Genomic DNA, 112,163 nt, shown 5'->3' on the forward strand with positions numbered 1-112,163 from the left:
TCCTGCGCCGCTACAGCACCGACGAGACGACGATCGACGGGCTGCCCGGCGAGGAGGGCACCTTCCTGGTCTGCTCGTTCTGGCTCGCGGTCGCACTGCACAAGACGGGCCGGAAGCAGGAGGCACGGGACCTGTTCGAAAGGCTGCTGGGGCTCGCCAACGACGTGGGCCTGCTGTCCGAGGAGTACGACCCCGTGGGCGACCGTCTGCTCGGCAACTTCCCGCAGGCCTTCAGTCACGTCGGTCTGGTGCACACCGCCCTCGCCCTGTACGAGGACGACGAGGCAGGATAAGGGCCATGGATCTTGGACTGAAGGACCGGGTGTACGTCGTCACCGGGGCCACGCGCGGCCTCGGCCACGCCACCGCGCGTGAACTCGTCGCGGACGGCGCGAAGGTGGTTATCACCGGGCGGGACGAGAAGCGGGTCGCCGACGCGGCGGCCGCGCTGGGACCGAACGCGGCCGGGGTGGCCGTCGACAACGCGGACGCCGACGCGGCCGCGCGGCTCGTCGAGGCGGCGCGGCAGCGGTTCGGCGGCTTCGACGGCATCCTCATCAGCGTGGGCGGCCCCGCCCCCGGGTTCGTCGCGGACAACACGGACGAGCAGTGGCGGTCGGCGTTCGAGTCGGTGTTCCTGGGAGCGGTCCGGCTCGCGCGGGCGGCAGCGGCGGAACTCGAAGCCGGGGGTGTGATCGGGTTCGTGCTGTCCGGGTCGGTGCACGAGCCGATTCCGGGACTGACCATTTCGAACGCGCTGCGGCCGGGCCTGGCCGGGTTCGCCAAATCGATCTCGGACGAGCTGGGGCCGCGGGGAATCCGGGTCGTCGGTCTGCTGCCGGCCCGTATCGACACGGACCGGGTGCGCGAGCTGGACGGCCTGTCCGCCGACCCCGAGGCCACCCGGGCGGCCCATGAGTCGCGTATTCCGCTGCGGCGCTACGGGCTGCCGGAGGAGTTCGGGAGGACGGCCGCCTTCCTGTTGTCGCCGGCCGCTTCCTATCTGACGGGCATCATGGTCCCGGTCGACGGCGGCATGCGGCACGGGTTCTGACGCCCGGTCCGGTCAACTCACCCTTTCCGCACGGTGCTTGACGCCCTTCAGCCGCACCTGAGCGGGAAGGGCCGCGAGGCCCGCCGAATTGCGTGCGTGCATCAGCGCCTGGTCCGTGAGGTGGTGCAGGGCAGCCACCGGGTCCACGTGCGGTTCCAGGTGGAGTTGTACGCGCGCCTTCGGGGCGTCACGGTTACCGGTCAGCCGGGCGTGGGCATGCGCCACGCCGTCCAGCTCGCCCGCCTCGCCCGCCAGTACGCCCTCCAGGGCCCGGCCCCGCAGCAGCGCCCCCTCGCCGTCGCCGGTGTCGACCATGACCTCGGCGAGGCGGCGCCGACGCAGGACCGCGGTCAGCCACCACAGGCCGAGCAGGACCAGGACGGCCAGTGCGGCGATGACGGTGGGCCACCACCAGCCGGCGTCCCGCCAACGGGTGCGTTCGGCGTCGCTGAGCAGTACGTCGTGCCGCCCGTCGTGGATCCACCAGGAGGGGGGCTCAAGGCCGAGTCCCACGGCCAGTACGGAGCCGCCCAGCAGGAGCAGCACCAGCCCGACGATCCCGATCAGCACGCGGTTGACGGTCCTGAGCATCGCCCTCACCTCTTCCGTCCGGGACGCCGTACGTGCACCGTCAGCGCGGGGGGCCGGGACAGCCCCAGGCCCTCGACCGCCTCCGCGAGCGCGGTGTCCAGGTCGGCGCGCACGTCGTCCGGTTCGCGGAAGTGCGAGACGGCGAAGACGTCGGCCCGGGACCGGCGCACCCGCACCCGTACCGACTGCACACCGGCGACCTCCATGGCACGGTCGCGCAGCACCAGTGCGGCCGCCTCCCGGTACAGACCGGCGTGTACGTCGGTGTCGGGGCGCCGCATCGGCAGGACGCCGCGCAGGCCCGGCGTGGCGGCGAGCACGATCAGCCAGAGGCCGAGGACCGCGGCGACGCCGGCGCCGACGAGCACCCAGGTGTCGTCGAGGGGGCGCTCGGCCAGCTGCCGGGCGAGTTCGCGGCGCCAGCTCATCGCGGGCCGGCCGGCGCGCACGGCTGCGACGTCGTAGAGGAAGATGCCCGCGACCGCCAGGATCAGGGCCGCGACGATGCCCGCGGGGACGCGGCGCGCGGACCAGAAGCGGCCCTCGCGTGCGTCGTCGGCCGCCGACGGGGGCGGTGGTGCGTGGTCCAGGTCGCCGCCGGGCGCCTTCTCGATGACCGGCAGTCGTTGTGTGGTGCCCTCGGAGCCCTGGGGCTCGCTCATCGCGTCCTCCCCTGTCCCGCGCCGTGCGCCGGGGTCAGATGCAGCCGCTCCACGTGAACGGCGACCTCCGGCACCTCCATGCCCACCAACGCGCGTACCCGCGAAGCGACATGCCGACGCACATCCGCGCACCGCGCGCCGATGTCGCAGGGGTAGTCGAACTCGACGTGCAGGCGGATGTGGGCGGCGCCATGGTGGACCACGACGGCGGCCTGCGCGGGTGTGGTGTCCCCGGACTGGCCGGCGAGCATTTCGCGGGCGGCCTGGGCGGCGACCTTCGAGACCACCCGGTCGGCGATCCTGGTGGCACCGCGCTCGCCCGGCGCGACGGTGGCCGGGGGTCTGCGAACTTCAGCGGCGCCCTCGCTCACCGGTGTCACCGCCGGCGGTCGTCACGCGTACGGAAGAAGTCGCCGATTTCCAGGTCCCCCTCCAGGAACCGGCCGACGACGAAACCGATGGCACCCAGGGCGGCCACCAGCACAAAGGCTCCGAAGCCGCCGAAGTACCCGGCGAAGCCCAGCGCCATTCCGGCGACCATGCCGACCACGGCCATGCTCATCGTGCACTCCCCTCAGCGGTGCGGTTGTCCGATCCCCGGGATGTCACTGGAGCCGCGTCTCCTGCTCGTCGTCCTCTTCGTCCGGCAGCTTCACATCGCTCACGGCGATGTTGACCTCCACGACCTCGAGGCCGGCCATCCGCTCCACCGCCGCGATGACGTTCTCGCGCACGTCATGGGCGACGTCGGAGATCGAGACGCCGTAGTCGACGACGATCTCCAGGTCGAGCGCCGTCTGCACCTCGCCGACCTCGGCCTTCACGCCGCGTGTCACGGACTTCGAGCCGCCCGGCACCCGGTCGCGCACCGCGCCGAAGGTGCGGCTGATCCCGCTGCCCAGGGCGTGCACGCCGACCACGTCGCGCGCGGCCAGTCCGGCGATCTTCTCCACGACCCCGTCGGCGATCGTCGTACGCCCCCGGGTGGCCGGGTCTCCCCCGCCGCGCCGCGTCGACTTCCGCAGCGCTGGGCCGTCCGCGACCTCGCCCGCTTCTCCGGGGCTCCTCGTCCGGTTCTGCTCCGTCATGTCGGTCATCGCCGTACGTCCCTTCGATTCGTCCTCCTTTCACCACGGTAAGCGGGGTTGCGCCCCCGCGCGCCGCTGATGCGGCAGGCTGGAGGAATGACGGCGGAACGGTGGGCGCAAGAGGTGCGGCATCAGCTGGGCCTGGGCAGACTCCTGCCCCTGGGCGGACCGCGCGAGGGCGCGTGGATCTCGGAGGCGGCGGCCGAGGCGGTGCTCAGGCGCGCGGCCGGGGAGTTGCGCTGGGTACGGCTGGACGGGCTGCGGATCGCGCTCGCCGACCCGGACACCGCAGCCGACCCCGCCGTACCGCCCCCGCCGAGCGCCCTGCCGCCCGGACCGCTACGACTGACGGCGGACTTCGCTGCGACGGGCGCGCAGCCACTGCCGACCACCGCGACCCTGCTGCGTACGACGCTGACGGCCGCGGCGACCGAGCTGCTCGGCCTGGTGGTGGCGGAGGTGGACCTGCGGGTCACGGCGCTGCTGGACGAGGACCCGGAGGCCGTGCCGGTGCGGCCTCCGGAGCCGCCGCCCGCCGCCGGGTCCGGGACCGGCGACGAGGGCCGCGCCGCGGCTGCCGCCCTCGCCGTCCCGGGAGTCGCCCGTCTGACGGGCGGCCTCGGCCGGTCCGTGCACATCGAGGAGCGGCACGAGGAGGGCGCGCTGCCGCACCGTCACGCGCGCGTGGAGCTGGCGGTGGACGCGGGCCACCGGGCCGTGGACGTGGCCCGGGAGGTGCGCGCGGCGGTCTCCGTGTCGCCGGCGGATCACCTGACGGTGGCGGTACTGATCACGACCGTGGGCTGAGCACAGCCGTGAGCTGAGCACAGCCGTGAGCTGAGCACAGCCGTGGGCGAGCGGTCGTGGCGCCGTCCGGTGCGATCGGCCCACTCGCCCCGACGGCCCACTCGCCCGGACGGCTTACTCGCCCAGGCCGGCCAGGTCCCGCAGGCGCCGTGCCTGCGCGGCCCGCTCGGCGGCGCGCTGGGCGTCGTAGTCCCGGCCCTGCGCCCCGCGCAGCAGTGCCTTGGTCTCGATCACCGCGTCCCGGGGTGCCGCCAGGACAGCCGACACCAGGTCGTGCACGGCGCCGTCGAGCTGTTCGGCGGGTACCGCGAGGTTGGCGAGGCCCGTGCTGACGGCCTCCTCGGCCAGGACGAAGCGGCCGGTCGCGCAGATCTCCAGTGCGCGGGCATAGCCGACCAGTCCGACGAGCGGATGCGTGCCGGTCAGGTCGGGTACGAGTCCGAGGCTGGTCTCGCGCATGGCGAACTGCACGTCGTCGGCGACCACGCGCAGGTCGCAGGCGAGCGCCAGCTGGAAGCCCGCGCCGATGGCATGCCCCTGCACGGCGGCGATGGACACGAGGTCACTGCGCCGCCACCAGGTGAATCCGGCCTGGAACTCGGCGATGATCGCGTCGAGTTCGCCGTCGCTGCTGCGCGCGATGTCGACGAACGTCGGCTCGCCCTCGATTCCCTCGGGCGTGAACATGCGCCGGTCGAGCCCGGCGGAGAAGGACTGCCCCTCGGCGCGCAGCACGACGACACGGACGGACCCCGGCAGGACCCGCCCGGCCTCGGCGAGCGCACGCCACATGGCGGGGCTCTGCGCGTTGCGCTTGGTCGGGTTGTCCAGCGTCACCGTGGCGATCGCGTCGTCGACGGTGAGCCGTACGCCGTCCTTGTCGAGCAGCGGACCGAGGTCCTGGGCAGGCGAAGCCATGGAATGCCTCCGATGAGTGCGGTCAGCAGAGCGAAGCTAAGTGACTGCACAGTAACCACCCGGCCGATCTGCCGACCGACCGGGTGGCCACCATCGAAGCCGATGTGCCTCCCGAGATCAGGACGAGGCGGCCTTCTTGCCCCGCGTCGCCCCGCCACGCCCACGGAGCGTGACGCCCGACTCGCTGAGCATCCGGTGCACGAAGCCATACGAGCGGCCGGTTTCCTCGGCCAGCGCCCGAATGCTCGCACCGGAGTCGTACTTCTTCTTCAGGTCTGCCGCGAGCTTGTCGCGCGCGGCGCCGGTTACCCGGCTGCCCTTCTTCAGAGTCTCGGCCACCCGTGCCTCCTCATGGGAAGTGCGCTCTGGTCCCCTCATGATCACCCCTCCGGGCGTTCATGGCCACCCATTCGGCAAGGTCCGTGAGACAGGGTTTTGACGACAGGAGCGCATCGCCACAAGCGGAATCTGCGATTCTCCCTATTGGCGTTCGTACCGCCGAACGGGTTATTTCGCGAAGCACCAGGTCAGAGACGTACAACGGCCGAGCCCTTGTCGATAAAGGGCTCGGCCGCGAATTCGATGTAGGACACACCTCGGTACGAGGAGATCTCACACAGATGATGGATCACGGATCGGCCGAATGATCCATACGCTGTGGATCACGCTTTCGATCACGCAGTGCTGACTCTCAGGCGAGGGCGACGAGGTCCGCGTAGTCGGCGCCCCACAGGTCCTCGACGCCGTCCGGCAGCAGGATGATCCGCTCCGGCTGCAGCGCCTCGACGGCGCCCTCGTCGTGGGTGACGAGGACGACGGCGCCCTTGTAGGTGCGCAGGGCGCCGAGGATCTCCTCGCGGCTGGCGGGGTCGAGGTTGTTGGTCGGCTCGTCCAGCAGCAGGACGTTCGCGGAGGAGACCACCAGGGTCGCCAGGGCCAGGCGGGTCTTCTCGCCGCCGGAGAGGACACCGGCCGGCTTGTCGACGTCGTCGCCGGAGAACAGGAACGAGCCGAGCGTCTTGCGCACCTCGACGAGGTCCAGGTCGGGGGCGGCGGACCGCATGTTCTCCAGGACCGTGCGCTCAGGGTCGAGGGTCTCGTGCTCCTGCGCGTAGTAGCCGAGCTTGAGGCCGTGGCCCTCGACGACCTCGCCGGTGTCGGGCGTCTCGACGCCGCCGAGGAGCCTGAGCAGGGTGGTCTTGCCGGCGCCGTTCAGGCCGAGGATGACGACGCGGGAACCCTTGTCGATGGCCAGGTCGACGTCGGTGAAGATCTCCAGCGAGCCGTACGACTTCGACAGGCCCTCGGCGGTCAGGGGCGTCTTTCCGCACGGCGCGGGCTCGGGGAAGCGCAGCTTGGCGACCTTGTCGCTCTGGCGCACCGCATCGAGGCCGGCGAGCAACCGGTCGGCACGCTTGGCCATGTTCTGCGCGGCGACGGTCTTGGTGGCCTTGGCGCGCATCTTGTCGGCCTGCGAGTGCAGGGCGGCGGCCTTCTTCTCGGCGTTCTGCCGCTCGCGCTTGCGGCGCTTCTCGTCGGCCTCGCGCTGCTGCTGGTAGAGCTTCCAGCCCATGTTGTAGATGTCGATCTGGGCGCGGTTGGCGTCCAGGTAGAACACCTTGTTGACGACCGTCTCGACCAGGTCGACATCGTGGGAGATCACGATGAATCCGCCGCGGTAGGTCTTCAGGTAGTCGCGCAGCCAGACGATCGAGTCAGCGTCGAGGTGGTTGGTCGGCTCGTCGAGCAGCAGGGTGTCCGCGTCCGAGAAGAGGATGCGGGCCAGTTCGATACGGCGGCGCTGACCGCCGGAGAGCGTGTGCAGCGGCTGGCCGAGCACCCGGTCGGGCAGGTTGAGGGCGGCGGCGATGGTGGCGGCCTCGGCCTCGGCGGCGTACCCGCCCTTGGTGAGGAACTCGGTCTCGTTGCGCTCGTACTGCTTGAGCGCCTTCTCGCGGGTGGCGCCCTGGCCGTTGGCGATCCGCTGTTCGTTCTCGCGCATCTTGCGGAGCAGTACGTCGAGACCGCGCGCGGACAGGACGCGGTCGCGGGCGAGGATGTCGAGGTCGCCGGTGCGCGGGTCCTGCGGGAGGTAGCCGACCTCGCCGGAGCGGGTGACCGTGCCTCCGGCGGGGATGCCGTCGCCGGCGAGGACCTTGGTGAGAGTGGTCTTGCCGGCGCCGTTGCGGCCGACGAGTCCGATGCGGTCGCCCTTGGCGATACGGAAGGAGGCGGACTCGATGAGGACGCGGGCACCGGCGCGCAGCTCGATACCGGAGGCGGAGATCACGGACAGGCTCCAGGGCAGACTGGGGTGACGGGTGGGCGACTGAGGACGTTCCCGCCGTCTAATGCGCGAGGAGAATGGCCATGGGCCAAGTCTAACGGGGCTGTGCAACCACTTTTTCTGTGTTCGGGTGTTCGGGCCGCCCGTCCGGGCGGCCGTTGCCGAGGGACGCACGGTGCGGGGTGATCCGGCCCAGGTCGTCCACGGCGATGAGCTGGGACGTCCACGCCGATTCCGGGCAGGGCTGGGCGACGAGCAGCGCTCCGGCAGCGTGACGTACGGCACGTTCGGGCGCGAAGGCGCACCCACCGCGCGCGGGCACCACCCAGCGCAGGTCGCCGTCGGCGATGCGGTAGGCGGCGATGCGGGGCGGGGTGACGACGGCGAGGATTCCACGGCCCAGGGGGCGCAGGACTCCGGTGCCGCCCTGTGCGGGAAGCCAGTCGGCGCTCGCGGGGAGGGCGCGGTGCCAGCGGACGGAGGCGCCGTCGGCGGCGGTGACCAGTCCGTCGTCCCAGAGCGTGATGGTGTCCCCGCGCGCGTGGAGCACGGTGAGCGGACGGCGGCCGTCGCGTGTGTAGTGCGCGCCTGCGGTGAAGTGGTCTCCGTAGGGGGCGGGGCGGGACTCGTGGACGGCGGCCAGGACGGGCACCGCCAGGAGGAGGGCCAGGGTGGCGACGAGGCGGCGGGGGACGCGGCGGGCGCCCGGGAGTTCACTGGTCTCGGGGGTGGCCCGGCGCGCCCCCTTCGTCTCGACCGGCAGATCGCCCACCGTGCCCCCTTCCGCGCCCATCGCCCTCGGATCCGGCGCAGAGCGTAGCCACGGGCGGGGTCGGCGGCCGGGGTGTGGCGACGTGACACGGCGGGGTGAGGGGGCGCGTCCCCCGTTCGGCTCTTCGCCGGCGCCGGCGGGCGGCCGCGGGCTGCACCGAGATCTCGGTATCTCGGTGCACGAGGGCGAGGACGGCTCGGTGACGCACGCCGAGCCGGCGCAGGGCAGCGGCGGCGGTGATGGTCGGCTCCGAGGGCCGCGGCGGCGTCTTCGACCCGCTCGGCGAGGAAGGGCGCGGGCCCGAGCGGGGTGTACGGCGTCGTGGACGACGTCTGCGCGCACCCCCGGCGCGCGGCGCGTCGGCGAGTTCGGCAAAGCCGAGAACCTCACGCTGCCCCCGCTGTCCCGGCTCCGCACGGGCCGGCGTCTGCTCGACGCCCGTCTGGAGGACGCGCTCGTCGACGGCTGGGTGGAGCGGGTCGGCATCCGTGGAGATCCTGATGTCCCCGACGGACCAGGGCCACAGCCACGGCTCACGGAGCTGCCTGGCCCGGGACGCCGAGGGCAGTATCCGGAGCCTCGGCGCGCACGCGCGCCCCGGATGCCCGCCGACGGCTCCTAATTGCCGCCGGTGTGCACCTGGAAGGCGGCGCGGCGCACGGCCTTCGCCAGGGCGGGGTCCGGGTGCGCCGCGGCGAGTGCGACCAGGACCTGCACGGTGCGGGGGTGGCCGACGGCGCGCACCTCGTCCAGGAGCATGGGGACCGTCGGCTGCACGGCGGACTCCAGGTGCCGTACGAGCATCGGGGACTCGCCGTGGTCGGCGACGGCGGCCGCGGTGTCGACCCACAGCCAGGTGGCCTCCTCCCGGGTGAGGACCTCGTGGGCGTCCTCGGGGTCGACGCCGTCGTGCTCGGCGAGCCACAGCAGGGCGTAGGGCCGCAGCGTGGGCTCGTCGGCCACGGCGCTGACGTCGGGCTCGGCGGGGGCGCCGACCACGCGCAGCGCCTCGAAGGCGAGGCCGCGCAGCAGGGCGTCGTCGCCGCGGGCCGCGTCGATGAGTTCGCTGACGGCGCTGCCGACGGGCCGGGCGGCGAGCCAGGCGCGGTACTCGGCGCGGGCCGCGTTGGGGCGGAGCTGGGCGCAGCCGCGGAGCATGTCCTCGGCGGCCTGCTCGATGTTCCCGGCGGGGCTCTGCGCGGCGACGCAGATCTGCTCCAGCTTGACCCAGACCGCCCAGCTGCCGAGCGGGGTGAGCGTGGCCTGTCCGTCGCCGTAGGTGAGCGCGCCGACGGAGCCGAGGGCGTGCAGGGCCCAGTCGAGGAGGGGCGCGAGCGGGGTGTCGAGGGCCTGCGGCTGCTGCAGGGGGCCGGGCTGCGGCCCGTAGGGGATCTCGCAGCGCTCCGTGCGCAGTTCGGTGACCCGCTGCTCCAGGAGGTCCAGAAGCTGGTCGACCGGGACGGGCCCGGCGGACAGCTGGAGGAAGGAGAGCACCTGAGGCATGGCCGAGACGACCTCGCCGACGGCCGCGGGCTCGTGCTCCGCGGGCTCGGCGTGAGCGAGCGACCAGGCGTCGAACAGGGCGACCCAGCCGCGCAGTACGGCGCTGTCGTCGCGGTTCCAGGCACGCAGCCGCCAGCCGGGGCGGGCGCTGTCGCCGTGCACCTCGACGAGGCCGGCGAGACGGGCGGTGTCCCAGTCGGCGCGGACCTGAGCCGCTGTCAGGCCCAGGTCGCGGGAGGCCCGTTCCGCGGTCGCCTCGGCGAGGGTGGCCTTGCCGTCGGCTGTCGCGCTGTCGCCGCCCGGGCCGAGCGCGGCGTCCGCCCAGCGGGCGACGCGGGCCGCGGCGGCCAGACCGGAGCGCGCCATTCTGGCCAGCTCCGCGGGCGCCGGTGTGCCCTCCGGAGGGCGGGGCGCGGCGCGGCGCGAGCGCCGCTGGTTCACAGCTGAGGGGGCGGCGGCCAGGGGTCGCGGGCGGACGAGTCGAAGCCTGGAGTCGCGCGGGATACGGGACGTCACGGGTGCAGTCTTCCGGTTGACGGTCGGAAAACCCAAACGGAATGTCACGGGGGGCGACGGGACTGGCCAACGGACGGGGGCCGGCGAGCGGCTCGGGGCCGAGAACCGGCCAGTGGTACGGCCTTAAACGGAATCGCGTGTGTTGTTCAGCTCCACTGCGCCCGGCCCTGGCGGAGGGTCACCTCGGCGGGGTCACATCAGCGGGGTGAGGAAGCGGCGCAACGCCTCTTCGTAGGCCTTCGGGTCGGCGTTCCACATCGCTCCGTGCCCGGCCTGCGCCACGGTGCGCAGGGCGATCAGGTTGGGGTGGGTGTTCGCGAGCCGGCGGGAGTACTCCCAGGGGGCCAGTGTGTCGTCGGGGCCGTGGAAGATCAGCGTCGGGACGGTGAGCTGCGCGGCCCCGGCGGTGCGATCGCGTTCCAGGCCCGTGCGCCCCTGGGCGGCCCGCACGGCGAGCGGGAGCAGCGCGCCCGGCGTGCGACGGGCCGAGGCGAGGGCGCGCAGCGTCGTCGCCCAGCTGAGGACCGGGGAGTCCAGGACCAGTCCCGAGATGCTCTCCCGCAGCGCGGAGTGCTCGGCGGCGCGCAGCGCCATGGTGGCGCCGGTGGACCAGCCGTGCAGCACGACGTGCCTGGCGCCGTGGTTCACGGCGTGCCGGATCGCCGCGTCCACGTCGCGCCACTCCGTCTCGCCGAGGTGGTTCAGACCGTCCGGGGAACGGGGGGCGCCGCGGTCGCCGCGGTAGGCGAGGTCGAGCACCGGGAAGCGCTGGCGGTGCAGGAACTCCATCACGTTCATGGGGTGTTCCCTGGTGGCTCCCAGGCCGTGCACCGTGATCACCCAGGTGTCCCGGACGCCGGGCACGAACCAGGCGGGCAGGGAGCCGAGTTCGCCGGGGATGTCCACGTCGGTGTGGTCGAGTCCGAGGGCGGTGGTCGGGTTGCCGATGTGCACGTTCGGGGTCAGCCAGACCTTGTCGCCGGGCTCCAGGGCGCCGTGCGTGACCCGTTCCAGGCGGCGGACAACGGTGTCGGCGGAGTGCGTGGCGGTGTCGAGGACGGGGCCGACGACGGCATGGGTACCATCGCCGGAGAGGCCGTAGGTGCCGGGGCGCAGGGCCGCCAGGTCACGGGTGAGCGCGATCTGGCCGGCGGCCGTCGCGTGCACGGTGAGCCGCGGTTCGGTGGGCAGCGGCCTGCCCGGGGACGTCTTGAGTGCCGCGTCGCTCGCGAACCGGCCGGCGGCCACGGAGGCTGCGCCGGCTGCCAGGGCTACGGTGACGGCAGCGGCCGTTGCTTTGACGGTGCGCACCCGTCCAGTGTCCTGGCCAACCCGGTCACGGGCCAGCGGGAGGGCGGAACGGGGTGACGCCGGTTGCGGGACCGGCACTCTCGGGGCGGGGTGCCCAGCACCGCCACGCGCGTGGTGGGCTCAGCCCGGCTGCCCGTACCCCCGCAGCTTCTCGCCCGCCTCCGCCATCTGTTCGCGGGACAGCAGCGCCGGTGACATGCCCGGTACCGACGACGCCGTCAGCCACAGTCGGCACATCCACTCCAGTTGGGCCGTGCGGTCGTAGGCCTGGTCCAGGGTGGTGCCGTAGGTGATCATGCCGTGGTTCCGGAGGAGACAGCCGGTGCGGTCGGCGAGGGCATGGAGCATGTTCTCGGCCAACTCGTCGGTGCCATATGTCGCATAGGGGGCAACCCGGACAGACCCGCCGAGGGCGCCGGCCATGTAGTGGATCGTCGGGAGTTCGGGGACGAGCGTCGAGACGGCCGTCGCGTGCACGGCGTGCGTGTGGACCACGGCGCGGGCGTCGGTGGTGCGATAGACGGCGAGGTGCATGGGCAGCTCGCTGGTCGGGGCCAGGGTGCCGAGCACCTGCCGGCCGTCGAGGTCGACGCCGGTCACGTCCGCGGGCGTGAGCCGGTCGTAGGGCACGCCCGACGGCGTGACCAGCACGGTGTCCCCGACGCGCACGGAGACGTTGCCGGAGGTGCCGACGACGAGACCGTCGAGGACCGTGCGGCGGGCGGCCGCGACGAGCGCGTCCCAGGCGTGCGCCTCCTCGTCGCCCACACCCCTCCCCCGCCTCTCCGGCACATCCCGCGCACTCTCTCGCGCATCCCGTTCGTCCCGCCGGTCCCGCTGCTGCTCACCCATGCGGCGATCCTGTCAGGCACACCCCCAACCCGCCGCCGGGCAGGGGCACTTTAGGGCGGAAGCCGGACCTCCGAAAGTCCCCGTACACGGACATATCCCCTTCTCTCCGTGCTTGGCCAGAGATCGACGAACATTCAACGATCTTCCAGTAATCTCCGGTTGTTTTGTCGTGCACGTCGCCATTCCGGGGGGAAACATGGCTCGTGATCGCAAACCGTTCCGCCGTCGCACCCGCGTCACAGCGGTCTGCGCGGCCGCACTCGCCATCGGGGCGTCCGCCCTCGCCGAGGTTCCGGCCTCGGCGGCGAGCCCGCCGAAGGGGCACGACGTCTCTTCGCACCAGAAGAACGTCGACTGGTCCGGCGCGAAAGCCAGGGGCGCCAGATTCGTATACGTCAAGGCGACCGAGTCCACCAACTACCGCAACCCGTACTTCAGCCAGCAGTACAACGGCGCCCGCACCGCCGGCATCATCCGCGGGGCGTACCACTTCGCGCTGCCGAACAAGTCGTCGGGCGCGACGCAGGCGGCGTACTTCGTGCGCAACGGCGGGAGGTGGAGCGCGGACGGCTGGACCCTGCCGCCCGCGCTCGACATCGAGTACAACCCGTACGACTCCAGGCACAAGTGCTACGGCCTGAGCAAGGCGGGCATGGTCAACTGGATCAAGTCGTTCAGCAACGAGCTGAAGCAGCTCACCGGCCGTCGTCCGGTGATCTACACGACCACCCACTGGTGGAACACGTGCACCGGCGGCAGCCGCGCCTTCGCCTCCGACCACGCACTGTAGATCGCCCGCCACGACTCGGCGGACGCGGGCTCACTGCCGGCCGGATGGTCGTTCTGGACCTTCTGGCAGTACGACAACAGCGGCGGCCTGCCGGGTGACCAGAATCTCTTCAACGGCTCCCAGGCGCAGCTGAGGACGTTCGCCCGGGGCCACTGACCAAGGGACAGAAGGGACGAGAGGGTCGCCGAGATCGGGCGGTACGGCGACCCCCTCATCCAGACACTCCAGGGACCTCCCCAGTTCATCTTCCGTTCACTCAGGTTTCCTACGGTCAACTGACCGATGACCTCGAACGATTGCCTGGGTAAATGGAAAACTTCTCGCTGATCCTCGCGATTGTGGTCGTAACCGCACTCGCGTTTGATTTCACGAACGGTTTCCACGACACCGCCAACGCGATGGCCACCACCATCTCGACCGGCGCACTCAAGCCCAAGGTCGCGGTGGCCATGTCCGCCGTGCTGAACCTTGTTGGCGCCTTTCTCTCGGTGGAGGTCGCCAACACGATCTCCAAAGGTCTCGTCGACGAGACCGGCATACGTCCCGAGGTCATATTCGCGGCGCTGGTCGGCGCGATCCTCTGGAACCTGCTGACCTGGCTGGTCGGGCTCCCCTCCAGCTCCTCGCACGCCCTGATGGGCGGTCTGATCGGCGCCACCGTCGCCTCGGCGGGTACGGGCGCCGTACACGGCGACGTACTCGTCACCAAGGTGCTCATCCCCGCGCTCGCCGCCCCGATCGTGGCGGGCCTCGCAGCGATGCTCGCGACCCGACTGTCGTACACCCTGGGCAAAAAGGCCGACGGCAAGGCCGCCGCGAAGGGCTACCGGGCCGGGCAGATCGCCTCCGCGGGCCTGGTCTCGCTGGCCCACGGCACCAACGACGCACAGAAGACGATGGGCATCATCACCCTCGCCCTGGTCGCCGGCGGCGCCGTCGCTCCCGACTCCGACCCGCCCACCTGGGTCATCCTCTCCGCGGGCCTCGCCATCGCGCTCGGCACCTACCTCGGCGGCTGGCGGATCATCCGCACCATGGGCAAGGGCCTGACCGAACTCCAGCCGCAGCAGGGCTTCGCCGCCCAGACCAGCGCGGCCACGGCGATCCTGGCCTCCTCGCACCTCGGCTTCTCCCTGTCCACCACGCACGTCGTCTCCGGTTCGGTGATGGGTGCGGGCCTCGGCCGCAAAGGCGGCGTGGTCCGCTGGTCGACGGCGACCCGGATGCTCGTGGCCTGGTGCCTGACGCTGCCGGCCGCGGCCCTGGTGGGCGCGCTGGCCGAGTCGGTCACGGATCTCGGCGCCTGGGGTACGGCCGTCGTCGCCGTCTTCCTGATCGCCTCCAGCGCGGCCATCTGGAAGCTCTCCCGGCGCGAGGTCGTCGACGCGACGAACGTCAACGAGACCGAGGAGCCGGCCGGTGTGGTGACCACGGCGATCGCCGCCGTGGCCCGGCCCCCGGCGGGCACGGTGACCGAGGACCTGACGGCCACGATCCCCGCCCCGGCCACGACCGCCCCCGACCCCGCGATCCCGCCGGCCGCGGCCGTCTGAGCCCGCGCACCCGGCACGAAGGAAGAGAAGCAGCATGAAGATCGACTGGGCAGCTCTGGGCTCCGTCTTCGGCGTCAGCCTCGCGGTCACCGTGGGCCTCGTGGCCCTGTTCACCCTCGGCGTCATGGGCCTGTCGCGCCGCGAACGCGCTGCCACGCAGGGCGACTCGGCCGCGGCCGCGGTCACGGCCGCCTACGTGTGCTTCGCGGCGTGCGCGGCGGCGGTGGCGTACGGGATCTATCTGGTGGTGGTCAAGGCCTGAGGCCTCGGACCCCTTGGGTGCCGGGACGGTGATCCGTCCCGGCACCACGCGTTTGCGTGACCCCCACGACCTCTCGGATGTGGGCCTGCGCACACTCCTCCGTCCCAGGTCAACAGCAAGTTGACTGCCCTTCCGGGCCCGTGGTGGACTGCCGGAGCCATGTACGACGGCGCGAGAGGAAGCCGGTGGAAGTCCGGCGCGGTCCCGCCACTGTCACCGGGGTAGGTAGTCCCGGGAGCCAGGAACTCTCACCGTCGGTCTCGTCGAACCAGGGCGTGGACACCCTGAGTGAGGACAAATCGCCATGCGCGGCTGCCGTTTGAGAGGCACCGACCCAGCCCTACCCGACCCAGCGATCGGCTGAGCCCCGTGCGTGCCGATCGCGTTTTCGCGTACGGCGCCGCCGCCGGCCTTCTCGGTGACCTCCTGCTCGGCGATCCGCGCCGTGGGCATCCGGTCGCCGCGTTCGGGCGGGCCGCCGGGGCCGTGGAACGGGTGTTGTGGCGTGACCACCGCGGGTGGGGCGCGTTGCATGCCCTCGTGTGCGCCGGTGGAGCCGTCGGGATCGGCGCGGTCGCCGCCTTTGCCGTACGACGCTCCCCCGCCGCCTCCGTCGCGGTGACCGCCGCCGCCACATGGGCCGTCGTCGGGGGGACTTCGCTCGCTCGTGAGGCCCAAAGCATCGGGCGCGCGCTGGAGTCGGGCGATGTCGAGGCCGCCAGGGCCCGGCTGCCGCATCTGTGCGGGCGGGATCCGCAGGCTCTGGACGCCGACGGGATCGCGCGGGCCGTCGTCGAATCCGTCGCGGAGAACACCTCCGACGCGGTGGTGGGGGCCCTGGTGTGGGGGGCCGTCGGCGGGGTGCCGGGGCTGCTCGGGTTCCGTGCCGTCAACACCCTCGACGCCATGGTCGGGCACAGGTCGCCCACCTACCGGCGCTACGGGTGGGCTTCCGCGCGGCTGGACGACGTGGCGGGCTGGCCGGGGGCCAGGCTGACCGCCGTACTGGCGACGGTCGCCGGTGGTGACCCGCGTGGTGCGGTACGGGCCTGGCGTGCCGACGCCGGCGCGCATCCGAGCCCCAACGCCGGTCCCGTGGAGGCCTCGTTCGCCGGGGCGCTCGGGGTACGGCTCGGCGGGACCCTGTCGTACGGGGGGCGGGTCGAGCACCGGCCGGTCCTGAACCGGGAAGGCCGCGCCGTCGCCGTGCCCGACATCGAGCGGGCCGTACGGCTCTCGCGGCGCGTCGGACTCCTCGCGCTCGGCGTCAGTGTCGCCGCGCGCCTCATGGTGAAGGGACACGGGAAATGAGCGGTGGTCTGCTCGTCGCCGGTACCACCTCCGACGCCGGCAAGAGCGTCGTCACCGCCGGGATCTGTCGCTGGCTGGTGCGGCAAGGCGTCAAGGTCGCGCCCTTCAAGGCGCAGAACATGTCGCTCAACTCGTTCGTCACCCGGGAGGGCGCCGAGATCGGGCGGGCTCAGGCCATGCAGGCGCAGGCCTGTCGGATCGAGCCCACCGCGCTCATGAATCCCGTGCTCCTCAAGCCCGGTGGCGAGCAGAGCAGTCAGGTCGTGCTCATGGGCAAGCCGGTCGGCGAGCTGAGTGCCCGTGGATACCACGGGGGGCGGCAGCAGCAGCTTCTCGGGACGGTTCTCGACTGCCTCGCCGAGTTGCGGGGCACGTATGACGCCGTGATCTGTGAGGGGGCGGGTTCTCCCGCCGAGATCAACCTGCGGCGGACCGACATCGTGAACATGGGGATCGCCCGGAACGCGCGGCTTCCCGTGCTCGTGGTCGGGGACATCGACCGTGGCGGCGTCTTCGCCTCCTTCTTCGGGACCGTCGCACTCCTGTCGCCCGAGGACCAGGAACTCGTCGCCGGGTTCCTCGTCAACAAGTTCCGGGGAGACGTCAGCCTCCTGGAGCCCGGGCTCGACATGCTGCACGGCCTCACCGGGCGGCACACCTACGGCGTCCTGCCCTTCCGGCACGGTCTCGGCATCGACGAGGAGGACGGCCTGCGGCCCGCCTTCAAATCAAGCACAGCCCTGCGGGGGACCGTGCGCGAGTCGAACGTCGCGCCGCCCCTCGGCGAGGACGTGCTGCGCGTCGCCGTCTGCGCGGTCCCCCTCATGTCCAACTTCACCGACGTGGACGCGCTGGCCGCCGAACCGGGTGTCGTCGTGCGGTTCGTGGACCGGCCCGAGGAGCTGGCCGACGCCGACCTCGTCATCGTTCCGGGAACCCGGGGCACGGTGAAGGCCCTGGAGTGGCTGCGGGAGCGCGGCCTTGCGGACGTCCTCGTACGAAGGGCCTCGGAGCAGCGGCCCGTCCTCGGCATCTGCGGTGGCTACCAGATCCTCGGCGAGCACATCGAGGACGAGGTCGAGAGCCGGCGCGGACACGTCGAGGGCCTCGGAGTCCTGCCCGTGCGGGTGCGGTTCGCCCGCGAGAAGACCCTCACCCGGCCGGTGGGCGAAGCCCTCGGCGAGCCGGTCGAGGGGTACGAGATCCATCACGGGGTCGCCGAGGTCACCGGCGGAGAAGCCTTCATCACCGATGACGGGGGACACAGCCTGGACGGCTGCCGGGTCGGCCGGACCTGGGGCACGCACTGGCACGGTTCGCTGGAGTCGGACGGGTTCCGGCGGGCCTTCCTGCGTGAGGTGGCGGCCGCCGCGGGCCGCCGCTTCGTGCCGGCCCCCGACACCTCGTTCGCCGCGCTGCGCGAGGAGCAGCTCGACCGGCTCGGCGACCTGATCGAACAGCACGCGGACACGGACGCGCTGTGGCGGCTCATCGAGTCGGGCGCGCCGCAAGGACTGCCTTTCATTCCACCGGGAGCACCCGCATGAGCACAGTGTTGTTGTTGTCGACCGCCGACACGGATCTGCTGGCGGCCCGGGCCGCCTCCGGTGCCGACTACCGGATCGGCAACCCGACCCGGGTGGACGTGGCGGAGGAACTGCCCGGACTGCTCGACGGCGCGGACATCGCCGTCGTACGGCTGCTCGGCGGGAAGCGGGCCTGGGAGGACGGGCTCGCCGCGCTCAGGGCGTCCGGCGTACCGACCGTGCTGCTCGGCGGAGAGACCGTGCCGGACGCGGAGTTGATGGCCGAGTCGTCGGTGCCCGCCGGTGTGGTCGCCGAGGCGCTCAAGTACCTCGTGGAGGGCGGGCCCGCCAACCTCACCGAGCTGGCCCGGTTCCTGTCCGACACCGTGCTGCTGACCGGTGAGGGGTTCGTCGAGCCGCAGAAGATGCCCGAGTACGGCGTCCACGGCGAGCGGGAGTTCGTCGAGGGCCGGCCGACCGTCGGCGTGCTCTTCTACCGGGCCCATGAGCTGAGCGGCAACACCTCCTTCGTGGACACCCTGTGCGACGCGATCGAGGCGCGTGGCGCCAACGCCCTTCCCGTGTACTGCGGTTCGCTGCGCGGCGCGGACCCGGCGTTGTACGAGACCCTCGCGAAGGCCGACACCCTGGTGGCCACGGTCCTGGCCGCGGGCGGCGCGCACGCCTCCCACGCCTCGGCCGGCGGCGACGAGGAGGCCTGGGACATCGGGGCGCTCGCCGACCTCGACGTCCCTGTGCTGCAGGGCCTGTGCCTGACGTCCTCGCGCGACGCCTGGGACGAGTCGGACGCCGCGCTGTCCCCGATGGACGCGGCGATGCAGGTCGCGATCCCGGAGTTCGACGGGCGCCTCATCACCGTTCCGTTCTCCTTCAAGGAGCAGGGACCCGACGACGTGCCGGTGTACGTCGCCGACCCGGAGCGGGCCGCGCGGGTGGCCGGAATCGCCGTACGGCACGCGGAGTTGAGGCACAAGCCGAACGCGGACAAGAAGCTGGCGCTCGTCTTCACCGCCTACCCGACCAAGCACTCGCGCGTCGGCAACGCGGTCGGCCTGGACACGCCCGCGTCGGCTGTCCGGGTGCTGGACGCCCTGAAGGACGCCGGGTACGGGGTCACCGCGTACCCGGACAACGGCGACGAGTTGATCCACCGGCTCATCGCGGCCGGCGGTCACGACGTGGAGTGGCTGACCGAGGAGCAGCTGGCCTCCGCGCCCGCCCGCGTGCCGCTCGCGGACTATCAGGCCTGGTTCGACAAGCTCGACCCCGAGCTGCGGGACGGGATGCTGGAGGCGTGGGGTGAGCCGCCGGGCTCCCTCTACGTCGACGGGGACGACATCGTGCTGGCATCCCTCCAGTTCGGGAACGTCGTCGTGATGATCCAGCCGCCGCGCGGCTTCGGCGAGAACCCGATCGCGATCTACCACGACCCCGACATGCCGCCCTCGCACCACTACATGGCGGCCTATCGCTGGCTGGAGGCTGCGACATCGGAGGGGGGTTTCGGCGCCGACGCGATCGTCCACATGGGCAAGCACGGCACGATGGAGTGGCTGCCGGGCAAGGGGCTCGGGCTCTCGCGCGGGTGCGGGCCGGACGCCGTGCTCGGCGAACTGCCGCTGATCTACCCCTTCATCGTCAACGACCCCGGCGAGGGCACCCAGGCCAAGCGGCGCGGGCACGCCACGGTCGTCGACCACCTCGTACCGCCGATGGCCCGTGCGGACACCTACGGCGACCTGGCCAAGCTGGAGCAACTGCTCGACGAGTACGCGCTGGTCTCCGACCTGGACCCGACGAAGGCGCCTGCCGTGCGGGCCCAGATCTGGACGCTGGTCAAGGCGGCCGAGCTGCACCACGACCTGCACGTGGACGAGCAGCCGGAGGAGGGCGACTTCGACGGGTTCGTCATGCACATCGACGGCTATCTGTGCGAGATCAAGGACGTGCAGATCAGGGACGGTCTGCACATTCTCGGCGGCGGACCGGTCGGTGAGCCGCGCGTCAATCTCGTACTCGCCGTGCTGCGTGCCTCGCAGGTGTGGGGCGGGCAGGCGAACGCGCTTCCGGGGCTCAGGGCTTCGCTCGCGGCTCATTTCGGGCTGGTCGAGAAGGAGTTGCTCGCCGAGCCGGGTGCGCCGGTGAAGGTGCCGGTCGAGCTGACGGACCTCGTCGAGGGGCCGTCCCGTACGGCCGCCGACGCGATCGACCTGCTGGAGCAGCTGTGCCGGCGGATCGCGGAGGGGATGGAGGCGAGGGAGTGGGCCGTCGCCGAGAGCCGCGCCCTCGCGCATGACGTCCTCGGCACCGAACTCCCGGACGCCGTCGCGGTGTTGGAGTTCGCCTGCACCGAGGTCGTGCCCCGGCTGGCGAGGACGACCGACGAGATCGGCCACATCCTCAAGGCCCTCGACGGCGGATACGTCCCGGCGGGCCCGTCCGGTTCGCCGACACGCGGCCTGGTCAATGTGCTCCCGACCGGCCGGAACTTCTACTCCGTCGACCCCAAGGCCATCCCCTCCAGGCTGAGTTGGGAGGTCGGCCAGTCCCTCGCCGACTCCCTCGTCCAGCGGTACCTGCAGGACACGGGCGACTATCCGAAGTCCGTCGGCCTGACGGTCTGGGGCACGTCCGCGATGCGCACCCAGGGCGACGACATCGCCGAGATCCTGGCGCTGCTGGGCTGCCGGCCGGTGTGGGACGACGCCTCGCGCAGGGTGACCGGGTTCGAGGTCGTCGGCCTGGCGGAGCTGGGGCGCCCGCGCATCGACGTCACCGTCCGTATCTCCGGCTTCTTCCGGGACGCGTTCCCGCACGTCGTCGGGCTGATCGACGACGCCGTCCGCGCGGTCGCCGACCTGGACGAGCCCGCCGACCGCAACTTCGTGCGGGCCCACGCCGACGAGGACACGGCCGAGCACGGCGACCGGCGGCGCGCGACCGCCCGGGTCTTCGGCTCCAAGCCGGGGGCCTACGGGGCAGGGCTGCTGCCGCTGATCGACGCCCGCAACTGGCGCAGCGACGCCGACCTCGCCGAGGTGTACGCGGTGTGGGGCGGTTACGCGTACGGGCGCGGGCTCGACGGGCGGGCGGCGCGCGGGGACATGGAGACGGCGTTCAGGCGGATCGCCGTCGCCGCCAAGAACGTCGACACCCGCGAACACGATCTCGTCGACGCCGACGACTACTTCCAGTACCACGGCGGCATGGTCGCCATGGTGCGGCATCTGACCGGCGAGAGCCCCGAGGCGTACGTCGGCGACTCCGCCACCCCGGATCAGGTGAAGACCCGGACGCTGGGCGAGGAGACGCACCGTGTCTTCCGGGCCCGTGTGGTCAACCCGCGCTGGATGGCGGCGATGCGCCGGCACGGCTACAAGGGCGCCTTCGAGATGGCGGCGACCGTCGACTACCTCTTCGGCTACGACGCCACGGCCGGCGTCGTGGACGACTGGATGTACGAGAAACTCAGCGCCGAGTACGTCTTCGCCCCGGAGAACCGGGAGTTCATGAAGAAGTCCAACCCGTGGGCGCTGCGCGGGATCACCGAGCGCCTGCTGGAGGCCGCGGACCGCGGACTGTGGGCCGAGCCGGACGCGCAGACGCTGGAGCAGCTGCGCGCCACGTACCTGGAGCTTGAAGGCGACTTGGAGGGCGACCAGTGACCACCCCCTTCCCCTTTACGGCCGTGGTCGGCCAGGACGACCTGCGGCTCGCGCTGCTGCTGAACGCCGTGTCGCCGGCCGTGGGCGGTGTGCTGGTGCGCGGCGAGAAGGGCACCGCCAAGTCGACGGCCGTACGCGCGCTCTCGGCGCTGCTGCCGGAGGTGGCGGTCGTCCCCGGGTGCCGTTTCTCCTGCGACCCCGCGAAGCCGGACCCGCAATGCCCGGACGGGCCGCACGAGGCCGGGTCCGGCACCCAACGGCCCGCGCGGATGGTCGAGTTGCCCGTCGGGGCCTCCGAGGACCGGCTCGTCGGCGCCCTCGACATCGAGCGGGCGCTGGCCGAGGGCGTCAAGGCCTTCGAGCCCGGCCTGCTCGCGGACGCGCACCGCGGGATCCTCTACGTCGACGAGGTCAATCTCCTTCATGACCACCTCGTCGACCTGCTGCTGGACGCGGCCGCGATGGGCGCCTCCTATGTCGAACGCGAGGGTGTCTCCGTCCGGCACGCCGCCCGTTTCCTCCTCGTCGGCACCATGAACCCCGAAGAGGGCGAACTGCGGCCGCAGTTGCTCGACCGGTTCGGGCTGACCGTCGAGGTCGCGGCCTCCCGGGAGCCGGACCAGCGGGTGGAGGTCGTACGGCGCAGGCTGGCCTACGACGACGAGCCGGCGGCGTTCGTCGCCCGTTGGGCGGACGAGGAGGCCTCTGTGCGTCAACGGATCGTCGCCGCACGGGAGTTGCTGCCGTCGGTGCGGCTGGGCGACGGGGCGCTGCGGCAGATCGCGGCGACCTGTGCCGCCTTCGAGGTGGACGGCATGCGGGCCGACATCGTGATGGCCCGTACCGCGACCGCGCTGGCGGCGTGGGCCGGGCGGACCGAGGTGCTCGCCGAGGACGTACGGCAGGCGGCGCTGCTCGCGCTGCCGCACCGGCGGCGGCGTAATCCCTTTGACGCTCCGGGACTTGACGAGGACAAGCTCGACGAGACGCTGGAGGAGTTCAGGGAGCCCGAGGACGACGATCCGGGGCCGGACGGGCCCGGTGGCGGGGGTGGCGGGCAGCCGCCCTCCGAGTCGGACGGTCCGCAGGGTGGTGACACCGGCGCCCGGCCCGAGCCCGGGGAGGGCGGCGAGCCGCAGGCCTCGGGAGCGGCCGAGCAGTCCGCCGTACGCGCCGCCGAGCCCTTCCGCACCAAGGTGCTGAGCGTGCCCGGGATCGGTGAGGGTGCGTCCGGGCGGCGTTCGCGGGCGCGGACGGAGCACGGCCGGACGACGGGGGCCAGGCGGCCCCGGGGCGCGCTCACCAAACTGCACCTGGCGGCGACCGTGCAGGCGGCCGCACCGCATCAGCGGGCGCGCGGACGGTCGGGGCGGGGGCTGGTCGTGCGGCGGGACGATCTGCGGCAGGCGACCCGGGAGGGGCGCGAGGGGAATCTCGTGCTGTTCGTGGTCGACGCCTCCGGGTCGATGGCGGCCCGGCAGCGGATGAGTGCCGTGAAGGGCGCCGTGCTCTCGCTGCTGCTGGATGCGTATCAGCGGCGGGACAAGGTGGGGCTGGTGACGTTTCGGGGGGCGTCCGCCGATGTCGCGCTGCCGCCGACGTCGTCCGTGGATGCGGCGGCCGTCCGGCTGGAGACGTTGCCGACCGGTGGGCGTACGCCTCTCGCGGCCGGGCTGCTGAAGGCGCACGACGTGCTTCGGGTGGAGCGGTTGCGGGATCCGGCGCGGCGGGCGCTGGTCGTGGTGGTCACAGACGGGCGGGCCACGGGCGGCCCGGAGCCGGTCGCGCTGGCCGGGCGGGCGGCCCGGCTGTTCGCGGCCGAGGGGGTCGCCTCCGTGGTCGTCGACTGCGAGTCGGGGCCCGTGCGGCTGGGGCTGGCCGGACAGCTCGCCGGGGAGCTCGGCGGTACGGCGGTGACGCTCGACGAGTTGCGGGCGGACTCGATCGCCGGTCTGGTGAGGGATGTACAGGGCACGCAGGGGACTTCGAGGAGGGCCGCGTAATGCCGCAGGGGCAGCCGAGTGTGGTGCCGGACGACGGACTGACGACCCGTCAGCGACGTAATCGGCCGCTGGTCGTCGTGCACACGGGCATCGGGAAGGGCAAGTCCACGGCGGCCTTCGGGCTGGCGCTGCGGGCCTGGAACCAGGGGTGGCCGATCGGGGTGTTCCAGTTCGTCAAGTCGGCCAAGTGGAAGGTCGGCGAGGAGAACGCGCTGCGTGTGCTCGGCGCCTCCGGCGAGGGCGGCAGCGTCGACTGGCACAAGATGGGCGAGGGGTGGTCCTGGGTTCAGCGGGACTCCCAGACGGACAACGAGGAGAAGGCCCGGGAGGGCTGGGAGCAGGTCAAGCGGGACCTCGCCGCCGAGACGTACAGGCTGTACGTGCTCGACGAGTTCGCGTACCCCATGCACTGGGGGTGGGTGGACACCGACGAGGTCGTGGAGGTGCTGCGGGAGCGGCCGGGGACCCAGCACGTGGTCATCACCGGGCGGAACGCGCCCGAGAAGCTCGTCGGGTTCGCCGACCTCGTGACCGACATGTCCAAGGTCAAGCATCCGATGGACGAGGGCCAGAAGGGTCAGAGGGGCATCGAGTGGTAACTGCTGTGCCCCGGCTGGTCATTGCCGCGCCGACGTCCGGCAGCGGCAAGACCACCGTCGCCACGGGTCTGATGGCCGCGCTCGCCGCGCGGGGGCTCGCCGTGTCTCCGCACAAGGTGGGCCCTGACTACATCGATCCCGGGTATCACGCGCTCGCCACCGGACGGGTGGGGCGGAACCTCGACGCGTACCTGTGCGGGCCGGAGCTGGTCGGGCCGTTGTTCCTGCACGGGGCCCGCGGGTGTGACATCGCCGTCGTCGAGGGTGTGATGGGGATGTTCGACGGGGCCGCGGGGGAAGGTGAACTGGCGTCCACCGCCCATGTGGCGAAGCTGCTCGGGGCGCCGGTGGTGCTGGTCGTCGACGCTTCGTCGCAGTCGCGGTCCGTGGCGGCGCTGGTGCACGGGTTCGCGTCCTGGGACCCCGAGGTGCGGGTCGGGGGTGTGATCCTCAACAAGGTCGCGTCCGACCGGCACGAGGAGTTGCTGCGGGAGGCGTTGGAGTCGGCCGGGGTGCCTGTGCTGGGGGTGCTGCGGCGGGTCGCGCAGGTGGATACGCCTTCCCGGCATCTGGGGTTGGTGCCGGTCGCCGAGCGGCGGGCCGCGGCGGTCGAGGCTGTTGCCGCGATGGCCGCGCAGGTGGGCGCGGGGTGTGATCTCGACGGGCTGGTCGCGCTGGCGCGGAGTGCGGGGGCGTTGTCGTGTGTGGGGTGGGATGCGGCTGAGGCGCTTGCTTCCTCGCCCCCGCCGCCCCTTCCCGTCCCGTCCCTGGGGGCTGCGCCCCCGGGCCCCCGCTATCGGCCTGAACGGCCTCGTCCTCAAACTCCCCCAGAGGGGGGACCCCCAGACGGGCTGGATGTGGTGGCCGTTGCCGGTGGGGCTGCTTTCAGCTTCTCCTATGCCGAACACGGTGAGCTGCTGGGTGCCGCCGGTGCCGAGGTCGTCGTCTTCGATCCGCTGCGGGACGAGCAACTGCCCGACGGGACCCGCGGGTTGGTCATCGGGGGCGGTTTTCCCGAGGTGTACGCCGCTGAGCTGTCCGCCAACGAGCCCCTGCGCAAAGCCGTCGCGGACCTCGCGGCGAGCGGCGCTCCCGTCGCCGCCGAGTGTGCCGGGCTGCTGTATCTGTGCCGGGAGATCGACGGGCTGCCCATGTGCGGGGTGCTCGACGCCGGCGCGCGGATGTCCGAGCGGCTCACCCTCGGGTACCGGGATGCCGTCGCCGTGAGCGACAGTGTGCTGGCCGCCGCCGGGACCCGGATGCGGGGGCACGAGTTTCATCGGACGGTCGTCGAGCCCGGGGCGGGGGCGGCTCCCGCGTGGGGCGTGCGCTCCCCGGCGCCGCGCGTCGAAGGTTTCGTACAACAAGGTGTGCACGCGAGTTATGTGCACACGCACTGGGCGTCCGAGCCCGGTGTCGCCCGTCGGTTCGTGGAGAGGTGCCGGACGTCATGAGCAGCAGCAGGCTGATCGGGGTCGGGGTGGGTCCCGGGGATCCGGAGCTGGTGACCGTCAAGGGCGTCAACGCCCTGCGCGCGGCCGATGTGGTTGTCGTGCCCGTGATGGCCGCGCCGGACGGGAAGGACGGCGGGGAGCGCGGGCGGGCCGAGGCCACCGTGCTGCACTACGTTCCGGAGGAGAAGGTCGTCCGGGTCGTGTTCGCCCTCAACGAGCGCAGCGACCGGGCGCGGCGGGAGGCCGCCTGGGACGCGGCCGGGGAGCGGGTCGCCGGACTGCTGCGGGAGCGCGGCACCGTCGCGTTCGCCACCATCGGCGATCCCAACGTGTACTCGACCTTCACCTATCTCGCGCTGACCATCGCCGAACTGGTGCCGGGGACCGTGGTGGAGACCGTGCCCGGGATCACCGCGATGCAGGATCTGGCGGCGCGGTCGGGCGCTGTGCTCACCGAGGGCACCGAGCCGCTCACCCTGGTGCCCGTCACCGCCGGGGCGGCCGTGCTCAAGGACGCGCTCAGCGGGCCCGGCACCGTCGTCGCCTACAAGTTCGGGCGGCAGGCCGGTGAGGTCGCCGAGGCGCTGCGCGAGACCGGGCGGCTCGCCGACGCGGTGTGGGGGTCGGCGCTGGGGCTGGACTCCGAGTCGATCCGGCCGGCCGCCGAGCTCGACGGCGCCCCGCTGCCGTACCTGTCCACGCTCATCGCGCCCGCGCGGCGTGACGGCGGGCGGGGCGGCAAGTTGTGAGACTCGGCGAAGGGCCCGTCTCAGCTCGCGATGCCCACCACCAGCCAGATGAACAGCACGCCCGCCACCGTGCACAGCAGGGTCGAGCGGGCGGGGTGTTCGTGGTGCGCCTCGGGCAGGATCTCGGCCGCGGCGAGATAGAGGAGTACGCCGCCGAAGAGACCCAGATAGCCGCCGAGCAGGCCCGCCGGGATGGTGACGAACGCGGTCGAGGCCGCGCCGACGACCGGTGCCGCCGCGTCCGCGAACAGCATCGTGAGCGCCTTGCGGCGGGCGTTCCCGTACAGGCTCGTGATCGTGTACGTGTTGAAGCCGTCCGCGAAGTCGTGGGCGACCACGGCCAGCGCGACCGCCGTGCCCATGCCCTCGCCGACCTGGAAGGCCGCGCCGATCGCCACGCCGTCCATGGCGCTGTGCCCGACCATCGCCGCGGCCGCGGTCAGACCCACCTCGGGCGCCCGGCCGTTGGTCTCCTCCCCGCCGTGGGAGGCCTGGCGGGCGGCCAGCAGCCGTTCCACCAAGTGGGCCAGCAGGAATCCGGCCACGAACAGGAGCAGGGCCGCCGGCACGCCGAAGACCTCGCCGCCCGCCGTCTTGAGCGCCTCCGGCAACAGGTCCAGGCCGACCACACCGAGCATCAGGCCGCCGGCCAGGCCGAGGACCAGATGGCGACGGTCGGTCACCCGCTGTGCCGTCCAGCCGCCGGCCAGCGTCATCAGGAACGCGCCGAGCGCGACGAAGACCGCCATGTGCCCTTGCTATCCGATCAGCCCCCGTTCGCGCACATCCGGCAGCCGTTGCGGCGCCACCGTTAAGACGTTTTGTACGAGAGAGGACCGATTTCCATGGCCGATGCCCCCACCGGCAAGGTGACCTTCGTCGGTGCCGGCCCCGGCGCCGCCGACCTGCTGACGTTCCGTGCCGCGCGCGCCATCGCCGAGGCCGACGTCGTGATCTGGGCCGCGAGCCTGGTCCAGGCGGAGGTCCTCGACCACGCGCGCGAGGGCGCGGAGATCCTCGACTCGGCGACGATGTCGCTGGAGGACGTCGTCGCCGTCTACGAGCGGGCCCGGGACAAGGGCCTGCGCGTCGCACGTATCCACTCCGGTGATCCCGCCCTGTGGGGCGGCACGCAGGAGCAGCTCGACCGGTGTGCGCGGATCGGCATCGGGACGGAGGTCGTGCCGGGCGTGTCCGCCTTCTCGGCGGTCGCCGCCCTCGCGCAGCGCGAGCTGACCATTCCCGAGGTCGCGCAGTCCGTGGTCCTCACCCGGCTCGGCGGCGGCAAGACGCCGATGCCGCCCGGGGAGGAGGTGCGGGAGTTCGCCAAACACGGCACGACCATGGCGATCTTCCTGTCCGCCGCCCGCAGCGGGCAGTTGGTGCGGGAGCTGCTGGAGGGCGGCTATCCGACGTCCACTCCGGTCGTCGTCGCCTATCAGGCGACGTGGCCGGAGGAGCTGGTGGTGCGGTGCACGATCGCGACGCTGGAGGAGACGGTCAAGGAGCACAAGCTCTGGAAGCACACCCTCTTCCTGGTCGGGCCGGCGCTGGGCGCCGAGGGCACGCGCTCGCACCTGTACCACCCCGGTCACTTCCACGGCTATCGCAAGGCCGACCCGGAGGCCCGGAAGGCCCTGCGCTCGCGGGGTGCCAGTACGTGATCACGGTTGTCGGTACGGGGACGGGCGCGCCGGTTCCGCTCGATGCGGTGGCGGGGGCCGAGCTCGTCGTGGGCGGGCGACGGCACCTGGACGCGGTACGGCTGCCCGAGACCGCCGAGCGCATCGTCCTCGGCCCGCTCGCGCCCGCCCTGGACGCCATGGAGGAGTACGTCGGGAAAGGCCGGCGCGTGGTCGTGCTGGCCTCCGGGGACCCCGGGTTCTTCGGGATCGTGCGGGCGCTGGCCGAACGGTTCGGTGCGCAGCGCCTCGACGTCAGACCCGGCGTCTCATCCATCGCCACCGCCTTCGCCCGGCTGGGGCTGACCTGGGACGACGCGGTCGTCGTCAGCGCGCACGGGCGGGATCCGCGCACGGCCGTCAACGTCTGCCGGGCGCACCCGAAGGTCGCCGTGCTGACCGGTCCCGGTGCCGGTCCGGCGGAACTCGGCGCCGCGCTCGCCCGCACCGCACCCGGGCGGGTCCTCGTCGTCGCCTCCGCGCTCGGCTCGCAGGACGAGCGTCTGGAGCGGGTCTCCCCCGCCGAGGCCGCGAGCCGCGACTGGGGTACGGCGGTGAGTGTCGTCCTGTGCCTGGACGAGATGCGGGTGCTCGGTCCCGTACGGACGCTCGCGGGCGCGGCCTACCGGCCGTCTGCCGGGTGGGCGCTGGACGAGGGCGACTTCGCGCACCGCGACTCGATGATCACCAAGTTCGAGGTGCGGGCGCTGGCCCTGGCGCGGCTCGGGCCACGCCCCGGCGACCTGGTCTGGGACATCGGCTCCGGCTCGGGATCCGTGGCCGTGGAGTGCGCGCGGCTGGGCGCCGCGGTCAGCGCGGTCGAGAAGGCCCCGGACGGGGTGGAGCGGATCCGCGCCAACGCGGGTGCGCACGGTGTCGACGTGCACGTGGTGCACGGGGAGGCGCCCGCGGTGCTGTCCCGACTCGACGATCCCGACGCGGTGTTCGTCGGGGGCGGCGGGCGCGAGCTGCCCGGGATCGTCGGCGCGTGCGCGCGGCGGGCCCGGCGGACGGTCGTGGTCGCCCTGGCCGCGCTGGACCGGGTGCCCGCGGTGCGCACCGCGCTCACCGGCGCCGGTCTCGACTGCGGCGGGGTGCTGTTGCAGTCGTCCCGGCTCGCGCCACTGCCGGGGGACGTGTCCCGGCTGGCGGCGACCAATCCCGTTTTCCTGCTGTGGGGTGCACGAACCCCCGTCTCTCGTGAAGGAGTTGCTCTGTGATCGGCCTCATTTCCGCCACCGCGGCGGGGGCGGCGGCACGCGACCGGCTGGCCGCGGCGTGGCCGGACCGCACGCGTGTGTACGAGGGTCCCGTCAAGGACGCCGTACGGACCGCGTTCGCGCAGTGCGAGCAGCTCGTGTGTTTCCTGGCGACCGGGGCCGTCGTACGGCTCGTGGCGCCCCTGCTGGGTGACAAGGCGTCCGACCCGGGTGTGGTGTGCGTCGACGAGGGCGGGCGGTTCGCCGTGTCGCTGCTGGGTGGGCACGGGGGCGGCGCCAATGAACTCGCCCTGGAGGTGGGTGAGTTGCTGGGTGCCGAGCCGGTGGTGACCACGGCGACGGACGCCGTCGGCATCCCCGGCCTGGACACGCTCGGTCTTCCCGTGGAGGGCGACGTCGCCGGGGTGACGCGGGCCCTGCTGGACGGCGAGCCGGTCGCGCTGGACGCCGAGGTGTCATGGCCGCTGCCGCCGTTGCCGTTCGCCGCGCAGGGCACGCACACCGTCAGGCTCACGGATCGCGCGGTCGAACCGGCCGACAGTGAGGTGCTGTTGCGTCCGCCGTCCCTCGTCGTCGGCGTCGGCGCGTCCAGGGGCGCCCCGGCCGACGAGGTGCTCGCTCTGGTCGAGGACGCGTTGCGCGACGCGGGACTGTCGCCTCGCAGCGTCGCCTGGCTCGCCACCGTGGACGCCAAGCGCGAGGAGCCCGGCATCGTCGAGGCGGCCGCACGGCTCGGCGTGCCCGTGATGACGTACTCCGCCCAGGAGTTGACGGGGGTCGAGGTCCCCAACCCCTCCGAGGCGCCCCTCTCGGCCGTCGGCACCCCCTCCGTCGCCGAGGCCGCCGCGCTCGTACGGGGCGGTGAACTCCTCGTCCCCAAGCGGAAGTCGGCACGCGCGGACGGGCATGCCTCGATGGCGACCTGCGCCGTCGTACGACGTCCCGCGCGCGGCCGGCTCGCGGTCGTCGGGCTCGGCCCCGGCGCCCGCGATCTGCTCACCCCGCGCGCCACGGCCGAACTGCGGCGCGCCTCCGTGCTCGTGGGCCTCGACCAGTACGTCGACCAGATCCGTGACCTGCTGCGGCCCGGCACCCGGGTCCTGGAGTCCGGGCTGGGCGCCGAGGAGGAGCGGGCGCGGACCGCGGTGGCCGAGGCCCGGACGGGGCAGGCCGTCGCGCTGATCGGCAGCGGCGACGCCGGCGTGTACGCGATGGCTTCCCCGGCGCTCGCCGAGGCCTCCGACGACATCGACGTGATCGGCGTACCGGGCGTCACCGCCGCCCTCGCCGCCGGCGCGATCCTCGGCGCACCGCTCGGCCACGACCACGTCTCGATCAGCCTCTCCGACCTGCACACACCGTGGGAGGTCATCGAGCGGCGGGTCCGCGCGGCGGCCGAGGCGGACCTCGTGGTCACCTTCTACAACCCCCGTTCCCGGGGCCGGGACTGGCAGTTGCCGAAGGCGCTGGCGATCCTCGCCGAGCACCGGGAGCCGACGACTCCGGTCGGCGTCGTACGCAACGCGTCGCGGCCGGACGAGTCCAGCCGGGTCACGTCCCTGGTCTCGCTCGACCCGGCGACGGTCGACATGATGACGGTGGTGACCGTGGGCAACACGGCGACCCGTGAGATCGCGGGCCGCATGGTGACCCCGCGCGGCTACCGCTGGCAGGACACCTCGTCGACGAGCGGCTCCGCCGTGGGGCAGGGACAGGGAGACGTCCGGTGAACCGTGTACTCCCGCCGGTCCGGCGGCCCTCCCGGGTCGTCCGGCGCCATCCCGTTTCCCCACCCGAGTCAGCGCCCGCCACACAGCCCGCCGAGCAGTCCGCCACCGCACATCCCGAGGAGACATCGTGACCACCCCGCCGCCCGCCCTGCTCATCGCCGGACATGGCACCCGGGACGAGGCCGGAGCCGAGGCGTTCCGCGACTTCGTACGGCAGCTGGGAGCCCGCCGCCCCGAACTGCCCGTGGCGGGCGGCTTCATCGAGCTGTCTCCGCCGCCGCTGGGCGAGGCGGTCACCGAGCTGGTGGAGCGGGGGGTACGGCGTTTCGCCGCCGTGCCGCTGATGCTGGTGTCCGCCGGGCACGCCAAGGGGGACATCCCTGCGGCGCTGGCCCGCGAGAAGGAGCGGCACGCGGGGATCTCGTACACCTACGGGCGTCCGCTGGGTCCGCACCCCTCGCTGCTCGCGGTCCTGGAGCGGCGGCTGGACGAGGCGCTCGGCTCCACCGTGCGCTCGCCCGAGGACCGCGCCGACGTGACCGTGCTGCTGGTCGGGCGCGGATCCACCGACCCCGATGCCAACGCCGAGGTGCACAAGGCGGCGCGACTGCTGTGGGAGGGGCGAGGGTACGCGGGTGTGGAGACGGCGTTCGTGTCACTGGCGGCACCCGACGTGCCCAGCGGCCTGGACCGGTGCGTCAAGCTGGGCGCCCGGCGGATCGTGGTCCTCCCGTACTTCCTCTTCACCGGCATCCTGCCGGACCGGGTGAAGCAGCAGACCGAGGGCTGGGCGGCCGCGCACCCGGAGGTCGAGGTGCGCTCGGCGGACGTCATCGGCCCGGAGCCGGAGCTGCTCGATCTGGTGATGGAGCGGTACGAGGAGGCCGTGCAGGGCGATCTGCGGATGAACTGCGACTCGTGCGTGTACCGCATCGCGCTGCCGGGCTTCGAGGACAAGGTCGGTCTGCCGCAGCAGCCGCACTTCCACCCGGACGACGACGGTCACCATCACCACCACGGGCACCACCACGGCGGACACGCTCATGCGCACTGAGGACGGCGCCGGGCCCGACCTGCGCCACCACGGGGACGCCGAGGTCCGTGACGACGGCTCCGCGCTGGTCGACCTGGCGGTGAACGTCCGCGCGGACACACCGCCGGCCTGGCTGCGCGAACGCATCGCCCGCTCGCTCGGCTCGCTCGCGGCCTATCCGGACGGGCGGGCCGCGCGGGCCGCGGTGGCGGAGCGGCACGGGCTCGGGGTGGAGCGGGTGCTGCTGACGGCGGGCGCGGCCGAGGCTTTCGTGCTGCTGGCCCGGGCGTTGAAGGTGCGCCGGCCCGTGGTGGTCCACCCCCAGTTCACGGAGCCGGAGGCGGCGCTGCGGGACGCGGGCCACTCGGTGCACCGGGTTCTGCTGCGGGCGGAGGACGGCTTCCGGCTGGACCCGGCGGCCGTCCCCGACGACGCGGACCTGGTGCTGATCGGCAACCCGACGAACCCCACCTCCGTCCTCCACTCCGCCTCGGTCATCGCCCGACTCGCCCGTCCTGGGCGAACGTTGGTGGTCGACGAGGCGTTCATGGACGCGGTGCCGGGTGAGCGGGAGGCGCTGGCCGGCCGGACGGACGTGCCGGGTCTGGTGGTCCTGCGCAGCCTGACCAAGACCTGGGGGCTGGCGGGACTCCGGATCGGCTACGTCCTCGCCGCCCCCGGGACGATCGCCGACCTGGAGCGCGCCCAGCCCCTGTGGCCGGTGTCCACGCCCGCGCTGGCGGCCGCCGAGGCCTGCGTCGGCCCGCAGGCGCTGGCGGAGGCGGCCCACGCGGCGCACCGCATCGCCACGGACCGGGCCCATCTGGTCGCCGGACTACGGGAGTTCGGGTCGGACGGGCTGCGGGTCGCCGAACCGGCCGAGGGCCCCTTCGTCCTCGTGCGGCTGCCCAGGGCGACGGCCGTACGCCGGCATCTGCGGGACCTGGGCTTCGCCGTACGGCGAGGTGACACGTTCCCGGGGCTGGGCGAGGAGTGGCTGCGGCTGGCGGTGCGGGACCGGGCGACGGTCAACTCCTTTCTGCAGGCACTCGACCGGGCGCTGACGCTGGCGTCGCATCACTGACCCACCGAGGGCCGATTCAGCCCCGGCCCCGGCGCGCCAGCGCCACCGCTCCCCCGCCCACGACGAGCAGGGCGATCGCACCGCCCGCGACATACGGCGTCACGGAACTGCCACCAGCCTCGGCAAGCCCCGCCTCCTCGCCCGACGCACCCAGCGCCACCACGTCACCGGCGAGACCGCGTCCCACCAACCGACCCACCAAGGGCCGATTCAGCCCCGGCCCCGGCGCGCCAGCGCCACCGCTCCCCCGCCCACGACGAGCAGGGCGATCGCACCGCCCGCGACATACGGCGTCACGGAACTGCCACCAGCCTCGGCAAGCCCCGCCTCCTCGCCCGACGCACCCAGCGCCACCACGTCACCGGCGAGACCGCGTCCCACCAACCGACCCACCAAGGGCCGATTCAGCCCCGGCCCCGGCGCGCCAGCGCCACCGCTCCCCCGCCCACGACGAGCAGGGCGATCGCACCGCCCGCGACATACGGCGTCACGGAACTGCCACCGGTCTCGGCCAGACCCGCCTCCTGGCCGGGGGCGCCCTGCGCCTCGACGTCACCGGAGGGATCCGCGCCCGGCTTCCCCGCTGCCGCGGCCGGCGCCTCGCAGGTCGCCTTCGCCAGGGTCAGCGTGCCCTCGACGTCGGCCACGTTGAGCTTCAACGGGTTGACGGAGACCTTGAGTTCGAGTGCGGTGGCGGCCGCCGTGCGTGACGTGGTCTGCGTCTTCGACAGGTCGAGGCGCACCTCGCCGACGCCGGGCACCTTGACGTCCGTGGTGCCGCCGGTCGTCAAAGTGACCTTCTTGCCCAGGACGGTCACCGAGCCGAGCAGGTTCGAGGAAGCCACGGGCGTCTTCCCGGGCACGCAGGTCGCCTTGGACGTGACCTTCTCGATGTCGATGAGGGACAGCAGCGGCAGGCCGGGAACATGGAGGCTGGCGTGGGCGAGGTTGGTCGAGCCCTCGGCCGTGGCGGAGGTGACGGACGCCTTCGCCGTCGCCACCTTCGCGTCCAGCACGCTGAAGGGCTTTCCGCCGTCCACGCCGTCCAGCGTGGCGGTCAGCGCGGTCTTCTCGGCGCTCCGCGGCGCCTCGACCTGGTTGAGGGAGACCGCGAGCGGGACGTTCACGGTCTTGTTGAGCAGGGACACATCGAGCCCGGTGCGCAGGACGACGGCACTCGCGTGCCCCGGGTCGCCGGTCGCGCGCGCGGAGGCCGCGCCGGCCAGGGCCGCGGGACCGGCGGCGAGGGCCGTGGCCGTCGCGACGGTGACGAGACGGCGTGCGGACAGCGGGAAGTTCTTGCCGTTCAAGGCGGGGACCCCTCGGAGGAGACGTGCTCGGGACCCGCCAAGAATTACGCACGACGAGTGAACTGGCGGCATTCCAGCGCCACTTCACCCCATCGTGCGTTCCCCGTGAACATTTTCGAATCCCACGGCACAAGCGTTCCACGCTTTCACCGCCGCACCGCCTTCTGTCCGAATACGACGGTTGACGTATCGGCGCGCACGCCGGCGCGCATCACGTCAACCCGCCGACGACCTTCCCGTTCAGCACGATCCGCCGGGGCGCCGCCAACACCCGTACGTCGACCCGTGGATCGTCCTCGTAGACGACGAGGTCGGCCGGGGCGCCCTCCTCCAGCCCCGGCCGCCCGAGCCACTTCCGCGCGCCCCACGTCGTCGCCGACAGCGCCTCGACGGGCGGGATGCCGGCGGCGACCAGCTCCGCCACCTCGCCGGCCACCAGGCCGTGGGCGAGGTGACCGCCGGCGTCGGTGCCGACGTACACCGGGATCCCCGCGTCGTAGGCGCCCCGCACGGTGTCGTAGCGGCGCTCGTGCAGCCGCCGCATATGGGCCGACCACTGCGGGAACCTGGCCTCGCCGCCATCCGCGAGCTGCGGGAAGGTCGCGATGTTGACGAGGGTGGGGACGATCGCGACGCCGCGTTCGGCGAAGAGCGGGATGAGGTCGTCCGTCAGGCCGGTCGCGTGCTCGATGCAGTCGATGCCGGCCTCGACCAGGTCCCGCAGGGAGTTCTCGGCGAAGCAGTGCGCGGTGACGCGTGCGCCCAGGCGGTGGGCCTCGGCGATGGCCGCCTCCACCGCGTCCCGCGGCCAGCTGGGGGCCAGATCGCCGAGGTCGCGGTCGATCCAGTCGCCGACCAGCTTCACCCAGCCGTCGCCGCGGCGGGCCTCCTGGGCGACGTACGCGACCAGGTCCTCCGGCTCGATCTCCCAGGCGTAGCCCCGCATGTAGCGGCGGGTGCGGGCGATGTGGCGGCCCGCCCTGATGATCTTCGGGAGGTCCTCGCGGTCGTCGACCCAGCGGGTGTCCGAGGGCGAGCCCGCGTCCCGGATGAGCAGGGTGCCCGCCTCGCGGTCGGTCAGCGCCTGTTTCTCGGCGACGTCCTGCTCGACCGGGCCGTGCGGGCCGAGGCCCACGTGGCAGTGCGCGTCGACCAGGCCGGGCAGGGCCCAGCCCTCGACGGTACGGATGTCGCGGGCGCCGACGGGACGGTCGTAGGAGATCCGGCCGCCGACGACCCACAGTTCGTCACGGACGTCGTCGGGCCCGGCCAGGACCCTGCCCTTCACGTGCAGCACCGCGTGATCGCTCATGGACTGCACCCTAACCAGCGGGCCCGGGCGTCACTGTTGCCAGGGCGGGGGCCCTGCGAAGCCCAGCATGAACACGTCGTAGAGCACCGCGGCCTCGACGCCGAGCGCGGCTCCACCCTGGTGAGCCGCCCAGGTCAGGAAGGGGCGGGGTTCGAAGGCCTGTGCCCCGAGCCCCTTGGTGTATTCGGCGTGGGCGGCCAGGGAGGCGATGCCGCGCTCCAACGGGTCGCCCGTCACGTCCACGCCATGGGTGGGATGCTCGGCGCCGGCGAAGCACACGAAGCGGACGCCGTCCCAGGGTTCGAGGCCCTCGTCGGCGAGTTGAGGGAAGATCCAGCGGTTTCCCGCGTCCCGCGCCGCGTCGAGCGCGGCGAGTCCCACCGCGCGGTGGTCGGCCTGGTTGACCATCCCCGCGACCATGCGCACGGTGTACGGACCCGACACGACGACCTCGGGCCGGTGCCGGCGCACGGCCCGCACGATGTCGCGGCGCAAGGCCGGCCCGTACTCCACGGTCCCGTCGCGGTGGTCGAGGAACTCCACCGTCTCCACGCCCACTTCATGGGCTCCGGCCCGCTCCTCCGCCTCGCGCAGCGGCCCGCACCGGTCCGGGTGCAGTCCGTCGATGCCCGCCTCGCCACGTGTGGCCAGCAGATAGGTGACCCGCTTGCCCTGGGCGGTCCAGCGGGCCACGGCGGACGCCGTGCCGTACTCGATGTCGTCCGGATGAGCCGCCACGGCCAGACAGCGTTCCCAGTCCTCCGGCAGCGGCTGCACCGGGGCTCCCACGCCGAAGGGGCCCGCGTCGTCGAGCGTCGTCATGCCAGGAATGATGGCGGTTGGAGACCCTTGGGCGACAGAGGCGCGTATGCCCCTTTCAGTCGTCCCCGCCCGTCTGCTCGGACGTCTCCTCCTCCACCTCGGCCATCGCCGGGTCGAGGAGCCGGGACAGGAAGTGGCGGGTGCGGTCGTGGGCCGGGTTCGTGATGACCCGGTCGGGACTTCCGTCCTCGACGATCACCCCGCCGTCCATGAAGACCACCCGGTCGGCGACTTCGCGGGCGAAGGTCATCTCGTGGGTGACGACCATCATGGTCATGCCCTCCCGGGCCAGTCTCCGCATGACCGCGAGGACGTCCCCGACCAGCTCCGGGTCGAGGGCCGAGGTCGGCTCGTCGAAGAGCATCACCTCGGGCCCCATCGACAGCGAGCGGGCGATCGCGACGCGCTGCTGCTGGCCGCCGGAGAGGGAGGCGGGGTAGGCGTCCGCCTTCTCCGACAGGCCCACCCGCTCCAGGTTCTCGGCGGCCACCCGTGCCGCCTTCGCCTTGTCCCGCCTCAGCACCCGGCGCTGCGGCAGCGTGAGGTTCTCGGTCACCGTGAGGTGCGGGAAGAGGTTGAACTGCTGGAAGACCATGCCGATACGGCGGCGTACGGCGTCGATGTCGACGTCGGGATCGGTGAGTTCGGTGCCGCCCACGAACACCTGGCCCTTGGTGGGCTCCTCCAGGAGGTTCACGCACCGCAGCAGCGTGGACTTGCCCGAGCCGGACGGGCCGATGACGCACACGACCTCGCCCTGGCCGATCTCCAGGTCGATGCCGCGCAGCACCTCGTTGTCGCCGAAGGACTTGTGCAGGTCCTTGACCTGGATCTCCGGTCGGCTCATTTCACGGCCTCCTGGGCCTTCGTCTCCATGCGGCGCACGACGAAGCCGAGCGGGACGGTCACCAGCAGGTAGCACAGGCCGGCGACCAGGATCGGCGTGGAGTTGGCGGTCGTACTGGCCAGGTCACGGCCGTACTTGGACAGTTCGCGCTCCTCCAGGGTGACGCCGAGGAGCAGGACCAGGGAGGAGTCCTTGAAGAGGATCACGAACTCGTTGGTCAGCGGCGGCAGGATGATGCGGAACGCCTGCGGAATGATGATCGAGACCATGGTCCGGGCGGGCGAGAAGCCGAGCGAACGCGCCGCCTCCGTCTGGCCCTTGGGCACCGCCTGGATGCCGGCGCGGAAGGTCTCCGCCAGATAGGCGGCGCCGACCAGGCCGAGCGCGATGGCGGCCTTGCCGTAGGTGCCGCCGACGATCTCCGTCCCCGGGAAGGCCAGCGGGATCGCGACGCCGATGAAGATGAAGATCAACAGGGCGGGCAGACCGCGGAAGATCTCGATGTAGACGCCGGCGACCCAGCGGTACGGGGCGACGGACGACAGCCGCATCAGCGCCACCACCAGGCCGAGCACCAGGGCGAAGACGAACCCGGACACGGTGTACAGCACGGTGTTCTTCAGCGCCAGGGTGATGACGTCCGGGAACATCTGCCGGGCGATGTCCCACTGGGCGAACTGGTTCTTCAGCCGCCCCCAGTCGGCGCCGACCGCGAAGGCGATCACGGCGGCGACGAAGACGGCGTACTGGACGGCGCGCGACAGGCTTCGCTTCTGACGCCGGGTCAGGCCCTTTTTCTTCGGCTGGAGTGGTACGTCCGTATCGGCCATGGGTCAGGACGCGGAGGTGGACGGGGAGGCGGTGTAGGGGCCGATCCACTTCTCGTACAGCTTCTTGTAGGTGCCGTCGGCCTTGGCGTCCTTGATCGCCTTGTTGATGGCGTCGCGGAGCCGGGTGTTGCCCTTCTTCACCGTGAAGCCGTACTGCTCACCGGTGTTGATGTTGCCTGCCGGCTTGAAGGCGTCCGCGTTGGCCTTGTTCTTCAGCCAGCCCTGGACGACCGGGTAGTCGATGATGACGGCCTTGACCTGGCCGGTGCGCAGGCCGTTGAGGACCGCGTCCGAGGTCTCGAAGGAGACCGGGTCGAAGCCCTGCTTCTTCGCGTAGTCCTCGCCGGTCGTCTGCGCCTGGGCGCCGAGCTTGACCTTCTTGGCCTTCGCGTCGGCGAGCGAGGTGATGCCGCTGTTCTTGTCGACCAGGAGGGCCTGGGTGGCGTCGAAGTACGGGTCGGAGAAGTCGACGTTCTTCTTGCGCTCGGCGGTGATGGTCATGCCGGCCGCGGCCAGGTCGCACTCGCCGGAGTTGAGGAACGCGCCGGTCTTGAAGTTCTCGAAGGGCGTGTCGAGGATCTGCTGCTTCACGCCGAGGTTCTTCGCGACGAGGTCGATCAGCGAGACGTCGAAGCCCTGCACCTTGCCGTCGATCTCCGACTGGAAGGGCGGGTACGGCAGGTGTGTGCAGGTGGTGAGCTGTCCGGCCTTGACGAGCTCGACCCCGCCGGCGGCCGTCTTGCTCCCGCTGCCGCCGCTGCCACTGGAGGTGCAGCCGGAGGCGGTGACAGCCACGAGCGCCAGCCCGGCCGTCGCGGTGGTGGCGGCCAGAACGCGGGTCCGGCGCCCGGAGAACTTCTTCACGGGTGGCCTCCTGTGTGGGAACTGATGGGTTCCGATTATAAGGAGAAGTTTGGGTCGCTCAAATCAAACCGATGGCTACGGGGCTGTCCGGCCTAAGAAGTCGCAAGTGAAGGCATGTGAAGGGAGGGTCACGGGTGGCGGATACCCTCAACCGAGTTGACCACTCATGAGCGAAGAGAGCACCGCCGTGACCCACCCCTTCCTCGATCTGCCCCCGCTGAGCGCAGCGCACTTCGCCTCGGTCGAGGACCGCGTGGCGCGGCTGCTCGGCACCGAGCAGGACGTCGTGATCATGCAGGGCGAGGCGCTGCTGCCGCTGGAAGGCGCGATCCGGGGGACGGCCGGTCCCGGGACGACGGCACTGAACGTCATCACCGGCCCTTACGGTCAGACCTTCGGGAACTGGCTGCGGGACTGCGGGGCGACGGTGATCGACCTCGCGGTGCCCTTCCACACGGCGGTGAGCGCCGGGCAGATCCGGGAGGCCTTCGCCGAGCACCCGGAGATCGACTTCGTCTCCCTGGTGCACGCGGAGGCGGCGACCGGCAACACCAACCCCGTCGCGGAGATCGGGGAGGCCGTACGGGAGCAGGGGGCGCTGTTCCATCTGGACGCCGTGGCCTCCATCGGGGCGGAGCCGGTGCTGCCGGACGCGTGGGGCGTCGATCTGTGCGTCATCGGGGCGCAGAAGGCGATGGGCGGGCCGGCCGGGGTGTCCGCGGTGTCGGTGAGCGAGCGGGCGTGGGCGCGGATGGCGGCGAATCCGCGGGCGCCGCGACGGTCGTACCTCTCGCTGCCGGACTGGAAGGAGCGGTGGATCGACGGCGGACGGAAGGCGCTGCCGCACGCCCCCGCCCAGCTGGAGATGCTGGCGCTTGAGGCGTGTGTCGAGCGGATCGAGGCGGTGGGGCTCAACACGGTCATGGCCCGGCACGCGTCTGCCGCAGCCGCGGCCCGGGCCGGCGCGGTGGCTCTGGGCGCCGGTCTGGAGCCGTATGTGCACGAGGCCCGGGAGGCGGCACCCGTCGCCACGACGCTGAGGACACCTTCGGGGGTCGTCGCGTCGGAGCTGGTGGCGCGGGCTCTGGCGTCGGATCCCACTCTGCCGCTGGCGGCGGGCGGGGGCGCACTGGCCAAGGAGATGATCCGGGTCAACCACTACGGGGCCGATGCGAGGGTCGAGGTGGTGGAGGCGTGCCTGGCAGCGCTGGGCGCCGCACTGGAGGACATCAGGCGCCGCTAATTCCGAGCCCAATTCCGGCATAATTCCCGGCATAATTTCGGAATTCATTTCAGTGCAGCTTCCCGTATTCTTCTGCCCGCTTTTTCCCGGCCTAAACGCAAAGATTCTGCGAACGTCAACCGGGGGAATTCGGGCAGATCTCGTGGGGGTTACCGCCTTGTGACGCGTTACACATGCCGATTGATTTGCCCCCTATTTTCCGGACAGAGTCTCCCATTTCAACCCTATCCTGTGCGATCACTCGCGCCCGCGTGATAACACATGGACCAGCCCTTCGTAACCCACACCGGCGATGCATTTTTAAATTTCCCTCGGTAAATTCAATTCGCATGACTGCCGCGCAAGCAGATCTCCACATCGACCGTCCGCAGGTCGCGGACGGAGCCGCGTTGTGGCGGATTGCCAAGGACTCCAAGGCCCTCGACCTGAACTCGTCGTACAGCTATCTGCTGTGGTGTCGCGACTTCGCCGCCACCTCGGCCGTGGCCCGCGACGGCAACGGCCGGCCGGTCGGCTTCGTCACCGGGTACGTACGGCCGGACCGTCCGCGCACCCTGCTGGTGTGGCAGGTGGCGGTGGACGAGGCGTACCGCGGGCGCGGGCTGGCCGGCACGTTGCTCGACGGGGTGGTCGCCCGGGCCGGTGCCGCACACCGGATCACCGCCGTCGAGACCACCATCACGCCGGGCAACACCGGCTCCGAGCGCCTGTTCACCTCGTTCGCCGAGCGGCACGGTGCCCTCGTGGAGCGCGAGGTGCTGTTCGACGCGGGCCTGTTCCCCGACGGGCCGCACGACCCCGAGGTCCTGTACCGCATAGGCCCCCTCTCCCTGTGAGGCCCTCGGCCTCCCCCGAATCCCCCTGACGACCCCCACGCACTCCCCCACGCAACGAGGAGCGATTCGTCGTGACCATCACCCAGCCCGACCTCAGCGTCTTCGAGACCCTTGAGTCCGAGGTGCGCAGCTACTGCCGCGGCTGGCCCACCGTCTTCGACCGCGCGCAGGGCAGCCGCATGTACGACGAGGACGGCCACGAGTACCTGGACTTCTTCGCCGGGGCCGGCTCGCTGAACTACGGCCACAACAACCCCGTCCTGAAACGGGCGTTGATCGACTACCTGGAGCGGGACGGCGTCACGCACGGGCTCGACATGTCGACCACCGCCAAGCGGTCCTTCCTGCAGACCTTCCAGGACCTGGTGCTGCGGCCGCGCGACCTGCCGTACAAGGTCATGTTCCCGGGTCCGACTGGGACCAACGCCGTGGAGTCGGCTCTCAAGCTCGCCCGTAAGGTGAAGGGGCGCGAGTCCATCGTGTCGTTCACCAACGCCTTCCACGGCATGTCGCTCGGCTCGCTCGCCGTGACCGGCAACGCCTTCAAGCGGGCCGGCGCCGGGATCCCGCTGGTGCACGGCACGCCCATGCCGTTCGACAACTACTTCGACGGCACGGTCGAGGACTTCCTGTGGTTCGAGCGGCTGCTGGAGGACCAGGGCTCCGGACTCAACAAGCCCGCCGCCGTGATCGTCGAGACCGTGCAGGGCGAGGGCGGCATCAACGTCGCACGCCGGGAGTGGCTGCAGGCGCTCGCCGCACTGTGCGAGCGCCAGGACATGCTGCTCATCGTCGACGACATCCAGATGGGATGCGGTCGTACCGGTGCCTTCTTCTCCTTCGAGGAGGCGGGCATCACGCCGGACATCGTCACCGTGTCCAAGTCGATCAGCGGCTACGGACTGCCCATGTCGCTGTGCCTGTTCAAGCCCGAGCTGGACATCTGGGAGCCGGGCGAGCACAACGGCACCTTCCGCGGCAACAACCCCGCCTTCGTCACGGCCACCGCCACCCTTGAGGCGTACTGGGCGGACGGGTCCGCGATGGAGAAGCAGACCCGGGCGCGCGGTGAGCAGGTCGAGCAGGCCTTCATCGCGATCACCGAGGAGAACCTCGCCGACGTCAAGGAGTACCGCGGCCGCGGACTCGTGTGGGGCCTTGAGTTCCACGACAAGGAGCGCGCGGGGCACGTCGCCAAGCGCGCCTTCGAACTCGGGCTGCTCATCGAGACCTCGGGCCCGGAGAGCGAGGTCGTCAAGCTGCTCCCGGCACTCACCATCACCGCCGAGGAGCTGGACGAGGGTCTGAGCATCCTCGCCCGCGCCGTACGCGAAACCGTCTAGCAAAAAGGAGTAGTGCAGCACCGTGATCGTCCGCTCGTTCAAGGACATCGAAGGCACCGACCGCCATGTGAAGGCCGCGTCCGGCACGTGGGAGAGCAAACGCATCGTCCTCGCCAAGGAGAGGGTCGGCTTCTCCGTGCACGAGACGATCCTGTACGCGGGTACGGAGACGTCGATGTGGTACGCGAACCACATCGAGGCCGTCGTGTGCGTCGAGGGCGAGGCCGAACTCACCGACGACGAGACCGGGCAGAAGTACACCATCACGCCCGGCACCATGTACCTCCTCGATGGGCACGAGCGGCACACGATGCGGATCAAGGAGGACTTCCGCTGCATCTGTGTCTTCAACCCGCCCGTGACCGGCCGGGAGGACCACGACGAGAACGGGATCTACCCGCTGCTCACCGAACCCGAGCCCGAGGAGGTGTGACATCACCATGACCACCACCGTCACCGATCTCTACCCCAGCCGCGGCGCCACCGAGGTGTCCGTTGCGCGCCAGGACCCCGTCGTCTGGGGCGCCGCCGGCACTCCCGGCCCGATCCCGGCCACCGGTCTCCAGTCGTTCGAGCGTGATGGCTTCCTCGCCATCGAGCAGCTCATCACGGACGACGAAGTCGCCGTCTACCACCAGGAGTTGGAGCGGCTCATCGCCGACCCGGCGATCCGGGCGGACGAGCGGTCGATCATCGAGCCGAAGTCCAAGGAGATCCGCTCGGTCTTCGAGGTGCACAGGATCAGCGAGGTGTTCGCCAAGCTCGTGCGCGACGAGCGGGTCGTCGGCCGGGCCCGGCAGATCCTCGGTTCGGACGTATACGTCCACCAGTCGCGGATCAACGTCAAGCCGGGCTTCGGGGCCAGCGGCTTCTACTGGCACTCGGACTTCGAGACCTGGCACGCCGAGGACGGCCTGCCCAACATGCGCACGGTGTCCGTCTCGATCGCGCTGACCGAGAACCACGACACCAACGGCGGCCTCATGATCATGCCGGGGTCGCACCGCACGTTCCTCGGCTGCGCCGGCTCCACGCCGAAGGACAACTACAAGCAGTCGCTGCAGATGCAGGACGCGGGCACGCCGTCGGACGAGGCGCTGACCAAGATGGCGAGCGAGTACGGCATCAAGCTCTTCACGGGCAAGGCCGGTTCGGCGACCTGGTTCGACTGCAACTGCATGCACGGCTCGGGCGACAACATCACGCCGTTCCCGCGCAGCAACGTGTTCATCGTGTTCAACAGCGTGGAGAACGAGGCCGTGGAGCCGTTCGCGGCACCCGTCCGCCGGCCGGAGTTCATCGGGGCGAGGGACTTCACACCCGTCCGGTGACCTTCTTCGCAGCGGGCGGCGTCACTGGCTTCACAGCCACGACAGTGACGCCGCCCGCTCCAGTACGTCGCGGACGGCGCCCTCGTCCCCCGTGGTGCGGCGCGGCACCTCTCCGGGGGCGTGGCGGCCGCCGACCAGGAAGCAGAAGTCGACCGGGTCCAGGGCGAGTTCGGCCCGTACCGGTTCGTCCGCCGAGCCCAGCACCCACTGCCCGCCGCCGTCGACGGCGAACAGCACCGGCGGCGCGGTGGGGCCGAGGGCCAGGCCGAGGATGCGGACGGCCAGCCGCACCAGCCGCACCAGGTGCTCGGCGGGCGGCGGCGGGACGGCGAGGCCGAGGGCGCGGCCGATGTCGTCGGTGTGGATCCACGCCTCGAAGGCGCGCACCACGAAGTGGTCGGCCACGGGCAGCCGTACCCCCATCAACATCGTTGCCCTGGCGGCCAGTTCGGGCTCGCGGGCCTCGGGCGCGGCGAGCAGGGCGGCCGCCTGCGCCGCCCAGTCGCCGACCGTCTCCCCGGCGTACGGCCGTGCTCGCGGGCGATGACCTCGTCGGTACGGCGGTTCCAGGCATCCTTCCAGTCCGCGTCCTGATCCGCCGGGGAGGCCGGCACGCGTGCCGAGACGCCGAGCCGCCCGGCGAGCGACTCGTCCGCGGCGAGCAGGTGGGCGACGGTCGCGTGCACGTCCCAGTCGTGCACGACCGGGGTGCCCCAGCGGCCCTCAGCCTCGGGCAGCAGCGCCCTGAGCCCGGCGACGGCCGCGGCATAGGGGGCGGCGTGCGCGGCGACACGGGGCGCGGCGGGGCGGGTGCGCAGGGCGGCGGACAGGACGTCGCCGTGAAGCCTTCCGCCGGTGCCGTCCGACGGCGGCCCGTCCAGCAGTCGTATCGTCTCGCGCAGCCGCTGCGCCTCCGCCGCGCAGCTCGGGCACTCGGCCAGGTGACGCGGAACGGTCTCCTGTTCGGCGGGAGGCAGCGCGCCGAAGGCCCAGGCGGCCAGCAGGTCGCGTACGCCGTCATGCTCGGTGGTCACTACCCGCCTCCTTCCCTGTGGCCATCATGCGCCCCTTTCCAGCGCCGGGTCGGGAGGGTCGGCCAAAGTCTCGGCCAAGGTGCGTAAAGCCGTGCGCAGACGGGTCTTGGCAGTGCCCTCGGGAATGCCGAGTTCGACGGCGGCCTGCCGGTAGGTGCGGCCCGCGAAGTAGGCCAGGTGCACCACCTCCCGCTGGGGCCGCCGGAGTTCGGCGACGGCCGAGTGCAGCCGGAGGGAGCGTTCGCGGTCGACGATCGTCCCGTCGGGGCCGGGGGCGGCGTCGGGGATGGCCTGCAGCGCGGAGTCGTCGGCGTCGGCGTCCTTGCGGTGCCGGGCCTCGCTGCGCACCCAGTCCACGGCCCGCCGGTGGGCGAGCACGGACAGCCAGGTGCGCAGCGAGCCCCGGTCCGCGTCGTAGGCGTAGGGCCTGCTCCACAGCTGGGCGAAGACCTCCTGTGCCACGTCCTCGGCGGCGGCCGCACTGCGGGTGACCCGCACGGCGACCCGCCGCACCAGGGGGCCGTACGCCCTGTACACCTCGGCCAGCGCGGACTCGTCCCCGTACACCAGCCGCCGGTGCAGCTCCGCGTCGGCGGGCTGCGGTACGGGGTTACCGCCCGTGGACTCCACGTGCCCTTCCTGGCGTCCCGGCCGGGACCGCGCCAGTGGTTCAGGGAGACAGGACGTCCAGCAGGCGGTCGACATCGGCGGGTGTGTTGTACAGATGGAAGGCCGCGCGCAGGTTGCCCGCGCGGTCGGAGACCTCCACCCCGGCGGCACTCAACTCGCCCTGGCGGCGCCCGAGTCCCGGTACGGCGACGATCGGCGAGCCGGGGGAGGGGACGCTCTGGTGGCCGAGGGAGGCCAGGCCCGCGCGGAAGCGGTCGGCGAGGGCGAGGTCGTGGGCGCGTACGGCGTCCGTGCCGAGTTCCTCCAGCAGTTCGAGGGAGTGGCGGGCGCCCGCGTAGGAGAAGAGGGCGGGGCTCTCGTCGAACCGCCGGGCGGAGTGGGCGAGTTCGTCGATGGGGCCGTAGCACGCGTCCCAGGGGTGCTCGCCCGCCACCCAGCCGGCGAACAGCGGGGTGAGTCCCCCGAGGTCCTCAGGGACGACCAGGAAGGCCACGCCCCGAGGGCAGACGAGCCACTTGAAGCCGACGCAGGCGGAGTAGTCGTAGGCGTCCGCGTCGAAGTCCAGCCAGCCGGCGGCCTGGGACGCGTCCACGTACGTACGCGCCCCGTGCTCGCGCGCCGCCTCCCGGATCGCGGACAGGTCGGCCACCCGGCCGTCGGCGGACTGCGCCGCGCTGACCGCGACCAGGGCGGTGCCGGGCCGCACCGACTCGGCGATCCGCTCCAGTGGCACGATCCGCACCTTGAGGTCGGACCGGACGTGGAAGGGGTTCACCACGGAGCTGAAGTCGCCCTCGGCGGTGAGGACTTCGGCGCCCTCCGGGAGGGAGGCGGCGATCAGTCCGCTGTAGACGGCGACGGAGGCCCCGGCCGCCACCCGGCGCTCGGGGACGCCGACGAGCCGCGCGTAGGAGGCACGGCTCGCCTCGACGTCCGCGAACATGTCGGTCGGGTCTCCGACCGCGGCCGCCGCCACGGCGGTGCGCATGGCGGCCACGGTGCGCGCCGGTAGCAGCCCGGTGCTCGCGGTGTTCAGATAGGTCTTCTTCGGGGCGAACTCGGCACGGACGCTGCTCTCGAAGGTCGTCTCCATGGCTCCACTGTGAGCCCGGGAGAAGTCATAGTCCATTGCCGATTTATACGTGGTACCGCTAAGCGGTGCTTATAGATCCGCCCCCACCTGCACGTATCAGTGCTGCGGCACCGCGCACCCGTCCGGGCCGCATGCCTCCGCGCCGCCCGCTGCGCCTTCGTCGAGCAGCTTCAGCGGCGAGCGCTCGCCCCACGCCTGGGTCAGCGCCTGGGTGAAGACCTCGGCGGGCTGGGCGCCGGAGACGCCGAACTTGCGGTCGAGGACGAAGAAGGGCACGCCGTTCGCACCGAGTTCGGCGGCCTCGCGCTCGTCGGCGCGGACCTCGTCGGCGTACGCGGCCGGGTCGGCGAGCACCTTGCGGGCGTCCTCGGCCGCAAGGCCGGCGGCCACGGCCAGCTCCACCAGCCGTTCGTCGCCCTCGGTGAACAGCGACCGCTCCTCGGCGAAGTTCGCCTTGTACAGGGCCTGGATGAGTTCGTCCTGCCGGCCCTGCTCCTTGGCGAGGTGCAGCAGGCGGTGCATGTCGAACGTGTTGCCGTGGTCGCGGTCCCGGGTGCGGTACTCCAGGCCCTCGGCGGCGGCCTGCGTGCCCAGGTTCTCCTCGCCCGCCTGCGCCTGCGCCGCGCTCATGCCGTACTTCTTGGTGAGCATGGTGATCACCGGCTGGACGTCACCCTTGGCGCGGCCCGGGTCCAGCTCGAAGGAGCGGTGCACCACCTCGACCTGGTCGCGGTGCGGGAAGGCGTCGAGGGCCTTCTCGAAGCGGGCCTTGCCCACGTAGCACCACGGGCACGCTATGTCCGACCAGATCTCGACCTTCATGTTCTCTCCAGCTCGTACGGGTACGGAGGTCCCCTCCGCCGAGTGGATGAACGTTCAAGCAGCGAGGATCATTCCCCGGGCACCGCATACCGCAGGTACCGGTGATGGTCCCCGGGCGTCGGCGGGTTCTCCGGGTCCGGGATCCAGCCCTGGCCGGCGTAGAAGGCCTGGGCGCGCTCGTTGTCCACGTGCACGTCGAGGACGGCCGTGTGTCTGCCGTCGGCCTGCCACTGCTCGACGCATGCGGCGTGCAGGGCCGTGCCGACGCCGGAGCGCCACTGGTCGGGTTCGACGTGGAACTGGAACAGCTTGACCGTTTCTGCGGGGGCGCCGTCCGCGGTGCGGAACGAGGCGATGCCGACCAGGCGGGCGTCGCGCACCGCGCACAGCACCTGGCCTTCGGGCCGCTCGATGGCCCGGCTCCAGGCGGCCGGCCAGTCGTGGCCGTCGTCCGGGAGGCCGTCCGGGTAGTAGGTGGAGCGGGCGCGCACGTGCAGCGCGGCGACGGCCGCGGATTCCGCCGCCAGGGCGGTTCTGATCACCAGGGAGTCGACGGTCCGGTTCGCTCTGATCATGCAGCGGAGGACGTGCCCTCGGCGATCGCGGTTCCCAGCCGGGTGAACTGCACCCGGTACGCGCTCGGCGTCAGACCCGTCCGGCGCACCACGTGGGCACGCAGCGAGTCGGCCGTGCCCAGACCGCAGGCTCGGGCCACCTGGTCCATGGGCAGGGTGGTGCTCTCCAGGAGTTCCCTGGCACGCTCGATGCGCTGGTGCAGCAGCCACTGCAGGGGGCTGACACCGCTCTCGGCGTGGAAGCGGCGGGTGAGCGTGCGGACCGAGACTCCCGCGTGGCGGGCCAGGTCGGTCAGGGTGAGGGGCTTGTCGAGGTTGCGCATGGCCCAGCCGCGGGTGTCGGCGCAGGCATGGCCGCGCTCGGGCGGCAGCGGAGTGTGGGCGAACTGGGTCTGGCCGCCGGGCCGTACGGGCGCCACCAGGGTGAGGCGGGCGACCTCGTTGGCGACGGCGGCGCCGTAGTCGGTGCGGATGACGTGCAGGCAGAGGTCGATGCCGGCGGCGTAACCGGACGCCGTGACGTACGGGCCGTCCTGGACGTACAGCACGTCACCCTGGAGGTCGACCTGCGGGTACCGTCTGCGCAGCTCCTCGGCGTGCGCCCAGTACGTCGTGGCCCTGCGGCCCTGGAGCAGGCCCGCCTCGGCGAGCTGGAAGGCGCCGGTGCACAGGGACGCGATCCGCTTTCCGGCGTCGTCCGCCTCGCGCACGGCGGCCACGATCCGCGGGTCCGGCTCGTAGGGCGCACCGGTGCCCGCGACGACCACCGTGTCCGCCTCCAGCACGGCCCCGAGACCGTGGCGCACGTACAGGTCGATCCCTGCGCTGGTGGGAACCGGCCCCGGCTCGGCGGTGCAGATGACCACCTCGTAGCCCGGCCGCCCCTCCACCCGGACCTTGCCGAACAGCAGCTCGGGGATGGCCAGGTTGAACATCGAGACGGGCGACGGCGCGATCACCGCGATGCGGTGCGGGACGAGCTCCTCGGACATGGCCAGAACCTCCGGATGCATGGCATTCAGGCCACTACTGTACGACGCCGGGGATCCACAGCATGGACGCATGACGACGAACCAGATCGCGAGGCGCGATGAACTCGCCTCCCCAGAACGCGAGTTGCAGCCCAAGAGGCCCTCCCCCGCGCTCACCCTCACCGCCGCGCTCCTCGGCTTCGCGCTGATCTGCCTCGACGCGTCCGTGGTGAACGTGGCCCTGCCCGCGATCGGCTCCTCCCTCGGCGGCGGAATGGCCGGCCTGCAGTGGGCGGTGGATGCCTACACCCTGCCGTTCGCCGCGCTGATGCTGTCCACCGGCGCCTTCTCGGACCGGGCGGGGGCGAGCCGTGCCTTCGCGCTCGGAACCACGGTCTTCACGCTCGCCTCGGCGGCCTGCGGACTGGCGCCGAACCTGGCGGCCCTCATCGGGGCCCGGGTGGTGCAGGGCATCGCGGCGGCCGTGGTGCTCCCGGCCTCGCTCGCGCTGGTGCGACAGGCGTTTCCCGAACCGGCGCGGCGGGCGCGGGCGGTGGCCACGTGGGCGGCGGGCGGTTCGACGGCGGTGGCGTTGGGTCCGGTGGCGGGCGGTCTGCTGACCACGGCCTGGGACTGGCGCGGGATCTTCTTCGTCAATCTGCCGCTGGGGGCGCTGATCCTGGCCCTGCTGGTACGGGCCCCGCGCTCGGAGCGCCGGCCGGCACCGCTGGATCTGCCGGGGCAGGTGACGGCGGTCGTGGCGCTGACGGCCCTCACGTTCGCGGTGATCGAGGGTGGCGCGGCCGGGTGGGCGGCGCTTGCCGTGGCCGTCGCGGCGGCCGTCGTGTTCTGGCGGGTCGAGGCCCGCAGCCCTCATCCGGTCGTGCCGCTCGGCCTGTTCCGCAATCGGACGGTGGCCGTGGCGGTCGCCGCGGGAGCGGCGGTGAGCGTGGCCTTCTACAGCGTGGTGTTCGTCTTCTCGCTCTTCTTCCAGCAGGTCCAGGGCTTGTCCGCGCTCCGCGCCGGGCTGGCGTTCCTGCCCATGACGGGCCTGATCGCGGTGACGAACCTGGTGGCGGGCAAGCTCGCGGGGCGCTACGGCGCGCGGCTGCCGATGCTGGTGGGGCAGGCGCTGGCGGTCGTAGGGCTGCTCGTCCTGCTGTACGTCGACGCCGGCACGTCTTCCGTGCTGGTGGCCGTGCTGCTCGTGCCGCTGGCGCTGGGGTGCGCGCTGGCGGTGCCGCCGCTGACCGCCGTGATGATGGATGCGGTGGCGGTGGAGCGGGCGGGGCTGGCGGCCGGTGTGCTCAACGCTGCGCGGCAGGTGGCGGGGGGCCTTGGGATTGCCGTCTTCGGGACGCTGGTGTCCGGGGGGTTCGCGGAGGGGATGCGGTTGGCGTTGGTGATCAGTGCGGGGGCGCTCGTGCTGACGGGTGCGGCTACGTCTCGGTTGCGGTAGTGCTGGGGGCTGCCGCCCCCAGACCCCCGCTTCGGCCCTGAAGGGGCCTCGTCCTCAAACGCCGGACGGGCTGAATTGCAGCGACCGGCGTCCCCGAAGAACCGACGGGCTGAGTTGCAGCGGCCTGCGGCTCCGAAGAACCGACAGGCTGAGTTGCAGCCGCCGACGTCCCCGAACAACCGACAGGCTGAGTTGCAGTGGCCGGCGGCTCCGAAGAAACCGACGGGCTGAGTCAGCTGCCGTCTCTCAGGTCCGCCGGCCAGTTGTCCCTGAACTCGATGTGGTCGTACGTCACCACGCACCCCGCCCCCATCGGCGACTGCGTCATGAAGCCGACCAGGGCGGCGCCCGTCTCCTTCTCCGGGCCCAGGGTGAAGAGCCGGACGAAGGTCCAGTGCTTGCCGTCGCGGGAGGCGTGGAAGGCGAAGGCACGTCCGGTGCGGCTCACTCGGAGCCAGACCGAACTGCCGTCCACGCTGAAGGAGTTGGCGTCGTCGGAGTGCCCCCGGGTGACCACCGTGCAGACGGTGGGGACGTCCGGGGAGTACTCCAGACAGAGCTTGGCCCAGGCCCGCTCGCCGACGTGGACGTACAGCACCCCGGCGTCGAAGGCCCCGGCGAACCCGACCGTGACCCGGGCGATCAGCTGGAAGTCGCCTTCGGGCGCCCCGAGCAGGCGAGGCGCGTCGGAGGCGGGCTCCAGGGCCTCGTCGGTGGGCGGCACGAAGCGGTCCTGCCGGGACCCGGCCCATCCGCTGAGGATCCCGTCCTCGTAGGACCAGTGCCCGTCGGGGCCGTAGGTGCGGAGGGAGAAGGGCAGTTCGGGAAGTTCGACGTCCATCCACCGAGTCTCTCAGTCGAATGTGCGGGCCAAGGGGCGCGGGGCTGCATCCACCGCGCCCCTGCCCGTCAGCGTTCCAGGCGCCCGTTGAAGCGGCGGGGCAGCCCCAGCGGGTTGTCGTCGCGCAGCTCGGGCGGCAGGATCGCCTCGGGTGCCGTCTGGTACGTCACCGGCCGCATCCAGCGCTCGATCGCCGTACCGCCGACGGACGTCGACGTGGACGTGGTCGCCGGGTACGGACCGCCATGGTGCTGGGCGGCCGCGACCGCGACACCCGTCGGCCAGCCGTTCACCAGGACACGGCCCGCGAGCGGGGTCAGCTCGGCCAGGAGTTCCGCGCCGCGGCCCTCGCCGGCCGCCTCCTCCGAAGACAGGTGAACCGTCGCCGTGAGGTTGCCCGGCAGCCGCGACAGCACTCCCTGGACCTCGGCCTCGTCCTCGTAGCGGGCCACGACCGTGACCGGCCCGAAGCACTCCTCGAGGAGCAGGTCGTACTGGCCTTCCTGCGCCAGCTTGTCCGCCGACACCGTGAGGAAGCCCGCGCTCACCGTGTGCTCGCCGCCCGCGCCCGGCGTCACCGGGGAGTCCACGTCGGGGAGTTCGGTGCGCTCGGCGACTCCGGCGATGAAGTTGTCGCGCATGCGGTGGTCCAGCAGGACCCCCGCCTCGGTGTCACTCACCGCGTCCGTCAGGGACTTCACCAGGCGGTCGCCCGCCGCACCGGACGGAGCGAGCACCAGGCCGGGCTTCACGCAGAACTGTCCGACGCCCAGGGTCATCGACCCGGCGAGCCCCGTGCCGATCGCCTCCGCACGCTCCGCCGCAGCGGCCTCGGTGACGACCACGGGGTTCAGGGAACCCAGCTCGCCGTGGAACGGGATCGGCACCGGACGCGCGGCGGCCGCGTCGAAGAGGGCACGGCCACCCCGTACGGAACCGGTGAAGCCGGCCGCCGAGACCAGCGGGTGCTTGACCAGCTCGACGCCCGCCTCGAAGCCGTGGACCAGGCCGATGACGCCCTCGGGAATGCCGTGCGCGGCGGCGGCCCGGCGCAGCACCTTGGCGACCAGTTCGGACAGGGCCGGGTGGTCGGGGTGGGCCTTGACGACGACCGGGCAGCCCGCGCCGAGCGCGCTCGCGGTGTCGCCGCCGGCGACCGAGAAGGCGAAGGGGAAGTTGGATGCCGAGTAGACGGCGACGACGCCCAGCGGCACCTTGTAGCGGCGCAGGTCCGGGATCGGCGGGGTCGCCGTGCCGTCCGGGTGGTTGATGATCACGTCGAGGAAGGCGCCCTCGTCGACGATGTCCGCGAAGGCCCGCAGCTGGTAGCAGGTGCGGGCGAGTTCGCCGGTGAGGCGGACCGGGCCGAGAGCGGTCTCCGCGTCGGCGGTCTCGACGAGCCCGTCCTTCGCGGCTTCGAGCTGCTCGGCGGCGGTGCGCAGGAAGGCCGAGCGCACCGCACGGTCGGCGAGCGCGCCGCGCGCCGCGAGCGCGGCCCGGACAGCGGCGTCCACCTCCTGGGTTGTGGCCTCCACCGCAACCTGTTCACGCTGCTTCCCGGTACGGGGGTCGACACTCCAGACTGGTGCTGCTGCCACCGCGGGTCCCTCCAGGTATATCTGGGTCATTCACCAGGCCCGTTCGATATACTGAACGCTGTCTCTGATGATGAATATGCTGTTGGAGACTATTTCCCGTCGAACGAAGGGGTCAAGGGCGATGTCGGTAGCCGAGACAGGCGGCGGGGCGCAGGTCAAGTCCGCGGTACGGACCGTTGAACTGCTCGAGTACTTCGCCGGTCGCCCCGGTATGCACTCCCTGGCGTCGGTCCAGGAAGCCGTCGGGTATCCCAAATCCAGCCTGTACATGCTACTGCGCACCCTGGTGGAGCTGGGCTGGGTGGAGACGGACGCGACGGGCACGCGGTACGGCATCGGGGTGCGGGCGCTGCTGGTCGGCACGTCGTACATCGACGGCGACGAGGTGGTGGCGGCGGCCCGGCCGACGCTCGACCGGCTGTCGGACGACACCACGGAGACCATCCACCTGGCCCGCCTGGACGGCACGAACGTCGTGTATCTGGCCACCCGCCAGTCGCAGCACTATCTGCGCCCGTTCACGCGGGTGGGCCGCCGCCTGCCCGCGCACTCCACCTCGCTGGGCAAGGCGCTGCTGAGCACGTACACGGACGAGCAGGTCCGCAAGCTGCTCCCGGAGACGCTCCCGGCGCTCACCGAGAACACCGTCACGGACCGGGAGAAGCTCATCGAGGAGCTGCGTCAGATCCGGGACCAGGGTTTCGCCGTGGACCGCGAGGAGAACACCCTGGGCCTGCGCTGCTTCGGAGTCGCCATCCCGTATCGCACTCCGGCGCGTGACGCGATCAGCTGCTCGGTTCCGGTGGCGCGGCTGACTCCCGCGCACGAGCAGTTGGTGAAGGACGCGCTGTTCGACGCGCGGGACCGGCTGACCCTGGCGACCCGCAGGCTCTGACCCATAGGCTCCGGCCCCATGGATGTCGTTCTCCGCGAGACCCACGACAGTGATCTGCCCGTCTTCTTCCGGCAGATGAACGATCCGGAGGCCCAGCGGATGGCCGCCTTCACTCCGAAGGATCCGGCCGACTGGGACGCCTTCACATCCCTCTGGAAACGGATCCGGGCGTCGGACGACGTCGCGCGGACGATCCTGGCCGACGGCGACGTGGTCGGCAGCGCGGCGGTGTACGGGGATCCGGGCGAGCGCGAGGTCACGTACTGGGTGGACCGCGCGTACTGGGGGCGGGGCGTGGCCACGGCCGCGCTGCGGGAGCTGCTGGCCGAGGTGCGCGAGCGCCCGCTGTACGCGCGCGCCGCGGCGGACAACGCCGGTTCGCGGCGGGTCCTGGAGAAGTGCGGTTTCCGGCTCACCGCCCGGGCGTCGGGGTTCGCGAACGCACGCGGCGAGGAGATCGACGAGGTCGTGCTGACGCTGGAGGGGTGAGGCCAGGACGAGGGCCTCTCCCCCGTCCGGCGGAGACGGATCGTCGCCGTGCAGGACGTGGGCCGGCTTCATGAACACCCGATGAGAAGTCGGGGCGGACGGGAACGATTCGGGCCCTTCCGCTCGTCTTTCTGAGCGGGATGAACAAGACGATCAGGCGGGCCTCCGTCTTCACACTGCTGCTCGTGTTCGCTCTTCTGTTCAGGGCGACATGGGTGCAGTTCTACGACGGCAAGGCCCTCGCGGACGACACCGACAACCGGCGCAACGCGATGAAGACGTACGCGGAGCCGCTCGGGAACATCATCGTGGCCGGAGACTCGATCACCGGTTCCGCGGCGACGAAGGACAGCGACCTCAAGTACAAGCGCACGTACAAGGAAGGCAAGCTGTACGCGGCGGTGACGGGCTACGCCTCGCAGGCCTACGCGCCGACCCAGTTGGAGGGCATCTACCAGGATCTCCTCGACGGCACGGACAGCCGCCTCAACACGGTGATGGACACGGTCACCGGCAAGCGCGCCGATCCGGGCAACGTGGTCACGACGATCGACCCGGACGTGCAGAAGGCGGCGTACGACGCGCTCGGCGACAAGAAGGGCGCGGCCGTCGCGATCGACCCGAGGACCGGCAGGATTCTCGGGGTCGTGTCGACGCACTCGTACGACCCGTCGTCGCTGACGGACGCCAACACGGCGGGCAATGCCTGGAAGCAGTTGAACGCCGACGCGGACAAGCCGCTCACCAACCGCGCGCTGCGCCAGCCGCTGCCGCCGGGCTCGACGTTCAAACTGGTCGTCGCGGCGGCGGCGTTGGAGGACGGGCTGTACCCGTCGGTGGACGAGAAAACGACGAGCCCCGACCCGTACACCCTGCCGGGCACCACCAGGGAGCTGTCGAACGAGAACCCGAGCGCGCCCTGCGAGAACGCCTCGATCCGCACCGCGCTGCAGTACTCCTGCAACAACGTCTTCGCCAGGATGGCCGTCAGCCTGGGCCAGGACAAGGTGAGGGCGATGGCCGAGAAGTTCGGCTTCAACGACAAGGAGCAGGATGTGCCGGTGCGGGCTTACACCAGCGTCTACCCCTCCGGCATGGACAGGTCCTCCACCGCTCTGACGGGCATCGGCCAGTACAGCGTCACCGCGACCCCGCTCCAAATGGCCATGGTGTCGGCCGCTATAGCGAACGGCGGCAAGCTGGTCTCGCCGCACATGGTCTCCCAGATCACCGACAGCGGCGGTGACGTGCTGAAGAACTACGACGACGACGCGAGCACGAAGGAGATCGTCAGCTCGGGGACGGCCCGGCAACTGCAGTCCGCGATGCAGACGGTCGTGGAGAAGGGCACCGGTACGAACGCGCAGATCCCGGGCGTGACCGTGGGCGGCAAGACGGGCACGGCCCAGCACGGCGAGAACAACAGCAAGACCCCGTACGCCTGGTTCACGTCCTACGGGAAGGCGGGCGGCAAGGAGGTCGCCGTCGCGGTCCTCGTCGAGCAGTCGAACGCGGCCCGCTCGGAGGTCAGCGGGAACGGCCTGGCCGCCCCCGTGGCCAAGGCCATGATGGAGGCGGCCCTCAAGAACTGAGCGCGGTCGGCTACTTCACGCCCAGGATCTGCTCCACCGGATCGATCGCGAAGTACACCAGGAACAGTGCCGACACCGCCCACAGCAGCCAGTGCACCTCCTTGGCCTTTCCCAGCACCGCCTTGATGAGGACGTAGGCCAGGAAGCCCGCCCCGATGCCGTCCGTTATCGAGTACGTGAACGGCATCGTGGCGATCGTCAGGAACGCCGGGATGGCGATCTCGTACCGGTCCCAGTCGATGTGCTTGACGTGGGTCATCATCAGGAAGCCGACGGCGATCAGGGCGGGCGCGGCGGCCTGCAGCGGGACGATCGTCAGCAGCGGGGTGAGGAACAGCGCGAGGCCGAACATCCCGCCCGTGATCAGGTTCGCGAATCCGGTCCGCGCGCCCTCGCCGACGCCCGCCGCCGACTCGATGTACGCGGTGTTGGACGAGGCCGACCCGAGGCCACCCGCCACGGCCGCGGCGCCGTCGATGAACAGCACGCGGCCGATGCCCGGCACCTGCCCGTCCTCGTCGAGCAGCCCGGCCTCGGCGCTGATGCCGACGATGGTGCCCATGGCGTCGAAGAAGTCCGACAGGATCAGCGTGAACACCAGCAGGACCGCGGTGAGGATGCCGGCCTTCGCGAAGCCGCCGAACAGGCTGAAGTGACCGACGAGTCCGAAGTCCGGGGTGGAGACGATCTTGTCAGGCACGTGCGGGGTGGTCAGGCCCCAGCTCTTGATGTCCGCCACCGCGTCGATGATGATCGCGACGATCGTCATGGTCACGATGCTGATCAGGATGGCGCCCTTCACCTTGCGCGCGAGCAGCGCGATGGTGAGCAGCACGCCGAGACAGAACACCAGAACGGGCCAGCCGGTCAGCCGGCCGACCGCGCCCAGCTGGACCGGCACGGTGGTCTGGGCCACGTCCGGGATCCGGCTGACGAACCCGGCGTCGACGAAGCCGATGAACGCGATGAACAGGCCGATGCCGACACCGATGGCCTGCTTGAGCTGCTGCGGAATGGCGTTCATGATCGCCTCGCGCAGTCCGGTGAGCACCAGGACACAGATCAGGATGCCTTCGAGGACGACCAGGCCCATCGCGTCCGGCCAGCTCATCAGCGGGGCGAGCTGGAAGGCGACCACGGCGTTGAGGCCGAGGCCCGCCGCGATGGCGAGCGGGAGGTTGCCGCCGACACCCATGATGATCGTCATCACACAGGCCACCAGGGCGGTGGCGGTGACGAGCTGGCCGGTGTCGAGGGTGTGGCCGAACTTGTCCTTCGCGCTGCCGAGGATGATGGGATTCAGGACAAGGATGTAGGCCATCGTGAAGAACGTGGCGAACCCGCCGCGTATCTCCCGGCCGAAGGTGGATCCCCGCTCGGAGATCCTGAAGAACCGGTCGACGCCGTTCGCCGCTGGTGGCGCGGCACTTGGCCGGTCGGCCGTCTTCTGGGTGTCGGACATGGCGGGTACTCCTCGTTGCCTGATTGATCAGTGTGCGGATGCTGGCTGGATTGTTCCCGTCTTGAACGGGTTTCAGGTTTTCTCCGTGTTACGGAATCGGAGTCGACCCGTCAGACTGCGTTCGAAGTCCTGTACGAAGCAAGGGGTTGATCGCTGCTACGCTTCCGGATCCTGACCGGGACACACCGCACGATCACATGTCATTCGCATGACACGCACAGAGAGGTTCGCCCGTGGGCACTGTCGTCGACGACGCAGCCTCCGTGGAGTTCCATGCCTTCTTCGAGCGGCACTACGCCGAACTGTCCCGGCTCGCCCATCTGTTGACCGGCGAGGCGGACGCCGCCGACGATCTCGCGGCCGACGCGCTGCTCGCGCTGTGGCACCGCTGGGACCGGGTGCGCGCGGCGGACCACCCGGTCGCCTACGCCCGCGGAGTCGTCGCCAACCTGGCCCGCACCCGGATCCGCAGCGTGGTGCGCGAGCGCCGGCGGATCTCGCTGTTCTGGTCGCAGCGCGAGGAGAAAACCGAGAATCCCGACATAGCGGGCGTCGTTGACGTTCAGGAGGCCTTGCGCAGGCTGCCGTTCCGGAAGCGGGCGTGTGTGGTGCTGCGGCACGCGTTCGATCTGTCGGAGAAGGACACCGCTCTCGCCCTGGGTGTTTCCGTGGGTACGGTTAAGTCCCAGACATCCAAGGGGATGGCCGAGCTGCGCACGCTGCTGGGCTCCCAGCGCGTGCCGCACAGGGTGCACGCGGCGATGGTGCGTGGCGGCAAGAGCGAAGGAACGGACCGATGAAGCAGCAGGACGTGCACGACGAGCTGCGCGCCCGGCTGCACGAGGCGGCCCGGACGCACGAGCCCAACCGGGCCAGGATCCTGGCGCGCGTCGAGCGGGGCATGAGCGAGCGGGACACGAGCGACCGCGCCGGCCACCGGGCGACCCGTCCGCCGGTGTGGGGCTGGGCACGCGTGGTCGGTGCGACGGCCGCGGTCGCGGGCATGCTCGCGGTCGGCGGTTACGCGGTGGCGTCCGCGGTGAAGGACGACACTCACCCGCAGCAGCAGACGGTCACGGTCTCCCCGACGCCCACGCCGTCGCCGGACGCGACGATGAGCCGCGCGCCCGTCCCGCCGGTGGAACCGGCGCCGAGCAGATCGTCCGGGTCCTCCAGGGCGGACAACACCCCCTCCACGAAGCCCTCTTCCTCCGTGCTGCCGCCCGCGGCCGGCGAGCAGGACGGTCCGCTGTGGTCAGTGGGCTCGGTGGACCCGAAAAGCAACGAATTCTGGGCGCAGAGCGATCTCACCCTGAAGAACGCCGAGCAGTTCACCTCCCTCACCGTGCAGTTGAAGGTCGCGCAGACCGGCGGGGTCAGCTCGACCGGTGCCTGGCGCGCGCTGCCGGAGAAGGACTTCGACCTCACGATCGGCGAGCAGGACGGCTTCCTGGTCTACACGTGGGTACTCAAGGAGGGCCGTTCGGTCCCCAAGGGCGAGTGGGAGTTCGCCGGGCAGTACGACCACGCGCGCGGCGCCCGGAACGCCAAGGACGACAGCTACACGGTCAAGGCCACGGCGGGCGGAAAGCAGTACGCGGTGAGCGGCGGCTTCGCGGCTCAGACGGGCGCCACGGGTGACTCGTAAAAAAGTTCCGCCGCCACGGCAACCCTTTCCTCGCCGGTGGCGACCAGAAGGCGCAAGGTTTCACGACCGTGATCTTCAAGTCCGTGATCTTCGAGACGATAATCGCCGTCAGCGACCAACCGGGCGTCCGCTTTCGACGTCCCTACCAGTGCGTGGCACACGAACACCACCTGTACCTGCCGGTCTGAGCCCCCCTCGGCCGGCAGCCGCCGACTGAGCCCCCCTCGTCGGCGACAGAGCGCCCCCGCCGGCGACGGCCGGCGGGGGCGCTTCGACCTCTAGGTCCACCCGGTCAGTTCATGGTGGATCCGATCGTGGTGGGACCCGTCGTCAGGAACGTCGTCGCGGGCAGCGAGCCGTCCGGCTTGCGCGCCCCGTATGCCGTCGTCGCGTCCGTCGACCGGAAGGCCAGCGTACTCACCCCGCTGTCCCAGTTGTTCGCGGCGGAGACGGCGGACGGACCCAGCTTGTCCGGGCCGCCTTTGTCGCCCACGGCGAGGTTGCGCGCGAGCCGGGCCCTGCCCGTGGCGAAGTAGAAGCCGGTCTCGGTGTTGGCGTACGCGGTGTTGCGGTTGAGGGCGATGGCGCCGGTGTTGGAGTTCTCGGTGAACCCGTTCAGCGTGTTGTCCCAGGCCGCGTTGTTGTTGACGACGTGCGCGACCGCGACGCCCCCGCCGCCCAGTTTGAAGCCGTTGCCGTTGCCCTCGAAGGCGGAGTCGTTCCAGCGGTTCCTGCCGTTGCCGAAGGCCCAGGAGTGCTCGACGGTGACCGGCGAGGAGAACTGCCACAGGTCGAGGCCGTCGTCCGAGTTGTTGTACAGGCGGGCACCCGTGACCTTGTTGCCCGTCCCCGAGCCGAACTTGATCGCGATGCCGTCGGCGTTCTGCCCGTGCCCGGCGGGGTCGTAGTTGCCGTAACTGTCCAGGTTCTGGACGAGGTTGTTCACCGTGTTGTCGCCGCGCAGCGTGAACCCGGAGTCGCCGTTGTCGGCGGTGACCAGGTTCTTGAAGATGCCGCCGGTGGACGAGGTGACGACTAATCCCTGGGCCGGGGAGTTCTGGAAGGTGAGGTTCTGGACCGTCCAGTAGCTGCCGTAGATCCCGGTGAGCCAGGAGCCGGCGGGCAGCCTGGAGCCGTCGATCCTCACCTTCTCGCTGCCGTACGCCTGCAGGATGATGCGGTTCGAACTCGTGCCGCCGGCCGTGGACTTGAGGGTGGCCGTCGGGTAGTAGGTGCCGGCGCGCACCTGGATGACGGTGCCCGCGGCCGCGTTCCTCACGGCCGACTCCAGTTGGGCCGTCGTGGACACGGTGACCGTCGTCGTGGCGGCCTGGGCGCCGCCGCCCGACAGGCCGAGACAGACGCCGCCCGCTCCGGCGGAGAGGGCCACGGCGGCGGCGATGGAAAGAGTGCGCGTTCTGCGGTGGCGTCCGGTGCTGAGTCGCACGGGGCGTTCCTTTCCTGGGAGACGGGGACGAAACGGGCCGGAGGGGGGCCTCCCCGGCCCGTTTCTGCACCCCAGTCGCCGCCATGGCCACAAGAGGTTGCCCCTGCCGCCCTCGAAAGCAAGCGAAACTTTCGACGGCTCTCCCCCCGCGTTCACCGGTTGACGTGCTGTTTCCCCGCTGGTGACACTCCGATGGCGCCGCAGTCCGTTCACCGCCCCGCCCAGTACCGCGCAATCCAGGAGCCCCGCCCGTGAACCACCCCGAGTACGCCGGCTATCTCTTCGCCTACTTCACCGGCGAGGGCACCGCGGACGGCGAGCAGATCCGCTATGCCCTCAGCCGCGGCAACGACCCCCTGCACTGGCGCGAGCTCAACCAGGGCAAGCCGGTCCTGACGTCGACGACCGGCGGGAAGGGGCTGCGCGATCCGTTCGTGATCCGCTCCCCGAAGGGCGACTCGTTCCACCTGATCGCCACCGACCTCAGGATGTACGACAACAGCAGCGGCAGCTGGGACGACGTGCAGCGGCACGGCAGCAAGTCGATCATGATCTGGGAGTCCACCGACCTGGTCCACTGGACCGAGGGGCGTCTGGTGAAGGTGGCCCCGGACCATGCGGGCAACGCCTGGGCGCCGGAGGCCTGTTGGGACGACAGCCTCGGTGAGTACGTCGTCTTCTGGGCGTCGAAGCTGTACGCCGACGACGACCCCGGCCACACCGGATCGACGTACAACAAGATGCTGTACGCGACGACGAAGGACTTCCGCACCTTCAGCGAGCCGAAGGTCTGGGACGACCCCGGCCACTCGGTGATCGACTCGACGGTCGTGAAGTACAGGGACACCTACTACCGCTACACCAAGGACGAGCGCGACCTGTCCTCCGGCTCGCCCTGCTCGCAGTTCATCACCGGCGAGAAGTCGACGAGCCTGACGTCGACCACGTACGGCCTCGTCTCCGACTGCGTCGGCAGCGGCTCGATCGACCGCGGCGAGGGGCCCACGGTCTTCAGGTCCAACACCGAGAAGAAGTGGTACCTGTTCATCGACGAGTTCGGCGAGCGGGGCTACGTCCCCTTCGAGACCACCGACCTCGACTCGGGCAAGTGGACGATGTCCACGAACCACCAGCTGCCGGCAAGTCCGCGGCACGGCACGGTGATGCCGGTGACCCAGGCCGAGTACGACCGGCTGCTGGCCGCGTATCCAGCCACCTCCACCTCGGTCGTGGACGCGACGGCCGAGGGCCAGAAGGGGTACGCCGTCGTCACGGAGGCCTCCTCGAAGGTCGTGCTGCCGATGCGGCCGGACGCCGATCTCTCCAGCCTCGCCCCGCGGATCGATGTGGGTGCCGGCGCGACCGTGAGCCCCGCGTCCGGTACCCGGCGCGACTTCCGCACGCCGCAGACGTACACGGTGAAGGCGGCCGACGGCACGAGCCGCACCTGGACCGTCGAGGCGGTGCCCACGCGCAGTCCGGTCCTGCCCGGCCTCAACGCCGACCCGGACGTGCGCCATCTGGACGGCCGGTACTGGATCTACCCGACGACGGACGGCTTCCCGGGCTGGAGCGGGACGCGGTTCAAGGCGTACTCGTCGAGGGACCTGGTCCACTGGACGGACCACGGGGTCGTCCTGGACCTGGGCACGGACGTGTCCTGGGCGGACACGTATGCGTGGGCCCCGGCGATCGCCGAGCGCGACGGCAGGTACTACTTCTACTTCTGCGCCGAGCAGCAGACAGGGGTCGCGGTCGCCGACTCGCCGGCCGGTCCGTTCAAGGACGCGCTGGGCGAACCCCTCGTGGCCAAGGGGACGTTGAGCGGCCAGATGATCGACCCGGCCGTCTTCACGGACGACGACGGGACGTCGTATCTCTACTGGGGCAACGGCCACGGGTACGTCGTGCCGCTGAACGACGACATGGTGTCGTACGACGCGACGAAGGTGAAGGACATCACCCCGGACAACTTCCGCGAGGGATCCTTCGTGATCAAGCGCAGGGGCACGTACTACTTCATGTGGTCCGAGGACGACACCCGCAGCGAGAACTACCACGTCGCCTACGCGACGGGACCGTCCCCGCTCGGCCCGTGGACCGAGCGGGGGACGATCCTTTCGAAGCGGCCCGAGTACGGGATCCTCGGGACCGGCCACCACTCCGTGGTGAACACCCCCGGCACCGACGACTGGTACATCGTCTATCACCGGTTCGCCCTGAACGGCCCCGGGAAGCCCTGCGGTGACGGCATGCACCGCGAGACGACCGTCGACCGCCTGACGTTCGCGGCGGACGGGACCATCGAGCCGGTGCTGCCGACCCTCGAATCGGTCGGGCCGGTGCGTTCTAGCTGACGAAGTACGTCGGGTTCGGGATCTTGTACGTCCGGTCGGCGTAGCCGCCGTCCAGGTCCGAGTACTGGTCCCCGAAGTTGGCGACGATCTCGTACCCGAGGTCCTTCTCGATGTGCTTGCGCGTACCGGACTTGTACTGCACGGTCGTGCAGGTCCAGGTGCCCGGAGTGGCGCAGGCGCTCAGGTAGGACGGCGGGTTCGCGGCGTCCTTGAGGAACATGTGGCCGGCGTCGAGGTTCACGTCGGCGCCGGTCTTCTTCAGGTTCTCGACCGCCGCGGTGCGCTGCGCCTCGCTGAGGCCGGAGTTGTAGAAGACCTCGACGCCCTTCTGCTGCGCGTACCGGACGAGCTCGGCGCTGCCGAAGACGCCCGGGCGGTCCGCCTTGTTGACGTACGCCGCCCAAGTGGCGGAGTTGTACGTGTAGTTGTAGCGCTTCTCGTAGTCGAGGCTGAGCAGCAGGGTGTCGTCGATGTCGAAGACGACCGCGGGCTTCTCACCCCGGTGGTGGGCCTTGCGGGCCGCCTGGTCGATGTACTTGCGAGCGGCGGAGTCGATACGCGCCAGATCCTTGGCGTACGGGCTGTACGCGGACGCCTGGTACACGCCGTCCGCGTCCGCCGTGGTGCCGTAGTAGGTGTCGATGTCCTTCACCAGGAGCCCGATGTTGTAAGGCTCGTGGGTGGAGTTGGCCGTGGACTGTCCGGCCGTGGCCGCACCGGCCCCGTAGACAGCGGCGCCGGTGAGGGCACACGCCGCGGTGATGGCCGCGATACGCAGTGGCTTATGCATGACAGGTTTCTACGCGCGTCACCCCCGTGGGCGCGAGACCCGTTGCCCGATCGATATCTGTTCCACGGGCAAAAAACGGGTCAAGCGCCCTGGACGCATCAGGTGCTCGGCTCCTTCGGCAGGGCCCAGGGGGCGCCGAGCTCCGAGTAGAGGGCGAGGGTGTCGGCGGCGGCCGCGACGAGGCCGTCGATGCCGGGGACGACCCTGCGGTCCTCGTCGGGGATCAGGTGCCAGGCCCCGGCCGGCAGCGGGGCCGGGTCGGGGGCCAGCCGAATCGCTTCGACGACCTTCATGAAAGCACCGGTCGAGGCAGGAGTGACCAGCAGTCCGGTGCCGTCCGTGAGGTGGTCGGCCAGGTTCTCCAGCAGGTCGGTGCTGCCGTACTCGTACTCCTCGGGACCGTGGCCGGCGCGTTGGAGCAGGACGCGGTCCTGCTTGTACCAGAAGGTGATCCGGCCTCCGGTGCCGTGCACGACGACATACGGCTCGCCGGGGTCCTCGGCGCACAGGGTCGCGGCGACGGTGACCCGGCCGCCGTGGGCGGTGGTCACACGGACGCAGGAGGTGTCGTCGGACTCGATGTCGTTGGCGCGCAGCAGCTCGGTCTCGATCCCGGTGACGTCCTCGGCGCCCGTGGTGCCGTTGAGGGCCAGGGCGGTGGCGACGGCGTGCGCGAGGGGGTTGGTCAGCACTCCGTCGATCACGTCGACGCCGTTGAGGCGCCGCCTGCCCGCCCAGGGCGCCCGCCGGTAGTAGGCCTCGGCCCGCGCCCAGGCGCCGGCCCCGCCGACCCCGACCAGCTCGCCGATCGCGCCCTCGGCGACCATCCCGAGGATCGCCGGCACGGCGTGCGAGCCCAGTGACTGGAAGCCGATCTGACAGGCCACGCCCGCCTCGGCTATCCCGTCGGCCATCCGGCGGAACTCGGCGTACGACGGCGCGGGCGGCTTCTCAAGGAGCAGGTGCACACCCTTCCCTGCGGCGGTGAGCGCCAGGTCGGCGTGGGTCGGGATCGGCGTGCAGACGACGGCGATCCGGGCGCCGGTGGAGTCGAGGAGGGCGCCGAAGTCGGCGGACTGCTCGGGTGTGCCGAGGCCGTCCGGGATCTCCTCCCCGGTCAGCGGGGTCAGCTCGCAGATGCCCGCCAGCCGGACGACCCCCTTGTCCTGGAGGCGGCGGATGTTGTCGAGGTGCCAGCGGCCGTGGCCTCGTGCGCCCGCGAGAACGATGGGTACGGTCATGGGGGTCCTCCCTGCGCCCGCGCCGCACGCCCCCTGACGGTCGGCCACCGCGACGCTGCCGATCTTTGTATGCAGGGTAGGCGTCCAGCTCCGGTCAGCAGGCACGGGAGGCGGGGGATGGCGGAGGCACGGCGCGCCGCCGGGGTGGCGCGGTGGTTCAGCCCGCGTACGGGTCGGCGACCTTGCCCGGGCGGGCCAGGAACTCGAAGTCGCAGCCGGTGTCGGCCTGGGTGATCTGCTCGTTGTAGAGCGCGCCGTAGCCGCGCTCGTAACGGGTGGGCGGCGGCGTCCAGTCCGCCCTGCGCCGCTCCAACTCCTCGTCGTCCACGTGGAGATGCAGGGCGCGCGCCTCGACGTCGAGAGTGATGAGGTCCCCGGAGCGGACGAGGGCGAGTGGTCCGCCGATGTACGACTCGGGCGCGACGTGCAGCACGCACGCGCCGTAACTCGTGCCGCTCATCCGGGCGTCGGAGATCCGCACCATGTCCCGCACACCCTGCTTGAGCAGATGGTCGGGGATCGGCAGCATCCCGTACTCGGGCATGCCGGGGCCGCCCTTGGGACCGGCGTTGCGCAGCACCAGCACACTGTCGGCAGTGATGTTCAACTCCGGTTCGTCGATGGTGCGTTGCATGGTCCTGTAATCGTCGAAGACGACGGCGGGACCGGTGTGCCTGAGCAGGTGTCGTTCGGCGGCGATGTGCTTGATGACGGCGCCGTCGGGGCAGAGGTTGCCGCGCAGGACCGCGACCCCGCCCTCGCCGGCGACCGGGTTCCGGCGGGTGCGGATGACGTCGTCGTTGTGGACGACGGCGCCCTCGATCTGCTCCCCCAGGGTGCCGCACACGGTCGGCCGGTCCAGGTGCAGCAGGTCGGTGATCCGCGAGAGGAAGGCGGGCAGGCCGCCGGCGAAGTGGAAGTCCTCCATGAGGTACGTCCGTCCACCGGGCCGGACGTTCGCGAGCACCGGCACGGTGCGCGCGATGCGGTCGAAGTCGTCGAGGGCGAGCGGCACTTGGCAGCGTCCCGCCATCGCGATCAGATGGATGACCGCGTTGGTGGAGCCGCCGAGCGCGAGCACCGTGGTGACGGCGTCCTCGAAGGCTTCGCGGGTGAGGATCCCGGACGGCTTGAGCCCGGTCCAGGCGAGCTCCACGGCGCGCCGCCCGGAGGCGGCGGCCATCCGCTCGTGCCCGGAGTCGACGGCCGGGATCGATGAGGCGCCCGGCAGCGTCATACCGAGGGCCTCCGCCGCCGCGGTCATCGTGGAGGCGGTACCCATGGTCATGCAGTGACCGGGAGAACGCGCCAACCCGCCCTGCAGCTCCCGTAGTTCACAGTCCGTCAGGTTGCCCGCACGGTGCTCGTCCCAGTACTTCCACATGTCGGTACCGGACCCGAGGGTCTCACCGCGCCAGTGTCCCGGCAGCATCGGACCCGCAGGGACGAAGACCGACGGTACGTCGGCCGAGGCCGCGCCCATGAGCAGCGCCGGCGTCGACTTGTCGCAGCCGCCGAGCAGCACCGCCGCGTCGATCGGATAGGAGCGCAGCAGTTCCTCCGTCTCCATCGCGAGCAGGTTGCGGTAGAGCATCGGGGTCGGCTTCTGGTACGTCTCGGAGAGCGTGGCGACCGGGAACTCGAGCGGGAAGCCCCCGGCCTGCCACACCCCGCGCTTGACGGCCCCGGCGCGCTCACGAAGATGGACGTGGCAGGGGTTGATGTCGGACCAGGTGTTCAGGACCGCGATCACCGGGCGGCCCCGGTACTCCTCCGCCTCGTAGCCGAGCTGGCGCATACGGGCGTTGTGCGACCAGGTGCGCAGCGGGCCGTCGGCGCCGTACCACTGATGGCTCCTGAGCTCTTCCGGGCGCTTTCTGCCGGGGGCGTTCACAGGGACCACTCCGCGGCTATGGCGGCGACCTCCGCGCGCTCGTCCTCCGGCAGCGCGCTGCTCGGCGGTCGGACGTCGCGGCGGCACAGGCCGAGGGAGGCGAGGGCCTCCTTGACGACGGTGACGTTGTTGGCGGAGCCGCCGGCCGCACGCAGTTCCTCGAAGCGGCGGATCTGCTCCCAGACCTTCATGGCGGCCGCGTGGTCACCGGATCGCAGCGCCTCCATCATGTGCAGAGAGACGGACGGGGCGACGTTCACGAGTCCTGAGGTGAAGCCGGTGGCGCCCGCGGAGAAGTACGAGGGGGCGTACGGCTCGGCGAGCCCGGCGATCCACACCAAGCGGTCGAGCCCCGCGTCCCGCGCGAAGGCGGCGAACCTGACGGCGTCCGGTACGGCGTACTTGACGCCGATGACGTTCGGGCAGGCGTCGGCGAGTTCGGCCAGGCGGGCGCCGGGCAGCTGGGGGTTGCGGATGTACGGGACGACGCCCAGCTCGGGGACGGCCTCGGCGATGGCACGGTGGTAGTCGACCCAGCCGCCCTCGGAGACGTACGGGTGGACGGGCTGATGGACCATCACCATCCGGGCGCCGAGTTCGCGGGCGTGGCGTGCGGAGGCGACTGCGGTGGGCACGTCGTGACCGACCCCGACGAGGATCGCGGCGCGGTCACCGGCCTCGTCCACGGTCAACTCCGTGACCAGGCTGCGCTCTTCGGGGCTGAGGGTGTAGAACTCGCCGGTGTTGCCGTTCGGGGTGAGGATCCCGACGCCGCCGTCGAGCAGCCGACGCAGCAGGGCCCGGTGGGCCTCCTGGTCGACGGTGCCGTCCTCGGCGAACGGTGTCACCGGGATCGCCACCACGTCGGCCAGGGCCGCCCGCTGGGTCTCGAACGTCACGCTGCTCATTCCTGGCCTTCCTGTTGCGGCGACTCGGGGAACGACCGCTGGACGAAGGACGCGATGTGGGCGTGGAGCGCACGCGCCGCCGCGTCCGCGTCACCCTCCACGGCGAGCCGCAGGATCTCGCGATGCTCGGCCGCCTCCCGCTCCCAGGACGGCTGGGCGGCCCAGGCCACGGCGGCGACGAGGGCGGCCTGGTCGCGGACCTCGTCGAGCATCCGGCCGAGCAGGGGGTTGCCGCACGGCACGTAGAGGGCGCGGTGGAACTCCCGGTTGGCGAGGGAGCGTTCGGCGGCGTCGGTCGCGTCGTCGGCCCGGGTGAGCGCGTCACGCGCGGAGTCGAGAGAGGCGCCGCGCCGCACCGCGCGCCGGAGCGCCTCCGGTTCCAGCAGCAGCCGCACGTCGTAGACCTCGCGCGCCATGTCCGCGTCCACCATGCGCACCGTGACGCCCTTGTACTGGCTCATCACCACCAGCCCAGTACCGGCCAGCGTCTTGAGCGCCTCACGCACAGGGGTCTTGGACACCCCGAACTGCGCGGCCAACTCGGTCTCGACCAACGCCTGGCCAGGCGTCAACTGCCCGGTGAGAATGCGGTGCTTGATCGCATCCAGCACGTACTGCGTGCGGGACGGGATCGGGATGGGCATGGGCATGGGCACAGAGGTCATGCGCGCCTCTCGGAAGTCACGTGTCAGATCCCGGGTATCCGACGTCGCGTACCTGATCTCGTGTATCGCGTCTCATATATGACGTATGAAGTCCGACGCGTTGACGGTAGGAGGGGGCGCAGGGTTCGTCAATGCTTGGCTCCGGGTCGGCCAGGCCCTATGCCCCCTGGGCCCCCGTCCGCCAGCCGGGGTCCCGTCCGCTCAGGCCCACCGCGTGGTCCAGCAGGGGCGCGTCCGCGGGGACCGGGACCACGGGGCCGAAGATGCCGCCGCCCCGGCTCGGGTCGTTGGCCGCGGCCAGGAGGAAGTCGTGGGAGACCTGGAGGGCGGGCGGGTCGGGGTCGTAGGGCTGGCCGGTGGCTCGGGCCAGGTCCCAGCCGTGGATCACCAGCTCGTCGACCACGACGGCGCCGGCGACCGCGCCGGGCAGGTCGACTCCGCCCGCGCGGGTCATCCCGGTCCAGGCGTCGGGGGCACGCCAGGCGTCGGCCAGTTCGTCGAGAACCTTCGGGAACTCCGCGCGCCAGTCGGGGCCGATGTCGGGTGCGGCGGCGTCCGGGGCGGTATCGGTCGTGGCGCCCAGGTCCTTGCGGGCGGCGTCACGGAAGGCGACGGACAGGCCGAGCAGATGGCCCAGCATGTTGTGCACCGCGCAGTCGGGACAGGGCGTCGGCGCCGTCAGCTGCTCCTCGCGCACGCCCTCCACGAGCCGAGCGATCACACGCGTCTGTGGTCCGAGGTCGAGGGTCGTATCAGTCATCCGCAGCATTCCTCACGCTTCTGGTCCTGGTTCTGGTTCTGGTTCTGAAGGAGTAGACCGGTCGGCGACCGGAAACTCATCGCCGTGGGGACATAGGGCACCTGCCCCATCCCCCGGGCAGGGCCTTAGCTCCACGATGGCCAGGCATGACGACATCGACCTGGGCGGCGCCCCGCGTCCTGCGGGAGCGCAACGCCCGGCTGTATCTCAGCTGCGTGGTGGTCTCCGGCTTCGGTACCTCGGCGCTGTGGCTGGCCTCCGGTGTGTGGGTCAAGGTCCTCACCGGCTCCGACGGCCTGGCCGCGCTGTGCCTGCTCGCCATGTGGGCACCGACCCTGGCCGGGCCGGCGCTCGGCACCCTCGCCGACCGCGCCCGCCGCAAACCCCTCCTGATCTGCTCGAACCTGCTCCTGGCCGCCCTGCTGCTCACCCTCCTCACCGTCGACTCCCGAAGGGACCTGTGGCTCCTGTACGCGGTCCTGTTCGTCTACGGCGCCGCGGGCGTCGTCCATGACGCGGCCGAGTCCGCTCTCGTCACCGCGGTGGTACCCGCGGCCCTGCTCGGCGATTTCAACGGGCTGCGCATGACGGCGACCGAGGGCATGAAGCTGCTGGCACCCCTGGCCGGGGCGGGCCTGTACTCGGCGTACGGCGGTGGCAGCGTCGCCCTCCTGGATGCCGTGACGTTCGTGCTCGCCACGGGTGTGCTCTGCCGGCTCCGCGTCCCCGAGCGCAGACCTGAGCCGCCCGTCGGCACCTGGCGCGAACGGATGACGGAGGGCGCCCGCCACCTCCGGCACCACCCGCGTCTGCGCCCGCTGGTCCTGGCGGGCGGCGCCATGATGCTCTTCGCGGGCGTCGGCGGCGCGTTGCTCTACGCGGTCGTCGCGGGCCTCGGGCACTCGCCCGCCTACGCCGGTGTGCTGTACGCCGTACAGGGCGCCGGCTCGGTGGCGGTCGGGCTGCTGTCCGGGCCCGCGCTGCGCCTTCTCGGCGAGCGGCGGTTCGCCGCGTGCGGCATCGCCCTCACCGCCGGAGCCGTGGCCGTGCGGGCCGTCCCCTCCGAGCCGGTGACCCTGGCCTGCAGCGCCGCGAGCGGAGTGGGACTGCCGTGCGTTCTGATCGCGGCGCTGACCGCCGTGCAGCGCGAGACACCGGACGCGCTGCTTGGCCGTACGGCCGCCACGGCCAACACGCTGATGTTCACGCCCAACGTGATCGGGCTGGCCCTGGGAGCCCTACTGGTCGAACTGGCCGACTACCGGCTGCTGTTGCTGATCCTGGGAGCGGGACTGCTGGCTACGGCGGCCTTGCTGTTTCACAGCCCGGCGAGCGCCGACCGCACCGCCTCCAGGTCCCCGTCCGACGCCAACCCGGCGTGATACAGCCGCAGTTCCGTGGCCCCGCGGCCCCGGGCCTCGGCCGCGTCCGCGGCCAGGGTGTCCGGGCTGCCGCCCATCCCCGAGACCACGGGGAGGTTGGCGGCGATGACGGCCTCTTCCCGGCCCTGTTCGGCGAAGGGACTCAACGGGCCCGTACCGTCGGCGCACGGCACGACGACGCCGTCCGCGACGGACAGGATGTGCTCGGGGTCGACGCCCGGGTTGGCGCCGACGTGATAGGTCACCGGGTCGGCGTGCAGCAGCACCTGGAAGCCCTCGGGCGCCGCGTCGCGCACCGCACGGACCGCCGTCTCCTGGAGGGTGCGGGCGACCGGGTCGCGCCACGCGCGCGTGGCGGCCGCCTTCTCCTCGCCGAGCAGCTTCTCGACCCCGGCCCAGTCCCCGCCGTCGGGTGCGCCCCGCCACAGCGGTTCAAGCGCCTCGCGCACGGCGGCCGCCAACTCGTCGGCGTCCAGGCCCTGTTCGCCGTAGCCCTCCCGGCAGGCGGGGCAGAAGCAGAGCGCCATCAGATACATCCCGGCGTCCCCGAGCGGCACCCCGCCGGTCTTGTCGTGGGCGTGCAGATGCTGGAGCCCGTACCAGCCGAGTGACTCCAGTTCAGTGCCGCGGACCCCCGGTCGTACGGCTGCCTCGGCGGCCAGGTCGACGAGGTAAGCGCGCGTGGCGGGCTGGGCGATGCACGGGGCCCAGGGGTAGCGGTCGCCGTAGGCGTTGACGACGGAGGTGTCCGGATGCTCGGCGCCCAGGCGGGAGTTGTGCGCGAGCACGACCCACGTGTGCACCTCAAGACCGGCGTCCGCGAGCGCCGTCGCGGCCTCGCCGAAGGCGTCCCCGTGCGCCCAGTCGCCGGCCGGGTACGGCCGCAGCGCACGCCCGTCCCAGCGGCCGTCGGTCGGATACAGCACCGCGGCGTGCTCGGCCGTGACGATGCGGCGGCGCGGGTGGCGGGGCGTCAACGCGCGCGTGGAGTGGTAGGCGGCGGCGAGGGTCACCTGCCGCACGCCGAGCCCGGCGATGCGCGCGGCGGCCTCGGGGTCCCCGTTGACGTCCCAGGGGTAGACGAAAGCCGACGCCTTCACTTGCCTTCCTCCAGCAGCTCGTATCCGCGGTCGATCAGCTCGGCGAGCTGTTTCACATGATCCTCGGTGGGTTCGTGCAGGGGCGGCCGGACCTCCCCCACGTCCAGGCCGCGCAGCCGTACACCGGCCTTGACCAGGGCGACGGCGTAGCCGCGCCCCTGCGCGCGCAGCTCGACGAACGGGCGGTAGAAGCCGTCGAGGAGGCGGTGCGCGAGGGCGTCGTCGCCGGTCCGGAGGGCCTGGTGGAAGGCGAGGGCGATCTCGGGGACGAAGCAGAAGACCGCGGAGGAGTAGAGCGTGATGCCGATGCCGCGGTAGGCGAGCTGGGTCTGTTCGGCGGTCGGCAGGCCGTTGAAGTAGAGGAAGTCGCCGGGGGCCTCGGTGCGTACGGCGCTGACGACGCGCTGCATGAGGTCGAGGTCGCCGAGGCCGTCCTTGAAGCCGATGATCCCGTCGGTGCGGGCCAGCTCCACGACACTCTCCGGAGTGAACACGGCGTTGTCGCGCTGGTAGACGATGACGGGCAGACCGGTCGCCGCGGCCACCTCCCGGTAGTGCCGCAGCAGCCCCTCCTGTCCGGCGGTCACGAGGTACGGCGGCATGGCGAGCAGGCCGTCCGCACCGGCGGCCTCGGCGAGGCGGGCGTAGCGCACGGCGAGCGCGGTGCCGTATCCGGCACCGGCGACGACCGGCACGCGTCCGGCCGTCTCCTCGACGGCCGCCCGCACGCAGGTCTCGAACTCCTCCGGCGTGAGCGCGTGGAACTCACCGGTGCCACAGCACGCGAAGACCGCGGCCGCCCCGGCCTCGACCCCGCGGCGCACATGCGCGCGGTACACGTCGAGGTCGACCGAGCCGCCGGGACCGTAGGCGGTGACCGGGAAGAACAGCGGCCCGCTGGGCATACTGAGTCGCGCGGCGAGGGGGGCTGGCGTCACGGGCGCTCCCGGTTCCATGTTTATGATCGGCGTCTATATTTCTGAACGTCTACACGCTAAGCCGCCCCTTCAGGGCCGGTCAAGCGCGCCAACCCGCATCACACCAGCTGATTTCCGCCGCCTGCGCGCCGCCTGCGGGATACTTGACGGGCCCGGCTCCGGCTCCCTAGCGTGTCCATGGATGTGAATAGCGTGCACGCATACAGCCGCTCAACCGAAGGAGAAGCGCGGATGCCAGCCCCACGCACCGTTCTGCTCACCGGCGCCGCCGGCGGGCTCGGCACCCTGATGCGGAACCTGCTCCCGGCCTTCGGCTACGAGCTGCGCCTCCTCGACGTGCGCCCGATCGAGGGCGACCCGGACGCCGTCACCGCGGATCTCGCCGACAGGAAGGCCCTGCGCGAGGCCGTACGGGGCGTCGACGCGATCATCCACCTCGCCGGCATCTCCCTGGAAGCACCCTTCGAGAAGATCCTCGCGGCGAACATCGAGGGCACGTACAACCTGTACGAGGCCGCGCGCGAGGAAGGCGTCGGACGTATCGTCTTCGCCTCCTCCAACCACGCGGTCGGCTTCACCCCGCACCCATGGGGCGACACACCTCTTGATTCAAGCGTGCTGATCCCCATCGACACCCCGCGTCGCCCGGACACCTTCTACGGCCTGTCCAAGTCCTTCGGCGAGGACCTCGCCCAGCTCTACTGGGACAAGTACGGCCTGGAGACGGTGTCGGTACGCATCGGCTCCTGTTTCCCCGAGCCCACCAGCGTGCGCATGCTGTCGATCTGGATGAGCCCGCCGGACGGCGCCCGCCTCTTCCACGCGGCCCTGACCGCAGAGAGTGTCGGCCACACCGTCGTCTACGGCTCCTCCGCCAACACCCGCCTGTGGTGGGACCTGTCGACGGCACGGGCGCTGGGCTACGAGCCGCTGGACGACTCCGAGCCGTACGCGCAGAAGCTGATCGCCGAGCAGGGCGAGCTGGACCCGGAGAACATCGGGCACGCCTACCTGGGCGGCGCCTTCGTGAACGACCCGCCGATCTGGCCGTACTGACGTCCCTCACCGAGGCCGCCGAGCGGCCCGAAACGATCGTTCGCGACGGCGGGCGGGCACCGAACGGGCCCGCCCGCCGTCGCATTCGGGCACCACACCTGCCCGATCTCACGCCCTCGCTCACAGTCACGCAGGTCCGAGGCGGGCACTCCGCCCGGCAAACGGACCCATACGGGCAGCATCGGACCTGCAACAGGCCTGGTCAGTGACGCACGCCGGGGGTAGAACTTCCCCCGTGGGCCTCACCGGGCCCGAACGGGCAGTGGGCAAGGAAGCGGGTGCGGCGATGACGGCGAACACTGCGAAGTCGGCAGAGGAACGCCAGCGGGAGATCGTGCGCGCCGCGCGCACCACCGGCTCCGTCGACGTCACCGCGCTCGCCGCCGAACTGGGCGTGGCCAAGGAGACCGTACGGCGGGATCTGCGCGCCCTGGAGGACCACGGCCTGGTCCGCCGCACCCACGGCGGCGCCTACCCCGTGGAGAGCGCCGGCTTCGAGACGACGCTCGAATTCCGCGCCACCAGCCACGTACCCGAGAAGCGCAGGATCGCGGCCGCCGCGGCCGAGCTGATCGGGGACGCCGAGACGGTCTTCGTCGACGAGGGCTTCACCCCGCAGCTCATCGCCGAGGCGCTCCCCAGGGACCGGCCGCTGACCGTGGTCACCGCGTCCCTGCCGGTCGCGGGCTCGCTCGCCGACGCCGACGGCGTCTCCGTACTGCTCCTCGGCGGCCGGGTACGCCCCGGCACCCTCGCCACCGTCGACCACTGGACGACGAAGATGCTGGCCGGCTTCGTCATCGACCTCGCCTACATCGGCGCCAACGGCATCTCCCGCGAGCACGGCCTGACCACCCCCGACCCCGCGGTCAGCGAGGTCAAGGCACAGGCCATCCGTGCGGCGCGCCGCACGGTGTTCGCGGGCGTGCACACCAAGTTCGGAGCGGTCAGCTTCTGCCGCTTCGCGGAGATCGGCGCGCTGGAGACGATCGTCACGAGCACGCTGCTCCCCTCGGCCGAGGCCCACCGCTACTCCTTGCTGGGACCACAGGTCATCAGGGTCTGACCTGTCCAACCGGTCCACCCAGCTGTCACCCAAGGCATTCCCACACCCAAGAACGCCCCTTATATCCACCTATGTCCAGGAGCGATTCATGCGCACCCAGAGCCGACGACGGCCACCGCGAGCCACGCTCGCCATGGCCGCCGCAGGGACGCTGCTCGCCCCGCTGCTCTCCGGCTGTTGGGTCGGGGCGGGCGGGTCCGGTTCCGGCGGCAACTCCATCAACGTCCTGATGGTCAACAACCCGCAGATGGTGGAGCTGCAGAAGCTCACCAAGGCGCACTTCACCAAGGAGACCGGTATCAGGGTGAACTTCACCGTGCTGCCGGAGAACGACGTCCGCGACAAGATCAGCCAGGACTTCGCCAACCAGGCGGGCCAGTACGACGTGGCGACGCTCAGCAACTACGAGATACCGATCTACGCCAAGAACGGCTGGCTGCACGAGATGAACTCGTACGTGGCCAAGGACCCGGCGTACGACGAGCAGGACGTCCTCAAGCCGATGCGGCAGTCCCTGACCGCCGACGACGGCAAGCTCTACGGCCAGCCCTTCTACGGCGAGTCGTCCTTCCTGATGTACCGCAAGGACATCCTCGCCGAGAAGGGCCTGACGATGCCGGCCCGCCCCACCTGGGACCAGGTGGCGAAGATCGCCGCCGAGGTCGACGGGGCGAAGTCCGGGATGCGCGGCATCTGTCTGCGCGGTCTGCCCGGCTGGGGGGAGCTGATGGCCCCGCTGACCACCGTGGTGAACACCTTCGGCGGCACCTGGTTCGACAAGAACTGGACGGCGCACCTCGACTCCCCCGAGTTCGAGAGGGCGACGAGGTTCTACGTGGACCTGGTGCGAAAGCACGGTGAGTCGGGTGCCGCCCAGTCCGGCTTCGCCGAGTGCCTGAACAACATGACCCAGAGCAAGGTCGCCATGTGGTACGACGCCACGTCCGCGGCCGGATCCCTGGAGGCCAAGGGCTCCCCCGTCAAGGGCAAGCTCGGCTACGCCCCCGCCCCGGTCGAGAAGACGGACTCCTCCGGCTGGCTCTACACCTGGGCCTGGGGCATGCAGAAGGCGTCCCACAACTCCGACAAGGCCTGGAAGTTCGTGTCCTGGGCGTCCAGCAAGCAGTACGAGCAACTGGTCGGCGACACCAGCGGCTGGTCCAACGTGCCCGCCGGCAAGCGCGCCTCGACCTACACGAACGCGGACTACCGCAAGGAGGCCGGCGCCTTCCAGGAGATGACCAAGGAGGCCATCGAGGGCGCCAGGCCCAACGACCCGGGGGTGCAGCCGCGCCCCGCGCCCGGCATCCAGTTCGTCGGCATCCCCGAGTTCACCGATCTCGGCACCAAGGTCTCCCAGGAGATCAGCGCGGCCATCGCCGGACGCCAGTCCGTCGACTCGGCCCTGAAGAAGTCCCAGCAGCTCGCCGAGAAGATCTCGAAGGAGTACGAGGGACGATGAGCGCGACGACGACCGCCCCGATAGCGGCAACTCCCGTACGCACGACCCGCCGGCCCTCCGCCCGGCTGCGCGCCTGGTCCACCCGGGCCCCGCTGCTGCCCGCCCTGGTCTTCATGATCGCGGTGACCCAGCTGCCGTTCGTGGCCACCCTGGTGATCTCGTTCTTCGACTGGAACGCCCTCTATCCAAAGGCACGCCACTTCACCGGCTTCGACAACTACCAGGAGGTTCTCACCGACGCGGACCTGCGCCACTCGGTGTGGACGACGGTCCTGCTGACGGCGACGGTGGTCCTGGTCAGCCTGGTCCTGGGCATGGCACTCGCGCTCCTTCTGGACCGCAGGTTCAAGGGCCGCGGCGTGGTCCGTACGCTCCTGATCGCGCCCTTCCTGGTGGTCCCCGTAGCAGCGGCCCTCCTCTGGAAGCATGTGCTCTACAACCCCGAATACGGCCTCCTCAATGGGTTGTTGCACTATGTGGGCGGCCCCCAGCCGGACTGGATCTCCAACACCCCGCTGCTCGCGGTGGAGGCATCCCTGATCTGGCAGTGGACGCCGTTCATGATGCTGATCCTGCTGGCCGGCCTGCAGAGCCGCGACAACGAGCAGTTGGAGGCCGCGCGGGTCGACGGCGCGAACGACTGGCAGATCTTCCGCCATCTGACGCTTCCGCACCTGCGCCGCTACCTCGAACTGGGCGCGCTGCTCGGCTCGATCTACATCGTCCAGAACTTCGACGCGGTCTTCACGATCACGTCCGGCGGCCTGGGCACCGCCAACCTGCCCTACACCGTCTACCAGAGCTTCTACCAGGCCCACGAGAACGGCCTCGCCTCGGCCGCGGGCGTCCTGGTCGTCATCGGCTCGATCATCATCGCGACCTTCGCCCTGCGCGTCGTGTCGTCCCTCTTCCGCGAGGAGGTGTCCCGCGCATGAGCACGGTCGCCGCATCACCCCGCTCAACCTCCCCCCGCCGCAAGGGAGTCGGCCTGGGCCTGGTGGCCTGGCTGCTCGGGATCGTCTTCTTCCTGCCCATCGCGTGGATGGCGCTCACGTCCTTCCACTCGGAGTCGGACGCGGCGACCAACCCGCCGTCCTTCGGGGCCGCCCTGACCCTGGACGGCTACCGCGAGTTCTTCGGTACGGGCGGCGGCGCGAGTCCCTGGCCGGCACTGGTCAACTCCGTTGTGGCGTCGGTGGGTTCGACGGTCCTGGTCCTGCTGCTGGCCCTCCCGGCGGCGTACGCCCTCTCGATCCGCCCGGTGAAGAAGTGGACGGACGTCCTGTTCTTCTTCCTGTCGACGAAGATGCTCCCCGTGGTGGCCGGCCTGCTGCCGATCTACCTGTTCGCCAAGAACACGGACATGCTGGACAACATCTGGCTGCTGGTCATCCTCTACACCTCCATGAACCTGCCGATCGCGGTGTGGATGATGCAGTCGTTCCTCGCCGAGGTCCCGGTGGCCGTGATCGAGGCGGCGCAGATCGACGGCGCCCGGCTGCCGACGATCCTCGCGCGCGTGGTCGCCCCGATCGCCCTGCCCGGCATCGCCGCGACAGCTCTGATCTGCTTCATCTTCAGCTGGAACGAACTGCTCTTCGCCCGGGTCCTCACCGGGGTCGTGGCCGAGACCGCCCCGGTCTTCCTGACCGGCTTCATCACCAGCCAGGGCCTGTTCCTGGCGAAGGTGTGCGCCGCGTCGCTCGTCGTCTCCCTGCCGGTGCTCGCCGCGGGGTTCGCCGCCCAGGACAAGCTCGTCCAGGGCCTGTCGCTTGGAGCCGTGAAATGAAGGCCGCCGTCATCGAGTCCGTGGGCCGTGCCGTCGTCACCGAGGTCCCCGACCCGACGCCCGGTCCCCGCGAGGTCGTCGTCGAGGTCGCCGCCTGCGGGCTGTGCGGCACCGACCTGCACATCCTCCAGGGCGAGTTCGCACCGAAGCTGCCGATCGTGCCGGGGCACGAGTTCGCGGGCCAGGTGGTCGGGGTCGGCACCCAGGTGACGGAGATCGCGGTCGGCGACCGGGTGGCGGTGGACCCGTCCCTCTACTGCTACGAGTGCCGCCACTGCCGTACGGGCCACAACAACCTGTGCGAGCGGTGGGCCGCGATCGGTGTCACGACGGCCGGAGGCGCGGCGCAGTTCGCGGTGGCGCCGGTGGCCAACTGCGTGAAGCTGCCCGAGCACGTGCGCACGCAGGACGCGGCGCTGGTGGAACCCCTGTCGTGTGCCGTCCGCGGCTACGACGTGCTGCGCTCCCGCCTGGGCGCCCACGTGCTGATCTACGGCTCGGGGACCATGGGCCTGATGATGCTGGAGCTGGCCAAGCGCACGGGCGCGGCGAGTGTGGACGTGGTGGACCTGAATCCGGCCCGCCTGGAGACGGCGGGCCGGCTGGGAGTCTCGGCGTCGGCGGCCAGTGCCGACGAGCTGGAACGGCCGCAGGGCTGGGACGTCGTCATCGACGCCACCGGCAACGCGGCGGCGATCCAGGACGGCCTGGAGCGGGTGGCGAAGGCCGGCACGTTCCTGCAGTTCGGGGTCGCGGACTACGCGACGCGCGTGACGATCGACCCGTACCGCATCTACAACCAGGAGATCACCATCACCGGTTCGATGGCCGTCCTGCATAGTTTCGAACGGGCGGCCGAACTGTTCGCGAACGGTGTCCTCGACCCCGAGGTGTTCATCAGCGACCGGATCCCGCTGGAGCGTTACCCGCAGGCGCTGGACCAGTTCGCGTCCGGGGTGGGCCGCAAGATCGTGGTGGTGCCATAGGGTTTCCGCCCCCGCCGCCCTTACCCGTCCCGACCCGGGGCCGGCCCCCGGACCCCCGCTCCTCAAACGCCGGAGGGGCTGAATTCAGCTCGGCCAAATCCAGCCCGTCCGGCGTTTGAGGACGAGGCCGTTCAGGCCGAAGCGGGGGTCTGGGGGCGGCGGCCCCCAGGGGACGGGCAAGCCCCGGCGAATTGGCCGCTTGGTAAGGGAACGGTAAAGCGGCCTCGCTCGTTCACCCGGCATGACAGCTATGACCCCTGGCTCGAACATCCCTCTCCCCGTCGCGCGCGTGACGGTGGACGTCGCCGCCCCGGTGCGGCTCGACGTGTCGGGCCTGCTGCTCACCGCCGACGGCAAGGTGCGCTCCGACGAGGACTTCATCTTCTACAATCAGCCGGCCGGACCGGGCGTGACCTACCGGTCCGGCAGCGGTACGGCTCCGGACGCGATCGTCGTCGACACCGCCGCGCTCCCCCCGGGCATCGAGAAGATCGTCGTCACCGCCAGCCCGGACACCACCGGCCAGACCTTCCAGGGCATCGAACCGACGGCCACCATCCGCGGAGCGGACGACAACAGCGTCCTGGCCACGTTCACGCCCCCGCAGCTCGGCACCGAGACGGCGCTCGTGGTCGTCGAGATCTACCAGCGCAACGGCGCCTGGAAGGCCCGTGCGGTCGGCCAGGGCTACGCCAACGGCCTCGCGGGCATCGCCACCGACTTCGGCGTGACGGTGGAGGAGCCGGCCCCGGCAGCCGCCCCGCCGCAGCCGGTCGCCCCGCCGACGCCCACCCTCCAGACCCCGGTGGCCCCGCCCGCCCCCGCGGCCCCCGCTCCCGGCGCCGGGAAGATCAATCTCGACAAGGGCCGGGTCAGCCTCCAGAAGAACCAGACGGTGTCGCTGGTCAAGGGCGGCCGCCCGCTGCTCGCCCAGGTCAAGATGGGCCTCGGTTGGGAGCCGGCCTTCCGCGGCAAGGACATCGACCTCGACGCCTCGGTCATCGCCTACGGCCCGCAGCGCAACCACATCGACAGCTGCTACTTCGGCAAGCTGACCATCCTGAACGGGGCGGTCAAGCACTCCGGCGACAACCTCACGGGCGAGGGCGGCGGTGACGACGAGGTGATCGTGGTCGACCTCGGCCGACTCCCCCAGGAGGTCACGGCCCTCGTCTTCACGGTGAACTCCTTCTCCGGCCAGAAGTTCACCGAGGTCGCCAAGGCCTACTGCCGCCTCATCGACGCGGCGTCCGGCGAGGAGCTGGTCCGCTTCGACCTCACCGGCGCCGAGGCCCAGACCGGCGTCCTGATGGCCAAGCTGATCCGCCAGTTCTCCGGCGAGTGGGACATGACGGCCATGGGCGACTTCGTCAAGGCCCGCACGGTCCGCAACATGGTGAAGCCGGCCGCCCAGGCGCTCTAGCCGGCCGTACGACGGCGATGGGCGCCCCCGGCGAAAGGGGGCGCCCGGCGGTCCGCCGACCCCGCCCCCACCCCGGCTCGGGGGCCAGGACGGCTAAAAGAGCGCGCTGTACGCGTTCAGCGCCGGCTGTCCGCCCAGATGGGCGTAGAGCACGGTGGACTCACGGGCGATCTCTCCCCGCGCGACCAGGTCCACCATTCCGGCCATCGACTTCCCCTCGTACACGGGGTCGGTGACCATCCCCTCGGTGCGGGCCGCGAGTCGCATCGCCTCAAGGGTGGTCTCGTCGGGGATGCCGTACGTGCCCGCGTGGTACCGCTCGTCCAGCTCGACATCCGCTTCGGTCAACTCCCGCTTGACACCAATGAGTTGGCCGGTGTTCTGCGCGATCCGGGCGATCTGCTCCCGGGTCCGGACGGGCGCCGCCGAGGCGTCGATGCCCAGCACACGTCGGGGCCGGGCACCCGCCTCCTCCAGTGCGGCGAACCCGGCGACCATGCCCGCCTGGGTCGACCCGGTCACCGAGCACACCACCACGGTGTCGAAGAAGACCCCCGACTCCCGCTCCTGTTCCGCGACTTCGTACGCCCATCCGGCGAACCCGAGACCGCCGAGCGGATGGTCGGAGGCGCCGGCCGGGATCGCGTACGGCTTGCCGCCCGACTCCTCGACCTCCCTGAGCACCTGCTCCCAGCTCTCCTTGAAGCCGATCCCGAACCCGGCCTTCACCAGCCGTACGTCCGCACCGGCCAGCCTGCTGATCAGGATGTTGCCGACCTTGTCGTAGACGGAGTCGGGCCACTCCACCCAGCTCTCCTGGACCAGCACGCACTTGAGCCCGGCACGGGCGGCGACCGCGGCGACCTGACGGGTGTGGTTGGACTGGACCCCGCCGATCGACACGAGCGTGTCGCAGCCCTGCGCGAGCGCGTCGGCGACCAGGTACTCCAGCTTGCGGGTCTTGTTCCCGCCGTAGGCGACACCGGAGTTGCAGTCCTCGCGCTTGGCCCAGAGCGAGGCGCCGCCGAGGTGGGCGGTGAGCCGCTCCAGCGGATGCACCGGCGAGGGGCCGAAGAGGAGGGGGTAACGGTCGTACGAGGAAAGGGACATAGGTCCTCCCGGGGGTCGGGATCAGTCGCCGTCGTCGAGGTCGGCGAGGGTGCGCCAGATCTCCGCGGTGATGCGGACCGCGTCGTCCGCGTGCCCGGCCGAGCAGGCGTCGATCAACTGCTCATGGAGTCCTGCCGAACGGCAGGTGCTCTCCCCGAAACGGCGGCACTCCAGGCGGCGGATGAGGGGGGTGTAGCGGGCGATGGTGGCGGCGGCCGCGTGATTCCCGGCGACGCGGACGAGGACGTCGTGCAGGGCGTCGTCGGCGCGCAGGGCCCCGTCGACGTCACCCGCGCCGACGGCGGCGGCGAACCGTTCGTTGGCCGCGCGCATCGCCTGGACGTCCGCGGCGAACATCCTGGGCACGGCGACCCGTGTGGCCAGCTCGTGCATGGCACCGACCACGGCGGCGGCGTCCCGTACGTCGGCGGCGACGACAGGGGTGACCCGCGTGTAGCTCTGCGGCTTGCTCTCCAGCAGACCCTCGTCCACCAGCCGCGAGAAGGCCTCCCGCACCGGCGCCCGGGACAGCCCGAGCCGCTCGGCGAGATCACCGTCGCGCACGACCGCGCCGGGTTCCAGCTCGCCGGCCACGATGGCGTCCCGGATCGCTTCGTAGGCACGGTCCCTCAGGAGGGTGCGCTGGACGGGTCGTATCGACTCCATGACTGAAATGTTAGATGTCAATCATGCCGACGAGCAAGGGTGTGGCCCGCACCCCCGGAGAAGTGCGGGCCACCTTTCACCGACGGAGCCTCAGCCGCGCTTCTGGCGCTTCCAGGGGCCGGTGATCGCCAGCATGATGCCCGGCGTCTGGATGTTGGCGAACAGCGTCCTGCCGTCGGGGGAGAACGTGACGCCGGTGAACTCGCTGTACTCGGGGGCCTCTTCCGTGCCGATGTTCAGCTCGTTGCGGGCGATGGGGTACGTGCGGCCGCTGTCGGTCGCGCCGAACAGGTGCTGGACGCCCTCGCCGTCCTCGGCGATGACCAGGCCGCCGTACGGGGAGACGGTGATGTTGTCGGGGCCGTCGAAGGCGCCACCCGCCGAAGAGTCGGCGGGGTCGGGGTTCACGCCGAGCAGGACCTTCAGCGTCAGGGTGCGGCGCTTGGGGTCGTAGAACCAGACCTGGCCGTCGTGCTGGACGGGGCTCTCGGCGCGGGCGAAGGAGGAGACGATGTAGGTGCCGCCGTCGCCCCACCACATGCCTTCGAGCTTGCGGGCGCGGGTGACCTGGCCGTCGGCGAACTGCTTGCGGACGGAGGTGGTCCTGGCGTCACGGTCGGGGACGTCGACCCAGTCGACGCCGTAGACCGTGCCGATCTTCGTCGCGCGGGAGAGGTCGTCGACGAACTTGCCGCCGGAGTCGAAGCACTTGGAGGCCTGGAGGACACCCGCGTTGTCGGCGAGGGTGCGCAGCTTGCCGCGGCCGTGGTGGAAGTGCTCCGGCGGGGTCCAGCGGTACAGCAGGCCGTTGGGGCCGGCGGCGTCCTCGGTGAGGTAGGCGTGGCCGCGGTTGGGGTCGATGACGACGGCCTCGTGGGCGTAACGGCCGAGCGCCTTGATGGGCTTGGGGTCGCGGTTGGCCCGGCGGTCGGCGGGGTCGACCTCGAAGACGTAACCGTGGTCCTTGGTCATGCCGTTCTGGCCGGCCTTGTCCTCGGTCTCCTCGCAGGTGAGCCAGGTGTCCCAAGGGGTGCTGCCGCCCGCGCAGTTGGTGGCGGTGCCGGCGATGCCGACCCACTCGGCGACGTGGTCACGGCGCACCTCGACGACCGTGCAGCCGCCGGAGGCGGCCGGGTCATAGACGAGGCCCTCGGTGAGCGGCACCGGGTGGGGCCACTTGGAGCGCGGGCCGGCCAGCTCGTGGTTGTTGACCAGGAGGGTCGCGCCGCGCGGGCCGTCGAAGGTGGCGGTGCCGTCGTGGTTGGAGGGGGTGAACTCGCCCGACTCCAGCTTGGTCCTGCCGCTGTAGGTGACGATGCGGTACTTGAAGCCGGCGGGGAGGGCGAGGATGCCGTCGGGGTCGGGGACGAGCGGTCCGTACCCGACGCCGCCGTGTCCGTGTCCGTGCCCCGACGTCTCGGCTGCGCCCTCGACGTCTTCGGTCTCCGTGGACGCAAGGGCGTTCGGGGCGGTGGCCAGGGCGCCGACGCTGCCCGCCAGCACGACACCGGCACCGGTGACCGCGGATTTTCTGGCGAAGTCCCTGCGAGTGAGCGACATGGTGTCTCCTGTGACGGTGGGTGTGCCGTGGAGGGTGGCGACCTCGGGTCGGCGCCACCGTCCCGCCCACGTCTGAACGGGAGTTGAACACCGGGCGACGCACACAGACACGCTTCCAAGAATCCGTACGCAGCAGACCACGGGATTCAAAAAATCCTTGTGCCCCGGTAATTGGTCGGACGGATCTTCACGAAGGAGATCGAAGTACACAGAAGGGCACTAACCGCCCCAGGAGACGCGCCGGACGCACCCCGCACCCGCACCCGCACCCGCACCCGCACCCGCACCCGCACCCGCGAGGAGTTTGGGACGGATACGGTCAACTACCGTGCTGTGAACGTGCCTTGAAGGCGGCCTTCCGCGCTTCCTTCGCGATCCGCTTGTCCGGGTGCAGTCGCCCCATGGCCTCCAGCACATCCGCGGTGGCGGGGTGGTCGACGCGCCAGGCGGCCTCGAAGAACCCTCCGTGCTGGGCAGCCAGCCCCTGGACCAGCCCCCGCAGTTCCTCGGAGTTGCCCTCGGCGGCCAGCTGGGCGGCGATCGTGTCGATGGTCAGCCAGAAGATCATCGCCTGGGACGGCGCCGGCACGTCGGGCGCCCCGTGCTCGGTCAGCCAGACCCGGGCGAGCCCGCCGAGCTCCGCGTCGTCGAGGACCTCCCGCAGTGCGGGCTCGGCCTCCACGCCGACGAGGGACAGCGCCTGCTGGCAGCGCAGCCGGCGCAGCGGCGCGCCGGCGTCCGCGCCGCGTGCCGCCGCCAGCAACTCCCGTGCCGCGCCCAGGACTTCACGCCGGGCGAGCCACTGTTCGGTCTCGGCCTGCGCCGCCGCCTGGGGAAAGGCCGCCGTCCCGTCGAGCAGCGCGTCGGCCCCCTTGTCCGCGAGGTCGCCGACCGCGGGCGCCGTGAGCCCGGCCTCCAGCAGCCGAGCCCGCAGGCCGTACAGGCCGAGCGGTGTCAGCCGCACCATGCCGTAGCGTGAGACGTCGGTGTCGTCCGGCAGTGCCGTGGGTTCCTCGTCGGCGTCGGCCATCAGCGCCTCGTCCACCGGCTGGTACTCCACGATTCCCGTCGGCTCCAGCAGCCGGAACTGGTCGTCGAGCCGCATCATCGCGTCGGAGACCTGCTCCAGGACGTCGTTGGTGGGCTCCCCCATGTCGCTGGGCACGATCATCGACGCGGCCAGGGCGGGCAGCGGCACGGGCGAGTCGGCGGGGCCGTCCTCGCTGACCGTGAGCAGGTACAGGTTGCCGAGGACGCCGTCGAGGAACTCGGCCTCCGCCTCCGGGTCCCACTCCAGCCGGGAGAAGTCGATCTCGCCGCCCTCGTCCAGCGCGCCTTCCAGGTCGTCCAGGTCGGGCACGCTCGCGTCGGCGAGCACGGTCTCCAGGGCCCCCTGCCACACGGCCAGTACGTCGTGCGGCGAACCGGAGACGAGCAGCGCCAGGTCCTCCCCGGGGGCGACGGTGCCCTCGTCCTCGTCGGCGATCTCGACGAGTCCGGTGTCCACGGCGACCCGCCAGGCCTCGCTCGCGAAGGCCGCGGCGTCGTTGCCGCTCAGCCCGAGCACCTCGGCGGCGGCCGGCAGCTGTTCGTCGGCGAGCCCGCCCCCGGCGTCGACCCGGATGTCCGGGCCGGCCCAGCGGGCCAGCCGCGCGGCCCGCGAGAGCAGGGGCGTGGACAGCGCGTCCCGCGCCAGCTCCGCTTCGGGGTGCAGCCGCACCGGCGGCAGGGGGGAGCTGTCTGACATCGGCTGATTCTCCTCGGGCGTGTCGTACCACTCAGCCGCTCAGCCTAGACGGATTTCCACCCATGCCGCCCGGTTCATCTCTCCGACGGTCGCCGTACATGGCCGAAACCTTGACAACTGGCCTGAGCAGGCAGGAGATTGACGCGCGTAGAAATCGAGCGGACAGCTGTTCACTGTGATTTCTACGCGCGTCGCCTCCGCCCCACAGGTCGCGGCCTCCGACCCGTCCCACGCACCACCCTCGTCCCGGCGCCCACGCACGTCCCCGGAGGGATTTCCGTTGCCGAGCAAGTCTTCCGCGCGTCTCGCCGCGCTCACCGTCGCCGCCGTATGTACCGCGGCGTCCGCCGTCGCCCTGACCTCTCCCGCGCACGCGGACTCCGTGCGCATCCATGACATCCAGGGCAGCACGCGCACTTCTCCGTACGCCGGCCAGAAGGTCACCGACGTGGCCGGAATCGTCACCGGCGTGCGCACCTACGGTTCCTCCAAAGGCTTCTGGATCCAGGACCCGAACCCGGACGACAATCCGGCGACCAGTGAGGGCGTCTTCGTCTTCACCAGCTCCGCCCCGAAGGTCGCCGTCGGTGACTCCGTCACGGTCACCGGCACGGTCTCGGAGTTCGTCCCCGGCGGCACCTCGTCCGGCAACCAGTCGCTGACCGAGATCACCAAGCCGACGGTCACCGTCGTCTCCAGCGGCAACGCGGTCCCGGCCGCCACGGTGATCGACGCGAAGTCGGTGCCGAGCCGGTACACCCCGGCCGGCGACACGGCCGCGAACAACTCGGTCAACGGCCTGACGCTGCAGCCGAAGAAGTACGCCCTGGACTTCTACGAGTCCCTGGAGGGCATGAACGTCCAGGTCAGGAACACCCGTGTGGTCACCGCGACCGACCCGTACACCGAGCTGTGGGTCACGGTGAAGTCGCACGAGAACCCCACCCGCCGCGGCGGCACGCTGTACGGCTCGTACGACTCGCAGAACACCGGCCGGCTGCAGATCCAGTCGCTGGGTGCCACGGCGGCCTTCCCGGTGGCGAACGTCGGCGACACGCTGACCGGCACCACGACCGGCCCGATGGACTACAACCAGTTCGGCGGCTACACCCTCGTCGCGAACGAGATCGGCACGCTCAAGAGCGGCGGCCTGACGCGCGAGACCACGAAGAAGCAGTCGCGGGGCGAGCTGGCGGTCGCGACGTACAACGTCGAGAACCTCGACCCGTCCGACAAGACCTTCGACGCGCACGCCGCCGCGATCGTGAACAACCTGCAGTCGCCCGACATCGTGTCCCTGGAGGAGATCCAGGACAACAACGGCGCCACGGACGACGGCACGGTCGCCGCCGACGTGACGGTGAACAAGCTGATCGACGCGATCGTGGCGGCGGGCGGCCCGAAGTACGACTGGCGCTCGATCAACCCGGTCAACGACCAGGACGGCGGAGAGCCCGGCGGCAACATCCGCCAGGTCTTCCTCTTCAACCCCGAGCGCGTCTCCTTCACGGACCGCGCGGGCGGCGACTCCACCACCGCGGTCGGCGTCACCAAGGTGCAGGGCAAGGCCCAGCTGACGGCCTCCCCCGGCCGCGTCGCCCCGGCGGACGACGCCTGGAAGTCCAGCCGCAAGCCGCTGGCCGCCGAGTTCGTCTTCCACGGCAAGACCGTCTTCGTGATCGCCAACCACCTCAACTCCAAGGGTGGCGACCAGGGGCTGACCTCGCAGTACCAGCCGGTGGTGCGCAGCTCGGAGATCCAGCGCCACGCGCAGGCGACGCTGGTCAACGCGTTCGTCAAGAACATCCTGGACGTCCAGAAGAACGCGGACGTCATCGCGCTGGGCGACATGAACGACTTCGAGTTCTCCGGCACCGCCCAGATCCTGGAGGGTGACGGCGCGCTCTGGTCGGCGATCAAGTCGCTGCCGAGGAGCGAGCGTTACACCTACGACTACCAGGGCAACCAGCAGGTCCTGGACCAGATCCTGATCAGCCCGGCGATCCGGCGCGGCTGTGACTTCGCGTACGACAGCGTGCACGTCAACTCGGAGTTCAACGACCAGATCAGCGACCACGACCCGCAGGTGCTGCGCTTCAAGCCTTGATTCCCGGTCGTAGCGCGGGTTAGCAATTTCCGCCCGTAACTCCCGCCTGGTCAGGGCTGGTTGAACACGCCGTTCAGCCAGTCCTGCCAGGCGGCTTCGCACTCCTTGATGCCGCCGCCCGGCGTGAAGTCGTGCAGGGAGATGCCGACCGGGTGGCCCCAGTGGTTGCGCCCGAAGACGCGGGTGAGGCCCCGGTCCGTCCGCAGTCCGATGAAGTACGGGTTGCGGAAGTCGACCACGGCTTCGAACTCGTCGGGCCCGTGGACCGTCACTCGCGTGCCCGCGGTCACGTCCTCGCCGACTCCGAGCGCACGCCCGACGACGGCGAGCGCTTCCGCGGCCTTCGACGCCTCGGGCCCGTCGAACGTGGCGAAGGCGGCCGGCCGGGGCGCGAAGTGGACCAGGTACTCGCGCAGGGTGTGCAGATAGAAGTCGGTGTGCCTGGCGGCACCGTCGTACTGGTTGTCCCAGTCGTCGACGAAGATGCCGCTGTGCACGTACCGCACCCAGGCCCGGCGTCCGTCGTCGCGGGGTTCCACCGTGTAGTCGAGTTGGTTGAGGGTCTGCGCGGAGATGCCCTCGACGTCCTCGACGCGGTTGGTGTAGCGGTGCGGCGGGTCCCAGGCGGTGACCTTGGACCCGAAGGGCCCCTTGCCGCCGACCCGGGGCTCCGGCGGCTCCATCGGCCACAGATAACCTCCGGTGCCTGTGGTGACCGCCTCCCACACCTCCTCGGGGGTGGCGTCGACCTCGAACTCCCGGGCGATCTCGAACTCTTTGGACATGATCTACTCCAACTCGGTCTGCTTGAGCGTGGGATGGACGGCCACGACGATCCGGTGGTCGCGGCCCCCCTCGGTGTCCGGGGCGTCGTACTTGCGGATCAGGCCGGTGACTCCGGCCGTCAACTCCTCGATGAACGCTGCCCGTTCGGCGGCCGAGGCGAAGCGCACCTCGCCGTCCAGCGCGTACGTCGCCAGCCGCTTGCGGGCCTTCGCCGCGCCTGTGATCAGTGAGCCCACGTCCCGCACCAGACGGGCGCCGAGCGCGAGCAGCCAGCGCGCGGACAGCTGGTCGCGGAAGCGGTCCGGGTCCGGCTGCACGGCCGCGAGCGCGAGCGGCGAGATGACGTACGACGCCGCGGTGGCGCGCATCAGCCGCTCGGTGACGTTGCCCTTGCGGCGCTCCCCGGCCAGCTCGACCAGGCCGTGCCGCTCCAGCGCCTTGAGGTGGTAGTTCACCTTCTGCCGCGGCAGGTCGACCCGGCCGGCCAGCATCGCCGCCGACGCCGGTCCGGCCGCCAGCTCGGCGAGCAGCCTCGCCCTTATCGGATCCAGGGAGACGGCGGCGGCCTCGGGGTCCTCGATCACGGTGACGTCCAACATGTGTCCACGGTCCCACCGAAAACTTTTTTTGTCCAGACTGCTTTGGTTTTCGGTGCAGGGTGGCGGGCCGGGGTGAGTTGGGTCCGGGTCAGCCCGGCAGGAGGCCCAGCGCGTGGTCGTAGCGGCTGACCGTGCTGCTCTTCAGTCGACCAAGGTTCAGGTCAAGTGCGCCCTGTTGCGCCGGGCCGCCCCCGGACGTTCGCAGGTGGCCGGCGAAGTTCCTTGCGGGGAAAGGGCGTTGACCGCGGGGCGCCCGCCCGTCCGCAGGGGGTGACCGTTCACCGTCCACAGTCGCGAGCACAGGCGTAGGCATCGGCATATGCATGGGCATATGCATGGGCATGGGCGCGCACCCGGCTCCAGGGTGTGCGCCCCCGCCCAGCGTGGCGTGCCTGCGCCTGGTGCTTCTCGGCTACGGCTCGGCTGCGTCCCGGCTGCGGCTCGCCTACTTCTTGGGATACCTCCACGCCACCACCACGGCCACGGCGAACGCCGCGCCGACGACGAGCACCGGCCGCGGATGCCGTACCGCCGCCCTCACGACGGACCGGGCGGGCCGCGGCACGCTGTGCTCCGCCTTGTGCTCCAGTTCGCGTCCCGTCCCAGTGGCCGCGTCCTGGCCGGAATGACCTGCCTGTAGCGCCCGGTCATGCGCCTTGTGACCGGCCTGCAGCGCCCGGTCATGCGCCTTGTGACCGGCCTTCGTCGCCCCGTCCTGGAACCGGTGTCCGGCCTTGGTCGCCCCGTCGTGAACCCTGTGCCCGGCCTTGGTGGCCCTCTCCTGCGCCATGTGCCCGGCCTGCGCGGCCGAGCTGCGCAGCTGGACGGTCATCGCACCGGCCTTGTCCCGGAGGTCGGCCGCCCGAGCCCGGGCGCGTCCTTTCACATCCATTTTTCCCGCCAACTCCTCCACAGTTTCACCGAGTTGACTGCGCGTCCGCTCGATCTGCCGTCGCAGCTCATCGGGTCCCTTGGCGCCTGACGCCCCTGCCATGTCCGTCATCGGTGCGCCCTTTCCCTGATCTCCTCGACGTCGGCCCTGACGCTGCCGAGGGTCTCCTCGGGCGTGGGGGGTGCGGCGCGGCGCAGCTGAGCGCGGCCGGTCGCGGCGAGGACGGCCGCGATCGCGAACAGCACGCCCGTCACGATGAGCGCCGCGGCCCAGACCGACAGCGTCAGCGACAGGGCGGCGACGGCCGTGCCGGCCAGGGCGAGCAGACCGGCGTACGCGAACGCGCCCGCGGCACCTAGAAGTCCGCCGCCGCGTCCGGCGCGCCGGCCCTTGGCGGCCAGTTCCTCCTTGGCGAGGGCCACTTCCTGTCGTACGAGCCGGGAAAGTTGTTCGGTGGCCTGCCCGACAAGCTCGCCCACCGAGTGGTGCTCGTCGCGCACCGGCCCGGGGTGCATGGTCCCGGTCACGGTGTCGCCTCCTCTCGTGTTCCTTTGGTTCGGAACACCTCGGGTACCCCTGCCCGCCCTCGCCACCCCTGCCGACCACCGCCCGGCCCCGGGCTCGCCGAGGCGGCGAACCCGGTCCGCAACCGGCCACGGCGGGGCCGCAACAGCCCTGCCCCCATGACGAGTTCGAGCACACCGAGCCCTTCGGCCGCTTCGAAGCCCACCACCTGCGGCGCACCGCAGCCGCCGACCACCACCCGCACCCCGACCCACCCTTGCCGAGGCGGCCGAGCCAGGTGCGGAATCAAACGAGACGGGTCCGCCGCAAGGGCGCCCCCACGACGAGTTCGAGCACACCGAGCCCCTGGACCGCCGAAGGCCGACCGTCGACGACGGACAGCTGATCACCGGTGCCGACCGCCACCCGCGTCCCCGCCGAGGCGGCCGAGCTGGGTCTGGAACCAGTCGAGCCGGGCCTGCAGCAGGGCCGCCTCCGCGACGAGTTCGAGCACACCGAGCCCCTGGACCGCCGAAGGCCGACCGTCGACGACGGACAGCGGATCACCGGTGCCGGCCGCCACCCGCGTCCCCGCCGAGGCGGCCGAGCTGGGTCTGGAACCAGTCGAGGCGGGCCTGCAGCAGGGCCGCCTCCGCGATGAGTTCGGGCACGCCGAGCCCCTCGGCCGCTCCGAGGCCGACCGGCGTCCGCGCGTCGCCGCTGTCGGCCACCATCCGCAGCCCCTCCCCGGCCAGCCGCGCGAAGGCGGCGAGCGAGAGGGACGGGCGGCCGTGGACGCAGCCCGCGCAGGAGGGGGCCAGGGCGAGCCAGCCGGGGCGGCCCCAGCCTGCGTCGGCCAGTGCCGCGGCGACGGTGCCGCAGGTGCAGGGGCCGACCGTGGCGGTCCGTACCCGCTGGCGTGCGTAGCGGAAGCCGCGCTCGAAGCGGATGTAGGCGCCGAGCACGGAGACCTCCAGCAGGACCGCCGCCCGGTGCTCAGCCGTGCACAGCAGCGCCTCGGCGGCCGCCCGGTCGTGTACGCAGTGGAAGCCGCAGTCGCAGCGGCGGTGCGGTGCCCTGTGGCGCAGGCCGTACACGCAGGACGCGTCGGCCAGCGCCCCGTACGGGAGCGCGCCGCCGAGCGACACACCGGTGAACCCGGCCCGGGTGCCGTCCTGGGACAGCACCGGGTGGGCGATCTTGTATCCGGTCGGCGGCTCCGTCGGGCGTTCCTCCGGAAGCCGCAGCCTCATCGGGCCGCCGGAACCTCTTCGGGAGCGGACGCCTCGATGTCCACGACGTCCTGGACGTCCCCGACGTTCTCGACGTTCTCGGTCTCCTCGGGCAGTTCGAGCTCTTCCTCGTGGATACGCGGCTGCTCCTCCGCGACTCCGGTGGCCAGTGCCTTGCCGAGCTTCATGACGCCTCCATGGACTGATGCCGGTCACCGTCCTGCCATGGTGACTCATGACGGGCGAAATGGACATAGGGCCTGGTCAACCCTGCCATGTCAAAGCATCACTTATCGATATCTCGTAGAAGAATTAAGTGGAGCTTCACTGTAGGGCGGTCGAAACTGAGGGCATGACGACGCCCGCGCCCTCGGCGCCACCCTTCGGCCGCGCCCTGTGCGCGATGATCACGCCCTTCTCCGAGGGCGGCGCGCTCGATCCGGACGGGGCGCAGCGCCTCGCCGACCATCTGGTCTCCCGGGGCTGCGACGGGCTGGTGCTGTCCGGTACGACGGGCGAGTCACCGACCACGACGGACGCCGAGAAGGCGACGCTGGTCGAGGCGGTGCGGGAGGCGGTGGGCGACCGGGCGTCGGTCGTGGCGGGCGTCGGGACGTTCGACACCCGGCACACCGTGGAGCTCGCCCGTGAGGCCGAAAAGGCGGGCGCGGACGGCCTGTTGGTGGTCAGCCCGTACTACAGCAAGCCTCCGCAGGAAGCGCTGGAGGCGCACTTCCTGGCCGTCGCCGACGCGGTCGGACTGCCGGTCACGCTGTACGACATCCCGGGCCGCACCGGCACCCGTATCGAGCCCGACACGATCATCCGCCTCGCCGAGCACCCCCGGATCGTGGCGGTGAAGGACTGTTCCTACGACTTCCTCGCCGCCCAGAAGGTGCTCGCCCGCACGGACCTGGCGTACTACGCGGGCTGCGACGAGCACAACCTCGCCCTGTACGCGGTGGGCGGCGCGGGCTACATCAGCACGGTCGCGAACGTCGTACCGGAGCAACTCCGCGCGGTCCTCGACGCGTTCGAGGCGGGCGACACCCCCGTGTCCGCCCGCCTCCAGCAACGCGCCACGCCCCTCATCGAGTCGATGATGTCGGCGGGCCTGCCCGGCTCGGTCACCGCGAAGGCCCTCCTGGGCGCGCTCGGCCTCCCCGCCGGTCCGGTCCGCGCCCCGCTGCTGCCCGCCGGCCGCGAGGCGGTCGAGGGGCTGCTGGCGGCGTACGAGGAACTCACGGCGGGCTGACCGGTCAGGGCTGGGCGAAGACCGGCTCCCAGCGTCCGGCGGCTCCGTCGTTGCCCTGGCGGAAGCCGCTGAGCGGCACCTCCTTGTTGCTGCCGATGGTGACCAGCACGAGCCGGTTGTGGAACTCGTTCTTGACGTTCTTGTCGATGTCCCAGGCGACGAGCTGGTCGTTGCCGACCCAGGCGAGCAGCTGCTGCCCGCGCACCTTGGTCTTCTTGCCGGTGACGGAGTCGATGAGCCAGGACGCGGTCTTCCACCCCTCACCGGCGAAGTCCCCGGCGACGAGCTTGCCGTTCGGTGACTTCCCGGCCTCGACGTACGGCGACAGATACTTGTCGCCCGCCGGTACGGGGACCTTTTTGCCCGTGAGGTCCCAGAAATCCTTGCCGATGTCGCCCTCGGGGTTCGCGGCCCAGACGTGCCGGCCGTCGTCGGCGAGGGCGAAGTCCTGGCGGGGGTTGATGAGGAAACCGGCCCCCATGGGGTCGTTCGGGTCGCTCTTGATCTTCACCTCGGCCCATGAGCCCTTCCCGGAGGCCACGTCGAAGACGTAGAAACCGGTGCGGCTGGACCCCATCTTCGGCCCCCACCCGCCGCCGTCCTGGGGCTTGTACAGCATGTCGGGATTCTCGCTGTACGTCGTCGCGAGCAGCTTGCGGCCGTCGCGCGAGAAGGCGAGCCCGGCCACCCCGTGGTCGACCGGGATCCACCGCTCCACCTTGCCGGAGGACAGGTCGAGCAGACCGATCCGCGAGGCGGGCAGGTTCCGCTCCAGGACGGCGGCGGTCTTCATGCCGGGCGCGACGGCGATCCAGGACCACTTCGTGGTCTTCTCGTACCTGCCGCTCCTCGGGTTCAGCAGGTAGTAGACCCGCCGGTTGACGGCGGTGTCCTTGGACTTCTTGACCCGCTCCGGGATGTAGTACGCGGCCAGGGTCGTCCCCTTGGCCGAGATCGTCTCGCGGGGCCGCGACTGGTCGGGGTGAGACTTGACGGTGTCCTGGTCGACGACCCCCGAGGGCCGTACGTCCTGCTTGCCCGAGTCCAGCAGCGGCACCGCCACGGCGACGGCGACCACGGCGACCGTGGCGGCGGCGGTCGCGATCCGGCGGTTGCGGCGGCGGCTGCGCAGGGCCAGCACGCGGTCCGCCAACCCCGGCCGCGCCGCGGTCTGTTCGGCGGCCTGCTCGCGCAGGGCGTCGCGCACGAGTTCGTCGACGTTCACGGACGCACCTCCACGGGCGAGTAGTCACGGGACACCAGTTCGGCGTCCGCCGGGCCGAGTGCGGCCAGCTCCGGCGCCAGAGTGCGCAGCCGGGCGAGGGAGCGGTGGGTGGTGGACCGTACGGTGCCGATCGAGCAGCCCAGCAGGCGGGCCACGTCGGCCTCGGGCAGGTCCTCGAAGTAGCGCAGTACGAGGACGGAACGCTGGCGGGCGGTGAGGCGGCCGAGCGCCTCGCGCATCACGACGCGCAGCTCGGCCGCGGCGGCCGTGTCACCGGACTGCGGCCCCCCTTCGGGCGGTTCGGCGACGCTGAACTCCCGTCTGCGCCCCTTCAGCCGCCAGCGGCTGATCTGCTGGCGGTACAGGATCCGGCGTACGTACGCCTCGGGCTCGTCGATCCGCTGCCATTTCCCGGCGGCCCTGACGAGCGCGTTCTGCAACAGGTCCTCGCCGGCGTGCTGATCTCCCCCGCAGAGCAGCACGGCCGTCTTCAGCAGAGCCGACGACCTGCTGTCCACGAACTCGCGGAAGCTCTCCAGCCCTTCGGCATTCATCGTCACCTTCTCTTCCCCGGCGGTTCCCTCTGTGTCCCGCCCCTGTGCCTCTTGTGACGCGTGCGACCGCCCACGGCTATGCCTGTGCCGACGAAGAATTTTCCAGCGACCGCGCACACCTCGTGCCGTACGTTGGTGCCGTGAGCCGCCCTCTGCTCTTCCTCGACGTCGACGGCCCCCTCAACCCGTACGCCGCGCAGCCCGAGCGACGCCCCGAGGGCTATACGACGATCAGGGTGGCCCTGCACCCGGGCCGTCCGCTGCGGGTCTGGCTGAGCCCCTCCCACGGACCGGAACTGCTCGCCCTCGACTACGACCTGTGCTGGGCCACGACGTGGATGGACGCCGCCAACCGCTGGATCGGCCCCGTCGTCGGCCTGCCCGAGCTGCCGTACGTCGACTTCGGTGAGGGCCTGTTCGCCTTCCGCCCCGACGGGGTGCACTGGAAGACGGAGGCCATCGTGCGGTATGCCGAGGGGCGTCCGTTCGCCTGGGTCGACGACGAGCAGGGCCCCGCGGACGAGGAGTACGTGGCCGCCCACCACTCCGGGGCCGCCTTGCTCCACCAGGTGAACCCGCGCCTGGGCCTGCGCGAGGGCGACTTCACGGCGCTGGCCCGGTTCGCGGCGGCGCTGCGTACATGACGAAGCGCCCTTCCGCCGGCGGGCGGAAGGGCGCCCGGAGTCGTCGTACCGCTCAGTTGTGGCTGTGCAGGATCTCGTTCAGACCGCCCCAGACCGCGTTGTTCGGGCGGGCCTCGACCGTGCCGGTGACCGAGTTGCGGCGGAAGAGGATGTGGGAGGCGCCGGAGAGTTCACGGGCCTTGACGATCTGCCCGTCGGGCATGGTCACGCGCGTGCCCGCGGTGACGTACAGCCCGGCCTCGACCACGCACTCGTCGCCGAGCGCGATGCCGACGCCCGCCTCGGCGCCGACCAGGCAGCGCTCGCCGATCGTGATGCGGACGTTGCCGCCGCCGGAGAGCGTGCCCATGGTGGACGCGCCGCCGCCGATGTCCGAACCGTCACCCACGACGACGCCCGCGGAGATACGGCCCTCGACCATGGACGTGCCGAGCGTGCCCGCGTTGAAGTTGACGAAGCCCTCGTGCATGACGGTGGTGCCCTCGGCCAGGTGCGCGCCGAGCCGCACGCGGTCGGCGTCGGCGATCCGGACGCCCTTGGGGGCGACGTAGTCCGTCATCCGCGGGAACTTGTCGACGGACGTCACCTGGAGGTGCAGCCCCTCGGCGCGGGCGTTGAGCCGCACCTTCTCGATGTCGTCGACGGCGACCGGGCCGAGCGAGGTCCAGGCGACGTTGGCGAGGAAGCCGAACATGCCGTCCAGGCTCTGGCCGTGCGGCTTGACCAGCCGGTGCGAGAGGAGGTGCAGCCGCAGGTAGACGTCGTGCGCGTCGATCGGCTTCTCGTCGAGGGTGGAGATGACCGTACGGACCGCGACCACCTCGACGCCACGGCGGGCGTCCGGCCCGATCGCCTTGGCCGCGCCCTCGCCGAGCAGTTCCACGGCCTTCTCGGCGGACAGCCGCTCGGTGCCGGACGGGCCGGGCTGTTCGCTCAGCTCGGGCGCGGGGAACCAGGTGTCGAGAACAGTGCCGTCGGCGGCGATCGTGGCGAGTCCGGTGGCCACGGCGCCGGTGGTGCGAGGAGCAGTCGTGTCGGTCATGAGGGCAACCTAACCGGCGGGAGGGCACGGAGGCCAACCGCCGGGGACGGTGTCTCAGGTACCGGGCCACCGCGCCGGGCGGGGGCCGCCTCGACGGTCGCGGCGTTCACGGCGTCGCCGGGCAACCGGCGGCGCCCGACATGACCCGCGCCAGCATCTCGCGCGCGAAGCCCTCGTCGTACGGCGCCCCCGTCAGCAGCACCTGCAGACAGATGCCGTCCATCAGCGCGACCAGCGCCCGCACGGTGACCGGGTCGGTGCGCCGGGCGAGCCGGGAGGCCAGGTCGTCGGCCCACTCGGCGGCGACGGGGCGCAGGGCGGGGCGGCGCAGGGCGGCGAGATACAGCTCGTACTCCAGCTCGACGCCCGCGCGGTCCCCGGACAGCCACTCGCCGAGGATCCGCGCGAGGTCCGTGGCCAGATCGCCCTCGGTGTCCTCCAGGGCGCCGCACGCGGCGACGACCTTGGCGAAGCCCTCGTTCGCCTGCCGCAGCGCGGCGACCATCAGTTCGTCGAGGGTCTTGAAGTGGTACGTCGTCGAGCCGAGCGGTACGTCCGCCTCGGCGGCGACCGAGCGGTGACTCAGGCCGGCCAGGCCCTTCTCCCCCACGACCCGGATCGCCGCGTCGATGATCCGCTGGCGGCGGTCGGGGTCGTAACGGCGGGGCATCAGTGCGCGCCACCCAGGTTGAGCACCACGACCCCAACGATGATCAGCGCGATCCCCGCGGCCTTCTGAACGGTCATCTGCTCCCCTAGGAACAGCATCCCGATCGCCACGATGGCGGCGGTGCCGAGGCCGGCCCAGACCGCGTACGCCGTGCCGACCGACATGGTCTTCAGCGTCTGCGCGAGCAGCGCGAAGGAGACGCCGTAACCGGCGAGCGTCAGCACCGACGGCCACAGCCGACTGAAGCCGTCGCTGAACTTCATGGCGGTGGTGCCGCCCACCTCGGCGGCAATGGCCGCGAGGAGCATGAGGAATGCCATGCGTACGAGTGTACATAACAGCGCTCACACGGCAGCCCGGCGACCACCGATCCCGCCCGACAGGGCCGCCGCGCCAGCGATTCCGCGGCTGCCGCCGAGCAGTCATACGACCCGACACCGCCCTGCACGACCGGATGTGATGCAGCGCCAGTCACAGCCGCAGCCCCAGCCCCAGCCGCCGACGTCGAGAACCCCCCACAGGGGCCACCCGCGCCCCGACGACGAAAGTCGCACGGGCGGTGCGGGTGCGAACGAAAAGGGCGAAGGCGCAGCCGAGGCCGTTCACGCCGCGCCGCCGCCGCGGCCCGCCCAGCTCACGGAAGCGCCGCCTCTCTCACCCCGCGGTCCACGCGTCGAGCCCTACCCGGTCGCCCTCGGCGCGCCGGGCCGTCGTCGGTCAACGAGGCGGGGCTCGGACGGTGTTGAGGGGCAGATGTGAAGGGTGGGGTTCCACTTGAGGAAGTCCAATCCTCATAGAAATCGCTCGCTGAAACCACTCCCCGTGTCCGCCACGCTCCACTAGGGTTTCACCGCTCACACACCCCACACTCACATCCCCGGCCGCCGCCTCGGGCGCCGCTGGAGGAACAGCGCATGCCAGACACCACCCCCGAGCCGTCCCAGAACAAACCCTGGGAGAACGGCTGGGCCCCCGACACGTCCCGGACCCCCGGAACCCGAAGACTCTGGCTGGCCGGCGTGCTGGCCCTGGCCACGATCGTCGCGTGCGTGACGGCGATCACCGTGATGGACAACGAGACCGATGATCCGGTACGGGCCTCCCCGTCCCCCTCGGGCTCCGCAACGGTCCCCGGTCTGATCTCCTACGCCACGCCGTCCACCGACGACGCCACGACGCCCGCCGGCGAGAGCGACCTGTCGTCCACCCGGACCAAGGCGTCCCCCGCAGCCAGCCCGCACGAGTCCGCGAACGGCGGCTCCAAGCCGTCCAAGTCGCCCACATCCCACGCGAGTTCACCCGGTCACTCCAAGCCGTCGGCCACCTACAGGTCCGTCCGCTCGGTGAACTACCCCGACCGCTACTGGCACATGAGCGGCGACTTCGTGAAGCTCGACCCGATCACCTCCGCCCCGGCCCGCCGCGACGCCACGTTCAAGCTCGTCAAGGGCCTGTGGGACGCGTCCTGTTACTCCTTCGCGACGTCGGACGGCACCTACCTCCGCCACCGCAACTTCGTCCTGCGCTCCGAACGCAGCGACGGATCCTCCCTGTTCGAACAGGACGCGACCTTCTGCCCGCAGACCTCGTCGTACTCGGGCGCGGTCATGCTGGAGTCGGTGAACTACCCGGGCCGCTTCCTGCGCCACCAGAACTTCCAGCTCGAACTGGACCCGTACCAGCAGAGCGATCTGTACCGGGCGGACTCGGCGTTCCGGTTGGTAGGCCCACTGGCTTGAGCCGGAGCGCCCTACGCGTCACGGAAGGCGATCAGCGAGGTCTTCGGCCTCAGTACGCAGAACTCGTTGCCCTCGGGGTCCGCCAGCACCACCCAGCCGGCCTCGTCGCCCTGCCCGATGTCGACCCTGCGTGCACCGAGCGCGAGGATGCGCTCGACCTCCGCCCCCTGATCGTCCGGGGCGAGGTCGAAGTGCAGCCGGTTCTTGATGTGCTTCGGGTCCTCGACGGGCATGAAGCAGATGCCCGTCGGCGCGAACTCGTCCGGTCCGATGACGACTTCGCGTTCCCTCTCTGACAGCACCTTCCAGTCGAGGACCCGGCACCAGAAGCGGGCGAGTCCGGGAAGGTCGTGCGCGTCGACGACGAGGTGATGCAGCAAAACGGCCATACCGGAGAAGGTATGGCCGTTTCACAGGTGCCGCAGATGTTTCCGGGTGCCTCAGACGTTGAAGCCCAGCGCCCGCAGCTGCTCCCGCCCGTCGTCCGTGATCTTGTCGGGGCCCCACGGCGGCATCCAGACCCAGTTGATGCGCAGCTCGTTGACGAGGCCGTCCGTGGCGGACTTGGCCTGGTCCTCGATGACGTCCGTCAGCGGGCAGGCCGCCGAGGTCAGGGTCATGTCGAGGGTCGCGATGTTCGCGTCGTCGATGTGGATGCCGTAGATCAGGCCGAGGTTGACGACGTCGATGCCCAGCTCGGGGTCGACGACGTCGTACAGCGCCTCGCGGACCTCTTCCTCCGAGGCCGGCTTCATCTCAACGGTCTCGCTCATGCCGTCTTCCTTTCGGCGTCGACGTCGGCGCCCAGCGCCTGGGCCGTCGCGTCCTTCCATGCCATCCAGCTGAGGAGGGCGCACTTCACCCGGGCCGGGTACTTGGAGACACCGGCGAACGCGACCGCGTCCTCCAGCACCTCCTCCATCGCGTCGTCCGGCTCGATCCTGCCCTTGGACTGCATCAGCTCCAGGAAGGTCTCCTGGACCTTCTGGGCGTCCGCCAGGTCCTTCCCGACCAGCAGTTCGTTGAGGACGGACGCGCTGGCCTGGCTGATCGAGCAGCCCTGACCCTCGTACGAGACGTCCTCGATCCTCGTGCCGTCGTACTTCACACGCAGGGTGATCTCGTCGCCGCACGTCGGGTTCACGTGGTGCACCTCGGCGTCGCCATCCCTCAGACCACGCCCGTGCGGGTTCTTGTAGTGATCCAGGATGACTTCCTGGTACATCGAGTCCAGCTTCACGCCGACAAACCTCGCATCTCTCAGCTCACGCCCTTCAGCCGAAGAAGTTCCGTACGTGCTCCAAGCCGTCGATCAACGCGTCGATCTCGGCCGGCGTGGAGTACAGATAGAACGACGCTCGCGTGGTCGCAGGAATTCCGTAGCGCAGGCAGACCGGCCGCGCGCAGTGGTGGCCGACCCGGACCGCGATGCCCTGCTCGTCGAGGACCTGGCCCACGTCGTGCGGGTGGATGTCGCCGAGCGTGAAGGAGATCGCGGCGCCCCGGTCCTCGGCGGTGGTCGGGCCGATGATCCGCAGGTCGGGGACGTCCCCGAGGCGCTTGACCGCGTACTCCGTGAGCGCGTGCTCATGGGCGAGGATCTTGTCCATGCCGATCGAGGACAGGTAGTCGATCGCCGCGCCCAGACCGACCGCCTGCGCGATCGGCGGGGTGCCCGCCTCGAACTTGTGCGGGGCGGGAGCGTAGGTGGACGAGTGCATCGACACCGTCTCGATCATCTCGCCGCCGCCGAGGAACGGAGGCAGGTCCTCCAGGAGCTCCTGCCGTCCCCAGAGCACGCCGATGCCCGTGGGGCCGCACATCTTGTGGCCGGTGAAGGCCACGAAGTCGGCCTGCAGGGCCTGGACGTCCAGCGGCATGTGCGGGGCGGCCTGCGAGGCGTCGATGCAGACCAGCGCGCCGACCTCCTGGGCGCGACGGACTATCGCCTCGACCGGATTGAGCGTGCCGAGGATGTTCGACACCAGCACGAAGGAGACGATCTTCGTCTTCTCCGTGATGATCTCGTCGATGTTGGAGAGGTCGAGGCGGCCGTCGTCGGTCAGGCCGAACCACTTCAGCTTCGCGCCCGTGCGCTGCGCGAGCAGCTGCCACGGGACGATGTTGGAGTGGTGCTCCATCTCCGTGATGACGATCTCGGTCTCGTGGTCCACGCGGTAGGGCTCGTCGGCCCAACCGAGCATGTTCGCCACGAGGTTGAGCGACTCGGAGGCGTTCTTGGTGAAGATCACCTCGTCGCGGCTCGGCGCGTTGATGAACGACGCGACCTTGTCACGCGCGCCCTCGTACAGCGCCGTGGCCTCCTCGGCGAGCACATGCACACCGCGGTGGACGTTGGCGTTGTAGCGCTCGTAGTACTCGTTCAGGGCGTCCAGCACCTGGCGCGGCTTCTGCGAGGTCGCCGCGTTGTCCAGGTACACGAGCTTCTTACCGTCGTGGACCTGACGGTCCAGGATGGGGAAGTCCTTGCGGATCGCCTCGGTGTCGAGGAGGCCCGGCAGCTGTGTCACGCGGATACGCCACCCTTCGTGTCGACTTCGTCGAGCTTCGCATAAGCCTCGTAGCCCTCGTTCTCCAGCTTGTCGGCGAGCTCGGCGCCGCCGGACTCGACGATCCGGCCCGCGGAGAAGACGTGGACGAAGTCGGGCTTGATGTAGCGCAGGATGCGCGTGTAGTGCGTGATCAGCAGGGTGCCGACCTCGCCGGTCTCGCGGACGCGGTTGACGCCCTCGGAGACGACGCGCAGGGCGTCGACGTCCAGGCCGGAGTCGGTCTCGTCGAGGATCGCGATCTTCGGCTTGAGCAGCTCCAGCTGAAGGATCTCGTGGCGCTTCTTCTCACCGCCGGAGAAGCCCTCGTTCACGTTGCGTTCGGCGAAGGAGGGGTCCATGGAGAGGCGCTCCATGGTCTCCTTGACCTCCTTCACCCAGGTGCGCAGCTTGGGGGCCTCGCCGCGCACGGCCGTGGCCGAGGTGCGCAGGAAGTTGGAGACGGAGACACCGGGGATCTCGACCGGGTACTGCATCGCGAGGAACAGGCCGGCGCGGGCGCGCTCGTCGACGGACATCTCCAGGACGTCCTCGCCGTCGAGGGTGACGGTGCCGCCGGTGATCGTGTACTTCGGGTGACCCGCGAGCGAGTAGGCGAGCGTCGACTTGCCGGAGCCGTTGGGGCCCATGATGGCGTGCGTCTCGCCCTGCTTCACGGTGAGGTCGACGCCCTTGAGGATCTCCTTCGTGGCGTTGTCGGCCTCGACGGTGACGTGCAGGTCGTGGATTTCAAGCGTTGCCATGGGTTCCTCAGGACTCCTGGGTGAGGGAGACGAACACGTCGTCTCCTTCGATCTTTACGGGGTATACGGGGACGGGTCGCGTCGCGGGAAGGCCGGACGGCTTGCCGGTGCGGAGGTCGAAGCTGGAGCCGTGCAGCCAGCACTCGATCTGACAGTCCTCCACCTCGCCCTCGGAGAGCGAGACGTTCGCGTGCGAGCAGATGTCGTGGATCGCGAACACCTCCCCCTCGGTCCTGACGACCGAGACCGGCGTGCCGTCGAGTTCCACCCGCGTCGGGGTGTTCTCCTCCAGCTCGCTCAGCCCGCAGGCGCGCACGAAGGTCGAAGGGGCAGTCATCAGACCGTCGCCTCCAGCTCCTCGTCGATCTTCACGAGAAGGCGCTCTTCGATGTCGTCGACGCCGATCTGCTGGACCAGCTCGGCGAAGAAGCCGCGGACCACCAGACGACGGGCCTCGTCGGCCGGGATGCCGCGCGCCATCAGGTAGAAGAGCTGCTCGTCGTCGAAGCGACCGGTCGCGGAGGCGTGGCCGGCGCCGACGATCTCACCGGTCTCGATCTCCAGGTTCGGCACCGAGTCGACCCGGGCGCCGTCCGTCAGGACGAGGTTCCGGTTCATCTCGTAGGTGTCGGTGCCCTCGGCCTTGGCCTCGATGAGGACGTCGCCGATCCACACCGCGTGAGCGGCCTCGCCCTGGAGCGCGCCCTTGTAGGCGACGTTCGACTTGCAGTGCGGGGTGTTGTGGTCGACCAGGAGACGGTGCTCCTGGTGCTGGCCGGCGTCGGTGAAGTACAGGCCGAACAGCTCGGCCTCGCCGCCGGTGCCGGCGTAGGAGACGCGCGGGTGCAGGCGTACGAGGTCGCCGCCGAAGGTGACCACGAACGACTTGAAGGTGGCGTCCCGGCCGATGAGGGCGTTGTGCTGGGCCACGTGCACGGCCTTGTCGTCCCAGTCCTGGACCGAGACGACGGTCAGCTTGGCGCCGTCGCCCAGGATGTAGTCGACGTTGGCGGCGAGCACGGCGTCACCGGTGTGGTCGATGACGACGACGGCCTCGGCGAAGGCTTTCAGCTCGATGACCTGGTGGCCGTAGGCGACCCCGCCCTCGCCGTGCACGGCGACGCGGATCGGCTCGGTGAGCACCGTCTCCTTGGGGACGGTGATCACGCCGGCCTTCTCGAACGCCGAGTAGGCCTGGGCGGCGATGCGGTCCACCGGGGTGCCGGCCTTGCCGAGGCGCGGGTCGTCGCGGTCCACGAGTTCGACGATGACGCCCTCGGGGGCGTCGACGGCGACCTTCACGGCCTCGCCGGTCGCGACGGCGGTGCCGTCGTGCAGCCCGCGCAGGCGCTCCAGCGGGGTGAACCGCCACTCCTCCTCGCGGCCGTGCGGGACCGGGAAGTCCGCCACGTCGAAGGAGGGGGGCGCGCTCATGCGCGTGGCGACGGTCGACTCGGCGGCCACCGCGATCTGGCCGGCGGTCGTGCTGCCCACCGGGATGTTCTGAGCCTCAGCCATGGCTGTCGGTCTGCTCTCTTCCTACGTCAAGAAATCTGGTGACTGCTGGGAGGCGGGTCTTAACCGACCGCGCCTTCCATCTGCAGCTCGATCAGCCGGTTGAGCTCAAGGGCGTACTCCATGGGCAGCTCCTTCGCGATGGGCTCGACGAAGCCGCGCACGATCATCGCCATCGCCTCGAACTCGCTCAGACCACGGCTCATCAGGTAGAAGAGCTGGTCCTCGGAGACCTTGGAGACGGTGGCCTCGTGGCCCATGGACACGTCGTCCTCACGGACGTCCACGTAGGGGTACGTGTCGGAGCGGGAGATGGTGTCGACGAGCAGCGCGTCGCACAGCACGTTCGACTTGGAGCCGTGGGCGCCCTCGCCGATCTCGACGAGGCCACGGTAGGAGGTACGACCACCACCGCGCGCCACGGACTTGGAGACGATGTTGGAGGAGGTGTTCGGCGCCATGTGGACCATCTTGGAGCCGGCGTCCTGGTGCTGCCCCTCGCCCGCGAAGGCGATGGAGAGGGTCTCGCCCTTGGCGTGCTCGCCCATCAGGTACACGGCCGGGTACTTCATCGTGACCTTGGAGCCGATGTTGCCGTCGATCCACTCCATGGTCGCGCCCTCGTACGCCACGGCGCGCTTGGTGACCAGGTTGTAGACGTTGTTCGACCAGTTCTGGATGGTCGTGTAGCGGCAGCGGGCGCCCTTCTTCACGATGATCTCGACGACCGCGGAGTGCAGGGAGTCCGACTTGTAGATCGGGGCCGTACAACCCTCGACGTAGTGGACGTAGGCGTCCTCGTCGACGATGATCAGCGTCCGCTCGAACTGGCCCATGTTCTCCGTGTTGATACGGAAGTAGGCCTGGAGCGGGATCTCCACGTGCACGCCCTTCGGCACGTAGATGAAGGAGCCGCCGGACCACACCGCGGTGTTCAGCGACGCGAACTTGTTGTCGCCGACCGGGATGACTGTGCCGAAGTACTCCTTGAAGAGCTCCGGGTGCTCCTTCAGGGCGGTGTCGGTGTCCAGGAAGATGACGCCCTGCTCCTCCAGGTCCTCGCGGATCTGGTGGTAGACGACCTCGGACTCGTACTGGGCGGCGACACCGGCGACGAGGCGCTGCTTCTCCGCCTCGGGGATGCCGAGCTTGTCGTACGTGTTCTTGATGTCCTCGGGCAGGTCCTCCCAGGACTCCGCCTGCTTCTCCGTGGAGCGCACGAAGTACTTGATGTTGTCGAAGTCGATGCCCGACAGGTCCGAGCCCCAGTTGGGCATGGGCTTCTTGTCGAACAGGCGCAGGCCCTTGAGACGGAGCTTGGTCATCCACTCCGGCTCGTTCTTCTTCGCGGAGATGTCCCGGACGACGTCCTCGTTGATGCCGCGCTTCGCAGAGGCACCAGCCACGTCGGAGTCGGCCCAGCCGTATTCGTAGTTGCCCAGGCCCTCAAGCTCGGGGTGGGCGGTCTCCTCGATGGGGAGCGTCATGCTGGGTTCCTCCCGGCGGTACTTGCGGATGCGTTGTCAGTGGTCTGGGAAATCTTGGGGATGAACGTCGTGCAGACGCCGTCGCCGTGCGCGATGGTCGCCAGCCGCTGGACGTGAGTACCCAGCAGCTGGGAGAAGATCTCGGTCTCCGCCTCGCACAGCTGCGGGAACTTCTCCGCCACGTGGGCCACCGGGCAGTGGTGCTGGCAGAGCTGCTCACCTTTTTGCGGGAGGGGGGCGCTACGAGCCGTAGCAGCGTACCCGTCCACGCTCAGGGCCTTGGCCAGGGCTTCGGTTCGCTGTTCGGGGGCGGCGGCCTCGATCGCCCGGCGGTAGGCGGCGGCCTGCTCGGCGATCCTCGCGCGCGCGAAGGCGACGACGGCCTCGTCCCCGCCGAACCGCTCCTGGATCCAGCGCAGGGCGTCCGCGGCGAGCTTGTCGTAGGACTGGTCGAAGGCGTCGCGGCCGCAGTCGGTCAGCGCGAACACCTTGGCGGGACGTCCGCGCGTGCGCGCGCCGTACACCCGCTGCTCACGCGCCTGAACTACGTCGTCGGCGACCAGCGCGTCCAGATGACGCCTTACGGCCGCGGGGGTGAGCCCCAGCCGCCCGGCCAGCTCGGTGACGGTCGACGGCCCGTGGTCCAGGATCGATCGCGCGACCCGGTTGCGCGTGGAGCGCTCCCCGCTCACGTGCTCTTCCTGGTGCGCCCCCATGGGGGTCTCCAGAGCCTCGCCGACGTTTTTCACAACGCCATTGTTGCGTAATTCCTCAGGACCGGGCAACCCGCGTCCCGGTCACTGGACGGTGCCCTGCGTCACTTAGGCACACCTAACCTGACCTGCGGAAACGATCTTTGATCGATCAGGGGGCGGCCAATTCGGTGGCATCGCCGGGCGCCTTCCGGGACACTCCTCAACCATGTCGACACCCCCTCCGACCGGCCCTCTTGTCACCCGCGACACGGTCGCCGCACAGGTGCGCCTGCTGGGTGTGGAGACCGGCGAGATTCTTCTGGTGCACTCCTCCCTCAGCAGCCTCGGCTGGGTCTGCGGGGGCGCCGTCGCGGTCGTCCAGGGACTGCTCGACGCGCTCGGCCAAACGGGCACCCTGGTCGTCCCCACCCAGACCGGCGACCTTTCGGACCCGGCCCTGTGGGGCAACCCGCCGGTGCCCGAGGAGTGGTGGGACCGGATCCGGGCCACGATGCCCGCCTACGACCCCCTGGTCACGCCCTCGCGCGGGGTGGGCGTGATCCCGGAGACCGTGCGCGGCTGGCCGGGCGCCCGGCGCAGCGCGCACCCGCAGACGTCCTTCGCGGCACTCGGCCCGCGCGCGGCGGAGATCGTCGACGGCCACGCGCCCGACTGCCGGCTCGGGGAGCGGAGCCCGCTGGCGCGGCTGGAGCGACTGGGCGCCCGGGTCCTGCTGCTCGGCGTCGGCTACGCGGCGTGCACGAGCTTCCATCTCGCCGAGTACCGGATACCGTCGCCGCTCGTCCGGGTCGGGCGGCCGGCTCCGGGCGGCGGCTGGGAGACGGTGACCGAGGTGTCGATCACCTCGGAGAACTTCGCCGAGCTGGGCCATGACTTCGAGCGGGACCGTGCCGTCGTGCGCAAAAGGGTGGGCGCCGCCGACGCCCGGCTGTTTCCCGTGGCGGACTCGGTGGCGTACGCGGAGCGGTGGCTGGCGCTGCACCGGTCGCGGGAGGACGAGATCCCCACGGCGACCGGGAGTGCTCCGGCGAGTGGAGATCCTGCACCCCCCGGTCCGGGCCGACGACGGCGTACCTAGACTCTGGACCCATGCGAAGTGAGCCCGTGGTCCAGGTTCAGGCCCTGGTGAAGCGGTACGGCACAAAAACCGCTGTGGACGGCCTCGACCTGGTGGCCAAGGCGGGCGTGACCGCCGTACTCGGCCCGAACGGCGCGGGCAAGACCACCACCGTCGAGACCTGTGAGGGGTACCGCAGGCCGGATTCCGGCACGGTGCGGGTCCTGGGTCTCGACCCGGTGCGACAGGCCCGTCAACTGCATCCGCGCATCGGCGTGATGCTGCAGTCCGGCGGTGTCTACTCGGGCGCGCGGGCCGACGAGATGCTGCGGCATGTGGCGAAACTGCACGCGAACCCGCTGGACGTGGACGCGCTCATCGAGCGACTCGGCCTCGGCTCGTGCGGCCGTACGACCTACCGCCGTCTCTCCGGCGGCCAGCAGCAGCGCCTCGCGCTCGCGATGGCCGTCGTGGGGCGTCCGGAGCTGGTGTTCCTCGACGAGCCGACCGCCGGCCTCGACCCGCAGGCCCGGCACGCGACCTGGGACCTCGTCCGCGACCTGCGCACCGACGGCGTCTCGGTCATCCTCACCACGCACTACATGGACGAGGCCGAGCAGCTCGCGGACGACGTCGCGATCATCGACGCCGGCCGGGTCATCGCCCAGGGCTCCCCGGACGAGCTGTGCCGCGGCGGCGCCGAGAACACACTGCGCTTCACGGGCCGTCCCGGCCTGGACGTGGGCTCCCTGCTGAAGGCGCTGCCCGCGGACTGCTCGGCGGCGGAGCTCACGCCGGGCTCGTACCGGGTCGTCGGCAAGGTCGACCCGCAGTTGCTGGCGACGGTGGCGTCCTGGTGCGCGCAGCACGGGGTGATGCCGGACCGGATCTCGGTCGAACGGCACACCCTTGAGGACGTGTTCTTGGAGCTTACGGGCAAGGAGTTGCGTTCGTGACGACGGCAACCGGTACGTACGCGCCCAAGCCGGGTGCGTCCCCCCTCCCCCGCATGATCGCGGCCCAGGCAGCGCTTGAGACGAAGATGCTGCTGCGCAACGGCGAGCAGCTGCTGCTGACGGTCGTGATCCCGACGCTGCTGCTGGTGCTGTTCAGCTCGGTGGACATCGTCGACACCGGCGCGGGCAAGGCGGTGGACTTCCTCGCGCCCGGCATCCTGGCCCTCGCCGTCATGTCCACGGCCTTCACGGGCCAGGCGATCGCGACGGGCTTCGAGCGGCGCTACGGCGTGCTGAAGCGCCTCGCCTCCTCGCCGCTCCCCCGCTGGGGCCTGATGACCGCGAAGACGGCGTCGGTCCTGGTCACGGAGGTCCTCCAGGTGATCCTCCTGACGGTGATCGCCTTCGCCCTGGGCTGGTCGCCCGAGGGCAACCCGGCGGCCGTGCTGCTCCTGCTGATCCTGGGCACGGCGGCCTTCTCGGGCCTGGGCCTGCTGATGGCCGGCACGCTGAAGGCGGAGGCGACCCTGGCTGCCGCGAACCTGGTCTTCCTGCTGCTGCTCGTGGGCGGCGGCGTGATCGTGCCGATGGACAAGTTCCCGCAGGGCGCTCAGGACGTCCTGGGACTCCTGCCGGTCTCCGCCCTCTCCGACGGTCTGCGGGACGTGCTGCAGCACGGGGCCGGCACGCCCTGGGGCGACCTGGGGATTCTGGCCGTGTGGGCCGTCGTGGGGCTCGCGGCCGCCGGGAGGTTCTTCCGCTGGGAGTAGGGGCGTGGCGGACCCTCGTGAAAGCGTGCACAAGTGGACGCCTACGATGGTGCGCGTGCCAAACGTGACCCACGCCGACGCGGTGGCGGCCCTGCGCAACCCGCTCTCCTTCATCGCCGCACGCTGGACCCCGAAACCCGGGACGGTCCGGCGGGCGGCTCTTTCCGCGCTCGTCATGTCGGTGGTCATCGTGGTCACCGGCGGTGCGGTGCGACTGACCGCTTCCGGGCTCGGCTGCCCGACCTGGCCCAAGTGCACCGCCAACTCGCTCGCTCCCACCGGTGCGATGAACTTCCACAGCGCCATCGAGTTCGGCAACCGCATGCTGACGTACGTGCTGTGCGCCGCCATCGGCTGGGCGATCATCGCGGCGCGCTCGGAGAAGCCGTACCGGCGAAGCCTGACCCGGCTCGGCTGGGTGCAGTTCTGGCTGGTCATGAGCAACGCGGTGCTCGGGGGCATCGTGGTCCTGGTCGGCCTCAACCCGTACACCGTCGCGGCCCACTTCCTGCTCGCCTCGGCGCTGATCGCGGTCGCCACCGTGATGTGGCAGCGCACCCGCGAGGGCGACGGGGCGCCCCGCCCGCTGGTCGGCAGGCCCGTGCAGCAACTGGTGTGGTTCCTGGTCGCCGCCTCCGTGCTGCTGATCGCGGTGGGCACCGTGGTGACCGGCGCCGGTCCGCACGCGGGCGACTCACGCGAGGTCGAGCGGATGCCGCTGGACTGGGAGACCGTCAGCAAGCTGCACGCCGTACTGGCCTGGATCGTGGTCACGCTGACCTTCGCCCTGTGGTTCATCCTCAAGGCGGTCGACGCCCCCAAGAGCCCCCTGCACCGCACCCGCGAACTCTTCCTGATCCTGCTGTCCCAGGGCGTCATCGGCTACGTCCAGTACTTCACCAACCTCCCCGAGGCCCTGGTCGGCCTGCACATGCTCGGCTCGGCCCTGGTGTGGATCGGGGTGCTGCGGGTCCTGCTGGCGATGCGGGAGCGGCCCGAGCCGGCGGCGGACCTGCCGGGGCCTTCGGCCGAGGTGACGGTGGGCACGCGCGCGTAGGCGCTCACTCCGGACCCTGACCACGCGCGCGTAGGCGCTCACTCCAGTCCGTACACCCTGCGCGCGTTCCCGGCCGCCACCATCCCGGCCACCCGCTGCGCGTCCGCCAGCGACCACGCCCCCTCCGCGACCCAGCCGCCCAGCACCCGCCCCAGGGCCTCCCGGAACAACCGCGCTCCCACGACGTGCAGCTCGGGCAGCCCATGAGCCCCGCTGGAGAAGAGGATCTTCCCGAAGGGGGCCAGCTCCAGGATCTCGGCGAGGACGGTGGCCGCGCGGGCGCCGGTGCGGACCAGGGCGGCCCCCGAGTCGGCGTACACGTGCGGGAAGACACCGGCGAGATGGGCGGCATGGCGGTGGTAGGGGTAGCCGTGCAGCAGGACCAGGTCCGTGCCCAGTCCGGCCGTGGCGCGGACGAAGTCGGTGAGCAGCACCGGGTCCGTGCGGTCGATGCGCTGGCCCGGTTCGCCGAGTCCCGCGTGGAGCTGGAGCGGCAGCCCGGAGGCGACGGCGATCCACAGCAGGTGCCGCAGCAGAACCGGGTCGGTCAGCTCGCCGCCCACTCTGCGGCCGGCCAGCCACCGCCCGGCGGCACCCCGCACCTCCCCGGGCCCGGGCGGCTCGGGCGCGAGCGCCAGCCCGTGCCGTACGCCCGCGACGGAGGTGAAGGCCACCGCGCTTCCGGCGGCGCCGTGCACCGACTCGGCGAGGTTGGCGAGGAAGGACTCGACGGTGCCGGAGGTGTCCGCGACCTGCTCGGCCAGTAACTCCAGGCGGACGATCTCGCGGGCCTCGGCGTCCCCGGCGGACGCCAGCTCGGTGGGTCCGGTGAGGTCGCCGGGCAGCCCCGTGTCGACCAGATACGTCGTGATGCCGCTGCCGCGCAGGAGTCTGCGGCCCGTCTCCGGTACGCCCAGTTCACGACGCCGGGCGAGATAGCGGGCGGGGGGACAGTGCGGTTCCAGGCCGAGCAGCGGGGGGCACCAGCGGCGTACGGCGAAACCGGTCTGTGTGTCGAAGAGGGTGGTGCCGGGCGCGGGCGGTCCCTCGGTGCGCGCCAGCTGGGCCTCGAAGGTGCCGAGGCCCAGCTCCGTCCTCAGTACGCCGTGGCAGTACTGGTCCACGAGGGACGGCGTTTCGATCATCCGGACTCCCCGTGAACCTGGACCGTGCGGTGCCTTACAGGTCCTAACGGGTGAACCGGGTCCTAGGTGTTGCTCTCGCGCACCCCGTGCGAAAAGCCGGCGGCCGTCAGGTGTTGGACGGGCCGCCCACCTGGATCCCCGCCATGCGCGTCCACTCGTACGGGCCCGTCTTCACCTTGGCCGCGAACTCGCCGTCGAAGTCCTCGTGGACGGTGATGCCGGACTTCTCCACCGCCTTCTCGGCCAGCTCGTACGAGGGCGCCACCAGATCGCCCCAGCCGCCGTCCTCACCGACGAGGACGATGCGCGCGCCGCGCTCACCGATGTGGGCCACCTGGCCCTCGGCCCCACCGTGCGCCTTGGAGAAGGCGTTGATCTGCTTGGCGAGGCGCGCCACCTTGCGCTCGGCCTTCGGGTCAACCTGCTGAGTCTCTGCCATGGCCAGGATGCTACCGACGGGTAGATCGAACGGCGACGGGCGGGGTGCGTGGCCTTGACCACGCACCCCGCCCGCAACGGCGTACAGGGACGAGCTGGTACAGGGACGAGCTAACGGAGGAAGGGGTCCACCGCGACCGCCACGAACAGGATCGACACGTAGGTGATGGACCAGTGGAACAGCCGCATCTCCTTGAGCTTCCCGCCCGTCACCTCCGCCTTGGCCCTGTTCTGCAGCCCGTGGGCCTCCCACAGCCAGAAGCCGCCGGCCAGCAGCGCCACGAGCGTGTAGAACCAGCCCGTGTAGCCGAGGGGGGTGAGCAGGAGCGAGACGGCCACCATCACCCAGCTGTAGATCACGATCTGCTTGGCGACGACCTTGTTGGAGGCGACGACCGGCAGCATCGGCACGCCCACGCGCGCGTAGTCGTCCTTGACCTTCATCGACAGCGGCCAGTAGTGCGGCGGCGTCCAGAAGAACATGACGAGGAAGAGGATGACCGGCGCCCACGACACGGAGTTCGTGACGGCCGACCAGCCGATGAGCACCGGAAGGCAGCCGGCGATGCCGCCCCACACGATGTTCTGCGAGGTTCGCCGCTTGAGGATCATCGTGTAGACGACGACGTAGAAGAGCAGCGCGCCGAGTGACAGCCACGCCGACAGCCAGTTGACGGTGAGGCCGAACAGGAGCGTGGAGACCACTGCGAGGGTGATGCCGAAGGCGAGGCACTCGCGCGGGCTGACCATGCCGGTGACCAGGGGGCGCTGCGAGGTGCGGTCCATCAGCGCGTCGATGTCGCGGTCGATGTACATGTTCAGCGCGTTGGCGCCGCCCGCCGAGAGGTAGCCGCCGAGGCAGGTGAGCAGCACCAGCGTCAGGTCCGGCACACCCTGCTGGGCGAGGAACATCACCGGAACGGTGGTGATGAGCAGGAGCTCGATGATCCGCGGCTTGGTCAGCGCCACGAACGCCTTGACACGGGCCCCGAACGGCCGGTGACGCGGGCTCTCGCTGGCACCGAGTACCCCCGCTGGACGGGATTCGACGGCCGTCACGCACACCCCTACAGAGACATCCCAGCAAGCCCGACCCGTGTGAAGTCCCGGTAAAGGCTCGCGCGTACCACGCCACTTTAGACGTTGCCCATACCCCGGCCTTCGCGGGGGTCGGGTCGTGTTGAAAGGGGCCGCCACAAGAGCCCGCCGCCACTCGGTTGAGC

At 71.0% G+C, this 112,163-nt stretch carries 110 protein-coding genes, 3 pseudogenes and 1 riboswitch (1 of these 114 running past the window's edge); of the genes and pseudogenes, 46 read left to right on the top strand and 67 right to left on the bottom strand.

Features of this window, described 5'->3' with window-relative positions; all coding sequences use genetic code 11:
* Nucleotides 1-293 carry the 3' portion of a glycoside hydrolase family 15 protein gene (locus tag OG870_RS10850; protein WP_266585627.1) on the top strand. It extends 1,495 nt beyond the left edge of the window, so 293 of the gene's 1,788 nt are visible here — the last part of the coding sequence; the start codon falls outside the window, past its left edge; its stop codon occupies nt 291-293.
* Nucleotides 294-298: 5 nt separating this feature from the next.
* Nucleotides 299-1,054: an SDR family oxidoreductase gene (locus OG870_RS10855; RefSeq protein ID WP_266511887.1), complete on the top strand. Its 756-nt coding sequence runs from the start codon at nt 299-301 to the stop codon at nt 1,052-1,054.
* A 12-nt stretch (nt 1,055-1,066) separates the two neighbouring features.
* Here the strand turns inward: OG870_RS10855 and amaP are convergent, their stop codons facing one another.
* From amaP to OG870_RS10880, 5 genes are read right to left on the bottom strand one after another with little or no spacing between them, the layout of a single operon-like run.
* A complete protein-coding gene (gene amaP / locus OG870_RS10860) occupies nt 1,067-1,645 on the bottom strand; it encodes an alkaline shock response membrane anchor protein AmaP (RefSeq protein WP_266511890.1) in 579 nt (192 codons plus the stop codon).
* A gap of 5 nt (nt 1,646-1,650) precedes the next feature.
* Nucleotides 1,651-2,307 carry a DUF6286 domain-containing protein gene (locus tag OG870_RS10865; RefSeq protein WP_266585626.1) on the bottom strand — a complete coding sequence of 219 codons (657 nt, stop codon included), beginning with the start codon at nt 2,305-2,307 and terminating at the stop codon, nt 1,651-1,653.
* Nucleotides 2,304-2,687, bottom strand: coding sequence for an Asp23/Gls24 family envelope stress response protein (locus tag OG870_RS10870; protein ID WP_266511896.1), 384 nt, complete (start codon nt 2,685-2,687; stop codon nt 2,304-2,306). The genes OG870_RS10865 and OG870_RS10870 overlap by 4 nt, the downstream gene beginning before the upstream one ends.
* Nucleotides 2,684-2,869, bottom strand: a complete 186-nt coding sequence (locus OG870_RS10875) for a hypothetical protein (RefSeq protein WP_266511899.1) — start codon at nt 2,867-2,869, stop codon at nt 2,684-2,686. The genes OG870_RS10870 and OG870_RS10875 overlap by 4 nt, the downstream gene beginning before the upstream one ends.
* A 43-nt stretch (nt 2,870-2,912) precedes the next feature.
* Nucleotides 2,913-3,404: an Asp23/Gls24 family envelope stress response protein gene (locus OG870_RS10880; RefSeq protein WP_266585625.1), complete on the bottom strand. Its 492-nt coding sequence runs from the start codon at nt 3,402-3,404 to the stop codon at nt 2,913-2,915.
* Nucleotides 3,405-3,491: 87 nt separating this feature from the next.
* Here OG870_RS10880 and OG870_RS10885 point away from each other — a divergent pair, with 87 nt between their 5' ends.
* Complete coding sequence (locus OG870_RS10885) at nt 3,492-4,202, top strand: nucleopolyhedrovirus P10 family protein (RefSeq protein WP_266923632.1); 711 nt, start codon at nt 3,492-3,494, stop codon at nt 4,200-4,202.
* Nucleotides 4,203-4,316: 114 nt separating this feature from the next.
* On the opposite strand, the gene OG870_RS10890 is transcribed toward OG870_RS10885, so the two are convergent.
* The 7 genes from OG870_RS10890 to OG870_RS10925 form a co-directional block, all read right to left on the bottom strand.
* Nucleotides 4,317-5,120: an enoyl-CoA hydratase/isomerase family protein gene (locus OG870_RS10890; protein ID WP_266511909.1), complete on the bottom strand. Its 804-nt coding sequence runs from the start codon at nt 5,118-5,120 to the stop codon at nt 4,317-4,319.
* A 117-nt stretch (nt 5,121-5,237) separates the two neighbouring features.
* Nucleotides 5,238-5,459, bottom strand: coding sequence for a helix-turn-helix domain-containing protein (locus OG870_RS10895; RefSeq protein ID WP_004002281.1), 222 nt, complete (start codon nt 5,457-5,459; stop codon nt 5,238-5,240).
* Nucleotides 5,460-5,811: 352 nt separating this feature from the next.
* Nucleotides 5,812-7,410, bottom strand: coding sequence for an ABC-F family ATP-binding cassette domain-containing protein (locus tag OG870_RS10900; RefSeq protein WP_266511912.1), 1,599 nt, complete (start codon nt 7,408-7,410; stop codon nt 5,812-5,814).
* Nucleotides 7,411-7,501: 91 nt separating this feature from the next.
* Nucleotides 7,502-8,179, bottom strand: a complete 678-nt coding sequence (locus OG870_RS10905) for a hypothetical protein (protein ID WP_266923634.1) — start codon at nt 8,177-8,179, stop codon at nt 7,502-7,504.
* A 618-nt stretch (nt 8,180-8,797) separates the two neighbouring features.
* Entirely contained in the window at nt 8,798-10,198 is a 1,401-nt protein-coding gene (locus tag OG870_RS10915; RefSeq protein WP_266585623.1) for a hypothetical protein, read from the bottom strand.
* Between the two features lie 192 nt (nt 10,199-10,390).
* On the bottom strand, nt 10,391-11,509 hold the full coding sequence (locus OG870_RS10920; RefSeq protein ID WP_266841211.1) for an alpha/beta hydrolase family protein: 1,119 nt from the start codon (nt 11,507-11,509) through the stop codon (nt 10,391-10,393).
* Between the two features lie 120 nt (nt 11,510-11,629).
* Complete coding sequence (locus OG870_RS10925) at nt 11,630-12,361, bottom strand: class II aldolase/adducin family protein (RefSeq protein WP_266585621.1); 732 nt, start codon at nt 12,359-12,361, stop codon at nt 11,630-11,632.
* 196 nt (nt 12,362-12,557) lie between these two features.
* Between OG870_RS10925 and OG870_RS10930 the strand changes: the two are divergent.
* From OG870_RS10930 to cobI, 10 genes and pseudogenes are all read left to right on the top strand, one after another.
* Nucleotides 12,558-13,307, top strand: a pseudogene (locus OG870_RS10930) (lysozyme).
* Nucleotides 13,308-13,459: 152 nt separating this feature from the next.
* The gene (locus OG870_RS10935) at nt 13,460-14,704 is read left to right on the top strand and encodes an inorganic phosphate transporter (protein ID WP_266511929.1); all 1,245 of its coding nucleotides are present in this window, start codon (nt 13,460-13,462) and stop codon (nt 14,702-14,704) included.
* 34 nt (nt 14,705-14,738) lie between these two features.
* The gene (locus OG870_RS10940; RefSeq protein ID WP_266511931.1) at nt 14,739-14,966 is read left to right on the top strand and encodes a hypothetical protein; all 228 of its coding nucleotides are present in this window, start codon (nt 14,739-14,741) and stop codon (nt 14,964-14,966) included.
* 127 nt (nt 14,967-15,093) lie between these two features.
* Nucleotides 15,094-15,233, top strand: a riboswitch (cobalamin riboswitch).
* 102 nt (nt 15,234-15,335) lie between these two features.
* Nucleotides 15,336-16,277 (top strand): cobalamin biosynthesis protein, encoded by a 942-nt coding sequence (locus OG870_RS10945; protein ID WP_266585619.1) that lies wholly within the window; start codon nt 15,336-15,338, stop codon nt 16,275-16,277.
* Nucleotides 16,274-17,824: a cobyric acid synthase gene (locus OG870_RS10950; RefSeq protein ID WP_266585618.1), complete on the top strand. Its 1,551-nt coding sequence runs from the start codon at nt 16,274-16,276 to the stop codon at nt 17,822-17,824. Before OG870_RS10945 ends, OG870_RS10950 begins: the two co-directional genes overlap by 4 nt.
* The gene (gene cobN, locus OG870_RS10955) at nt 17,821-21,489 is read left to right on the top strand and encodes a cobaltochelatase subunit CobN (protein ID WP_266841202.1); all 3,669 of its coding nucleotides are present in this window, start codon (nt 17,821-17,823) and stop codon (nt 21,487-21,489) included. The genes OG870_RS10950 and cobN overlap by 4 nt, the downstream gene beginning before the upstream one ends.
* A complete protein-coding gene (locus OG870_RS10960; protein ID WP_266841200.1) occupies nt 21,486-23,492 on the top strand; it encodes a putative cobaltochelatase in 2,007 nt (668 codons plus the stop codon). Before cobN ends, OG870_RS10960 begins: the two co-directional genes overlap by 4 nt.
* Entirely contained in the window at nt 23,492-24,091 is a 600-nt protein-coding gene (cobO, locus tag OG870_RS10965) for a cob(I)yrinic acid a,c-diamide adenosyltransferase (RefSeq protein ID WP_266585612.1), read from the top strand. The genes OG870_RS10960 and cobO overlap by 1 nt, the downstream gene beginning before the upstream one ends.
* The gene (locus OG870_RS10970) at nt 24,085-25,545 is read left to right on the top strand and encodes a cobyrinate a,c-diamide synthase (protein ID WP_266841197.1); all 1,461 of its coding nucleotides are present in this window, start codon (nt 24,085-24,087) and stop codon (nt 25,543-25,545) included. The genes cobO and OG870_RS10970 overlap by 7 nt, the downstream gene beginning before the upstream one ends.
* Nucleotides 25,542-26,294, top strand: a complete 753-nt coding sequence (cobI, locus tag OG870_RS10975) for a precorrin-2 C(20)-methyltransferase (RefSeq protein WP_266511958.1) — start codon at nt 25,542-25,544, stop codon at nt 26,292-26,294. Before OG870_RS10970 ends, cobI begins: the two co-directional genes overlap by 4 nt.
* Nucleotides 26,295-26,314: 20 nt before the next feature.
* Here the strand turns inward: cobI and OG870_RS10980 are convergent, their stop codons facing one another.
* A complete protein-coding gene (locus OG870_RS10980; RefSeq protein WP_266841194.1) occupies nt 26,315-27,043 on the bottom strand; it encodes a ZIP family metal transporter in 729 nt (242 codons plus the stop codon).
* Nucleotides 27,044-27,139: 96 nt separating this feature from the next.
* On the opposite strand from OG870_RS10980, the gene cobM reads away from it, so the two are divergent.
* The 5 genes from cobM to cobC all read left to right on the top strand — a co-directional run bounded on the left by cobM (nt 27,140) and on the right by cobC (nt 33,043).
* The gene (cobM, locus tag OG870_RS10985; RefSeq protein WP_266511963.1) at nt 27,140-27,958 is read left to right on the top strand and encodes a precorrin-4 C(11)-methyltransferase; all 819 of its coding nucleotides are present in this window, start codon (nt 27,140-27,142) and stop codon (nt 27,956-27,958) included.
* Nucleotides 27,955-29,196 carry a precorrin-6y C5,15-methyltransferase (decarboxylating) subunit CbiE gene (gene cbiE, locus OG870_RS10990; RefSeq protein WP_266841192.1) on the top strand — a complete coding sequence of 414 codons (1,242 nt, stop codon included), beginning with the start codon at nt 27,955-27,957 and terminating at the stop codon, nt 29,194-29,196. Before cobM ends, cbiE begins: the two co-directional genes overlap by 4 nt.
* A complete protein-coding gene (gene cobJ, locus OG870_RS10995) occupies nt 29,193-30,926 on the top strand; it encodes a precorrin-3B C(17)-methyltransferase (protein WP_327690828.1) in 1,734 nt (577 codons plus the stop codon). Before cbiE ends, cobJ begins: the two co-directional genes overlap by 4 nt.
* Before the next feature lie 127 nt (nt 30,927-31,053).
* Complete coding sequence (locus tag OG870_RS11000) at nt 31,054-31,980, top strand: sirohydrochlorin chelatase (RefSeq protein WP_327690829.1); 927 nt, start codon at nt 31,054-31,056, stop codon at nt 31,978-31,980.
* Nucleotides 31,970-33,043 (top strand): Rv2231c family pyridoxal phosphate-dependent protein CobC, encoded by a 1,074-nt coding sequence (gene cobC, locus OG870_RS11005; RefSeq protein ID WP_266585602.1) that lies wholly within the window; start codon nt 31,970-31,972, stop codon nt 33,041-33,043. The genes OG870_RS11000 and cobC overlap by 11 nt, the downstream gene beginning before the upstream one ends.
* Nucleotides 33,044-33,059: 16 nt before the next feature.
* Here cobC and OG870_RS11010 read toward each other — a convergent pair whose 3' ends face one another.
* The 8 genes from OG870_RS11010 to OG870_RS11045 all read right to left on the bottom strand — a co-directional run bounded on the left by OG870_RS11010 (nt 33,060) and on the right by OG870_RS11045 (nt 39,028).
* Nucleotides 33,060-33,230, bottom strand: coding sequence for an LAETG motif-containing sortase-dependent surface protein (locus tag OG870_RS11010; RefSeq protein WP_266588665.1), 171 nt, complete (start codon nt 33,228-33,230; stop codon nt 33,060-33,062).
* 23 nt (nt 33,231-33,253) lie between these two features.
* Nucleotides 33,254-33,424, bottom strand: a complete 171-nt coding sequence (locus tag OG870_RS11015) for an LAETG motif-containing sortase-dependent surface protein (RefSeq protein ID WP_266588665.1) — start codon at nt 33,422-33,424, stop codon at nt 33,254-33,256.
* Between the two features lie 23 nt (nt 33,425-33,447).
* Nucleotides 33,448-34,353: an SCO1860 family LAETG-anchored protein gene (locus OG870_RS11020; RefSeq protein ID WP_266841187.1), complete on the bottom strand. Its 906-nt coding sequence runs from the start codon at nt 34,351-34,353 to the stop codon at nt 33,448-33,450.
* A gap of 211 nt (nt 34,354-34,564) precedes the next feature.
* Nucleotides 34,565-35,665: an amidohydrolase family protein gene (locus OG870_RS11025; RefSeq protein ID WP_266841185.1), complete on the bottom strand. Its 1,101-nt coding sequence runs from the start codon at nt 35,663-35,665 to the stop codon at nt 34,565-34,567.
* A gap of 30 nt (nt 35,666-35,695) precedes the next feature.
* Nucleotides 35,696-36,487: a PIG-L deacetylase family protein gene (locus OG870_RS11030; protein ID WP_266841183.1), complete on the bottom strand. Its 792-nt coding sequence runs from the start codon at nt 36,485-36,487 to the stop codon at nt 35,696-35,698.
* 55 nt (nt 36,488-36,542) lie between these two features.
* On the bottom strand, nt 36,543-37,334 hold the full coding sequence (locus OG870_RS11035) for an amino acid ABC transporter ATP-binding protein (RefSeq protein WP_266511985.1): 792 nt from the start codon (nt 37,332-37,334) through the stop codon (nt 36,543-36,545).
* Nucleotides 37,331-38,164 (bottom strand): amino acid ABC transporter permease, encoded by an 834-nt coding sequence (locus tag OG870_RS11040; protein ID WP_266511988.1) that lies wholly within the window; start codon nt 38,162-38,164, stop codon nt 37,331-37,333. Before OG870_RS11040 ends, OG870_RS11035 begins: the two co-directional genes overlap by 4 nt.
* A 3-nt stretch (nt 38,165-38,167) precedes the next feature.
* Nucleotides 38,168-39,028 (bottom strand): ABC transporter substrate-binding protein, encoded by an 861-nt coding sequence (locus OG870_RS11045; RefSeq protein ID WP_266585594.1) that lies wholly within the window; start codon nt 39,026-39,028, stop codon nt 38,168-38,170.
* Nucleotides 39,029-39,194: 166 nt separating this feature from the next.
* Here OG870_RS11045 and OG870_RS11050 point away from each other — a divergent pair, with 166 nt between their 5' ends.
* From OG870_RS11050 to thpD, 5 genes are all read left to right on the top strand, one after another.
* Entirely contained in the window at nt 39,195-40,271 is a 1,077-nt protein-coding gene (locus tag OG870_RS11050; RefSeq protein ID WP_327690831.1) for a pyridoxal-phosphate-dependent aminotransferase family protein, read from the top strand.
* Between the two features lie 329 nt (nt 40,272-40,600).
* Nucleotides 40,601-41,107, top strand: a complete 507-nt coding sequence (ectA, locus tag OG870_RS11055; RefSeq protein WP_266511997.1) for a diaminobutyrate acetyltransferase — start codon at nt 40,601-40,603, stop codon at nt 41,105-41,107.
* A gap of 71 nt (nt 41,108-41,178) precedes the next feature.
* Complete coding sequence (gene ectB, locus OG870_RS11060; RefSeq protein WP_266511999.1) at nt 41,179-42,450, top strand: diaminobutyrate--2-oxoglutarate transaminase; 1,272 nt, start codon at nt 41,179-41,181, stop codon at nt 42,448-42,450.
* A gap of 22 nt (nt 42,451-42,472) precedes the next feature.
* Nucleotides 42,473-42,883 carry an ectoine synthase gene (locus tag OG870_RS11065; protein WP_266512001.1) on the top strand — a complete coding sequence of 137 codons (411 nt, stop codon included), beginning with the start codon at nt 42,473-42,475 and terminating at the stop codon, nt 42,881-42,883.
* 7 nt (nt 42,884-42,890) lie between these two features.
* Entirely contained in the window at nt 42,891-43,781 is an 891-nt protein-coding gene (gene thpD, locus OG870_RS11070; RefSeq protein ID WP_327690832.1) for an ectoine hydroxylase, read from the top strand.
* Between the two features lie 30 nt (nt 43,782-43,811).
* Here the strand turns inward: thpD and OG870_RS11075 are convergent.
* The 6 genes and pseudogenes from OG870_RS11075 to OG870_RS11100 form a co-directional block, all read right to left on the bottom strand.
* Nucleotides 43,812-44,815 (bottom strand): annotated as a pseudogene (locus tag OG870_RS11075) (maleylpyruvate isomerase family mycothiol-dependent enzyme).
* 24 nt (nt 44,816-44,839) lie between these two features.
* Nucleotides 44,840-45,445, bottom strand: a complete 606-nt coding sequence (locus OG870_RS11080; protein ID WP_327690833.1) for an RNA polymerase sigma factor — start codon at nt 45,443-45,445, stop codon at nt 44,840-44,842.
* Nucleotides 45,446-45,485: 40 nt separating this feature from the next.
* Entirely contained in the window at nt 45,486-46,574 is a 1,089-nt protein-coding gene (locus tag OG870_RS11085) for an aminotransferase class V-fold PLP-dependent enzyme (RefSeq protein WP_266512021.1), read from the bottom strand.
* Nucleotides 46,575-46,634: 60 nt separating this feature from the next.
* Nucleotides 46,635-47,360: a DsbA family oxidoreductase gene (locus OG870_RS11090; RefSeq protein ID WP_266512023.1), complete on the bottom strand. Its 726-nt coding sequence runs from the start codon at nt 47,358-47,360 to the stop codon at nt 46,635-46,637.
* 68 nt (nt 47,361-47,428) lie between these two features.
* Nucleotides 47,429-47,935, bottom strand: coding sequence for a GNAT family N-acetyltransferase (locus OG870_RS11095; protein ID WP_327690834.1), 507 nt, complete (start codon nt 47,933-47,935; stop codon nt 47,429-47,431).
* Nucleotides 47,932-48,927: a GlxA family transcriptional regulator gene (locus OG870_RS11100; protein WP_327690835.1), complete on the bottom strand. Its 996-nt coding sequence runs from the start codon at nt 48,925-48,927 to the stop codon at nt 47,932-47,934. The genes OG870_RS11095 and OG870_RS11100 overlap by 4 nt, the downstream gene beginning before the upstream one ends.
* A gap of 70 nt (nt 48,928-48,997) precedes the next feature.
* On the opposite strand from OG870_RS11100, the gene OG870_RS11105 reads away from it, so the two are divergent.
* Nucleotides 48,998-50,365 (top strand): MFS transporter, encoded by a 1,368-nt coding sequence (locus OG870_RS11105; protein ID WP_266512031.1) that lies wholly within the window; start codon nt 48,998-49,000, stop codon nt 50,363-50,365.
* Between the two features lie 232 nt (nt 50,366-50,597).
* Here OG870_RS11105 and OG870_RS11110 read toward each other — a convergent pair whose 3' ends face one another.
* Together OG870_RS11110 and OG870_RS11115 are read right to left on the bottom strand one after the other, a co-directional pair.
* The gene (locus OG870_RS11110; RefSeq protein ID WP_266585584.1) at nt 50,598-51,206 is read right to left on the bottom strand and encodes a DUF1349 domain-containing protein; all 609 of its coding nucleotides are present in this window, start codon (nt 51,204-51,206) and stop codon (nt 50,598-50,600) included.
* Between the two features lie 68 nt (nt 51,207-51,274).
* Nucleotides 51,275-52,804, bottom strand: a complete 1,530-nt coding sequence (locus tag OG870_RS11115; protein WP_266512036.1) for an aldehyde dehydrogenase (NADP(+)) — start codon at nt 52,802-52,804, stop codon at nt 51,275-51,277.
* Between the two features lie 121 nt (nt 52,805-52,925).
* Here OG870_RS11115 and OG870_RS11120 point away from each other — a divergent pair, with 121 nt between their 5' ends.
* The 3 genes from OG870_RS11120 to OG870_RS11130 all read left to right on the top strand — a co-directional run bounded on the left by OG870_RS11120 (nt 52,926) and on the right by OG870_RS11130 (nt 55,780).
* Complete coding sequence (locus tag OG870_RS11120; RefSeq protein ID WP_266512039.1) at nt 52,926-53,699, top strand: IclR family transcriptional regulator; 774 nt, start codon at nt 52,926-52,928, stop codon at nt 53,697-53,699.
* 18 nt (nt 53,700-53,717) lie between these two features.
* Nucleotides 53,718-54,188, top strand: coding sequence for a GNAT family N-acetyltransferase (locus OG870_RS11125; RefSeq protein ID WP_266512041.1), 471 nt, complete (start codon nt 53,718-53,720; stop codon nt 54,186-54,188).
* Between the two features lie 140 nt (nt 54,189-54,328).
* Complete coding sequence (locus OG870_RS11130) at nt 54,329-55,780, top strand: peptidoglycan D,D-transpeptidase FtsI family protein (RefSeq protein ID WP_327690837.1); 1,452 nt, start codon at nt 54,329-54,331, stop codon at nt 55,778-55,780.
* A gap of 10 nt (nt 55,781-55,790) precedes the next feature.
* Here the strand turns inward: OG870_RS11130 and OG870_RS11135 are convergent, their stop codons facing one another.
* Nucleotides 55,791-57,242, bottom strand: coding sequence for an NCS2 family permease (locus OG870_RS11135; protein WP_266512046.1), 1,452 nt, complete (start codon nt 57,240-57,242; stop codon nt 55,791-55,793).
* Between the two features lie 233 nt (nt 57,243-57,475).
* Between OG870_RS11135 and OG870_RS11140 the strand changes: the two genes are divergently transcribed.
* Nucleotides 57,476-58,042: a SigE family RNA polymerase sigma factor gene (locus OG870_RS11140; RefSeq protein ID WP_266512049.1), complete on the top strand. Its 567-nt coding sequence runs from the start codon at nt 57,476-57,478 to the stop codon at nt 58,040-58,042.
* A complete protein-coding gene (locus OG870_RS11145; protein WP_266585582.1) occupies nt 58,039-58,890 on the top strand; it encodes a hypothetical protein in 852 nt (283 codons plus the stop codon). The genes OG870_RS11140 and OG870_RS11145 overlap by 4 nt, the downstream gene beginning before the upstream one ends.
* 292 nt (nt 58,891-59,182) lie before the next feature.
* Here OG870_RS11145 and OG870_RS11150 read toward each other — a convergent pair whose 3' ends face one another.
* The gene (locus tag OG870_RS11150; RefSeq protein WP_327690839.1) at nt 59,183-60,337 is read right to left on the bottom strand and encodes a right-handed parallel beta-helix repeat-containing protein; all 1,155 of its coding nucleotides are present in this window, start codon (nt 60,335-60,337) and stop codon (nt 59,183-59,185) included.
* A 181-nt stretch (nt 60,338-60,518) separates the two neighbouring features.
* Between OG870_RS11150 and OG870_RS11155 the strand changes: the two are divergent.
* A pseudogene (locus OG870_RS11155) lies at nt 60,519-62,694 on the top strand (family 43 glycosylhydrolase).
* Here the strand turns inward: OG870_RS11155 and OG870_RS11160 are convergent.
* The 6 genes from OG870_RS11160 to OG870_RS11185 form a co-directional block, all read right to left on the bottom strand.
* On the bottom strand, nt 62,687-63,484 hold the full coding sequence (locus OG870_RS11160; RefSeq protein ID WP_327690841.1) for an HAD family acid phosphatase: 798 nt from the start codon (nt 63,482-63,484) through the stop codon (nt 62,687-62,689). The pseudogene OG870_RS11155 and the gene OG870_RS11160 sit on opposite strands and share 8 nt — an antisense overlap.
* Before the next feature lie 98 nt (nt 63,485-63,582).
* On the bottom strand, nt 63,583-64,725 hold the full coding sequence (locus tag OG870_RS11165) for a Gfo/Idh/MocA family protein (protein WP_327690842.1): 1,143 nt from the start codon (nt 64,723-64,725) through the stop codon (nt 63,583-63,585).
* A gap of 157 nt (nt 64,726-64,882) precedes the next feature.
* Nucleotides 64,883-66,619 carry an L-arabinonate dehydratase gene (gene araD, locus OG870_RS11170; RefSeq protein WP_266512069.1) on the bottom strand — a complete coding sequence of 579 codons (1,737 nt, stop codon included), beginning with the start codon at nt 66,617-66,619 and terminating at the stop codon, nt 64,883-64,885.
* A complete protein-coding gene (locus OG870_RS11175; RefSeq protein WP_266585572.1) occupies nt 66,616-67,527 on the bottom strand; it encodes a dihydrodipicolinate synthase family protein in 912 nt (303 codons plus the stop codon). The genes araD and OG870_RS11175 overlap by 4 nt, the downstream gene beginning before the upstream one ends.
* Nucleotides 67,524-68,192, bottom strand: a complete 669-nt coding sequence (locus OG870_RS11180; protein WP_266923655.1) for a GntR family transcriptional regulator — start codon at nt 68,190-68,192, stop codon at nt 67,524-67,526. Before OG870_RS11180 ends, OG870_RS11175 begins: the two co-directional genes overlap by 4 nt.
* 157 nt (nt 68,193-68,349) lie before the next feature.
* Nucleotides 68,350-68,952 carry a TIGR03086 family metal-binding protein gene (locus OG870_RS11185; RefSeq protein WP_266512074.1) on the bottom strand — a complete coding sequence of 201 codons (603 nt, stop codon included), beginning with the start codon at nt 68,950-68,952 and terminating at the stop codon, nt 68,350-68,352.
* A 146-nt stretch (nt 68,953-69,098) separates the two neighbouring features.
* Here OG870_RS11185 and OG870_RS11190 point away from each other — a divergent pair, with 146 nt between their 5' ends.
* Complete coding sequence (locus tag OG870_RS11190) at nt 69,099-70,334, top strand: MFS transporter (protein WP_266923657.1); 1,236 nt, start codon at nt 69,099-69,101, stop codon at nt 70,332-70,334.
* On the opposite strand, the gene OG870_RS11195 is transcribed toward OG870_RS11190, so the two are convergent.
* Entirely contained in the window at nt 70,271-71,434 is a 1,164-nt protein-coding gene (locus OG870_RS11195) for a hypothetical protein (RefSeq protein WP_266585564.1), read from the bottom strand. The two genes, OG870_RS11190 and OG870_RS11195, sit on opposite strands and share 64 nt — an antisense overlap.
* Entirely contained in the window at nt 71,431-72,372 is a 942-nt protein-coding gene (locus OG870_RS11200) for a 5-dehydro-4-deoxyglucarate dehydratase (RefSeq protein ID WP_266923659.1), read from the bottom strand. Before OG870_RS11200 ends, OG870_RS11195 begins: the two co-directional genes overlap by 4 nt.
* 231 nt (nt 72,373-72,603) lie before the next feature.
* Here OG870_RS11200 and OG870_RS11205 point away from each other — a divergent pair, with 231 nt between their 5' ends.
* The 7 genes from OG870_RS11205 to OG870_RS11235 all read left to right on the top strand — a co-directional run bounded on the left by OG870_RS11205 (nt 72,604) and on the right by OG870_RS11235 (nt 80,154).
* Entirely contained in the window at nt 72,604-73,428 is an 825-nt protein-coding gene (locus OG870_RS11205; protein WP_266923661.1) for an NAD-dependent epimerase/dehydratase family protein, read from the top strand.
* Nucleotides 73,429-73,714: 286 nt separating this feature from the next.
* Nucleotides 73,715-74,494 (top strand): DeoR/GlpR family DNA-binding transcription regulator, encoded by a 780-nt coding sequence (locus tag OG870_RS11210; RefSeq protein ID WP_266512088.1) that lies wholly within the window; start codon nt 73,715-73,717, stop codon nt 74,492-74,494.
* Between the two features lie 88 nt (nt 74,495-74,582).
* Nucleotides 74,583-75,956 (top strand): ABC transporter substrate-binding protein, encoded by a 1,374-nt coding sequence (locus tag OG870_RS11215; protein WP_266512091.1) that lies wholly within the window; start codon nt 74,583-74,585, stop codon nt 75,954-75,956.
* Nucleotides 75,953-76,891: a carbohydrate ABC transporter permease gene (locus OG870_RS11220; protein ID WP_266512094.1), complete on the top strand. Its 939-nt coding sequence runs from the start codon at nt 75,953-75,955 to the stop codon at nt 76,889-76,891. The genes OG870_RS11215 and OG870_RS11220 overlap by 4 nt, the downstream gene beginning before the upstream one ends.
* Nucleotides 76,888-77,745: a carbohydrate ABC transporter permease gene (locus OG870_RS11225; protein WP_266512097.1), complete on the top strand. Its 858-nt coding sequence runs from the start codon at nt 76,888-76,890 to the stop codon at nt 77,743-77,745. The genes OG870_RS11220 and OG870_RS11225 overlap by 4 nt, the downstream gene beginning before the upstream one ends.
* On the top strand, nt 77,742-78,731 hold the full coding sequence (locus OG870_RS11230) for a zinc-dependent alcohol dehydrogenase family protein (RefSeq protein WP_266585559.1): 990 nt from the start codon (nt 77,742-77,744) through the stop codon (nt 78,729-78,731). Before OG870_RS11225 ends, OG870_RS11230 begins: the two co-directional genes overlap by 4 nt.
* 250 nt (nt 78,732-78,981) lie before the next feature.
* Nucleotides 78,982-80,154: a TerD family protein gene (locus tag OG870_RS11235; protein ID WP_266585557.1), complete on the top strand. Its 1,173-nt coding sequence runs from the start codon at nt 78,982-78,984 to the stop codon at nt 80,152-80,154.
* A 93-nt stretch (nt 80,155-80,247) separates the two neighbouring features.
* Here the strand turns inward: OG870_RS11235 and OG870_RS11240 are convergent, their stop codons facing one another.
* The 4 genes from OG870_RS11240 to OG870_RS11255 form a co-directional block, all read right to left on the bottom strand.
* Nucleotides 80,248-81,264 carry a 1-aminocyclopropane-1-carboxylate deaminase gene (locus OG870_RS11240; protein ID WP_266512104.1) on the bottom strand — a complete coding sequence of 339 codons (1,017 nt, stop codon included), beginning with the start codon at nt 81,262-81,264 and terminating at the stop codon, nt 80,248-80,250.
* 21 nt (nt 81,265-81,285) lie between these two features.
* Nucleotides 81,286-81,930 (bottom strand): GntR family transcriptional regulator, encoded by a 645-nt coding sequence (locus OG870_RS11245; protein ID WP_266841160.1) that lies wholly within the window; start codon nt 81,928-81,930, stop codon nt 81,286-81,288.
* Nucleotides 81,931-82,020: 90 nt separating this feature from the next.
* Entirely contained in the window at nt 82,021-83,490 is a 1,470-nt protein-coding gene (locus OG870_RS11250) for an alkaline phosphatase PhoX (RefSeq protein WP_266841158.1), read from the bottom strand.
* A 319-nt stretch (nt 83,491-83,809) separates the two neighbouring features.
* Nucleotides 83,810-85,237 (bottom strand): hypothetical protein, encoded by a 1,428-nt coding sequence (locus OG870_RS11255; RefSeq protein ID WP_266841157.1) that lies wholly within the window; start codon nt 85,235-85,237, stop codon nt 83,810-83,812.
* Between the two features lie 280 nt (nt 85,238-85,517).
* Here OG870_RS11255 and OG870_RS11260 point away from each other — a divergent pair, with 280 nt between their 5' ends.
* Nucleotides 85,518-87,344 (top strand): endonuclease/exonuclease/phosphatase family protein, encoded by a 1,827-nt coding sequence (locus OG870_RS11260; RefSeq protein WP_327690844.1) that lies wholly within the window; start codon nt 85,518-85,520, stop codon nt 87,342-87,344.
* A 50-nt stretch (nt 87,345-87,394) separates the two neighbouring features.
* Here OG870_RS11260 and OG870_RS11265 read toward each other — a convergent pair whose 3' ends face one another.
* From OG870_RS11265 to OG870_RS11295, 7 genes are all read right to left on the bottom strand, one after another.
* The gene (locus tag OG870_RS11265) at nt 87,395-88,129 is read right to left on the bottom strand and encodes an SRPBCC family protein (protein ID WP_327690846.1); all 735 of its coding nucleotides are present in this window, start codon (nt 88,127-88,129) and stop codon (nt 87,395-87,397) included.
* Between the two features lie 3 nt (nt 88,130-88,132).
* Nucleotides 88,133-88,729 carry an ArsR/SmtB family transcription factor gene (locus tag OG870_RS11270; RefSeq protein WP_266512120.1) on the bottom strand — a complete coding sequence of 199 codons (597 nt, stop codon included), beginning with the start codon at nt 88,727-88,729 and terminating at the stop codon, nt 88,133-88,135.
* Nucleotides 88,730-89,174: 445 nt separating this feature from the next.
* Complete coding sequence (locus OG870_RS11275; protein WP_327690847.1) at nt 89,175-89,732, bottom strand: DUF3618 domain-containing protein; 558 nt, start codon at nt 89,730-89,732, stop codon at nt 89,175-89,177.
* Nucleotides 89,729-90,148, bottom strand: a complete 420-nt coding sequence (locus OG870_RS11280) for a phage holin family protein (RefSeq protein WP_266512126.1) — start codon at nt 90,146-90,148, stop codon at nt 89,729-89,731. Before OG870_RS11280 ends, OG870_RS11275 begins: the two co-directional genes overlap by 4 nt.
* A gap of 383 nt (nt 90,149-90,531) precedes the next feature.
* Nucleotides 90,532-90,708: a hypothetical protein gene (locus OG870_RS11285; RefSeq protein WP_266841151.1), complete on the bottom strand. Its 177-nt coding sequence runs from the start codon at nt 90,706-90,708 to the stop codon at nt 90,532-90,534.
* On the bottom strand, nt 90,689-91,378 hold the full coding sequence (locus tag OG870_RS11290) for a hypothetical protein (protein WP_266585544.1): 690 nt from the start codon (nt 91,376-91,378) through the stop codon (nt 90,689-90,691). The genes OG870_RS11285 and OG870_RS11290 overlap by 20 nt, the downstream gene beginning before the upstream one ends.
* On the bottom strand, nt 91,375-91,545 hold the full coding sequence (locus OG870_RS11295) for a hypothetical protein (protein WP_266512132.1): 171 nt from the start codon (nt 91,543-91,545) through the stop codon (nt 91,375-91,377). The genes OG870_RS11290 and OG870_RS11295 overlap by 4 nt, the downstream gene beginning before the upstream one ends.
* Before the next feature lie 164 nt (nt 91,546-91,709).
* Here OG870_RS11295 and dapA point away from each other — a divergent pair, with 164 nt between their 5' ends.
* Nucleotides 91,710-92,612, top strand: a complete 903-nt coding sequence (gene dapA / locus OG870_RS11300; protein WP_266585542.1) for a 4-hydroxy-tetrahydrodipicolinate synthase — start codon at nt 91,710-91,712, stop codon at nt 92,610-92,612.
* A 4-nt stretch (nt 92,613-92,616) separates the two neighbouring features.
* Here dapA and OG870_RS11305 read toward each other — a convergent pair whose 3' ends face one another.
* Both OG870_RS11305 and OG870_RS11310 read right to left on the bottom strand, forming a co-directional pair.
* A complete protein-coding gene (locus tag OG870_RS11305) occupies nt 92,617-93,837 on the bottom strand; it encodes a WD40 repeat domain-containing protein (RefSeq protein ID WP_327690849.1) in 1,221 nt (406 codons plus the stop codon).
* Nucleotides 93,834-94,391, bottom strand: a complete 558-nt coding sequence (locus tag OG870_RS11310; RefSeq protein ID WP_266588483.1) for a SigE family RNA polymerase sigma factor — start codon at nt 94,389-94,391, stop codon at nt 93,834-93,836. Before OG870_RS11310 ends, OG870_RS11305 begins: the two co-directional genes overlap by 4 nt.
* Before the next feature lie 140 nt (nt 94,392-94,531).
* Here OG870_RS11310 and OG870_RS11315 point away from each other — a divergent pair, with 140 nt between their 5' ends.
* Entirely contained in the window at nt 94,532-95,035 is a 504-nt protein-coding gene (locus OG870_RS11315) for a hypothetical protein (RefSeq protein WP_266512143.1), read from the top strand.
* A gap of 52 nt (nt 95,036-95,087) precedes the next feature.
* Here OG870_RS11315 and dapD read toward each other — a convergent pair whose 3' ends face one another.
* The 3 genes from dapD to OG870_RS11330 form a co-directional block, all read right to left on the bottom strand.
* Nucleotides 95,088-96,077: a 2,3,4,5-tetrahydropyridine-2,6-dicarboxylate N-succinyltransferase gene (gene dapD / locus OG870_RS11320; protein WP_266512146.1), complete on the bottom strand. Its 990-nt coding sequence runs from the start codon at nt 96,075-96,077 to the stop codon at nt 95,088-95,090.
* A 106-nt stretch (nt 96,078-96,183) separates the two neighbouring features.
* Nucleotides 96,184-96,747, bottom strand: coding sequence for a TetR/AcrR family transcriptional regulator (locus OG870_RS11325; protein ID WP_266512148.1), 564 nt, complete (start codon nt 96,745-96,747; stop codon nt 96,184-96,186).
* Nucleotides 96,747-97,067: a DMT family transporter gene (locus OG870_RS11330; protein ID WP_266585536.1), complete on the bottom strand. Its 321-nt coding sequence runs from the start codon at nt 97,065-97,067 to the stop codon at nt 96,747-96,749. Before OG870_RS11330 ends, OG870_RS11325 begins: the two co-directional genes overlap by 1 nt.
* A gap of 594 nt (nt 97,068-97,661) precedes the next feature.
* Between OG870_RS11330 and OG870_RS11335 the strand changes: the two genes are divergently transcribed.
* On the top strand, nt 97,662-98,486 hold the full coding sequence (locus tag OG870_RS11335; RefSeq protein ID WP_266512150.1) for an AbfB domain-containing protein: 825 nt from the start codon (nt 97,662-97,664) through the stop codon (nt 98,484-98,486).
* An 11-nt stretch (nt 98,487-98,497) separates the two neighbouring features.
* On the opposite strand, the gene OG870_RS11340 is transcribed toward OG870_RS11335, so the two are convergent.
* From OG870_RS11340 to OG870_RS11380, 9 genes are read right to left on the bottom strand one after another with little or no spacing between them, the layout of a single operon-like run.
* Nucleotides 98,498-98,875 carry a VOC family protein gene (locus tag OG870_RS11340; protein ID WP_327690850.1) on the bottom strand — a complete coding sequence of 126 codons (378 nt, stop codon included), beginning with the start codon at nt 98,873-98,875 and terminating at the stop codon, nt 98,498-98,500.
* Between the two features lie 51 nt (nt 98,876-98,926).
* Nucleotides 98,927-99,259: a metal-sulfur cluster assembly factor gene (locus OG870_RS11345; protein WP_102911749.1), complete on the bottom strand. Its 333-nt coding sequence runs from the start codon at nt 99,257-99,259 to the stop codon at nt 98,927-98,929.
* The gene (gene sufU / locus OG870_RS11350; RefSeq protein WP_266512156.1) at nt 99,256-99,726 is read right to left on the bottom strand and encodes a Fe-S cluster assembly sulfur transfer protein SufU; all 471 of its coding nucleotides are present in this window, start codon (nt 99,724-99,726) and stop codon (nt 99,256-99,258) included. The genes OG870_RS11345 and sufU overlap by 4 nt, the downstream gene beginning before the upstream one ends.
* A 34-nt stretch (nt 99,727-99,760) precedes the next feature.
* Entirely contained in the window at nt 99,761-101,017 is a 1,257-nt protein-coding gene (locus OG870_RS11355; RefSeq protein WP_266512159.1) for a cysteine desulfurase, read from the bottom strand.
* Nucleotides 101,014-101,799 carry a Fe-S cluster assembly ATPase SufC gene (sufC, locus tag OG870_RS11360; protein WP_266512162.1) on the bottom strand — a complete coding sequence of 262 codons (786 nt, stop codon included), beginning with the start codon at nt 101,797-101,799 and terminating at the stop codon, nt 101,014-101,016. Before sufC ends, OG870_RS11355 begins: the two co-directional genes overlap by 4 nt.
* A 7-nt stretch (nt 101,800-101,806) precedes the next feature.
* The gene (locus OG870_RS11365) at nt 101,807-102,136 is read right to left on the bottom strand and encodes a bifunctional 3-phenylpropionate/cinnamic acid dioxygenase ferredoxin subunit (RefSeq protein WP_266585530.1); all 330 of its coding nucleotides are present in this window, start codon (nt 102,134-102,136) and stop codon (nt 101,807-101,809) included.
* Nucleotides 102,136-103,317, bottom strand: a complete 1,182-nt coding sequence (sufD, locus tag OG870_RS11370; protein ID WP_266512167.1) for a Fe-S cluster assembly protein SufD — start codon at nt 103,315-103,317, stop codon at nt 102,136-102,138. Before sufD ends, OG870_RS11365 begins: the two co-directional genes overlap by 1 nt.
* Nucleotides 103,318-103,376: 59 nt before the next feature.
* Entirely contained in the window at nt 103,377-104,801 is a 1,425-nt protein-coding gene (gene sufB / locus OG870_RS11375; RefSeq protein ID WP_266512169.1) for a Fe-S cluster assembly protein SufB, read from the bottom strand.
* Nucleotides 104,798-105,550, bottom strand: a complete 753-nt coding sequence (locus OG870_RS11380; RefSeq protein WP_266841140.1) for a helix-turn-helix transcriptional regulator — start codon at nt 105,548-105,550, stop codon at nt 104,798-104,800. The genes sufB and OG870_RS11380 overlap by 4 nt, the downstream gene beginning before the upstream one ends.
* Before the next feature lie 172 nt (nt 105,551-105,722).
* On the opposite strand from OG870_RS11380, the gene OG870_RS11385 reads away from it, so the two are divergent.
* Genes OG870_RS11385 through OG870_RS11400 form a run of 4 tightly spaced genes read left to right on the top strand, consistent with a single transcriptional unit; the run spans nt 105,723 to nt 109,357 of the window.
* On the top strand, nt 105,723-106,595 hold the full coding sequence (locus OG870_RS11385) for an aminoglycoside N(3)-acetyltransferase (protein WP_266841139.1): 873 nt from the start codon (nt 105,723-105,725) through the stop codon (nt 106,593-106,595).
* An 11-nt stretch (nt 106,596-106,606) separates the two neighbouring features.
* The gene (locus tag OG870_RS11390) at nt 106,607-107,530 is read left to right on the top strand and encodes an ABC transporter ATP-binding protein (RefSeq protein WP_266585526.1); all 924 of its coding nucleotides are present in this window, start codon (nt 106,607-106,609) and stop codon (nt 107,528-107,530) included.
* 53 nt (nt 107,531-107,583) lie between these two features.
* The gene (locus tag OG870_RS11395; protein ID WP_266842212.1) at nt 107,584-108,300 is read left to right on the top strand and encodes an ABC transporter permease; all 717 of its coding nucleotides are present in this window, start codon (nt 107,584-107,586) and stop codon (nt 108,298-108,300) included.
* A 46-nt stretch (nt 108,301-108,346) separates the two neighbouring features.
* Nucleotides 108,347-109,357, top strand: coding sequence for a COX15/CtaA family protein (locus OG870_RS11400; protein ID WP_266585524.1), 1,011 nt, complete (start codon nt 108,347-108,349; stop codon nt 109,355-109,357).
* A gap of 38 nt (nt 109,358-109,395) precedes the next feature.
* On the opposite strand, the gene OG870_RS11405 is transcribed toward OG870_RS11400, so the two are convergent.
* The 3 genes from OG870_RS11405 to OG870_RS11415 all read right to left on the bottom strand — a co-directional run bounded on the left by OG870_RS11405 (nt 109,396) and on the right by OG870_RS11415 (nt 112,005).
* Complete coding sequence (locus OG870_RS11405) at nt 109,396-110,502, bottom strand: amidohydrolase family protein (RefSeq protein ID WP_266585522.1); 1,107 nt, start codon at nt 110,500-110,502, stop codon at nt 109,396-109,398.
* 106 nt (nt 110,503-110,608) lie between these two features.
* On the bottom strand, nt 110,609-110,941 hold the full coding sequence (locus tag OG870_RS11410; protein ID WP_266512185.1) for a hypothetical protein: 333 nt from the start codon (nt 110,939-110,941) through the stop codon (nt 110,609-110,611).
* 110 nt (nt 110,942-111,051) lie between these two features.
* Complete coding sequence (locus tag OG870_RS11415) at nt 111,052-112,005, bottom strand: heme o synthase (RefSeq protein WP_266512187.1); 954 nt, start codon at nt 112,003-112,005, stop codon at nt 111,052-111,054.
* Between the last annotated feature and the right edge of the window lie 158 nt (nt 112,006-112,163).

This window comes from Streptomyces sp. NBC_00461 (genome assembly GCF_036013935.1).
In the GTDB taxonomy this organism is placed as follows: Bacteria; Actinomycetota; Actinomycetes; order Streptomycetales; family Streptomycetaceae; genus Streptomyces.

Excerpts from the sequence above, each read along its gene's own strand:
- OG870_RS10855 (WP_266511887.1), top strand. The coding sequence starts at position 299 with ATGGATCTTGGACTGAAGGACCGGGTGTACGTCGTCACCGGGGCCACG.
- amaP (WP_266511890.1), bottom strand. The coding sequence starts at position 1,645 with ATGCTCAGGACCGTCAACCGCGTGCTGATCGGGATCGTCGGGCTGGTG.
- OG870_RS10865 (WP_266585626.1), bottom strand. The coding sequence starts at position 2,307 with ATGAGCGAGCCCCAGGGCTCCGAGGGCACCACACAACGACTGCCGGTC.
- OG870_RS10875 (WP_266511899.1), bottom strand. The coding sequence starts at position 2,869 with ATGAGCATGGCCGTGGTCGGCATGGTCGCCGGAATGGCGCTGGGCTTC.
- OG870_RS10880 (WP_266585625.1), bottom strand. The coding sequence starts at position 3,404 with ATGACCGACATGACGGAGCAGAACCGGACGAGGAGCCCCGGAGAAGCG.
- OG870_RS10885 (WP_266923632.1), top strand. The coding sequence starts at position 3,492 with ATGACGGCGGAACGGTGGGCGCAAGAGGTGCGGCATCAGCTGGGCCTG.
- OG870_RS10890 (WP_266511909.1), bottom strand. The coding sequence starts at position 5,120 with ATGGCTTCGCCTGCCCAGGACCTCGGTCCGCTGCTCGACAAGGACGGC.
- OG870_RS10925 (WP_266585621.1), bottom strand. The coding sequence starts at position 12,361 with ATGGGTGAGCAGCAGCGGGACCGGCGGGACGAACGGGATGCGCGAGAG.
- OG870_RS10935 (WP_266511929.1), top strand. The coding sequence starts at position 13,460 with ATGGAAAACTTCTCGCTGATCCTCGCGATTGTGGTCGTAACCGCACTC.
- OG870_RS10940 (WP_266511931.1), top strand. The coding sequence starts at position 14,739 with ATGAAGATCGACTGGGCAGCTCTGGGCTCCGTCTTCGGCGTCAGCCTC.
- OG870_RS10950 (WP_266585618.1), top strand. The coding sequence starts at position 16,274 with ATGAGCGGTGGTCTGCTCGTCGCCGGTACCACCTCCGACGCCGGCAAG.
- cobN (WP_266841202.1), top strand. The coding sequence starts at position 17,821 with ATGAGCACAGTGTTGTTGTTGTCGACCGCCGACACGGATCTGCTGGCG.
- cobO (WP_266585612.1), top strand. The coding sequence starts at position 23,492 with ATGCCGCAGGGGCAGCCGAGTGTGGTGCCGGACGACGGACTGACGACC.
- cobI (WP_266511958.1), top strand. The coding sequence starts at position 25,542 with ATGAGCAGCAGCAGGCTGATCGGGGTCGGGGTGGGTCCCGGGGATCCG.
- OG870_RS10980 (WP_266841194.1), bottom strand. The coding sequence starts at position 27,043 with ATGGCGGTCTTCGTCGCGCTCGGCGCGTTCCTGATGACGCTGGCCGGC.
- cobM (WP_266511963.1), top strand. The coding sequence starts at position 27,140 with ATGGCCGATGCCCCCACCGGCAAGGTGACCTTCGTCGGTGCCGGCCCC.
- cobC (WP_266585602.1), top strand. The coding sequence starts at position 31,970 with ATGCGCACTGAGGACGGCGCCGGGCCCGACCTGCGCCACCACGGGGAC.
- OG870_RS11025 (WP_266841185.1), bottom strand. The coding sequence starts at position 35,665 with ATGAGCGATCACGCGGTGCTGCACGTGAAGGGCAGGGTCCTGGCCGGG.
- OG870_RS11030 (WP_266841183.1), bottom strand. The coding sequence starts at position 36,487 with ATGACGACGCTCGACGACGCGGGCCCCTTCGGCGTGGGAGCCCCGGTG.
- OG870_RS11035 (WP_266511985.1), bottom strand. The coding sequence starts at position 37,334 with ATGAGCCGACCGGAGATCCAGGTCAAGGACCTGCACAAGTCCTTCGGC.
- OG870_RS11040 (WP_266511988.1), bottom strand. The coding sequence starts at position 38,164 with ATGGCCGATACGGACGTACCACTCCAGCCGAAGAAAAAGGGCCTGACC.
- OG870_RS11050 (WP_327690831.1), top strand. The coding sequence starts at position 39,195 with ATGAGCGAAGAGAGCACCGCCGTGACCCACCCCTTCCTCGATCTGCCC.
- ectA (WP_266511997.1), top strand. The coding sequence starts at position 40,601 with ATGACTGCCGCGCAAGCAGATCTCCACATCGACCGTCCGCAGGTCGCG.
- thpD (WP_327690832.1), top strand. The coding sequence starts at position 42,891 with ATGACCACCACCGTCACCGATCTCTACCCCAGCCGCGGCGCCACCGAG.
- OG870_RS11085 (WP_266512021.1), bottom strand. The coding sequence starts at position 46,574 with ATGGACTATGACTTCTCCCGGGCTCACAGTGGAGCCATGGAGACGACC.
- OG870_RS11090 (WP_266512023.1), bottom strand. The coding sequence starts at position 47,360 with ATGAAGGTCGAGATCTGGTCGGACATAGCGTGCCCGTGGTGCTACGTG.
- OG870_RS11095 (WP_327690834.1), bottom strand. The coding sequence starts at position 47,935 with ATGATCAGAGCGAACCGGACCGTCGACTCCCTGGTGATCAGAACCGCC.
- OG870_RS11100 (WP_327690835.1), bottom strand. The coding sequence starts at position 48,927 with ATGTCCGAGGAGCTCGTCCCGCACCGCATCGCGGTGATCGCGCCGTCG.
- OG870_RS11105 (WP_266512031.1), top strand. The coding sequence starts at position 48,998 with ATGACGACGAACCAGATCGCGAGGCGCGATGAACTCGCCTCCCCAGAA.
- OG870_RS11110 (WP_266585584.1), bottom strand. The coding sequence starts at position 51,206 with ATGGACGTCGAACTTCCCGAACTGCCCTTCTCCCTCCGCACCTACGGC.
- OG870_RS11120 (WP_266512039.1), top strand. The coding sequence starts at position 52,926 with ATGTCGGTAGCCGAGACAGGCGGCGGGGCGCAGGTCAAGTCCGCGGTA.
- OG870_RS11125 (WP_266512041.1), top strand. The coding sequence starts at position 53,718 with ATGGATGTCGTTCTCCGCGAGACCCACGACAGTGATCTGCCCGTCTTC.
- OG870_RS11130 (WP_327690837.1), top strand. The coding sequence starts at position 54,329 with ATGAACAAGACGATCAGGCGGGCCTCCGTCTTCACACTGCTGCTCGTG.
- OG870_RS11135 (WP_266512046.1), bottom strand. The coding sequence starts at position 57,242 with ATGTCCGACACCCAGAAGACGGCCGACCGGCCAAGTGCCGCGCCACCA.
- OG870_RS11145 (WP_266585582.1), top strand. The coding sequence starts at position 58,039 with ATGAAGCAGCAGGACGTGCACGACGAGCTGCGCGCCCGGCTGCACGAG.
- OG870_RS11160 (WP_327690841.1), bottom strand. The coding sequence starts at position 63,484 with ATGCATAAGCCACTGCGTATCGCGGCCATCACCGCGGCGTGTGCCCTC.
- OG870_RS11165 (WP_327690842.1), bottom strand. The coding sequence starts at position 64,725 with ATGACCGTACCCATCGTTCTCGCGGGCGCACGAGGCCACGGCCGCTGG.
- OG870_RS11175 (WP_266585572.1), bottom strand. The coding sequence starts at position 67,527 with ATGAGCAGCGTGACGTTCGAGACCCAGCGGGCGGCCCTGGCCGACGTG.
- OG870_RS11180 (WP_266923655.1), bottom strand. The coding sequence starts at position 68,192 with ATGACCTCTGTGCCCATGCCCATGCCCATCCCGATCCCGTCCCGCACG.
- OG870_RS11185 (WP_266512074.1), bottom strand. The coding sequence starts at position 68,952 with ATGACTGATACGACCCTCGACCTCGGACCACAGACGCGTGTGATCGCT.
- OG870_RS11190 (WP_266923657.1), top strand. The coding sequence starts at position 69,099 with ATGACGACATCGACCTGGGCGGCGCCCCGCGTCCTGCGGGAGCGCAAC.
- OG870_RS11205 (WP_266923661.1), top strand. The coding sequence starts at position 72,604 with ATGCCAGCCCCACGCACCGTTCTGCTCACCGGCGCCGCCGGCGGGCTC.
- OG870_RS11210 (WP_266512088.1), top strand. The coding sequence starts at position 73,715 with ATGACGGCGAACACTGCGAAGTCGGCAGAGGAACGCCAGCGGGAGATC.
- OG870_RS11215 (WP_266512091.1), top strand. The coding sequence starts at position 74,583 with ATGCGCACCCAGAGCCGACGACGGCCACCGCGAGCCACGCTCGCCATG.
- OG870_RS11220 (WP_266512094.1), top strand. The coding sequence starts at position 75,953 with ATGAGCGCGACGACGACCGCCCCGATAGCGGCAACTCCCGTACGCACG.
- OG870_RS11225 (WP_266512097.1), top strand. The coding sequence starts at position 76,888 with ATGAGCACGGTCGCCGCATCACCCCGCTCAACCTCCCCCCGCCGCAAG.
- OG870_RS11230 (WP_266585559.1), top strand. The coding sequence starts at position 77,742 with ATGAAGGCCGCCGTCATCGAGTCCGTGGGCCGTGCCGTCGTCACCGAG.
- OG870_RS11235 (WP_266585557.1), top strand. The coding sequence starts at position 78,982 with ATGACCCCTGGCTCGAACATCCCTCTCCCCGTCGCGCGCGTGACGGTG.
- OG870_RS11240 (WP_266512104.1), bottom strand. The coding sequence starts at position 81,264 with ATGTCCCTTTCCTCGTACGACCGTTACCCCCTCCTCTTCGGCCCCTCG.
- OG870_RS11245 (WP_266841160.1), bottom strand. The coding sequence starts at position 81,930 with ATGGAGTCGATACGACCCGTCCAGCGCACCCTCCTGAGGGACCGTGCC.
- OG870_RS11250 (WP_266841158.1), bottom strand. The coding sequence starts at position 83,490 with ATGTCGCTCACTCGCAGGGACTTCGCCAGAAAATCCGCGGTCACCGGT.
- OG870_RS11255 (WP_266841157.1), bottom strand. The coding sequence starts at position 85,237 with ATGTCAGACAGCTCCCCCCTGCCGCCGGTGCGGCTGCACCCCGAAGCG.
- OG870_RS11265 (WP_327690846.1), bottom strand. The coding sequence starts at position 88,129 with ATGTCCAAAGAGTTCGAGATCGCCCGGGAGTTCGAGGTCGACGCCACC.
- OG870_RS11270 (WP_266512120.1), bottom strand. The coding sequence starts at position 88,729 with ATGTTGGACGTCACCGTGATCGAGGACCCCGAGGCCGCCGCCGTCTCC.
- OG870_RS11275 (WP_327690847.1), bottom strand. The coding sequence starts at position 89,732 with ATGACGGACATGGCAGGGGCGTCAGGCGCCAAGGGACCCGATGAGCTG.
- OG870_RS11290 (WP_266585544.1), bottom strand. The coding sequence starts at position 91,378 with ATGAGGCTGCGGCTTCCGGAGGAACGCCCGACGGAGCCGCCGACCGGA.
- OG870_RS11295 (WP_266512132.1), bottom strand. The coding sequence starts at position 91,545 with ATGAAGCTCGGCAAGGCACTGGCCACCGGAGTCGCGGAGGAGCAGCCG.
- dapA (WP_266585542.1), top strand. The coding sequence starts at position 91,710 with ATGACGACGCCCGCGCCCTCGGCGCCACCCTTCGGCCGCGCCCTGTGC.
- OG870_RS11310 (WP_266588483.1), bottom strand. The coding sequence starts at position 94,391 with ATGAATGCCGAAGGGCTGGAGAGCTTCCGCGAGTTCGTGGACAGCAGG.
- dapD (WP_266512146.1), bottom strand. The coding sequence starts at position 96,077 with ATGACCGACACGACTGCTCCTCGCACCACCGGCGCCGTGGCCACCGGA.
- OG870_RS11325 (WP_266512148.1), bottom strand. The coding sequence starts at position 96,747 with ATGCCCCGCCGTTACGACCCCGACCGCCGCCAGCGGATCATCGACGCG.
- OG870_RS11330 (WP_266585536.1), bottom strand. The coding sequence starts at position 97,067 with ATGGCATTCCTCATGCTCCTCGCGGCCATTGCCGCCGAGGTGGGCGGC.
- OG870_RS11335 (WP_266512150.1), top strand. The coding sequence starts at position 97,662 with ATGCCAGACACCACCCCCGAGCCGTCCCAGAACAAACCCTGGGAGAAC.
- OG870_RS11340 (WP_327690850.1), bottom strand. The coding sequence starts at position 98,875 with ATGGCCGTTTTGCTGCATCACCTCGTCGTCGACGCGCACGACCTTCCC.
- OG870_RS11345 (WP_102911749.1), bottom strand. The coding sequence starts at position 99,259 with ATGAGCGAGACCGTTGAGATGAAGCCGGCCTCGGAGGAAGAGGTCCGC.
- sufC (WP_266512162.1), bottom strand. The coding sequence starts at position 101,799 with ATGGCAACGCTTGAAATCCACGACCTGCACGTCACCGTCGAGGCCGAC.
- OG870_RS11365 (WP_266585530.1), bottom strand. The coding sequence starts at position 102,136 with ATGACTGCCCCTTCGACCTTCGTGCGCGCCTGCGGGCTGAGCGAGCTG.
- sufD (WP_266512167.1), bottom strand. The coding sequence starts at position 103,317 with ATGGCTGAGGCTCAGAACATCCCGGTGGGCAGCACGACCGCCGGCCAG.
- sufB (WP_266512169.1), bottom strand. The coding sequence starts at position 104,801 with ATGACGCTCCCCATCGAGGAGACCGCCCACCCCGAGCTTGAGGGCCTG.
- OG870_RS11385 (WP_266841139.1), top strand. The coding sequence starts at position 105,723 with ATGTCGACACCCCCTCCGACCGGCCCTCTTGTCACCCGCGACACGGTC.
- OG870_RS11390 (WP_266585526.1), top strand. The coding sequence starts at position 106,607 with ATGCGAAGTGAGCCCGTGGTCCAGGTTCAGGCCCTGGTGAAGCGGTAC.
- OG870_RS11395 (WP_266842212.1), top strand. The coding sequence starts at position 107,584 with ATGATCGCGGCCCAGGCAGCGCTTGAGACGAAGATGCTGCTGCGCAAC.
- OG870_RS11400 (WP_266585524.1), top strand. The coding sequence starts at position 108,347 with ATGGTGCGCGTGCCAAACGTGACCCACGCCGACGCGGTGGCGGCCCTG.
- OG870_RS11405 (WP_266585522.1), bottom strand. The coding sequence starts at position 110,502 with ATGATCGAAACGCCGTCCCTCGTGGACCAGTACTGCCACGGCGTACTG.
- OG870_RS11410 (WP_266512185.1), bottom strand. The coding sequence starts at position 110,941 with ATGGCAGAGACTCAGCAGGTTGACCCGAAGGCCGAGCGCAAGGTGGCG.